Source organism: Rothia sp. HMSC061D12 (assembly GCF_001836735.1).
In the GTDB taxonomy this organism is placed as follows: Bacteria; Actinomycetota; Actinomycetes; order Actinomycetales; family Micrococcaceae; genus Rothia.
In genome coordinates this window covers 598,655-713,997 of sequence record NZ_KV830305.1, presented here as the reverse complement: position 1 = coordinate 713,997, position 115,343 = coordinate 598,655, and the positions used below count along the sequence as shown (strand labels likewise).

Genomic DNA, 115,343 nt, shown 5'->3' with positions numbered 1-115,343 from the left:
GGCACCGGCAGAACCCGGCGCGGGCAGGCGACCCTCATTCTGAGCCAGGCCCAGGGTCACGTCAATAAACGCGGTCGAATCGTGAGTACCCCACTCGTGCACGCCCAACGCCAGGCGCAGGGCGGCAGGGATATTCTCAATGCCGTCATGGTAGACCGCGGTGTTCGTCAGCATCACGCCCGAAAGAATCTCGCGGTGCTCCAGCGCCCAACCGAAGGACACCAACCCACCCCAGTCGTGGGCGAGGGTCACGAGCGGCTTGTCGGTCTCATCTAGGCCGAGCGCCTTCGTGAAGTCGCCCAGGTCAGCGATGCGGTCCTCCAGGCTGCGGCGCTCACCCTCCAAATCCAGGTGGGTGCGCTCCGAATAACCCATATCAATCTGATCAACCGCAACCACACGCCACGGGGCGCGCTCGTTCACGCCCGCATCCAGCACGGTACGCCACAGGTACGACCAGGTCGGGTTACCGTGCACGCACAGGATTGTGCCAATTGGCTCCAAACCCTGCTCGACCAGCACCGGAAGGTTATCCAGGTAGTGCCAGCGGCGCGCGCCAGCCTGCTGCGCCCGCTGCTCAATGGGGGCGGTGGTGGGCACCTCCAGAAGGTGGGAATAGCGCGGGTTCACGCCCGCCCATTCCTCCGGGTTATACGGCGGCTGGGTCTTAGGGAAGTTCAAATGGCGCATGCTGGGGGAATCCTTCCGGATCGAATCGGTGAATGTCTACCGCACAGAGGTTAAGGGCTGCCGGCTAACGGGGGTTAAGGGCTGCCGGCTAACGGGTTACCACTGAATCTCAAGCAGGGCAGTGTTCAGGCCAGAACCCACACCCATGCACAGAATACGGTCGCCCTCCTTGTAGGTCGGGGCGCACTCGGCGAGAGTCATCGGCAGAGCCGCCGCAGCCACATTGCCCCACTTCGGGAAGGTCATGGGGATGCGATTGCGCTCAATACCGACCGCCTCAATAATGGCGTTCGTGTGGGCATTAGAAATCTGGTGGGTCACGTAGGAAGTCATATCGTTCCACTCCCAGCCGTCCTGATGCGCCTGCTCCCACGCCTGCGCCACCAGCTCCAGGCCGTGCTTGAGCAGACCCTCAGCGTCAGTGTTCATACCCTGGTCAGCCTCGCCACCGATGCACAGGTTGCGGTGCTCGGTGCCCGCGCGGGATACCGAACCGACGATGCGGTGGCCCTCCGGGTGGCGGTCAGCGCGACCAATCACAGCCGCTGCCGCACCCGAACCGAGGGTCAGGGTCGCGAACTGAGCCAGCACGTCCTCGCGGGTCGAATCGGGGTTGTTCAGGATGCGCACCGCGGTACGGTGCCACGGGGAGGGATCCTCACCGGCGACGATGAGGGCGTAGCCGATAGCGCCCGCATCAATCATGGTGGAGGCGACGGTCATCGCGTTCACGAAGCCCAGGCAGGCGTTCGTAATATCGAAGTTCAGGGCGTGACGCGGCAGGTCCAGGCGGTCGTGCACACCAACAGACACGGCGGGCTCAAAGTTATCGCGAGTCACCGAAGCGTTAATCAGCAGACCAATCTGGGAGCGGTCAATACCCGCCTGCTCGATAGCCTTCTCAGCTGCGGCAACCACGCCGTCCTCGAAGGTCTGGCCCTCAGCCCAACCGCGGCGAGTGCTAATACCGGCAAGACGCTCCAGCAGGCCCTTCGGCATGCGCAGACGCTTATAGGTTTGGGCCAGCTGCTCATCGAAGTAGTCGCTCGTGACGACCTCCGGAGGCAGCTCATGGGTGATGGACAGCAGAGCTGCATTAGCGTGGCGAATGTCAGAGTTCGTGCCGACCTTATCGGCGGGTGCATTCAACAATGGTGTGGCCCTTGAAAATAGAAGTCAGTGGGATACATAGAAAAACCGCGGGGATGCGAATAGCGGCCCCGCAGAATTCGTGATGCTCATTCCAATCTACCGCACCGGTCGGATGAATCCGTATCTATGAACCCAATCTGGGCGCCCTCGTTCACCCGGCGCGTAAGCTACGCAAATATGTCGCGCGAAGAGGCCGTTATGTGGCCCTTGGAGACTTTACGGTTACTTCACGGTGTGCATCAAAATCATTGGGGTGACTTCACTGCGTGCATAAGATTCCCCGCGCTCGCCCTTTCCATCAACTCTTCCCGCAGCCCGCCCGCCGCACCGCGTACACTAGAGGGATGCCGCCACGCACCACAGAACGTGCCCGGCACACACCAGTTCTTCTGCAGAAAGGCCCCTTGTGCACCTGATGTCGCTGACCCTGCGCGGGTTCAAGTCTTTCGCCTCCGCCACCACTTTCGAGTTCACCCCCGGCATTAACGCGGTGGTCGGACCCAACGGCTCCGGCAAGTCCAATGTGCTGGATGCGCTCGCCTGGGTTATGGGTGAGCAGGGCGCGAAGAGCCTGCGCGGCGGCAGCATGAAGGACGTTATCTTCGCGGGCTCCGGCGAGGCGGGTTTGGGTGACGGCGCCCAGCGTGCGCCCCTGGGCCGAGCCAAAGTCACCCTGACTTTCGATAATTCTGACGGCACCCTCAGCATTCCTGCTGATCGGGTGCAGATTTCGCGCACCATGTTCCGCTCCGGCGGCAGCGAGTACGAGATTAACGGTTCCCCGGCACGCCTCGCGGATATTCAAGACCTGCTCTCGGAGGCGGGCCTGGGTCAGCAGATGCACGTGCTCGTCGGGCAGGGGCAGCTGGATGCGGTCCTGCACGCCACCGCGCAGCAGCGCCGCGACATGATCGAGCAGGCGGCGGGCGTGGTCAAGTACCGCCGCCGCCAGGAGAAGACCAGCCGCAAGCTGGAGTCTGTGGCATCGAACGTTACGCGCCTGAGCGACCTGGTTGCCGAGCTGGATTCGCAGCTGCAGCCGCTGAGCGAGCAGGCGGAATCCGCCGCGACCGCGCGCCAGCTGCAGGCGCGCATCCGCCAGCTGGAGGCGGTACTTTTGGCTCGTCAGCTGGGTGTTCTGCAGGCTGAGCAGGCGCAGGCGCTCGCCTCCGAGGCGGAGGGTACCCGTCGCGCCGAAACCCTGAAAGAACAGCTGGAGGCGGCACGTGCGGCATCCGCGAAGTATCAGCAGGAGCAGAACCGCCTGAACGTCGAGGTCACCGCCTGCCAGAAGGCTGTGTCGACCCTGCGTGAGTCCGCCGCGCGCGTGCGCACCGTGCAGTCCATCGCCGCCGAGCGCGTGCGCACCTACCGCGTGGAACTGACCGAGGCGACCGCCGCCGCCCGCGCCGGATACGAACGCGCCCTGGAACTGCTGGAGGAGCGCCGCGAAGAGGCGGAGCGCGCCGTGGAAAGCTACGCCAGCTTTGAGGAGCGCTACGATGCGGCGCTGAAGAACGTTGAGAAGGCGGCATCCGAGGTGGCGCAGACTGAGCGCGCCTCGGGTGAGGCGGCGCAGTCTCGTGCCCGCGCGCAGACTCAGCTGGATGCCGCCCGCGCCGCTGCGGTGGAGGCGACCCGCGCCTACGCGGCGGCGGCTGAGCGTGCCGCAACCCTGCGTGAGGCGCTGGGTCAGAGCCTGGGTGAGGCGCCCGCCGAGCCCGGCACTGAATCTGCCGAGGCGGTTTTTGACCCCGAGACCGGTGAGCTCATGGAGCCTTCGAGCGAAGCAGAGAGCACGAGCCTGCTGCGCGTGCTGGATGCCGTACAGATTGACCCCGAGTATGCCCGCGCGGCGTCTGCGGCGCTGACCTCGCTGGCGACCGCTGCGTTGAGCGCGCCGATTGAGGGTGCCGAGGTGTCGCAGCTGCGTGGTGAAAGTGACGAATCTGCCGCGGACCTGCCCGAAACCACCCTGCCCGAATCCTTCGCCACCGAACTGCGCGAGCTGGGCATCCGCCCCGCAACCGAAATCATTGAACCGCTCAGCGAGGAAGCCGCGGCGCTCGCCGGTATTGACGAGCACGCCCTGGCGCGCGTCACCGCGGCGCTGGGGGAGCGTCTGGCGGGCGTGCTGTTCGCGCCGGATGCCGCCTCCGCAGAGGCTGCCCTGCGCCTGCTCGCAGAGAATAACATCGCAGGTCAGCGCACTATGTGGCGTATTTTTGACCCCGCAGGCACCGAGCACACCCGCTACAGCCTGCTCTACCCGGCTGAGGGCGCCAGCCCCCTGGAACTTGCCGCCGCATACCGCGCCGCCTCCCAGGTCGTGACCCGCACCCGCGCCGAACTGGACGAAGCCGAGCAGGCCGTTCAGCAGGCTCAGACCGCGGCAGAATCGGCGGTCGAAGCAGAACGCGAGGCAGCGAAGGCGGCGGGCATGGCGAGCGCCGAGCATGCCCGCGCCCGCGCCCAGGCGGAGTCCCTGGAAGCCTCCGCGCAGAACATTCAGAACGAGCGCGCCCGCCTGAACGAGCGCCTCACCGCCGCAGAGGAATCCGTAGCCGAAGCGCGCACCGCCTACGAGTCGGCGCGCACCCGCGAGGATTCCTACCTGGCGGGCACGGGGGAGCAGGCACCGGCGGCGACCATTGAGCGCCGCGCCCAGCGCCTGGGTGAAGTGCTCGCCGAGCAGGTGAGCGAGCGTGAGCAGCAGCTGCACGAGCTGAGCGGCGCCCTGAAGAACGCCCAGGAGGGCCTGACCAGCACAAATGATGAGGTGCAGGATTTGCAGGCGGCGCACGCGGCGGCGCTGACCCTGCTGGCGCGCACCCAAACGGAGGCGGCGCGCGTGCAGGAGCGTGTGCAGGCGCTGGCTGAGCGTGCCCGCCTGGTGACAGGTTTGACCCTGGAGCAGCTGGAGGAGGAGTACTCCGAGCAGCTGCCGGTTGACGTGCCCGCAGATGAGGCTTCCGAAAATGCTGCCTCCGAAAACGACGCTCCCGAAAATGCTGCTGCCGAAACGGCATCAGAGACTACCGAAGCTTCCACCGAGAGCGTGCGCGCTCGCCTCAAGGCAACCCGCGCCGAATTGGAGGCGCTGGGCGCCATTAACCCGCTGGCGCTGGAGGAGTACGAGGCGCTGTCCGAACGCCACGCCTACCTGAACCAGCAGATTGAGGATTTGAAGGCGACCCGCCGCGACTTGAATACGGTCATGGACGAGGTCAGCAGCCACATTGCGGAGGTGTTCACCGCCGCGATGGAGGACATCAACACCCACTACCGCCGCATCTTTGAAACCCTGTTCCCGGGAGGCGAGGGCCACCTGGAGCTGGACGACCCCTCCGATCCGCTGAATTCGGGCGTGGAGATTCACGCACGCCCGGCGGGTAAGAAGGTTAAGCGCCTGTCGCTGCTGTCTGGCGGTGAGCGTTCGCTTGCTTCGCTGGCGCTGTTGATTGCGATTTATATGTCTCGCCCGTCGCCGTTCTACGCCCTCGATGAGGTTGAGGCGGCGCTGGATGACCGCAATCTGTCGCGCCTGCTGCAGGTGATTGGTGAGTTGGGGGAGCGTTCGCAGCTGATTGTGGTGACGCATCAGAAGCGCACGATGCAGATTGCGGAGACCCTGTACGGGGTGTCGATGCGCGGTGGCGTGTCGACGGTTCTTTCGCAACAGATGGAGGAGCTACGCGAGCTGCTGTAGCTCGCCGCACACCCATCCCGGCGAACGTCACATGTCCTAGGAATGGTCATGTGCACCCCGGGGTACAGGTCATCGCCTGCGCCCGGGTACTATAGGGGGATATGTGCGAACACCGCCCACCTATTCGCGGTTGGCGTGGTGTTTCGTTGTGATCAGGCCTGATGCCCCGCCCTACCCGCGGTGCGCATCCGGCGGCAACCATCCAGGGAAGGAATAGTGATGAGCGAGAACCTGGCAGATGCTTTCCTCAACGGCGAGTCGTTGAAGAATGCCCCCGGCCCCTATTTTGGTGAGTACGGCGGGCGGTGGATGCCCGAGTCACTGATTGCCGCCATGGATGAGCTGGAGGCAACCTTTAACGAGGCGAAGAACGACCCCGAGTTCATTGCTGAGTTCCAGCGTCTTTCTGCTGAGTATTCGAACCGTCCGTCGTTGCTGACTGAGGTTCCGAAGTTCTCTGAGCATGCTGGTGCGCGTGTGTTCCTCAAGCGTGAGGACCTGAACCACACGGGTAGCCACAAGATTAATAACGTGATTGGTCAGGCTCTGCTGGCTAAGCGTATGGGTAAGACCCGTCTGATTGCTGAGACCGGTGCGGGTCAGCACGGTGTTGCAACTGCGACCGCGGCTGCGCTCTTCGGCATGGAGTGCGTGGTTTACATGGGTGAGGAAGACACTGAGCGTCAGTCGCTGAACGTGGCTCGTATGCAGCTGCTGGGCGCGAAGGTGATTGCGGTTCAGAACGGTTCCCGCACCCTCAAGGACGCGATTAATGAGGCGCTGCGCGACTGGGTTGCGAACGTTGAGAACACCCACTACCTGCTGGGTACCGCTGCGGGTGCGCACCCGTTCCCGGCGATGGTGCGTTTCTTCCACGACGCTATCGGTGAGGAGGCGCGCGAGCAGATTCTTGCTGAGACCGGCCGCCTGCCCGATGGTATTGCTGCCTGCGTGGGTGGTGGTTCGAACGCGATTGGTCTGTTCCACGCGTTCTTGGACGATTCGTCGGTTGAGATTTACGGTTTTGAGGCTGGCGGCGACGGCGTGGAGACCGGCCGTCACGCGGCGACCATCACCCTGGGCCGCCCGGGCATGCTGCACGGCGCGATGACCTACCTGATGCAGGATGAAGACGGCCAGACCATTGAGTCCCACTCGATTTCTGCTGGTCTGGATTACCCTGGCGTGGGTCCTGAGCACTCCTACCTGTCCGATATTGGTCGCGTGACCTACGAGCCGGTGACTGATACCGAGGCGATGGACGCTCTGCGTCTGCTCTGCCGCACCGAGGGTATTATTCCGGCGATTGAGTCCTCGCACGCTCTGGCGGGCGCGTTGCGCGTGTGCCAGCGTTGGGCTGCTGAGGATCCGGAGGCGGCACGCGAGAAGACCATGATTGTCTGCCTGTCCGGTCGTGGCGATAAGGACATGGAGACCGCGCTGAAGTGGTTCGGTCTGGGTAAGGCGATTCCGTCCTCGACCCTGATGACCGGTAATAAGGAAGCTGCCGCATCCGCTGCACAGAACGCACAGGCTGAAAGTGAGGCTAAGTAATGAGCTACCAGGACGCTATTTCTCAGTCGGCACCTTTTACGGTGCTGGATGGTTCTTTCCCCGCTCCGAATGAGCAGTCGCCTCTGGCGGCTCGTCTGGCTGAGTGTGAGAAGCAGGGCCGTGCGGCGCTGATTGGCTACCTGCCGGTGGGCTTCCCGACCCTGGATGAGTCGATTGACGCGGCGATTGCTCTGGGCAATAACGGCGCGGACATTATTGAGCTGGGTGTGCCTTATTCTGATCCGGTCATGGATGGCCCGGTGATTCAGAAGGCGACCGGCGTGGCGTTGGAGAACGGTTTCAAGCTTCCTCAGCTGTTTGAGGCGGTCCGCCGCATTACCGAGGCGACCGACGCAGTGGTTGTTGTGATGACGTACTGGAACCCGGTTCTGGCGTACGGTGTGAAGAATTTTGCGCGTGATTTGGCGGCTGCCGGTGGCGCGGGCATGATTACCCCGGACCTGGTGCCTGATGAGGCGTCGGCGTGGTTTGAGGCTTCTGACGAGTACGGTCTGGATCGTATTTTCTTGGCTGCTCTGTCTTCTTCGCCGGAGCGTCTGGCGACTATTGCGAAGGCGTCGAGCGGCTTCGTGTACGCCGTGTCGGTGATGGGCGTGACCGGTGCCCGCACCTCCGTGTCGGAGGCGGCACGCACCCTGGTTGCGGACATTAAGGCTGCCGGCGCATCTCGTGCGTGCGTGGGTCTGGGCGTTTCGACTCGTGCTCACGTTGAGGAGATCGGCGAGTACGCGGACGGCGTGATTGTCGGTACCGCGCTGGTGAAGGCTTTGGCTTCTGGCGGTGTTGAGGCGGTGGCTAAGCTGACCCGTGAGCTGGCGGGGCGTGAGGCTTAATGTCCGGTGTTCTGTCGCTGGCGAGCGTGCCGGTAGCTAACGTGCTGGCTTCGATTCCGCTAGCTTCGATTCCCTCTCCGAGCGTTTCGTATCTGCAGCTGGGCCCGTTCCGTGTGCATTTCTATGCCCTGTGTATTTTGGCGGGTATGGCGGTGTGCCTGTGGCTGGGTGCCCGCCGCTGGAAGGCGATGGGCGGCACGGGCGAACGCGTCTTTGACGTGGCGATGTGGGCCATCCCGGCCGGCATTGTGGGGGCCCGCGCCTACCACGTGCTGATTACTGACCCGGGTAGCTATTTCGGTCCGAATGTTGCTGATCCGTGGGCTTTCCTGAAGATTTGGGAGGGCGGCATCGGCATCATGGGTGCTGTGTCGGTCGGCGCGCTGGGAGCCTGGTACGGTTGCCGCCGCTACGGCATGAATTTCGCGGCGTTCGCGGATGCGGTAGCGCCGGGTATTCTGCTGGCGCAGGCGTTTGGCCGCTGGGGTAACTGGTTCAACCAGGAGCTGTTCGGCAAGCCGACGACTCTGCCGTGGGGCCTGGAGATTAGCACTTCGAGTGGTAATTTCCCCTCGCAGTATCCGGCGGGTACGCTGTTCCACCCGACGTTCCTGTACGAGTCACTGTGGAACCTGCTGGGCGTGGCGCTGCTGCTGTGGCTGGGCAAGAAGGGCGTACTGAAGCTGGGTCAGACCCTGTGGCTGTACGTGTTCTACTACGGCGTGGGTCGCCTCTTCATTGAGATGTTCCTGCGCATCGATACCTCAGAGATGCTCTGGGGCGTTCGTATTCACGTGTGGACGGCTCTGCTGCTGGTTCTGCTGGGTGCTGCTGGTTTTGTGGTGGCTGGTCGTCGCGCTGCGGCGAAGGCTGCAGCGGGTATTGAGCCGGCTCCTGCGGAGTTCGCTCCGAAGCCTGCCGCAGATGAGGCTGCAGAGGACGCTGAGGAGAAGGCATCCGAGAAGGCTGAATCTTCTGAAGACTCTGATTCTTCCGAAGCTGAGTCTTCAACTAAGAGCTCCTAGCTCAACCTCAATTTGATAGAAAAATTTCATAGAAAACCGCCGGATGGGGGAGCGCCCCGTCCGGCGGTTTTTATGCCTGCTATTTGTGCCCGCTATTTGTGCCCGCTTTTTGTACTTGCTGTCTGCTTCTTGCCGGTAGATGTTCTTATGCTGGCGTGTGCTGGCGCCCTGTACGGATTTGGGTGCTGAGAAGGCATAATAGAGGTATTGCGTGTGGCGGGAACCCGCGTAAGGGGCATGAGGCTCCGCGTAAGGAGTATGAGGCTCTTTGAGTGCCCGTCGCGTCTGCGTTTAGAAACACCCACTCAACGTACAGGATTTTTATCGTGAGCTCTTCTGCCGGCGATTCTTTGCGCCCCATTTCTCCTTCTTCTCGTCCGGGTCTGACCCGTCGTCGTCTTGTGGCTGGTGCGGCGTGGGCTGCCCCGGTTGTTGTGGCGTCGTCGGTGATTCCGGCGTATGCGGCTTCTGATGAGGAAGGCGAGTGCACCGGCCCTTACGAGGATTCGACGATGGTCACTGCCGGTGACGGCGTGAAGAAGGTTGCCGTGCTGACGGTTCCTGCGGGTGCTAAGCGTATGCGTTTTACCGCTGTGGGCGGTGCTGGCGGCACGAACTACACTGTGGCTGATGCCGGTTCCGGCGCCATGGTGGAGGGGTCTATGGCTGTGCGCGGCGGCCAGACTATTACTCTGACTGCCGGTTCGGGTGGTATCGGTAATGGTGAGCTGAAGCCCGCTGAGGGCGGCGACGGCTACGGCGTGGGCGGCTCCTCGAAGGCTTCTTCGCCGGTTCCCGCGAATGTTGTTTCTGCGATTAATGATTTGACCCGCATTTCTGGCGGTGTGACCGGTCGCGGCGGCATGAGCGCTGTGCTGTATTCGGCATCCGGTGGTGGTTCCTCCGCTATTGAGGTGGACGGCGTGCCGATGATTGTTGCCGGTGGTGGTGGCGGTGCCGGTGTTCTGGCGTCGTATGCGACGGTTCTGCCGAACCCCGCGAATGCGGGTGCTGTGCGCCCGACCGCGCACTATTCGCTGGATAGCTCCGGTGGCGAGCATCAGTTCAGCACCGGTGGTGGCGCTGGTTCGGGTGACGGCGACGGTTCGCCCGGTTTTGTTGGTTTCACTTCGTACGAGGTGCAGTCTGAGCCGATTCTGACGGTGAACCCGGGTTCGGGTGCTGCCGGTGGTGTGGGCGGTGCTGGCGGCGAGAAGCTGGACCCGCCGACCACCGATGGTTCGGTGATTGGTTTTTCGAGCACCTCCACCCAGAAGCTGGTGAGCACTGCGACTGCCGGTGCGGCGGGTGCGAGCGGTTTCCGTGCGAAGGGCGCCGATGGTGTGGCGAGCTATTCGTACCAGTGGGATCAGACTCCGGAGGGTGTCGATAACCGTCCCTCGAACGCTGGCGAGCTGTTTAACGGCTACCAGTCGGTGGTTTCTGGAGGCGGTGGCGCCGGTTATGGCGGCGGCGGTTCCGGTGCTGCGTTGAGCGTTTCGGCTCGTGTGGTGTCGCAGAAGTGGAATAATGATGCGGCTCGTGCCCGCTATGCGGTGGGTTCCGTGCAGTTGGCTGGCGGTGGCGCTGGCGGCGGTACGTTCATGGATACTACGGTGCGTGTGACGGATCTGGGTTGGGCGTTGAACGCTCCGAATGGTCCGGGTGAGCGCGGTGCCGGTTATATTGAGGTTGCTTTCTGCTTCTAAGTAGCCGGTAGAATCCGTGAGGAATCGTATAGGTGCAGATTGAACCCTTTCTTTAGGGTGGTATGCGCCTCAAACTTAATATTTAAATTTTTTCTGAATGCCTCCCAAGCCGCTGGTTTGGGAGGCATTCTCATCTTCTGTGCTGCTTCGTCATAGCGTCATATCAACCTTTGGCGGTTTAGCGCATTGGTCGGAATAGACCTTATCGAAAGCTCATCCTCGTTCGCGTTCCAACCCCTATGTAACCCCTCCGTCATATTTGGGGATAGTCCTTTAGATTGGCGGCTCATCATTTTACGGTGGAAATGTAAAGAATACGCGCGCCCGCCCCGCTAGATTGCAAAACTCAAGATTGCGGTCCGAGCGCGGCAACCAATGACTAAGGAGTTTTAGGTCATGTGCAAGGAAACTATGAAGGCTGTTGTTGTTCCTGAGAAGGTTGACGGTTCGGTTGTTGTCCGTGAGGTTCCCGTTCCGGCTGTCGGTCACGGTCAGGCGCTCGTGAAGATTGAGTACTCGGGTGTGTGCCACACTGACCTGCACGTGGCGTCCGGTGACTTCGGTGAGGTTCCGGGTCGTGTTCTGGGCCACGAGGGTATCGGTCGTGTCGTCAAGGTCGGCGAGGGCGTTGAGTCCCTGAAGGAAGGCGACCGCGTGTCGGTGGCTTGGTTCTTCGAGGGCTGTGGTCACTGTGAGTACTGCACCTCGGGTCGTGAGACGCTGTGCCGTTCGGTGAAGAACGCAGGCTACTCGGTTGACGGTGGCATGAGCGAGTACACCCTGGTGACCGCTGACTACGCGGTGAAGGTGCCCGAGGGACTGGACCCGGCACAGGCTAGCTCCATTACCTGCGCTGGTGTGACCACTTACAAGGCAATCAAGGAGTCGCTGGTTCGCCCGGGTCAGTGGCTGGTTGCTTACGGTGCTGGCGGTCTGGGCAACCTGGCTGTTCAGTACGCTAAGAAGGTTTTCGGCGCCAAGGTTATCGCTGTTGACATCAACGACGACAAGCTGGCTCTGGCTCGTGAGACCGGTGCTGACCATGTCATCAACGGCCGTGAGGTTGAGGATGTTCCGGCTCGTATTCGCGAGTTGACCGGCGGTGGCGCTCACGCTGCTGTGGTGACCGCAGTGTCGAAGGTTGCGTTCAACCAGGCTGTTGAGTCGGTTCGCGCGGGCGGTTCCGTGGTGGCTGTTGGTCTGCCCTCGGAGATGATGGAGCTGTCCATTGTGAAGATTATTCTGGACGGCATCCGCGTGGTGGGCTCCCTGGTGGGTACCCGTCAGGATCTGGCGGAAGCGTTCCAGTTCGGTGCTGACGGCATCGTGGTTCCGGTGGTTCAGCTGCGTGAGGTTGACGAGGCACCGGCTGTCTTCGAGGAAATGGCGGCAGGTAAGATTACCGGCCGTATGGTTCTGGACTTCGCTAGCCTCTAAGCTAGCGGATGGTTCGAGGCGCCCGGCAGGGCTTCAAGGTCTCACTCGGCTGAGGCTCTGCCGGTAGTTTCGATGGTTATAGCGCCTAAGGCGCATCCCGTGTGGCGGGGGAGTAGGGGTACTCTTTCTGCTGTGCATACGACGCGGGGTGCGCCTTAGTGTTTTTAATGCGGTGTTGCAGAGTAGCCGAGTTTTTGAGAGCCGTTATCGTAAGGAACTGAAAACCTCTGTGAGTGCAATGCACCTAAACGTAATATACGCGGGAATTTATTTTGAAATATCCGGTGGATTATCTCAAAAACTACACTAAACTAATTCAATAATGCACTATATTTTACATCTATATATCTCAAAATGCATTTTTTTGACAAAAACATTCAACCACTGATTGAATTGTAATATTTCCGGAAAAGATGAGTTTCGCGGCCTCCTGCACCTACCCTATATGTAACGGGATATGACGCGTGAAGGTTTCGGCCCTCCTAGATATCGATTCCTTCTTACGGAACGCCATACCCGGGTGAATTTCAGCATCTTCGTACCGTGCCGTTATTCACCGTTGAGTCCTTACTTCCGGTCAGGCGCCCCTCTAGACACCTTCGGGGTAAGGTCTCACCAACGATTAGTGTGGGCCCCACGGACATAGTCAATGGGGATTATGTCCGCCACACTGATCCGGAGCTTTTAGGACATTGCATGACTTCGTGGCGACTCTTACCGCCACGGCTAAATTTACCTGCCGGCACGGGTAACATGGCCGGGTTCTCTACTCACTCGGTAACCCACCCGCTGCAGGGCGCATCTTGATTTTTGTGTTGTTCAGAAGATGCGCCCTGTAGCACAAGACGAGGGGCACCTCTGCCAGGTGCCCCTCGTTTTTGTATGCGCGTTTTATGGTTGAGCAGTTGCCGCGCTATGAGTAGATGCCGCGCTCTTTAGTAGATTCCACGCTGTGCGGTCCAGCGGATCGTGCCACGCTCAAAGTCCATGTAGTACACGCCGTTCGCGTAGGACTCGTCGCCGCGTGCCGCACCGTAGCGAGCGGTATTCTTCTCCCAGTGCTTGAAGATTGCGCCGTTACCGTTGGTCTCGTACGCACCGTACGCATCCGACCAGAGCAGCACCTTGCCGGAGGCGAATCGCACCTGAGCACCCGTGGAGGTGGCGGTTTCATCGGTCACCGGTGCACCCCAGGTGCCGCGGTGCTGCAGGAAACGGTGGTAGAACGCGCCGCCGGTGTGCAGGCGGTGGGTGCCGGTCTGTGCGGACCACACGTAGGTGGTGCTACCGGTGAATTCCTGCTTGATGATGCCGTTGCCCAGATTCTGCTCGTCAGTGGTAGGCACGCCCCTCATGCCAGCTGCACGCCAGGTCGCGTAGATGGAGCCGCGCTCATTGATGATGTGGGTGCCGTACGCGTTGGACCAGTAGGCGCCTTCACCGTTAGCGAAGGAGACTGCGATGGTGTCGGAGCGGGTTTCCTCGTCGGTGGTCAGGCCGCGGAATCGTGCCACGTCCGAGCGGAACTTATAATCCAGGCCGCCGTTGGTGACCAGCCAGTGCGAACCGTGAGAGTTCGTCCAGTAGATGGTCTTGCCGTTGGTGAACTTCTGCGCATACACGCCGTGACCCAGAGAGTACTCGGTGCCAATCGGGTTGCCGTAGAAGGAACGATTCTTATTCCAGAAGTTACCGATGCCGGTGCGAATATCAATCGAGCCAGTCGCGGTGGTCACCACGTTAGAATCCTGAGCGGCGCGATCTTCTGCCGCACGGTCTTCCGCTACGCGATCCTGGCCGTTCGACCAGTTGCGGTGCACAGCCTTCGGGTTCTTCGCCAGAACCTTCAGATCGTTCACGGTGCCGGGGAAGAAGTTCGAGTCACCCACGAACGGGCCCGAGTCGGTGAACTGCCAAATGTCGTAGCCGCTCCAACCCGCCGGAATTGCACCCACCACGGTGGAGTAGCTCGCCAGGTGCAGCGGCAGGGTGCCGAACTGCTGGGAACCCACGCAGTGTGACCACCAGGAGGTCGCGGTGTACACCATGGGGTCGCGTCCGGTCAGCGAACGGTAGGTGTCCACGAAGTCGCGGGTCCACGCGGTCAGTTGCGCCGGGGTCATGTTGTAGCAGGTGTTGCCGTAGGCGGGGTAGGGGTTGAACTCGATGTCCAGCAGGCCGGGCAGGGTCTGGCCGTCAGCAGTCCACGCGCCACCATTCTGCACGAAGTAGCGTGCCTGATCGGCACCCGAAGAGGTGCGGGGGTTCGCAAAGTGGTAGGCACCGCGAACCATACCGACCTGCGCCGAACCGTTGTACTGCTGACCGAAGTAGGGGTTGGTGTAGTAGCCGCCCTCGGTTGCCTTCACGTAGGCGAAGCGGGAACCTGCGGCGTAGGCGCTTGCCCAGTCCACGTTCTGCTGGTGTGAGGAGACATCCATGCCGAGGGTGCCGCCGGAGGGGGTCCACGCGGAGCGGCCCTGTGCCAGTGCCTGACCGGATGCCACGCCCTGCGCGGAGCTCTGGTGTGCGGCAATACCGCTCAGGGTTGCGGTAGAAGCGGGGGAGGTTGCGCCGGTGCGTGCGTTCGCGGTGCCCAGGCGCTCGCGCTCGCCCGCACCCATGGCGGGGTTGGAGTGTTCGACGAGGGATGCATCCGGGGCGGGGGCGTAGGTGAGCTCCTCGTAGGATGCGTTGGTGTTGACCTCTGCCGCTGCGCTCGCGCTGGGAGCTGCAAAGGCTGCAGGAACAGAGGTGAGAGAGGCGGCGACCAGGGAGAGTGCACCTGCGGACGCCATGATGGAGCGGGCTGCCGCAGAGCGCGCGGCAGTCTGGAGTTTCTTCATAGTTTTGCCTGTATTTGAGAGGTGGATGTGTCGATGTAGCCTTGTGTGTTCGGGCTTACGAGCGAATATGTGGGTAGTTGACTATTGGGGTATATCAACTGTTGTTGTGTCAACCGGTGGACACAGCTAACAGCCTACGGTATCTGCACTGCTGTGCGCAATGTTTTGGAGGCGCCTTTCTGGTGGCATATTTTTCACGGAGTGCACAGTAAATCGGCGTCTTTGGGGGGACCTATTTGGTTTTGCGGCTTGTCGGTGCATTTATGGACTCAGTTTTTGTGAAAAATTTTAGGTGTGCGACACGCCGGGGCGTTGAGAATTTCACTCTGTGGACTGCTCTGTCGGAGGCTACGCTGCCGGGGCTTTGGCTTTTGGGCATAAGGAAAGGGGTGGGCCGCACACACAAAGACCCACCCCTCATGTTCCGGATACTGTAATTTGGCGCGGCCTCGCACCGGTACCCGGAGTTTCATGGTCGATGCAGGAGAGATGAAGAGTCATCGACCACGTATATGGTGCCTGTCGGCACGTTTTTCTCGACTCTTCCCGCCCGCTCTTTCAGGTTCTAATGTCCGGCTGAAAGAGCGGGTGGGAAGAGGCGAAAGCTTATGTTTCCCGAAGGGCTTAGAGGAACTTGGCGATGTCCTCAATCAGCGGCTTGAGAGTCTCGCGGTCGATGTACTCAGCCTTGCCGGTCTTGTAGCATTCGAGCATCTGCTGAATACCTTCGTTCGGGTGCGGGTTTGCCATGAGCCATGCGCGCACGGGACCCTTCAGGGCGGTCTTGTGAGCCAGCGAAATCTTGTCGAAGTCGATGCCGCCACGCAGGTGGTAGACGGGGCGTCCTTCGGTCAGTTCGGGGGTGTAGCTCTTGGCGACGGCCTTGTCGAGCAGCTTCTTCGAGTATTCACCGGTGAAGGAGACAGTGAAGAACGCGGTGCGGTTCTTCTTGGGGGCAATAATCGGCAGAATCTTCTTGCGAAGTGCCGGTGCACCGTTGAGGAATCCACCGTAGTCGCTGCCGGCAATCACGAAGGCGTCGAATGCCTCTGCCTGCTCGGGGGTGACCTTGGAGGCGGGGACAGTCTCAACTTCGGGAGCCTGCGGGAGTGCACGCAGATCTTCTGCCAGCCAGGTGGCGTACTGTTCGGTGTAGCCGTAGGTGGAGCCGAAGATAATCAGCACGCGAGTAGTCATCTGTGAACCTTCCAGATATATTTCGCATTTCAAATACTAATTATGGGTTCCAATATAGGCTAGGCGCGCGAAAATGTGAAATCGCCTAGCTCTTGGACGCCCTATCTATCTTCTCATAGCCCACTCTGAGTGTCTCTATGTTTTTGAAATACGATCGAAGGTTCTCGAGTGTGACTAAATATTGCGCAGCGCTGGCTATCTATAGGTAAAAAGCACCCTAATTTACTTTCCGGGCGAGGTGGGGGTGATGGGGGTAAAAACCGGCTTTCTGTGGTGTGCTCGATGGGGAGGGGGTGATGTTCAAAATGCGACGTGAAACACAATTTCTTCGGTGGAAAGAGTTGGGAGAAGCATACCCAAGAGGGTGTAAAACCCCTATAATTGAGAAAGAGTCCCACGCATCCGGCATGTGGCTACCTGTTAGAACGCGTGGGAATAATTGGGAATTTGACGTCAGTCTTCCCCTGAAAATCAGTGTGAACCCACAGTGGTCACACAAAACAACACACAAAGGTTAGGTACATGAGGCGCGCAAAAATCGTTGCAACCATCGGTCCGGCAATCGAGTCCCCCGAGAAGATCTCCGAGGCAATCAAGGCTGGCCTGAACGTCGCCCGTCTGAACATGAGCCACGGTGACCACGCCGAGCACCAGGCACGCTACAACACCATCCGTGAAGAGTCTGCAAAGCTCGGTAAGGACGTTGCTATCCTCGCCGACTTGCAGGGCCCCAAGATTCGCCTCGAGCGTTTCGCAAACGGCAAGGAATACCTTGAGCCCGGCGCAGACTTCACCATCACCTCCGAAGACGTTGAAGGTACCGCAGAAATCTGTGGCACTACCTACAAGGGCCTGCCCGGCGACGTGAAGCTCGGCGACAAGCTCCTGCTCGACGATGGCAAGATCCGCCTCGAAGCTATTGAGGTAACTCCCACCCGCGTTCGCACCCGCGTGGTCGTCGGTGGCCCCATCTCCAACAACAAGGGCATCAACCTGCCCGGCGCAGCAGTCTCCCTGCCCGCGCTGACCGAGAAGGACGCGAACGACCTGCGCTTCGCACTGAAGATGGGTGCAGACATCATTGCACTCTCCTTCGTTCGTACCGGCGCAGATGTTGACCCCGTCCACAAGATCATGGAAGAAGAGGGTATCCGCGTACCCGTCATCGCCAAGATCGAGAAGCCCCAGGCAGTCGATAACCTGCAGGACATCATCGACAAGTTCGACGGCATCATGGTCGCTCGTGGTGACCTCGGTGTTGAGCTGCCCTTCTCCGAGGTTCCCCTCGTCCAGAAGAAGGCCATCGACATGGCACGCCGCTGGGCAAAGCCCGTCATCGTGGCAACCCAGGTGCTCGAGTCCATGACCGACAACCCCGTCCCCACCCGTGCAGAGGTTTCTGACTGCGCTAACGCAATCCTCGACGGTGCAGACGCAGTTATGCTCTCCGGTGAGACCTCGGTCGGTAAGTACCCGATTCTGACCCTGCAGGCTATGGCCGCAATCGTTCAGGACACCGAAAAGGGCGGCCTGTACCGCGTGCCCGAGCTGGACCGCAAGCCCCGCACCCGCGGTGGCGCAATCACCCGCGCAGCAGTGAACATTGCCGACCAGCTGGACGCAAAGCTCATCGTAACCTTCACCCAGTCCGGTGACTCCGCACGTCGTCTGGCACGTCTGCGTCCCGAGACCCCGATCGTCGCGTTCACCACCAGCTCGAAGGTTCGCTCCTTCCTGTCCATGCTGTGGGGCGTTGACGCTGAGCAGGTTGAGATGATCACCGACCAGGAAGGTCTGTTCCACTTCGTGGACGAGTACCTGCTGAAGAACGGTCTGGCAGAAGCCGGCGACCTGGTCGTCGTTGCTGCCGGTGCTCCCGCAGGTCGCGCAGGTACCACCAACATGGTTCAGGTACACCGCGTCCACGGTGCTGAGGGCGAGCGCGAGACTCTGCGTCCTTACGAGGAGAACGAGGTCAAGCGCTAGGCCGCTCACCATTCTTTCCGATGCGTAGCTGAGGGTAATCCTCAGCCTGTACGCTCGGTGTATAGAGACCGCCGCCCGGTCGTGAAACTCTCACGGTCGGGCGGCGGTTTTGTGTGTTGGTGTAGTTGCCCCATCTGATGCGCGGATAGGTGTATAAGTGGATACAGAAAAGCGGCGGGAAAGCTTGAAACTTTCCCGCCGCTTTTGCGTTGGTGCCCGAGGTGGGACTCGAACCCACACTCCGAAGAACCTGATTTTGAGTCAGGCGCGTCTGCCAATTCCGCCACTCGGGCGTATCACGCGTTTACGCGTAACACCTTTAGAATTCTAACCCAGGCTGTCTAGAAAATCTAATCTATCTGACGTGTTGGGAGCGTTGTGGCGGGGCGGGGAGCGTGTGCTGAACGCTTCCATCGGGCTCCCGGTGCGCCTCGGCTACAGGTGCCCCTCAGTGTAAATCCTCGGCGTAAATCCTGAGCTGAGGGTGAACCGGCGCGGCTTATCCACAGGTGGAGGCGGGGGAGAAAGCGCGCATCCTGTATCCTTAAAGACTGACTAACCATCCCCGTTCGCCTTCGCGGCTGGGGGCCACCTCAACGTTAAGAAAGTGATCACGGCTCGTGTTCAATTCTCTCTCCGACCGCTTGACGGCAACTTTTAAGAACCTGCGCGGCAAGGGCCGCCTCTCCGAGGCAGACATTGATGCAACCGTCCGCGAAATCCGCCGCGCCCTGCTCGACGCTGACGTCGCCGTCCCCGTAGTCCGCGAATTTACCGCCCACGTGAAGGAACGCGCTCTCGGTGCGGAGGTTTCCGAGGCGCTGAACCCCTCCCAGCAGATCGTGAAGATTGTGAACGAGGAGCTGGTGAGCATCCTCGGTGGTTCGACTCGCCGCATCAACATGGCGAAGAGCGGCCCGACCATCATCATGCTGGCGGGTCTGCAGGGTGCCGGTAAGACCACCCTGGCGGGCAAGCTGGCTCACTGGCTGAAGGGCCAGGGCCACACCCCCATGCTGATTGCATCCGACCTGCAGCGCCCCAATGCGGTGACCCAGCTGAAGGTTGTTGGCGAGCGTGCGGGCGTGCCCGTGTACGCGCCGCACCCCGGTGTGACCAGCGAGTTTGACGTACCCACCGGCGACCCCGTGCAGGTGGCACGTGACGGTGTGGCTGAGGCTCGCGCTAAGCTGCACGATGTGGTGATTGTCGATACCGCGGGTCGTCTGGGTGTTGACGCTGAGCTCATGCAGCAGGCACGTAACATTCGTGACGCGATTGAGCCGCACGAAGTTCTGTTCGTCATCGACGCGATGATCGGTCAGGACGCCGTGAACACCGCTAACGCCTTCAACGAGGGCGTGGACTTCACCGGTGTGGTCCTGTCCAAGCTGGATGGTGACGCCCGCGGTGGTGCGGCTCTGTCGGTGGCTTCGGTGACCGGCAAGCCGATTATGTTCGCATCCACCGGTGAGAACGTCACTGACTTTGAGCAGTTCCACCCGGACCGTATGGCAAGCCGCATCCTGGACATGGGTGACATCCTGACTCTGATTGAGCAGGCTGAAGCTCAGTGGGATAAGGCTGAAGCCGACCGCATGGCGAAGAAGTTCATCGATCAGGAAGACTTCACTTTTGAGGACTTCCTGGCTCAGATGCAGCAGATTCGTAAGCTTGGTTCCATGAAGAAGCTGCTCATGATGATGCCCGGCGCGGCTCAGATGCGCCAGCAGCTTGAGGCTTTTGACGAGCGCGAGATTGACCGCGTGGAGGCGATTGTTCGCTCCATGACCCCGCACGAGCGTGTGGCTCCGCGCATCATTAACGGTTCTCGCCGTGCCCGTATCGCTAAGGGTGCGGGTGTGACCGTGTCTGAGGTGAACCAGCTGATGGAGCGTTTCGCTCAGGCTCAGAAGATGATGAAGAAGCTCGCTTCGGGCAAGATGCCCGGCATGCCCGGCGGTATGCAGATGCCCGGTATGGCGGCTGCGGCGGGTGGCGCTCGTAAGAATGCGAAGAACAACAAGAAGAAGAAGGCTCGCTCCGGTAACCCGCAGAAGCGTGCGGCGCAGGAGGCGGCAGCAGCTAAGGCGCAGCAGGCTCGCGCCGGTGCTGCGTTCGGTCAGCAGGCTCAGAACCAGGAGATGGATCTGTCCAGCATGAACCTGCCGAAGGGCTTCGAGAAGTTCCTGCAGTAAGAGCAAATATGAGCCCCGTGAGGGGTGGTACGGGTGCGCACGTGGTTACGGGGCGCACCCGTACCGGTATGGTGCCCGGTTTGGGTGTGTGAAGGGAAGGTATCAATGGCTCAGAACGAGCAGAATTGGGATCGAGAGAACGCGGATGATCAGCTGAATGAGCAGGTCACGCCGTGGTCTCAGCGTGCCTTCGCTGATGATTCTGTCGAGGAACCTGCTACTGAATCTGCCGCCGAGTCTGTAGAGGAGTCTGCAGGTGAGCCTGTAGCTGAGGAGGGCTCGCTGGGCTTCTCTGATGCTTCCGCAGAGGAGCTTGAAGACGACCTTTCGGGCGACTTCGCAGACGACTTTGTGGGCGACTTCGACGATGAGTCGGGCGCCCTTCCCGGGTACACCCCCGTCTGGGCGCGCATCGCCCTCGAATACGGTGAGCACTCCGCCGAGTTGGCGGGTGACCTCGTCTACTCGAGTGAGAGCGATGACCCCGCCGTTGACGACGTTGCCGCAACTATCCTGAACCTCATTCGTGAAGCCCGCAGCATGCACGATGAGGTGAAGGCGGAAGACCCCGATAAGCAGCGCGCCTGGAACGACCGCACGAAGGTTGACCGCCTCGCCGCCGCCCTGGAGAGCGAAGAATGGACCGTCGATAAGCTCACCGACATGTGGGAGGATGCCCCCGCACCCGCCGGCACCGGTGAGTCGGATAGCCCCGAGTACCTGCGCGCCCAGGATGAGGAGCGCACCGCCGAGAAGCAGCGCAATGAACGCATCGAGCAGACCATGGAGCTGGAAGAGAAGATTCAGCGCCGCCGCATCATGGCTCGTTCCACCACCGATGAGGAGCTGATTGCCGCGCTCATTGAGGCGACCGCCGCCTCCCCGGAGCTGATTGCCTACGAGATGGGCGAGCATCAGGTGCAGCTCTACGTGCTGTGCGCCGTGGACGATGAGGGCTACATGAACGTGCTGGAGGTCGCTGACGGCCACCTGCACGTGGGCACTCCGGTTGAGGATTATGTGGCGCAGCTGGTGGAGCAGCTTCCGGTTACCGGTGCCGCCCTGGAGGGTGAGGCGACCGTGTGGGAAGACCTGCCCGGTGGCCAGGGTGAGCTGGAGTTCCTCGTTGACGGCGACGCCGCCATGCTCGTTGACCTGCCCATCGACATGATTACCGGGCTTCTTTTGGCGTACCTTCCTGCCGGTACCCGGCAGGTTGTTGCCGCGCCGGCGGGGGAGTGGACCCTCATTTCTGCCGACCCGGTGGACCTCATGGCGCTACTGGGCCTGCTGAACTGCAACGCCCTGATTGCTGAGGGCAACGCGAACCAGCAGCACCTGGTGGTCTACGAGGAGCCCGCCCGCGAACCCTACTCGGATGAAGAGTGGTACCTGGAGGCGTTCGGTGAACCCTACGAGAACATCGTGGAGGAGTTTACCTGGCAGCGTGTGCCTAAGCGCCTGAATCGTGCCCTCAGCCGTGAGGAAGTGGCGCGTTTCGGCGGCGTGCTGGAGGATTTGCTCTCGGAGCTTCCCGGTAGCGCCCCGGAGCTTTCGGGCTCAAAGATTTTCGGTTCCGATGAGGACGAAATCGAGCAGGGCATCGCTAATGTCATGGCGATGTTTGGCGTGGAGGCTGATTCCATTACCGGCCGCCGCCTGAACGCGTACCTGCGCGATACGAGCAACACCCTGGCGCTCGAGTCGGTACTGCAGCTGCTGGACGTTCCTACCGAGCTGGCGCTGGTTCCGACCACCGGTTTTGATGTGGCGTCGATTAGCACGGCTCGCGTCTTCGGCAACGAGGACGAGGAGCTCGCGCAGCCTGCCGGTTCTGCTGAATCAGCTGAGGCTGAAGCTACTGATGAGGCGCAGACTTCTGAAGCTCTGGACGTTACCTTCCCGCTGGAAGACTCGGTTGCTGAGGCGCTCGCCCTTGACCATGATGCTGTTGAGCCCGGTGATGCAGAGGCCGATTCCTTCGAGGACGACGAGGAAATCGAGCCCTACCCGGGCGGCTACACTTCGCCCATGGAGCGTAGCTACCGCCTCGTGGCTACCGGTCGCCGCGTGACCCTCGCCGAGTGGATGGACGCGATCAATAACGCGCACATTCCCTACGAGTACACCCACATGGGTTCGCCGGAGGGTTCTGCACCGGATTCCTTCGTGGAGACTGAGGAGGGCTACCTGTCTCTTGACAGTGCCCTGCACGAGGCTGACTCGGCACTGAACGAGGAGCAGGCATCGCACGAAGCAACGGTGAGCCAGCAGGCCCCCGAGGGCTCTGCCGCGCTCGCGCATCAGGACCTCACTCATCAGGACCTTGCGCATCAGAACGATGCCGCGGCGGGCGATGAACCTGCGCCGAACTCATCGCAGGATGCCGAGCCCCAGGCTCCGAAGTCCCAGAGCCCCGCACCGCAGAGTTCATCCGCGCAGAGTTCATCCACTCAGGATCCCGCTCCGCGTTCGCGCCGCAAGCGCCTGACCCCGGAGCAGATTCGTGCGAAGACCCGCCGCGTGGGTCTTGTCCTGGGCGCGGATGTGACGGCTCAGAGCGCTATCGCCCTGACCCTGGCAAATGTGGCGCGCCGCCGCCGCGCGCGGGGTAAGGCGAGCCGCAAGTTCTCGGTGGCCGCCGCGCTCTTTGCGTTGAACGCTACGGTCGAGTCGGCTCTGATTCCGACGGTTCTGCGTTCTTTCGAGCAGACTCAGCTGAAGAAGCATGCCCGCCCGGTGGCGGATGCTGAGCTGGTGCATCCGGGGGATACCACCGGTGAGCAGCCCCCGACCAAGCGCACTCTCATTGATGACCTACGTGAGGGCCACTACCGCACGATGGAGGATACCGCCCCGTCCACGGATCAGGCACCCTCTGGACTGCGTGAGCGTGCCCTGGGTATAGTGCGTAGCATCAGGCAGCGTGCTGCGAAGAAAACCGACCGCTAAAGGAAAGAAGCCATGAAGGATTCCTATCTGAGCGATGAAGAGCTGAAGGCTTTTATCGCGACCCTCCCCACGCGCCGTTTGGCGGCGGGCGCGCTGATTCGTAATGAACGCGGCGAGATGCTGCTGGTGAAGCCGAACTATAAGGACGGCTGGATTCTTCCCGGCGGCACCGTGGAGGCGGGCGAGGCCCCCAAGCCCGGTTGCGAGCGTGAGATTGTGGAGGAGCTGGGCCTGAACCTGAAGCTGGGTCGCGTGCTGCTGATTTTCCACGGCCTGTCGCTGGGCGTGTGGGGCGATTCGACCTACTACATGTATGATGGCGGCGTGATTGCGGCGGATACGAAGATTACCCTGCAGGACGCCGAGCTGGTGACCTACGAGTGGGTGGCTCCGGAGAACCTGGAGGGGTATGTGCGCCCGTCGATGGTGGAGCGTCTGCGCGAGTGCTACCGCGCCCTGGAGACGGGGGAGACTCTGGAGATGAGCAACCTCGACTCCTAATATCCTTGACTAGAGCTCGTTGATGAGGGGTTTGCCGGGGCAGCCATTTGAGCCGAGTAACAGCCGAGTGGCCGGGCATAGCCGGGTACATTACGGGCACAGAACGCTGTTTAAAAGTGATGTTCGGTGCCTGCGGCAATTATTTTTCCGTGTCGCTAGCTTAAAATCTTGGGCTCTGATACCCTAGCTGAGTACCCGGCGACGCGCGACCCCTCTCTTCGCGCGCCGTTGTGTCCATAGAGGCGCCGTGAATGGCCCGCCCCACGGGTGCTGAACCGTGTGCCTCGCACCAAATTATGAAACAGGAGTAACCACTAAAGTGGCTGTTAAGATTCGTCTCAAGCGTATGGGTAAGATCCGCGATCCTCGTTACCGCGTTGTGGTCGCTGATTCGCGCGTCAAGCGCGACGGTAAGACCATCGAAGAGATCGGTATTTACCACCCGACCGAGCACCCCTCGCGTATCGAGATCAACTCTGAGCGTGCTCAGTACTGGCTCTCCGTCGGCGCTCAGCCGACCGAGCAGGTTCTGGCTCTGCTGAAGCTCTCGGGCGACTGGGCTGCATTCAAGGGCGAGAAGGCAGAGTCCAAGGTTCTGCCCGTCGAGGCTAAGGCTGAGTTCGTTGTTCCCGAAAAGGGTTCCGTGATCCTGCCCGAGGCTATCACCCCCAAGGCTGAGAAGGCTGAAGAGGCTGCTGAGGAAGCAGCTCCCGAGGCTGAGGCTGAGGAAGCAGCTGAGTAATCATGTTGGCTGACGCACTCGAACACCTGGTTCGAGGGATTGTCGATCGTCCGGAGGACGTGAAGGTGCGCCTGCGCACTCAGCGTCACCGCGAGACCCTTGAGGTTCGCGTGCATCCGGATGACCTGGGCCGAGTTATCGGCAGGTCCGGTCGTACCGCCAAGAGCATCCGTCTGGTGATGGACGCTATTTCTGATGGCGAGCCGATGCGTATCGACATTATCGACACCGACAAGAAGCGACGCTAGCTCGTAACGTTTGAAGCGCCCCCGTTTCCGGTTTTCCGGAGGCGGGGGCGTTCGCGTACCCGGGGCCTGTGAGCGGGGCTGGCGGCAGAATGCGCCCGTCCGGAGTGCCCGGTAGAATAGTGGGAGCCGTGCACGTGCGCGGCGTAGGTTTTTAGCTTGTATCCAGCGGAGGAAAATTATGCAGGTTGTGGTGGCTCGTATCGGTAAGCCGCACGGTATTCGTGGTGAGGTGACGGTTCAGCTCTTTACTGATGCCCCGCAGGAGCGTTTTGCCCGCGGTGAGGTGCTCGGTATCGAGAATTTTAAGCCCGGCTCTGCCGCTGCTTCGGTGGCGCCTACCGGTGAGCTGACGGTTGCCGGTGCCCGCTGGAACAAGAAGATTCTGGTGGTCCGTTTTGATGAGGTGACCACCCGCAACCAGGCTGAGGAGCTACGCGGTAGCCGCCTGGTCTACGAGGTGCCCGAGGATGAGGGCGACGAAGAGGGCTTCTACGAGCAGGAGCTGGTGAACCTGCCCGTGTACCTGCTCGCTGACGTGCCCGAGGGTGAGAGCCCCGTGGATAACCCGGCTGTGGGTAAGCCGCTGGGTAAGGTGACCGGTCTGCAGACCATGCCGGTTCAGGATTTGCTGCTGATTAAGCTGGCTCGTTCGCCGCGTCTTGCCTCCGGTGCGGGTGAAGAGATCATGATTCCGTTTGTTGAGGAGATTGTGCCCGAGGTGGTTCCCTCGACCGAGGATGAGCCCGGCTTTGTGCTGCTGACCCCTCCGGCGGGTTTGATTGACCTGGTCGAGGACGCTGAGCAGGATTCTGCGCAGGCGACCGAGCAGGCGGGGGAGTAGTCCGTGCGCTACGATGTGGTCACGATTTTCCCCGAGTATCTGGAGCCGCTGAAGCTGTCCCTGCTGGGTAAGGCACGCGAGAAGGGTCTGGTGGATCTGCACCTGCACGATCTGCGTGAGTACACGTTTGACCGTCACCGCACGGTGGATGACACTCCGTACGGCGGTGGCGCGGGCATGGTGATGAAGGCGGAGCCGTGGGGTTTGGCGCTGGATGAGGTGCTTGCCGCCTCCCCGCTAAACGCCGCTACCGAAGATGCGTCTGAGGGTGCCGAGTCTGAGGGCACTGGGCCCGCCGAACCCGCCGCTGATACCCGCCCGCTGCTGATTGTCCCGTCCCCGGCGGGTGCCGTTTTCGATCAGGCGATGGCGTACAAGCTGGCGGAGGAGAAGCATATTGTCTTCGCTCCGGCGCGCTACGAGGGCATTGATGAGCGTGTGCTGGACTGGGCGCAGGAGAGCTTCCGCGTGATGCCCGTATCCCTGGGCGATTACGTGCTCTACGGTGGCGAGGTTGCGGTCATGGCGATGATTGAGGCTATCACCCGCCTGATTCCGGGCGCGATGGGTAACCCCGCCTCCCTGGAGGAGGAGTCGCATACGGGCGGTCTGCTGGAGTATCCGGTGTACACGAAGCCCGCGGTGTGGCGTGAGCGTGAGGTGCCGGAGGTGCTGCTGTCGGGTAATCACGGTGCGATTGCGCGTTGGCGTCGTGACCGTCAGATTGAGCGCACCCTTGAGCGCCGCCCGGACCTGTTGGAGGCGTACCCGGTGGAGCAGTGGGATAAGAAGGACCGCCGTTTCTTGGCTGAGCGCGGGGTGCATTTTGCGAACCCGGCGAAGGCGGCTCAGAAGAAGGCGAAGAAGAACCCCGCAACGCAGGCTGATAGTGCGGCTCAGGCGGCACAGTCTGATACTGCACAGTCTAATACCGTGCAGCCTAATACCGTGCAGACCCAGCCGGATTCCTAAGCTTCGAACGGGTGCTTGTGGGTGCCTCGTGATTCTCTGAATGGGGGTTAGCGTCATATAACTGTTAGTTGGCGCTGACCCCTATTTTTTGTGCCTGCAAACCGTTATTCTGAGGGTAACCTCGCTAAGAACATAGCCTACCTATAGGTGGTGCGAGGTGGTAATACGCTTTCATCGTTGAAAGCACGTACTCAACAGAAGGAGGACACATGTCCGTTGTTAAGGTTCACCGTCTTGCTGTCGTTGGCGACAACCAGGCTGAGCTGGAGAAGCGCTTCGCTGCTGCCCGCCACATTGCTGACTCTTTCCCCGGCTTTGAGGGTTTTGAGCTGTGGCGCCCCCTGGATGAGGGCGGCGACTACTTTGTGGTGACCCGCTGGGTTGATGAGGCAAGCCACGATGCGTACGCGGCGGCTCGTCGTGAGCGTGACCCGAACACTGTTGTCTCTCACGCTGACGGCACCATGAGCTTCGAGAAGGTAGAGTTCGACGACTAACATCTGTGCTTGTCTGCGTCTGACCGGATTTATGGCTGAAGCCCATGTGAGATGAAGAATTTATCTCATATAGTGAGGGGTCGCGCTGACTTTTCTGAATATTGCTTTAAGTGGGTATTAGCCCATGTGGAGGCGGTATAAGGAAGGGTCAGCGTGGCCCCTCCTTGATTTTTCGGGGCTTAAAATCCGCGGGTATTTCGCTGTGATTGGATATGTGGGTTCAGTGTTATAAAACACCTGAATTATGGTCAATAAATGCCCCTGAAATCCTTCAATCCGAAAGTGACACTTTAATGCAAAAAGGTTATTATTGTTCCCGAGAGCACACTTCGTCCGTGCCGGTAGTTCGGGCGAGGACAGCGATCCCCTCTCGGCTACATCGCATGAGACAGCCGAGTCACTCAAGGGAATATTCAGCGCACCCGTGTGAGTACCTCCTCTGCATAGGAAGGTCTGGCAGGGGAGCCGACTCAACTATCACGTATTCACACAAGTGGTGCATGGTACTGGACCCCGCAATATATGGGATGGGAGCTTGGTGGTTCGAGCGTTCATCGTGGTTGATGACCCTCCCAGCCGCGGATAGAAAGTGCTTTGCTTAGCGGGTGAGCGATTCGGTGGTCCGGACCGAAGCTCACCCGCTCCGCTGTTTAAAAGATTCCTTCAGGCCCTAGTGCTTTTCGGGTACCGGGCGCTCGCGGAACTCGATGGGCCGCTTTGCCTTGGGCAGCGAGTACATGACGCGCAGGTATGCATCCTCGACCAGCTCTTCTAGCACCCGCTCGGTCACGCCCTCGCCGGCTCCCACAGAGATCCAGTGCCGCTTATTCATGTGCCATGCCGGAATAATGCTCGGGTAGATGCGCTGTAGCACCTCGGATTCTTCCGGGTCGGTTTTGAGATTCACGATGGGGTAGCCGATGCCTTCCGTGTACATGGCGAAGATCTTGCCGCCTACCCGGTACACCGTGTGCTCGGGCCCGAATGGCTGATCGCGCGTCGCCAGCGGCATGGCGAGCGTGAGGCGGTCAACGGTATGTTCGAGGTCTTCGGGTGCCAGAAGTTTGGGGGAGGGGTTTGTGCTCATAGCTTCGAGTCTAGTACCCGCGTGGTACTTCGCATAGCATGCAACCTAAAACTCTCGTACCCTCAGCCGAATCCACGCTAAAATAGGTAACTATGGCTGAATTTATTTATCAGATGATCAAGGCCCGCAAAACTGTGGGCGACAAGGTCATCCTTAACGACGTGACGATGTCGTTCTTCCCCGGCGCCAAGATCGGTATGGTTGGTCCGAACGGCGCGGGTAAGTCGACCATCCTGAAGATCATGGCTGGCCTCGACCAGCCCTCCAACGGTGAGGCGCGCCTGACCGCAGGCTACAGTGTGGGCATCCTCATGCAGGAGCCGCCGCTGAATGAAGAGAAGACCGTTCTGGGCAACGTTGAAGAAGGCGTGGGCGAAATCAAGTCCAAGCTGGACCGCTTCAACGAAATCTCCGCCCTCATGGCTGAGCCCGACGCTGACTTCGACGCCCTCATGGAAGAAATGGGTCAGCTGCAGGAAGCTATCGACGCCGCTAACGCATGGGACCTCGACTCCCAGCTGGAGCAGGCGATGGAGGCGCTGCGCTGCCCGCCCGCTGACATGCCCGTCACCCACCTCTCCGGTGGTGAGCGCCGCCGCGTGGCACTGTGCAAGCTGCTGCTGCAGAAGCCTGACCTGCTGCTGCTCGACGAGCCCACCAACCACCTGGACGCAGAGTCCGTGCTCTGGCTGGAGCAGCACCTGCAGTCCTACGAGGGTGCCGTCATCGCGATTACCCACGACCGTTACTTCCTCGACCACGTGGCAGAATGGATCGCCGAGGTTGACCGCGGTAACCTGTACCCCTACGAGGGTAACTACTCCACCTACCTGGAGAAGAAGCGCTCCCGCCTCGAAGTTCAGGGCAAGAAGGACGCTAAGCTCGCTAAGCGCCTGAGCGAGGAACTGGACTGGGTCCGCTCCAACGCTAAGGGCCGCCAGGCTAAGTCGAAGGCTCGTCTGGCACGCTACGAGGAGATGGCTGCGGAGGCTGAGAAGACCCGCAAGCTTGACTTCGAAGAGATTCAGATTCCTCCGGGACCCCGCCTGGGTAACGTCGTTATTGAGGCTGAGAACCTGCAGAAGGGCTTCGACGGCCGTTCCCTGATTAACGGCCTGTCCTTCTCCCTGCCCCGTAACGGCATTGTCGGTGTGATTGGTCCTAACGGTGTGGGTAAGTCCACCCTGTTCAAGACCATCGTTGGCCTGGAGCCCCTGGACGGCGGCGAGCTGAAGGTCGGCGAGACCGTGAAGATCTCGTACGTTGACCAGAACCGCGCGAACATCGACCCGGAGAAGAGCCTCTGGGAGGTCGTCTCTGACGGTCTGGACTACATCCAGGTCGGCAACGTTGAAATGCCTTCGCGTGCGTACGTTTCCGCGTTCGGCTTCAAGGGCCCGGACCAGCAGAAGAAGGCGGGTGTGCTCTCCGGTGGTGAGCGTAACCGTCTGAACCTGGCGCTGACCCTCAAGCAGGGCGGTAACCTGCTGCTGCTCGATGAGCCCACTAACGACCTGGACGTTGAGACCCTCGCATCCCTGGAAAATGCGCTGCTGGAATTCCCCGGCTGTGCAGTGGTCGTCTCCCACGACCGTTGGTTCCTGGACCGCGTGGCAACCCACATCCTGGCGTGGGAGGGCACCGATGAGAACCCGGATCAGTGGTACTGGTTCGAGGGTAACTTCGAGTCCTACGAGAAGAACAAGATTGAGCGCCTCGGCCCTGAGGCTGCTAAGCCGCACCGCGTGGTGCACCGCAAGCTGACCCGATAGGGTTTGGTGGTAAGCCCCGCCTCCTGATGCTGTTGAAGCGTGGGGAGGCGGGGCTTCGCTGTGTCTGCTGGGGAAGGGGTATAGTCCTGCTATCTCACGTGTTGTTCCGCTACGTGGTGGGTTATTCGTCGGTAGAAATAGTTCGCTCAGTGGCGACCGATATATCGTGGCGGACTTCATATTTACGGTTTATAATGGGTATGTGCGTAAGTACAACTGACACATGTGATTACGAAGAGAAGAGCATTATGCTTTCAAAATATAACTGGATGTCCTTGGTTACCGGTCTGTTGCTGATTGCAGCGGCAATCTACATGTTCGCCAATCCCGCTATTCCGCTGGTAGTTCTGGGTTATGTGTTCTCCATTTCGGTGTGGCTTGGTGGCGTGTTTGAACTGGTACGTTACTTCGGCACGCCAAAGCAGGCACGTACCGGCTGGGACCTGGTTGACGGCATCTTGACCGTGGTGGCTGGCCTGATTCTGCTGACTGCCTCGGTGGGTGCACAGGCAACCTTCATCCCGACCATTGTGGGTACGTGGATGATTATGTGGGCGCTGATTCGTCTGATGACTGCCCAGGGCGTGAAATACCTGAGCTACGCCGCCGGACGCCACCTGCAGCTCTCTGCTATTGGTACCCTTATTCTGGGCTTGCTCGTGGTGCTGTTCCCGATAATCTACGGCGTGGCGGCAGTATGGATGGCAGCACTGGGTCTTCTGGTGACCGGTCTGGTATTCGTGGGTGACTTCTTTGTTTCCCGCCGCACCAAGAGCACCGTGCACATTTCCCCGGACGGTGTGATTGACGGCGAAGCTAAATAAGAGCTTCTTCGCCCCGTCTAGAACGTACACTAGAACATAAGAAAGACCGTGTGAGACAACCACCTCACACGGTCTTTCTGTATGCTCTGCCAGGTTCGCCTGACGCCTTCCGGTAGTCCTAGCGGTGCTCTGCTTTATCGATATTCCGGCAGGCGGAACATCATTTCCTGCGCCACGGTCGCCACCAGCTCACCGGAACGATTGAAAATCGAACCCTGCGCGAGCATCCTGCCGCCCTGCGCGCTCGGGGAATCCAGCACGTACAGCAGCCACTCGTCGGCACGCGCCGAACGGTGGAACCACATCGCGTGATCCAGCGAGGCGCTCTTGAGGCCCGGTTCCAGCCAGAACTTGCCGTGACGGCGTAGAGCCGGCTCCAGCGGCAGGTAATCCGAAGCATAGGCGATAGCAGCGCGGTGCTCCGCCTCCGATGCCTCAGAACCATCAGCATGCACCAGGCGGTCAAAGGTCTTGAACCATACGCAGGCACGTGGCTCTGTCGAGGAAGAATCCGGCTGAGTGTACAGGGGCGCATCCACGTGGCGCATATCAATCGGGCGCTCCCACGCCACAGCCTGAGCCACCGGATGCGGCAGCTCCCCCAGATAATCGCTGACCTTCGGCAGGGACTCGGGGTCCGGAACCTCCGGCATGGTGACCGCGGTGTGCTCCGGGCCGCGGCTCTCCGCCTGGAAAGACATAATCGCCGAGAACATGGGCGCCTCATCCTGGAACACCTGCACGCGGCGGGTCGAGAAGGAGCGGCTATCGTTCAGACGCTGAGTGGCGAAGAACAGTTCACGCTCAATATTGCCGGGGCGCAGAAAATAGGCGTGAATCGAGTGGATGTCCTTGCCCTCCACCGTGCGGTCGGCGGCAATAATCGACTGGGCAAGAACCTGACCACCGAAAGTACGCGGTTGCTCGCGGGTGAGCGTCACACCGGTAGACACTTCATCGCTACCGAAGGAGGCGGGCGCCGCCTCCACGGGGGAGAGGTCCAGCATCCGCATGAGGTTTTGGGTCACAGTGGGCTTGGTCATGGTTTTATTCTCGCACGTTTTCAATGAACCGGTTTCTGGCGTAGAGTGGGAGAGCATACTCTGAGACAACCACGACAGGTTGATTCGGAACATTGACTAGGAACGATGACCCGGATTGTCGATCCGGAACGTCTGCCTAACACACCATCGCAGATATCACCCACCAACTTGCCACCGAGCAGGCCTACGCCGAAAAGGAGCAGAAATGACTACGCCGTCTGAAACCACCCCTGACAATACCCCCGTGCAGGAGAACGCTCCCGATCAGAACAGCGTACCGAATGCGGCAGCACCCATTGAGCTTAAGTACAACCCCCACGAAGGCGTGGAGGAGCCCTACCTGATCCTGCCCGGCGGCGCGCAGGGTGCCGCAGTGGTCAAGGACCTTGCCACCTACATTTCTCGCGCCCTGGCGGTGAACCCGGACGCCGCTATCCGACTGACCGCGCGCGGCCGCGTGGTGGCGGTATTCGCCTGTTCCCTGGAGCCGGAGGACGCCTCCTCGGACACCCCGGTCATTATGGGTCTGCGTGCCCTGCACCTGCTGGCTGACTCGACCCTGGACATGACCGTACAGGCGCAGGCGCTGCTGGACCGTCTGGCGCGTCTGCAGAAGCAGGCAGAAGAACAGAGCAACGAAGAGAACCCGCAGCTGGTGCTGTTCATGCCGCCGGTGACCGTCAACGCCAGCTGGGCTGGCAAGTCAGCCCCGCTCAGCGGCTGGTACGAGGTTGGTACCGTCCCGGTTGAAGAGTTCCACCGCGCCACCGCAGAAGGCCTGGAGGCGGTAGAACGCGCCCTGCCCGAGAACCCCGGCGCTGCTGTGCTTTCTACGGTGCGCTCGCGTATTTGGTCCTCCGATATGGTGCTGGAGTACCTACCTGAGTTCGATACCGTGCTTGTACCGACCGGCGCGGCATTCGCCCTGCGCGTGTTTGGTTTCATCCCGGAAGGCTTCACGGGCGATCTGCCGCTGTTCGCTGCGCATGTTGGTTCGGAGGAGTGGCTGCGCATTGTGGCGCCCGCCGGTATGGTGCTGGTGCGCCGCGGGTCCGGTTCGCTACTCTAACTTTCCTCGAGACATTTCTAGACTCTTTACGCTGGTGGTGTGGGCTCTTTGCCTGCGCCACCAGCGGTTTTCTATGCTGTATGACATCAATAGGGTAGTTGTAATAATGACATTCGATAGGGCATTACTTTACGAAAATAGGGTATTCTAGAAAGACTACGCCCTTTCACCGGGGCGTCTTTGACACACCGATTACCAGCCACACCGCACGGGAACTCTTCCGCCGCGCCCTCACCAGGCGCATTCTTCCCGTACGGATCGAAAGTGAGACCTATATGGATCTGATTGCAGTCGACATTGACGGTACCCTTGCCAGCAACCGAGATCAGATGGACAAGTACCTGACCGGTTTCTTCGCAAGTAACCGCCGATTCTTCAAGGCCATCCGCAACGCCACGGTCAATGTTGAAATTGCCGACCGTGTTCGCGAAATCGCGGCAGACACCGGCGCAGAGGTCGTAGTAATTACCGGCCGCGATGGCACCTACATGAAGGAATTGAACCAGTTCATCGCCCGCGCAGGTCTGGAACCCAAGCACGTGTTCGCTAAGCCCGGCAACGACGGCTCCAACAGCCCCGCATGGAAGGACTCCGTCATTGAGTCCCTGATTGCTGACGGCAACCGCATTATCCACGCTTTTGAAGACACCGACCACGAGGTGTACCTGCGCCGCGGCATTCCCGTCACCTGGGTCGCCCCGATTCGCGACTACATTGGCGAATGGCACTACGAGTCGATCGACATTGACCCGGTCGCCTGGGCTGCCGAGCAGCGTGAGAAGGAAGCCGCTCGTGAGCGTCAGAAGCGTCGCCTTGCGGAGGGCGTGCTCGCACACCAGAAGGCCGAGGCGAAGGAACGCCAGGCAAACGTCGCGGCATAAAACCCGCACACTAACTTGAGAGCTGCGGTGGGTAACCCACTCAAACGGATGAGGCGCCGGAAGGATTCAATCCTCCCGGCGCCTCATTCTTGATGCTCTATACGTTGATCGAAGCTGATGTACTCGGCTGATTACACAGTTAGTTTACGCGGTGCCGAGCAGTTCACGCAGACGAGTCGCAAAGGGGCCCGCCAGCTTATGGTGCGCCTTCTCCTTCAGATGCACGCCATCAGCCATGTCACCCTCAGCCAGGTAGAGGCTCTGCCAGCCCGAGGTGTCCATGAACAGCACGCCGGTCTCGCGGGCACCCTGCCTTGCCACCTCGTTTGCCACGTGACGCTTATGCGCCACCTGCTTATCCGGTGCAGACGCCTCATCCATAGACACCACACCACCGAACACAATCTTCGACGACGGGTACATACGTCGCAGCTGCTCAATGACCTGAGTCTGGTGAGCGTTCACGTGCTCGCGCGCCTTCGTCTCATCCTCGTGAATATAAATGTCATTGCCGGAGGCGTCCAGGTAAATCACGCCGGGGTTACCGCTCGGCAGAGCCCAACGGCCACCCATCACACCCTGATAGTAGGAGGGGCACACACCCTCGCGGGCAGTCACAAAACCGATGCCGCCGCAACGGAACAGGTACGGGACGAAACCTGCCTGCTTCAGACCCAAACCAACCCAGGAGGTTGCGGTCACCTGCGAGTCACCAATCACCAGGGCATCCTTAGCGCCAAGAACATTGGTGTTACGCGGCAGACCGTTCGCCTTATCCCAGTAGAGTTCAGCCTTCTCAAACTTGGTGTACAGAACGCCCTTCTTGGATCGCCAGCTCACCGGCAGACCCTCCCAACCGGCAAAGTCGCTGTACCCGCGCTGCTTCCACCAGTGCTCGTAGACGCCGGATTCCACCGCAACCGGACCGTACTTGGGGGTGTACATGACCACGCCACCCTTGAACTGCTGAACCAGCATGTCGGCGGCATCAGCGGAGGTGGGGAACGGCGCCTGAATCTCACCGGTTGCCTGCGCGCCCTCCTTGCCGAAGGCGTTCTGCGCGGTGCGTTCCATCTTCTGCGCCGGGGTGGTCGGTTCCGGAGTCGGCTCGGGGGAGGGGGACTCGCTGGGGCTTTCCTGCGCCGACTGGGTAGGCTCGGCGCCCGCAGCAGCGGTAGCGGCGGTGCCACCGGGCGCGATGAAGCCTCCTGCGGAGTACACGCCAAAGGAACCGGCGGCAACCACAGCAAGGATTGTGCCGGTCAGAGAAACTTTCGCGATAGGAGACTTGATAGAAGGCATGCACAACAGTATACGATAGGCGCAACCCCAAGTAGAGAGCTTTTGAGGGATATTCAAATGAAAATAACAAAAAATATGCACCGCAGTGACAAGAATTAGACTCGGTGCGCAAACCGGTGTGCAAACCGGTGCGCAAACCGGTGCGCAACTTGGGGCACAACTCAAAATAGAACCGGCATAAACCCCATATAGAAACGTCCCCTCCCACCCCGAATCGGGGTAGAAGGGGACGAATAAAAACCTATGAGCAAAAACTTATGAGAGCAGGCAATGAACCCGCCTCAGCTCACAAGCATTGTTAGATGTCAGCCGCCTGAACCTTCAGCGCACGAGCCACGCCGTCGCGTGCCTCCGCAATCTGACGGTACAGAGCCGCAGCATCCTCAGGCAGAGAAGCCAGGTACGCCTCGGTACGCTCCAGCAGCTCAGCGGTCGGCTCGCTCGGGTACATGCCACCAATAATCTGCATGGAAATCTCGTGCGAACGCGAACGCCAAATACCCTCAATCTGCTCGAAGTACGGCTCATCGTACTGGGCAATCAGCTCGGGCTTGCCGGACTTGAAACCGGAAATAGCGTAACGCTGAATCATGTTCGACAGCTCGCCGGTCACCATGATCTTGTTCCAGTACTCAGCCTTAGCCTCCGCGGTCGGAATCGACGCGTATGCCTGAGCGGCGTACTGCTGACCGTTTGCGGTGTTGTCGTTCTCCAGCTCCGCAGCAATCTGCTCGGCGGAGAAACGGCCACCGGTAGCCAGGCGGCACACCAGGTTCCAACGCAGGTCAGCGTCAATGTCCAGTCCCTCAAGGGTCAGCTCACCCTCGAAGAGGCGCTGCACGTTGTCGTACTGCTCCTCGGTGCGGGTCTGGTTGATGAACGCCTGCAGCAGCTGCAGCTGAGCATCCGAGTCGGGCTCTGCAACGCATGCCAGCTCCCACAGACGGTCAGCGGCACGGTGGCGGGTCTCCTCGCGAGCTTCAGGAGCTACGAAGGAGTGCAGAGTAGCGGACAGGTTGTTGATCTGGGTGCGCAGAGCGGTGGAGTTGGTCTCCTTACCGATGTTGTTCAGCACCAGGTCAACGTACTTACGTGCCGGCATCTGAGCGTCACGCACGGTATCCCAGAGCGAACCCCAGACCACGCCGCGAGCCACGGACGAATCAATGTCGCCCAGGTGCTTGATAGCGGTCTCGATGGAACGCTCGTCCAGGCGAATCTTGGCGTACGCCAGGTCCTCATCGTTCAGCAGCAGCAGGTCGGGACGCTTCTTGCCGAGAGCCTCCTCAACCACGGTCAGCTCGCCGTCAATGTCCAGCTCGATGCGGTCGGTGCGGGTCAGCTTGCCGTCGACCAGGTTGTAGAAACCAATCACGGCACGGTGCGGGCGCAGGGTCTCGAAGCCCTCAGCGTAGGACTGGCGAATACCCAGCGAAGAAATGTTGCCAGCCTCGTCGTTCTCAACCTCAACGGCGAGGGTGTTCACGCCAGCGGTCTCAAGCCACTTGGCGCTCCACGCACGCACGTCACGGCCGGAGGTGCGCTCCAGCTCAACCAGCAGGTCGTCCAGAACGGTGTTGCCCCAGCTGTGCTTATCGAAGTACACCTTCAGAGCAGCCATGAAGTTCTCCTGGCCAACCCACGCCACCATCTGACGCAGCACCGAAGCGCCCTTCGCGTACGTAATGCCGTCGAAGTTCACCTGAACATCGGCAAGGTCACGGATCTCAGCCACAATCGGGTGAGTCGAAGACAGCTGATCCTGACGGTACGCCCAGGTCTTCTCCGACGCGGCGAAGGTAGCCCACGCCTCCTTGGCGTAGCGGGTGTTCTCCGCAGCAGCCAGGGTCGACATGAACTCAGCGAAAGACTCGTTCAGCCACAGGTCGTTCCACCACTTCATGGTGACCAGGTCGCCGAACCACATGTGAGCCAGCTCGTGCAGAACGGTGATAGCGCGGCGCTCACGCAGAGCCTCCGCAACCTTGGAGCGGAAGACGTAAGTCTCCAGGTAGGTCACGCAGCCAGCGTTCTCCATTGCACCGGCGTTGAACTCGGGCACGAACAGCTGATCGTACTTCTCGAACGGGTACGGGGTCTTGAACTGCTCCTCGTAGAACTCGAAGCCCTGACGGGTCAGCTCAAACATGTCCTCAGCGTCAACGAACGGCATGAGGGACTTACGGGCGTACACACCCAGCGGAATGACGCGACCCTCAGAGTTGGTCAGCTCGCTGGTGACCTTCTCGTAGGGGCCAGCGACAATCGCGGTAATGTACGAAGACATGCGCGGGGTCGGCTTGAAGAACCAAGTCTTCGCACGGCCGCAACCGCACTCCTTCTCCTCAACCTTCACCTCGGGCTGGTTCGACACAACCACCCAGTGCGAGGGAACGCGCACAATAAACTCGAATTCAGCCTTCAGGTCGGGCTGCTCAAAGACGGGGAACACGCGGCGGGAGTCCGGCACCTCAAACTGGGAGTACAGGTACACTTCGCCATCGGCGGGGTCTACGAAACGGTGCAGGCCCTCACCGGTGTTGGTGTAGAACATCTCTGCGTCAATGACCAGGGTATTCTCAGCCGCCAGGTTCGGCAGCTGGATGCGCTCGCCGTCAGCCAGGTCGGTGCTCAGCTCTTCGCCGTTGAGGTTAATGGACTTGACCGAGGAAGTGATGGCGTCAATGAAGGTGGAGGCACCTTCCTGAGCGTCGAAGCGGATTTCAACCTTCGAGGAGAAGACGTCTTTGTCCTTCGGCAGGTCGAGTTCAATACGGTACGAGTGCACGCGCTTAATAATGGATGCGCGTTCGGTTGCCTCATTGCGGGTTAGGTTCAGGCCGGGCATACAGCTCCCTCTCCTTAGATGTGAATAGCGTGCCGTGTTGACACGCCCTGTCATGGTGCGCTGGTTCCCGAGGTGCGCGGCTCCTGCGACGCTGCATACGTAGCGCTGGAGGCGTTCAAGTTTGGGCGCGGCGAATCGGGACACCAAAAAGTGCCATATCCCACAGTCTACCGTATAGGTGGGGGTCTAGAAGGCTCCGCATTACCCGAACCCGCGCGAATTCGATACAGTTAAGATAGAAAAAACCCAAGCGGGGGAGCGTATCCCACCTGATGGATGCGCGGCGCACTCTAGCAACGGCGCTCAGAACTGAGAACCGGCGCCTCCCACGAACGCACAAACGCACGTCACACCAAGACAAAATCACCAGGAGAGTACCTTGCGCGTACACATCGCAACCGACCACGCTGGCCTCGAACTGAGCCACTACCTGATCGAGTCCCTCACCGCTGCGGGCTACGAAATGATTGACCACGGCCCCGCCGACTACGACCCGCTGGACGACTACCCTTCGTTCTGCATTAACGCAGCCCTTGGCGTGAAGCGTGACCGCGAGGCTGGTCTGGACTCCCTGGGTATTGTGCTGGGCGGTAGCGGCAACGGCGAGCAGATGGCTGCGAACAAGGTTGATGGTATCCGTGCGGCTCTGGCATGGAACCACGACACCGCGGCACTGGCTCGTGAGCACAACAACGCACAGGTTGTAGCTGTGGGCGGCCGCCAGCACAGCAAGGAAGAAGCACTGGAAATCATCAAGGTCTTCCTGGCTACCCCCTGGACCAACGAGGAGCGTCACGCACGCCGTATCGGTCAGCTGGCTGAGTACGAGCAGACCGGCGACATTGCCGGCAAGCAGATTGACGCTGCCTAAGCTCTAAAAATATGAGGCGCATAGTGCAGGCTATGCGCCTCAGTCGTCTCTGCACCCCATATAATCCGCACTATATTCTAGCCGACAAGTTTTCGAGGAGAACCCGTGCCCGAAGGCCACTCTATCCACCGTATTGCCCGCCAAATCAGTGACGTCTTCACCGGCGAGTGCGTGCAGGTTTCCTCCCCGCAGGGCCGCTACGCCGAGGGTGCCGCCCTGCTGGACGGGCACACCATCACCGGGGCGTACGCGCACGGTAAGCACCTGTTCGTGACCTTCGAGAACGACCTGACCCTGAACGTGCACCTGGGTATTTACGGTAACTGGAGCTTCGGCGGGGACGAGACGTTCACGGGTGCTTCGAGCATTGGCGCGCCCCGCAAGATCGGCGAAAAAGAATACGCGGCGGGGGAGGGGGAGCCTTACGCCGGTCCTCCCGAACCGAAGAGTACGGTGCGTTGCCGTATTGTTTCGGAGCACGGCTGGGCGGACCTGGTGGGCCCTACTATCTGCCGTACCCTCACCCCGGAGGAGGTGCGCACCGTCCGCTCCAAGCTCGGCCCCGACCCGCTCAACCCGGATGCCGACCCCGAACAGTTCTACCGCGCGGCACGTAAGAGCTCCCGCCCGATTGGTGTGATTCTGATGGACCAGGCGGCAATCTCCGGCGTGGGCAATATCTTCCGCGCCGAGTCGCTGTACCGCCAGGAAATTGACCCGCTACGCCCCGGCAAGAGCCTCAGCGACGAGGAGCTGAAGCGACTCTGGGAAGACAATAAGCACCTGCTGGTCATCGGCGTGCGCGTGGGGCGCATCATCACCACCGAACCCGAAGACCGCCCCGGCGTACCCGAAACCGAAGCGTGGCCCGACCACGCCAACTACGTGTACATGCACCACGGCGAGCCCTGCCGCCGCTGCGGAACCACCATCCGCATGGAAGAAATCGCAGGCCGCAAACTCTACTGGTGCCCCGGCTGCCAGAAGTAGTGGTATCCGGCTCTAACTCACGGCTGTGGATACGAGAAAAGCGAGGAGTCCTCGATAATAAATTGGGGCTCCTCGCTTAGCTCTACTGCTCTGATCTTGTGAGGGCTTATGAAGTGAAGATGAATTTCTCGCCCTTAGAGAGGCGCTGAGCCCACTCCTTCAGCTGTGCATTATCAACATTTCCACCCTGTTGCTTCACAAACTTCTGCAGTTCCGGCAGGATCAACTCCACCGGTTTGCCCTTCATAGTTGAGGCGATGCGGTCAAACTCATGCTGATACTTCTGAGTCGTTGCAGCAATCTGTTGCTGTACGAGCTTTTCCAAAGCTTTTTCATTAATCTTCAAGGTCACTGGATTTTCCTATCTGAAATAGAACACCTTCGAATAAGTGTACCATATTATACGGTATACAATCCGCATTGGTGCAAATATTCGTATTTGTCTCCGATTATTCTACTGGAGTGAAGTTTTTTGGGGTGAGGTAAGTGTGGTGGGGGGCCCTGTATTGTTGGGCATGACGGGGGGGCGTGCGGATTCCGAGTGCGTGAGGAAACAAATCCGCATGTGGAAGCGGTTCCCACGATTCGTTCAGGATAGTTCTCGAGGGGATGACGGGCTGGAGGGCGAAAATCCCGAGCGCGCGAGGGAATACATTTTCGCCCGGAAGCGATTCCCGTCGTCGTTGAAGGAAAGCATGGAGGGGATGACGAGCTGGAGCGTGCGGATTCCGAGCGCGCGAGGAAACAAATCCGCATGCGGAAGGGATTCCCGTCATCCGCTCGAGGGAAAAAGAAAGGGCCTCGACGCGAAAGCGTCGAGACCCTAAATCTCGAGGGGATGACGGGAATCGAACCCGCGTAATCAGTTTGGAAGACTGAGGCTTTACCATTAAGCTACATCCCCGGAATGGAACTTGACCATAGTAACGAGGTTCCGTCTGTGCTGTCAAACTCTTAGGCGTGTTGGCACGGTTTTGTGTGCTGGCTTTGCGGGTTCTTGCGGGTGCTCGTCTCATCTTTTTTGTGCCGGTCTGCGCATCCTTATTAGGGCAGTACGCGCTCAGTGGAAATAAACCGTGCACGAGCCGCTGTGTTGGGCATTTAGCGGGAAAACAGGTAAACTAGGGCACTGACTGTGTTAAAACACGCAAGTGCACAACACGGTCGGTTTCACGGGGCGTGGCGTAGCTTGGCTAACGCGCCTGCTTTGGGAGCAGGAGATCGCAGGTTCGAATCCTGTCGCCCCGACGTGAAACGGTTGCCGCGACGCACGCAGTCGCGGCGCTCTTTCCACTAAGCAACCGCGGCACACACGATTCGTGCCGCACCGAAACTATATGAGGAGATCACGGACGTGAAGACCGCCGTCGAGAAGCTCAACCCGACCCTCGCAAAGATTGAGGTCGAGGTTCCCTTCGCAGAATTCAAGCCCTACCTGGACCGCACCTACAAGAACCTCGCGGGTCAGATCAGCGTTCCCGGCTTCCGCAAGGGTAAGCTGCCCAAGCAGCTCATCGAGCAGCGTGCGGGCTTCGACTACATCGTCGAGGCATCCCTGAACGACGCTCTGAACGACTACTACGCACAGGCACTGGGCGAGAACGAACTCTCCCCCCTGGCACAGCCCGAGCTGGACGTTCAGTCCCAGCCCTCCACCGAGAACCGTGAGGCAGACGTCAAGCTGACCATCACCGTCACCGTTCGCCCCGAAATCGAGCTGCCCAACTACGAGGGCCTCGAGGTTGAGGTTGACGAGGTTGAGGTCACCGCTGAGGACGAGGTTCAGGCACTGGACGCTTTGCGTGAGCGCTTCGGCACCCTGAAGACCGTTGAGCGCCCCGCAGCTGACAAGGACTTCGTGACCATCGACATCGCCGCAGAAATCGACGGCGAGCAGGTAGACGCAGCAAACGACCTGTCCTACCAGATCGGTTCCGGCACCATGCTCGACGGCATCGACGAGGCTCTGACCGGCCTGTCCGCTGGCGAGGACGCAACCTTCGAGACCAAGCTCTCCGGTGGCGAGCACGCAGGCGAGCAGGCAGTCATCAAGGTCAAGCTCTCCGCAGTCAAGGAGCGCGAGTTGCCCGCAGCTGACGACGAGTTCGCACAGCTGGCTTCCGAGTTCGACACCATCGACGAGCTGAAGGAAGACATCAAGAAGCAGGTTGCAGAAGCTAAGGTTGCCGAGCAGGGCACCCAGGCACGCGACAAGGTCCTCGCAAAGCTCGTTGAGCTCGTTGAGGTCCCCGTCCCCGAGAAGGTTATCGAGGACCAGCTCGAGCAGCACTTCAACAACCCCAACGCTGAAGCAGGCCACGACACCGAGGAGCACCGCGCCGAGGTTCGCGAGAACACCGAGACCGCATTCAAGAACGAGATGGTTCTCGACGCTGTTGCGGACAAGGAAGAAGTGACCGTTGACCAGGCTGAGATGATTAACTACATCATCACCATGAGCTCCCAGTACGGCATGGACCCCAACCAGTTCGCACAGATGCTGGACGGCTCCGGCCAGGCTGGCGCACTGGTCGGCGAGGTTCGCCGCTCCAAGGCTCTGGCAGCAGTGCTGAAGACCGCAGTGGTCAAGGACACCAAGGGCAACGTTGTTGACCTGTCCAAGTACCTGGGCGAGGGCGAAGAGGCAGCTGCCTAAATCCCCGCCACGGTCTGCAAGAAGCCACCCCGCTAGAGGGCGTGCGCTGATTGCTTGAAACGTGTAGCCTCAGCGGGCATCCACCGAATTACCGGTTGGGTGCCCGCTGAGGCTCTTTTCACCCCAAACTATTCCGCCCTCAAGTTATTCCGTACCGAGGTTTTCGCCTCTGCTTCACCCCCTGGCGAACGAACAACCCGAAGGGAAGCGGGGGAGAGCAACTATCGGTAAGGTAGTAGCAACGAAACTTTTCGCGTGCGCTCCGGCGCGTAAATCGCGCAAAGATGCAGCGAAGACCCATTAGAGAAGAAGAGGAAGAATGTCCAGCTACATGCCTCTGCCCATCGGCGCCTCCCAGGCAGCCGGCGTGGCGCCCGCGCCGTCTATGGCAACCCCCATCGTTGGTGCCCAGGAAGATTACGTCTACAACAGCCTCCTGAAGGAGCGCATTATCTGGCTCGGCTCCGAGGTGCGCGACTCCAACGCCAACCTCATCTGCTCCCAGATGCTGTTGCTCTCGGCTGAAGACCCCGAGGCAGACATCTACCTGTACATCAACTCTCCCGGCGGCTCCGTCACCGCCGGCATGGCTATCTATGACACCATGCAGCTCATCCCGAACGACGTGGTGACCGTGGTGACCGGTATGGCAGCATCCATGGGTCAGTTCCTGCTCACCGCAGGCACCATCGGCAAGCGCTACGCAACCCCGAACGCCCGCATCCTGATGCACCAGCCCCTCGGCGGTATCGGTGGTACCGCGTCTGACATCCGCACCCAGGCTGAGCTGATTCTGGACATGAAGAAGCGCCTGGCAGAGATTACCGCTGAGCGCACCGGTAAGAGCCTGGAAACCATCCTGAAGGATAACGACCGCGACAACTGGTTCAACGCGGAAGAAGGCCTGGAATACGGCTTCTTCGACCACATTGCGACCACCGCCGGTAAGCTGCCCGAATCGAAGAACGCATAAGGGAGATGCACATGAACTACCTGCCGAACGATATCACCACCTCGGCGCCGGCTATGCCGAGCAACCGCTACGTGCTCCCCAGCTTCGAGGAGCGCACCCCCTACGGTTACAAGCGTCAGGACCCGTACGCAAAGCTGTTCGAGGACCGCATCATCTTCCTGGGCACCCAGGTGGACGACGCATCCGCTGACGACATCATGGCTCAGCTGCTGGTGCTGGAGGCGCAGGACCCCGAGCGTGACATCACCCTGTACATTAACTCGCCCGGCGGCTCCTTTACCGCAATGACCGCCATCTACGACACCATGCAGTTCATCCGCCCCGAGATTCAGACCGTGTGCCTGGGTCAGGCAGCATCCGCTGCGGCGGTTCTGCTGGCTGCCGGTACCCCCGGCAAGCGTCTGGCACTGCCGAACGCTCGCGTGCTGATTCACCAGCCCGCTCTGAGCGGCCAGCAGGGCGGTCAGGCATCTGACATTGAGATTCACGCGAACGAGGTTATGCGTATGCGTGAGTGGACTGCACAGACCCTGGCACTGCACTCGGGCAAGACCTACGAGGAAGTTGACCGCTCCATCGAGCGTGACAACATTCTGACTGCGGCTGCTGCCCTGGAGTACGGCCTGGTCGACAAGGTGCTGGAGTCTCGTAAGCTGCGTAAGCCTGCGACCAACACCGCTATTTCCCACACCTAAACTTTAGTTTTGAGGAATACCCCGAGCATTTTTTCGGGGGAGGGGCGGCATCGCTCCGTGTGCGAGCCTTCGGGCTGGTGCGCGGTGCGGTGCCGCCCTTTTTGTGCCCGCCAGGGGTACGGCAAGGCAGGCTGATATGTGGCGTTGACCTGCGCTTTCTTGCCGGGCTTTAGCGTCGCATGCCTACCGTCATATGCCGGAGTATCAGCCCCGCCGCCGTCATAAAAGACGCGCTTTGTCATATGGAGATAAGTCCGTTCATTTGCGGTGCGTAATTCTTGGTTCCGGGGTGAACTCCGGTAGCCTTAGAGAAGGAGAAAATTCGAGTATTTCATACCGTTTTCTCGCTCAAACCACGGCGCCCACCACCCGCCGGTGCCCCTCCTGAGAAATCACCGCAGACATCAGGTCACTGACCCTTCTGCACCGATTTCACCACGCCGATCGAAAGGGAATCTTCGTGGCCACAGACATCATTGTGCCTCCCGAACAGCCCAACGCCAGCATGCGATGCTCCTTCTGCAAGAAGACTCGCGCGCAGGTCTTTAAGATTGTGCTTGGCCCGAATGTTTCCATCTGCGACGAGTGCGTGGAGCTGTGCGAAGAAATCCTCGCTGAAGAGCGTCTGAAGGTGAAATCCTCCGCGGCGGCGCCTGCATCTCAGCTGGCTACTCCGCGCGAAATTTACAGCTACCTCAACGACTACGTCATCGGTCAGGACGCGGCGAAGCGCACCCTGGCGGTGGCGGTGTACAACCACTACAAGCGCATCCACGATATTGATAACCCGGTGCTGACCTCCCGCATTCTTTCGGCGACCGCGGGGGAGCAGGTGGAGCTGGGCAAATCGAATATTCTGATGCTCGGCCCGACCGGCTGCGGTAAAACCTACCTGGCGGCAACCCTGGCGAAGAAGCTGGATGTGCCCTTCGCCCTGGTCGATGCAACCACCCTCACCGAGGCGGGCTACGTGGGTGACGACGTGGAGAACATTCTGCTGCGCCTCATCAACGCCGCTGACGGTGATATTGCTAAGGCTCAGCGCGGCATCATCTACATTGACGAGATCGACAAGATTGCCCGCAAGGGCGGTGAGAACCTTTCCATCACCCGTGACGTGTCCGGTGAGGGCGTGCAGCAGGCGCTGCTGAAGATTATTGAGGGCACCGTGGCGACCGTACCGCCGGAGGGCGGACGCAAGCACCCGGCACACGCGAATATTGAGATTGATACCTCGAACATTCTCTTCATCGTGGCTGGCGCCTTCGACAATATTGACGACCGCATCGCAGCCCGCGTGGGTGCCGGCGGCATCGGTTTCGGCGCTGAACTGGGTGGCTCCGTAAAGAACCCGCTCGACCAAATTATGCCCGAGGACCTGGCGCACTACGGCATTATCCCCGAGCTGATTGGCCGCCTGCCGGTCATCTCGACCCTGAGTGAGCTCAACGAAGAAGAGCTGGCTCGCGTGCTGACCGAACCGAAGAACGCGCTGCTCAAGCAGTACCGTCACCTCTTCGCCCTGGACGGCGTGGACCTGGTCCTCGACGACGCTGCGATCGCGGCTATTGCCCGCCTCGCCGCCGAACGAGGCACCGGTGCCCGCGGCCTGCGCGCCATGATGGAGCAGATTCTGCAGCCGATTATGTTCGACATCCCGGACCGCACCGACGTGGTGTCTATCGTCATCGGTGAGGACACCGTGCTCAACGGCACGGAGCCCCGCTACGTGCTGCAGGCGCCCGACCCTGAAGCCGAGACCACCCGCACCGCCAAGGGGGAGGCGAAGACCGCCTCCCTGAAGGCCGCGAAAGCTGACCGTCAGGCGGCATAACCGCATACTTCCAGCCGACAGGCTAGGGAATAAAGAAGCCGTCGCCCCGGTTATGCGGGGTGACGGCTCACTAGCAGGTACCGCTTTCGCTGGCATGTCCTGATGAGCGTGTACTGAAGAGCGTGTACCGAAGAATAAGCGCCGGCTCATAGAAGCGGCTGGCGCAACCGTATGAGAGAGGAACACTCATGACTGAGAACGCACCCGCACAGATTGATTTCTGGTTCGACCCGATCTGCCCCTGGTGCTGGATTACCTCCCGCTGGATTGGCGAAGTGCAGAAGGTCCGCAACGTTGAGGTGACCTGGCGTCCCTTCTCCCTGTCCATGCACAACCAGGGCCGCGACCTGCCCGCCGACTACCAGGCAATGATGGACCGGTCCTGGGCGCCGACCCGCCTCATTACCGCTGTGCGTGAGCTGCACGGCAATGAGGTCATCAAGCCCCTCTATGACGCTCTGGGCGAGCAGATTCACCACAACAGCAACAAGGCTGATTCCTACCGTGACGCGATCGTCAAGGCGCTGGAGGAGGTCAATCTGCCCGCAGAGCTGGTGGATGTTGCCTTCACCGACCAGTACGATGAGCAGATGCGCGCCTCCCTGGACCTGGCGCTGGAGACCGTGGGTGGCACCGATGTGGGTGTTCCGCTGATTTCCATTAACGGCACCGCTTTCTTCGGCCCTGTCATCTCCCCGAGCCCCGCCGGTGAAGAGGCTGGTAAGCTCTTCGACGGCGCCCTGGCGCTGGCTTCCTACCCCGGCTTCTTTGAGCTCAAGCGCCCCCGTAACGTGGGCCCGATTTTCCACGGCGAAAAGGGTGAAGCCTAAGAAGCCTGCAATGTGCTGAGATTCCTGCAATGCGCGCAGGCCCGGTAGAGTCTGCGGCTGCAGAGCAAAAAAGTACCGCCCGATCATGTACTGACCGGGCGGTACTTTTCTATTCACTATGTTGCGCTGAAACGTGCAATCTACGCGCGGTGAGCGCCGCTTGCAGAGGTAGCTTTGCGTGCCTTCTGCGCATTGTGCGTCTTCTGCGCTTTCTGGGCTTTCTGAGCCTTGCGCTGAGCCCTGTGCTCCAGAACCTTCGGGTGCGTTGCCCGCTGCACAATCTTCGTATCACGCATATGGAAGGTGCGGGTTGCCGTGTACTGGACCGCCGCGTCCGAGGTGAACGCCAACATCGCAAACACCGCAACGCCCAGCTGGAAGAAAATCGTGGACAGCGGCAGGGACTGATGGCCCCACAGCACACCACCGGTAATCGCCGCGAAGTTCAACGCTGTCAACAGCAGAGCCAGGCGACGAGCCTTCGACGAGCCGCGCAACGTACTCCACAGCAGGAACAGGTGCACCGCCGAATAAATTGCTACAAAACCCACCAGCACGGTGCCGGTAATGGTGAGTAGCACGTTGCTATCCACCTGATCGAAGAGGTCCAGCAGCTCAATGTCGTTGCCGGAACCTTCCTCCAACAGCTTGGCGCGAAGTGCCGGGCGGCTGAGCGCCAAAATGACGCTGTTGACAATATCGGCGAGGGTCACAGCGATGAGCATACCCGAACCAACCAGCAGGCTCAGCGGCATGCGGTACGCCAGGTCGTGCGCGCTGGAGAGGTGAATTTCTTCCTGCTCCTGCGGCTCCAGGCCCTCATTGTTCAGCACGATGACCGGGAGCGCGCCGTCCGTGCGGATCGCGTCACCGCCGCCGTTACGGGCATGGTAGCCGGAGGAAAAATCGTGCAGAATCTCAACGTGAGTTTCCGGGTGGGCGTACTGAATGGACTCCACAATGTAGTCGCGTTCAAAGTCGGTTTCAGCGTCAATGCGGTGCGTGACCTGCAGGGTGAAGAAGCTAAAACCCACACCGGAATCGTACGTGCCCGCCGCCAACCAATCCACCTGGTGACCACCCGGCAACAGCCAGCCGTCCGGAGTCTTCCAGAAGCGTACGTGGTGGCGTTTCTCGGGGTTGCCGTCCACTTCCTTCTGGTAGGCGAAAGCCTGCGTCTTGCCGAAGATTTTCAGCGGGGAGACCGGCGCCTCCGCGTAGGAACGGCGGGTGATGGTCGAGAGAATAATCTTCCAAGAGGAGACGAGGGTGACGTCGTCCGCGCGGGTCCAGCCGGCGTCCTGCATGACCTGGTGAATCTGCTCCTCGGTACCAATCAGGCCGATATTGACCGGGTCGCCGAGCAGACCGTCCGGGGTGCGGGTGCGCCCAATGAAGTAGTCGGGCACGTAGATGCGGGTCATAATGGCGTGAAAACGCGGTAGCGTCAGGTACGCGGTGACCGCCCAGAAAATGAAGGCAATAGGGAAACCCCAGAAAGAATGGCCGACCGTATTCGCCAGAATCATGAAGGTCAGCACGAGGGCGGCAATGCCGGCGAAGATGAAGAAGAGAGTGTCCCAGAAATCGACCCACAAGCTGCGCGGGACGAGGTCCTGCGCCGCACCGCGCGTGTCAATATCACCACGGTAGACCGGTGGCGAGGTGACTGGGGGAGCAACATCGCTACGTATAGGCCGTAGGACGCGTTTTTGGTGGGACATTCCCGCCCTTTCTGCAAACATAGTTAGGCTCTTTGAATATCACATAACTATAGCAAGGGGTGGGTTGCCAGATGCGTCCGTTCCGGGCAGGGCTTAATCGCTTGGCTCGATAGCCCCGCCGCGGAATCACGGGCTGTTTCAACGCGCGGAGCGTGAGCTGAAAATGCGTTGAATAACGGGAGAAATGAACAGCAGAAGAAACAGAGGGAGTGCTAACCCTGTTTGTATCTTCCCAGCGCAGGGAAGGGGAGCACGGGGATGTACTGTGCGGGGATTCCCAGCAGCGGGAATTCCTACTCGGGGAGGGGCTTAGTCTCAACCGCGGCGCGTGCCGCAGCAATAGTGCTTTCGTGATGCAGCATATCGCGGCTTTCACGCATGAGGCGCACCCACTTGCGGGTCAGATCCTCAAGCTGCTGAGCGGTCAACGAGCCGGAGGCGATGCTCGCCTCATCGGTAGCAGCGCTGGTGGAAATATGCTGATGCCAGAGCTCGTACACCTCGTTGGTGTAGCTGGCACTCAGCGCCTGGGCGTGTTCACGTGCCTGGCTGATGTATTCGTTCAGGCTCGTGTGATAGTGCTGAAGCTGGTCGGGGGAAATGTTTGCTTGCGCTCCTGGCGGCGTGCTCGGGGTTGAGCTCTGCCTCGCCTGAGGCTCTTGCGGTAATCCGGAAGATGAAGAACGTGAATTCATAGTAATTATGGGTGCGCCTACTTTGGCGCGGGTCAGAGTCAGGGCGCATCGCTGCGCCTGACGGGTGGTTTCTGTCGTGCGGTTGGTCGGGGTATGTCTTTGGTCGTACCGGTGATTTGTCTGTTGCTGAAGTTGAATAGAGGGTTGCTCCGGGTGGTAAAACCCTCGCATCAACAATCATACATAAAGTGACAGTCAATCTCATAAGGTTGATTATGCTCTTTGCACATTGATGAATATAAAAAGATGTTGGAAATCCCACGATTACCCACAGAGTAGCGGACTAAATCCCACATCGCTGGGGAAGGGAGCTAGGGGAAGCTCTTCGAACTAGACGCAGGTACTTGAAGGTCCCACAGGGATAAAACCCAAAGTCAGCGCCGTATAAATTCACAGCCGGAATCTAACACCCGGCGAGCTACAACGAACAGCAGGCACAGAAAACGGGGCGGTACTGAAAACCAGTACCGCCCCGTTATCAACACCAAAGTGGCGTCATAAAATCAAGCGATAAACGCTAAGAACGCGATTGCTCAGACGCGATTACTCAGCTGCTTCTTCCACAACGAGCACAACGTCGCGAACCTCCAGCTCGCCCTCAGCTGCCACCAGGGACAGCTCACGAGCGTTACCGGCAGCCTTCAGGTCAGCCAAGCCAGCGGCAATGCGATCCAGCTGAGCCTGAGGAGCCGCAATAGTAGCGGACTCAACCTCGGTGCGCTGCTTAACCTTCGCGTCGCTCTTAGCCTTACGCAGGCCGCCCAGAGCCTCAGCAACATCCGGCAGGATCTGCTTCAGCGACTCAATCTGAGCCGGGTCAGCGTCCGCCAGGACCCACTGAGCAGAGATGCCAGCAGTCGGGTTCTGTGCGGAGTACTCAGCCAGCAGGGTACCCTCCAGGATGGGCAGTGCCTGCGGCCACTCGGCGCGGTGTACGCTACCTGCACGCCACCAGGACCAAATCTCTTCGGTCACGAACGGCAGGAAGGGCGCGAACAGACGCAGCAGGGCATCCAGGGTGGTTGCCAGCGCGGCAAGAACGGAAGCCTGCTCCTCCTCACCGCGAGCACCGTACGCACGGTCCTTAATCAGCTCGACGAAGTCGTCGGTGAAGGACCAGAAGAAGCTCTCGCAAATCTGCAGGGCACGAGCGTACTCGTACTTCTCGAACGCAGCGGTTGCCTCTTCAATCAGGTACGCCAGGCGAGCCAGCAGGGAGCGGTCCAGGGCATTGATGAGCACGCGGCCCTGAGCCTGAGAAGTAATCACGGACTTCTCGGTAGCGCCCAGGTTCAGCACGAACTTGGATGCGTTCAGCAGCTTAATCGCAAGGCGGCGGCCAATCTTCATCTGACCCTCGTCGTAGGCGGTGTCAGCACCCAGGCGAGCGGAAGCCGCCCAGTAGCGCACAGCGTCCGAACCGTACTTCTCCAGAACCTCGTTGGGGACCACAACATTGCCCTTGGACTTGGACATCTTCTTGCGGTCCGGGTCCAGAATCCAGCCGGAGAGCGCGGTGTTGTACCACGGCACGGAGGACGCCAGGGTCTCCGCGCGAACAGCGGTGGAGAACAGCCAGGTACGGATAATGTCGTGACCCTGCGGACGCAGATCCATGGGGAAGGTCTTCGCGTGCAGCTCCGGGTCCACGCCCCAACCGGTCGCAATCTGCGGGGTCAGGGAGGAGGTAGCCCAGGTGTCCAGAACGTCCGGGTCGGCGATGAAGCCGCCCGCTACGCCGCGCTGATCCTCGGTGTAACCGGGAGCAGCCTGCGATGCGGGATCAACCGGCAACATGTCCTCAGAAGGCAGAATCGGGTTCTCGTAGTCCGGCTCGCCCTCAGCGTCCAGCGGGTACCAGACGGGGAAGGGAACGCCGAAGAAGCGCTGGCGAGAAATCAGCCAGTCGCCGTTCAGGCCCTCAACCCAGTTCTCGTAGCGGCTACGCATGAAGGAGGGGTACCAGTTGATTTCGCGGCCGCGCTCGATGAGCTTCTCGCGGCGTGCAGCGTCACGGCCACCGTTGCGGATGTACCACTGGCGGGAAGCAACGATTTCGAGGGGCTTGTCACCCTTCTCGTAGAACTTCACGGGGTGGGTAATCGGCTTGGGGTCGCCGTCCATTTCGCCAGCCTCAACCAGCATTTCCACGACGGTCTTCTGTGCGGTGAAGACGGTGGTGCCTGCCATACGCTCGTAGCGCTCGCGGCCCTCGGCGGAGGTAATCCACTCGGGGGTTTCGCGGGAGAAGCGGCCGTCGCGACCGATGAGGGCGCGGGTGTCCAGCTGCAGCTCACGCCACCAGGTGACGTCGGTGGTGTCACCGAAGGTACAGATCATGGCGATACCGGCACCCTTGTCGGGCTGTGCCAGCGGGTGCGCCTTGATTTCGACCTCAACGCCGAACAGCGGGGAGGTGACGGTGGTGCCGAACAGCGGCTTGTAACGCTCGTCGTCGGGGTGCGCCACGAGAGCCACACAGGAGGGAAGCAGCTCGGGGCGGGTGGTCTCAATCCAGACCTTCTCGCCGTTGGGGCGGTGGAAGCTGATGCGGTGGTACGCGCCGGGGCGTTCCTTATCTTCCAGTTCGGCCTGTGCCACTGCGGTGCGGAAGGTGACGTCCCACATGGTCGGTGCTTCTGCCATGTAGGCGTTGCCTGCTTCCAGGTCCTTCAGGAAGGCGAGCTGGGAGACCTTGCGGGAGTGCGCGTCGATGGTGCGGTAGGTGCGCGACCAGTCAACGGACAGACCCAGGGTGGTGAAGAGGTTTTCGAAGACCTTCTCGTCTTCAACCGCGAGCTCTTCACAGAGTTCAATGAAGTTGTTGCGGGAGATGCGCGGCCACTTTGCCTGGCTGCGGTCGGGCTTGGGGGTGCCGTCTGCCTTCCAGGTGATCAGGTCGCGGAAGGAGTCGTTGTCTGCCACGGAGGGGTCGCAGAGAACGCCGTAGTAGTTCTGAACGCGGCGTTCGGTGGGCAGGCCGTTGTCATCCCAGCCGAGGGGGTAGAACACGTTCTTGCCGGTCATGCGCTGGTAGCGTGCAATGACGTCGGTCTGGGTGTAGGAGAACATGTGACCCACGTGCAGGGAGCCGGATGCGGTCGGCGGCGGGGTGTCAATGGAGTAGACCTGTTCGCGAGTGGTGTTCTCGTCGAATGCGTAGGTCTTCTCATCGGCCCAGCGCTGCGAGAGCTTCTCTTCGAGGCCTTCGAGGGCGGGGCGGTCGGGAACGTTAATCTGTACGGGCGAGTCTGAGCCCAAAATGTTTTCAGCCATAACGGCTATTTTCTCATATTCACGGCGTTCTCTCAGCTCCAGGGGAATTCTGTGCTGCGCTTGCCTGTTCGTACTGGTCGATGGCGGCTTCTAGACGTGCCAGGAGGGGCTTGTACCGGCGCACAAATTGTGCCCTGCGTACTGCGGCGCGTACCCCTGTGGCGTGGGCGAGTTCCTGCCAGCTGGCGGGGTCGAGGTAGCTCTGCCCGAGCAGTAGGTGAACTTCGGAACTGTAGGGGGTTCCGGCGGCGGCACGGATGCTGCGCGCACGCTGCTGGAGCGCTCGGCGCTGCTTGTGTAGCGCGGTGATGCGCTGGTGCGGTGTTGCTGTCATGTGGAAGTTCCCTATATGAGGAGTAATCGGCGATTCAGCGGCAAACTCGACGGAAAGGCAATGGAGGGAGCTGACCCCTCATATCCTGCCTCGGTTATCTGCAGTGTAGGCGCGAAAATCTTGCCTATCAACAGCCCGTGAATCCTTCTCAGGGACGCTGGGGCGGCGTAGACTGAAAGTACATGACCTTTGAGGAGCTGCCAATGAGTTCTCTGAGTATTTTTGGTTTGGGTACGCCTGAAACTGTTCTGCTGATACTGCACCTGGTGCTGGTGGCGTTGTGCGTCTGGCATTTGACGGTGCGTAGCGGCTATGGTGAGGCGCGCATGCGTTTCGTGCTGCCGCTGATTGTGTTCATGCCTGGCGCTGCAATCCTTTATCTGCTGTCGGCGCGTGAGGGTACGGTCCCTCCGGACACGATTAAGACCGGCAGTAGCTCGCCCGTGTATTTTGAGCACCGCCTCGGATTCCGTGACGGGGGTAGGAGCCGCTGGGGTTTGCCGCGCCGCCGCAGGTAGTAGCCTGACGGGGTGCCGGGCGGTTGTGGTACCGGCGCCTATCTCACTATCGAAAATTTCAAAATATATGCCCGCGAGTCTGCTCGATCAGAGCACCCGCGGGCATCACTCTACTAGGATTAAAGTATGACTGAGAACACCCACATTCCTGCATCTCCTTTCCTGCCTCATACCGGCGACGGCAAAGTTGCCGTGGTGACCGGCGCATCCAGCGGTATTGGTCGCGCTACTGTTCAGCAGCTGGTGGCGAGCGGCTGGACCGTCTACGCCCTGGCGCGTCGCACCGACCGCCTCTACACCCTCTACGCGGAGACCGGCGCTCACCCGGTGACCTGCGATGTGACCGACGAACACTCCGTGCGCTTCGTTGCCGAGCAGATCCTGGAAGAGCAAGGCACCATTGACGCCCTGGTCAATATTGCCGGCGGCGCTATCGGCGTGGATAAGGTCGCCGACGGTAAGACCGTCGACTACCTGAAGATGTACCAGATGAACGTGCTCGGTATTCTGCACATGGTGCGCGCCTTCGCGGAGGCTCTGCGCCTGAACGGTCACGGCACGATTCTGAACCTGACCTCCACCGCAGCTGAGCACGGTTATGAGGGCGGTGCCGGATACAATGCGGCGAAGTTCGGCGCTCGCGGCCTGACCGAGGCGCTCCGCCTGGAAGAGGCAGAGAATAATATTCGCGTGATTGAGATTTGCCCGGGCATGGTGCACACCGAAGAGTTCTCTCTGAACCGCCTGGGTTCCAAGGAAGCCGCCGAGCGCGTCTACGCAGGCGTTGAGAAGCCGCTGACCGCCGAGGATGTGGCGCAGACCGTGACCTTTGCGTTGAACGTTCCGCACCATGTGAACCTTGATCGTATTACGATTCGCCCGGTGGCACAGCCGAGCCAGTTCAAGGTAATTCGCAAGGAGAGCTAAGCTCACGGCGCGCCGTGCGCTCGGGCCTCAGTGAGATTTTGGTAGCCCCGCCTGCATCCTCGTGTGTTGGATGCGGGCGGGGCTTTTTCTGCGTTCTTAGAACGTATATAGAGGGCATACATGAAGGTGCCCGTGGGGTGTTGAGAGGCGGGGGGAGAGGTATGAAGGGGAACTTGAGGGAACTATAAAGTGGTACGTGAGACTTTAAGGTTCACTAAGATGAAAATGGTGGGTTAAAAATACCCATGGAACACCCTATATTTTCTTCAAATGTAATCAAAAGATAGGGTTATATGTCCTCGTGTGTCAATAGATGGGCGCAAAATCCCCGAATTGGTCTGCATTAAACCTCAACTTAAGGGGTGGTTTTATAACGATTTCATTACAGTTATGCAAAGGTGACGGTAAGCGTGCTAAACATCCAGGGGCAAATGCTAGCCTTTTAGCAGTCACACCCATGTATGGGCCTACTGCACCTTCAAAGACGGGGGCGCACCACGGTAGGTTCAACACCGATAATTCAGAGATCGAGGAAAAATGTCGAAGACTACCCGTCGCGTTTACAAGATCGCAGCAGCGGCAGCCTTTACTGCTGGTTCCGTGGCAGCAATCCCGGCAACTTTCGCGGCAGAAGCACCCGCTGATCAGCAGCAGCAGGTTGTCGACCAGAAGGCAACTGCTCAGAATTCTTCCCTGCCTGGCGGCAACGCAACCGAGACCCCCAAGGCTGAAGCTCCTAAGACCGAGGCTCCCAAGGCAGAGGCTACCGAGGCTCCTAAGGCTGAGGCTACCGAGGCTCCTAAGACTGAGGCACCTAAGGCTGAAGCTCCTAAGGCTGAAGCTCCTAAGGCTGAGGCAACTGAAGCACCTAAGGCTGAAACCCCCAAGGCTGAGGCAACCGAGGCTCCCAAGGCTGAGGCACCTAAGGCAGATGCAACCGAAGCCCCCAAGGCTGAGACTCCTAAGGCTGAGACCCCTGCTCCCGCAACCCCGGAGCCCACCACTCCCTCCACCCCGGCTCCCGAGGTGAAGCAGGCTAACCCCTTCGTCTCCATCGAGAACGCACGCTTCTCCGGTGATGCGCAGTTTAACACCGTGAGCGTTGTTGGTACCGGCTTCTACGGCGAGAAGGTCGGCCCCGGCGTTCAGGTCAGCATCTACGCGCTGGATGAGAACCAGCAGATTACCGGCGACGTCATTACCACCGTGTCCGTGTCTGCGGACCAGATTCAGGATGGCTCCTTCAAGACTTCCTTCACTGTCGAGGCAAGCAAGCTGCCCGCCGGCGCTTCCTACGCTCTGGTTGCTGTAAGCAACCCGCAGGCTGCTCAGGCTGACCAGAAGCTCGTGGCTCTCTCCTCCTTCAAGGTCACCGAGACCACCTCTACTGAGGCTCCGAAGACCGAGGAGACCCCCGCTCCTGAGGCCCCCAAGACCGAGACCCCGGCACCTGTAACCCCGGCACCGGAGACCCCGAAGGCTGACGAGACCCCGGCACCCGAGGCTCCCAAGACTGAGGCGCCCAAGGAAGAAATTCCTGCTCCGGAAGCACCCAAGACTGAGACCCCCAAGGCTGACGAGACCCCCGCTCCGGAGGCTCCCGCAGCACCCGAGAACGCAACCCTCACCACCGAGGATGCTTCCCTGGATCCGAACGACCAGTACAACGTTCTGACCTTCAACGGCTCCGGCTTCACCCACGAGTCTGTTGCTAACGGCGTGCAGATTGCAATCTTCCGCCTGGATGCAAACGGCAACATCACCGGTGACGCTCTGGCAACCCACGATATTCCTGCTTCTGAAATCGTGAACGGCACCTTCCGCGTCAAGGTCAGCGTTCTTGCAGAACTGCTGCAGCCCGGTTACGCCTACGCAATGGTGGCAACCAGCGACCCCAACGGCCTGGTACACCAGGTAGCAGTCACCACCGCTACCGTGAGCGATGCGAACAACCCCGCACCGACCCTGCCGGCAGCTACCGAGGACGATAACACCACCGTTCGTGATAACGGCGACGGCACCACCAGCGTCTTCACCGCTGAGATGCGCGAAGATGGTTCGGTTGTCGTAACCGAGACCCGCATGCCTTCTTCTCAGGCACCCAAGGCTAAGGTTGGTAACGCATCCGCTGCTACCTCCTCCAGCTCCAAGGGCCACACTGTAGGTGTCTCCGGCACCAAGGGTTCGACTTCGACCTCTTCTTCGGCTTCCTCGAAGCCGCAGCTGGCTAACACCGGTGCTGAGGGTGTTGCAGGTATCGCAGGCGTTGGCGCCGCAGCTCTGATTGCTGGTGCCGCACTGATGCTCCTGCGCCGCCGCAGTCTCTAATAGCTCAGGCTCTATAGCCAGGCTCTGAACATCTGATGCTCACTGCACGGTGAGTGTGGCAAGTGCCGTCAATACTCTGAAAAGGGTATTGGCGGCACTTTTGCGTGCTAGCAGTTTTGTGTTGAGCTGTTTTGAAATGGAAGCGGGTGGCAAAGCGTGTGCGGCAAGCTGGGGGAGAGGCGTGGGTGTTCTCTTCCGTGGTGGAGGTGCGGGGCGGTGTAACGGAATGATTTTGCCGGGTTATTTGGCGCGCAATTATTGGTACGCATGCTTGTAATCAATACGCATGTAAAAGCGGTGTGACCTGCGATTTTTTCACTTAAAAGAAATAAATTAAATGCATGAATGTGCAGAATATTTTTATCTCAAATCCATTAAAACTGCATATGCATGCAATAAAACCTTGAGCTTCAAGGGAGAGTTGAAAAATTTTACCTAGTCCATGCAGTTTGAGTGCTCTTGATGCTGTTCTGGAGGGTAAAAAATATGCTGTGTGGGTTATTGCACAGGAAAATAGTTGGGACGTAAAGCGTCTTTACAGCAATAACAAGAAAAGTATTGTTAGTGTGGAATTACCGATAAATAGAGCGATTCCCTTCGTGGTAACTTCCACTAATACATGAACGTTATGACTAGTCCGTACGTTATGGCGTTCATTCCCGAAGAGGCACCCGTCCAGCTTTGATCCGTGGCACCTTCCGGAGGGTATCGTTCGCACTCACAGAAGAAGGTGTGTTCCATGCCCGAACCCGCTCACTCAAAAACCCGAGCAACAGCCGCTATTGCTGCTTCCGTCCTGTCCGTCACTGGTGTTGGTGCTGCGCACGCAGATGTGCAGGTGCAGAATACCGGTGGAATGACTTCACCGACTGCGGTGGAATCCGACAATCCTCCCTCCGTGCCAAACGCAACCCCCATCGAAAACGTTGCTACCCAGAACTCCCCGCAGGTGTACGTAGAGCAGGGTGTTGTCATTAACCCGGCGCGTTCCCAGAGCATCACCGTGACCGGTGAAGGCTTCACCGGCGGCCCTGTCGAACGTTACGGCGTGGCGGTGTACGTGAGCGAATACCGCCAGTACCCCCTCTACGCGCTGGGTCGCGGTTCTGCAGTGACGATGACCCTCGTGCCCGAACTTGATGTGGACGGCGGCCGCTTCAGCACCCAGCTGACCCTGCCCGCAGGCACCCTCGACCCCAACCAGCAGTACGTCGTCGCAACTGCCGTGGTCGACCCCGGTAAGGGCTACGCAACCGAGGACCCCTCCTACAATTCCTCCGCACCCCTGGAAGTGCTGCCCGCAGACACTCAGGATGAGCCGCTCAACGTTCAGATTCTCTCCGGTCAGCTGGAAATCCCGCAGGAGAAGAACCTGGTCGTCTACAAGGTCACCGGTCTGGGTGAGGCGCAGGCTTTCGAGGTCATGACCTACGCCTACGCCCTGGATAGCCAGGGTAACCGCATCCTGCTCGCTGCCTCTCCGGCGCGTGCCGACGTTGTGAACGGCACCCTCCTGGACGGCATTGAGGTGCCCGGATCCAGGTTGGAAGAAGTGCAGGCTGTTCACGAAGACCTGCGCTATGTGCTGAGCGTTGAGGTTGCACCCTCGGCCGCTAATGGTTACACCGCCCAGGAAGTTGAGGTTCCTTTCATGAATGGTTGGAATGTACAGCACGGCTCCGCTCCGGTTGCCACCGCCGAGCGCGCAATGGCGGAGCAGGCGCAGTTTGAGAAGAAGCAGTTCCAAGAGGACGCGCAGCCCGAGCAGGTCGCCCAGGCTACCCCGAGTGCGCAGTCTGAGCAGGCTGCCTCGAATGCTCAGTCCGCTCAGGCAGTTGCCGCGAGCCCCGTCGAGCAGTTCGACCACGTACTGCCCGAGAACGACCCGCGCCGCCACTACAGCCTGCCGCGCAACACCGTCTTTGACCGCGTCCACGACACCACCGAAGAACAGACCAACAACACCGCTAACCCCGTGATGACCGCCCGCCTGCACGTAGAAGAAACCGTAGTTCCCGAAAACGACTCCGAGAAGACTCTGACCGTGCGTGGTGAGGACTTCGCCGGCGTCGGCTCGGTGCACCTGATGGTCAGCGCTGTTGACGAATATGGTGTGGCAACCGGCGGCATGATTGCCTCGGCTGATGTTTCTGAGATTGACGCATCCGGCGCATTTAGTGCTCAGGTGCAGATTCCCGGCTCGGCGCTCAAGCCCGGCACCACCTACCGCGTGAGCGCTGTGGCGGAGGATGAGCAGGGCACCGTGCGCATGGTCAACGGTGGCTTCACTGTTGAGCGCGATAGCGTGGACAATGCGCCCGCAACCCCTGAGCAGGATGCACCTGCGGCGGATGTACCTGCTGTCGAGGCTCCCGTGGCTGATGCTTCGGTGCCCGCTGAGCCCACTGAATCTGCACCTGCTGGATCTGCTCCCGTGGCTGATCAGGCTTCCGCTGCGGAGCAGAAGGCGGGGGAGAGCAACGCTGAGCAGAAGAATGACGCTCCGGTTGCTACCCAGAATGCCTCCCAGAACGCCCCTGTTCAGAACACTTCCGCCCAGAAGAGCGAGGCGCAGAAGGGCGATGCTCAGAAGGTTGAGGCGCAGGCGTCTGGTGGTCAGAAGGTTGCCGCTGCTACCCAACCGAAGCGCGAGCAGCTGGCGGCTACCGGCGCCTCCAATATGCTGGTCATTAGCGCAGCTGGATCGCTGTCGCTGCTTGCTGGTATGCGTTTGAGCCGCCGTCGCCGTAGTGAGATGCGGCTCAGTTCTCGCCGCTAAAACGGGTCAATTATTGCCCCACTAGGCAAAACGTGCACATAGATGTAGGGACGTCCGAAATGCAAGATTCGGGCGTCCCTGCATCTTTAACTTTTTCTAAGGTTATACCTATAATTTAGAGTGCTGTTATAGACGGTACTATCACTCTTTATCACCTCGTTCACCCGGGGTGAGGAGTCGCTGTGAAGCGCCTCCGGTCACCGATATGAGAGAACCGTTATTCTGCGCCTACTTCCGACCTTTGGGCGCAGGAGTCACACGACGATTCATCACACTCACTCACGAAAATAGGTGACCATGTTTTCCACGCAGCGAACTGCTCGCGGCGCGGCGCTAGTAGCGTCTGCCGCCCTCGGTTTGGGCGGCTCCGTCGCGCCTGCAACTCTGGCCCCCGCAACCTTTGCATCTGCCGCTCACGCGCAGACTCAGCAGCCCCCGAAGCCTGAACTTCCCATCGCTGTCGCCACCGACGTAGTCAGCCACGATACCACCCTGGACTTGGTTGCTCAGAGCAAGGACTACACCCTGCTGTCGATGACCGGCGTAACTTCCCTAGAGAATCTGAAGGTTCGCCTGGTCGCTATTTCCGTTGATGACGGTCTCGTGGCGGCTATGACTGTGCCCGCTTCCCAGATGACTGCCTCCCTGAATGATGAGGGTGCCCTGGAAGTCAGTATTCACCAGCGCCTGAATGTTGAGCAGCCGTACATGGTTGAGGTGCTGAACCTGCGCACCAATGACACCGTTTCGGTGGAGTTCATGCCTGAGCACGGTGTGACCGTCGACGAGATTCTGTCGAGCCGCCAGAACATTTTCTTCCCGGACACCCCCGGTGTTCCCCGCGCTAACCGAGCGGAGGCGAACCCCGCCCCCGAGGTATCCCTGAGCCCCACCGCATCCCCGAGCACCGCGAAGGATAGCCCGCACCCGACGGTTGCCCCGGCACCTTCTGTGGCACCGTCCGCATCGCAGAGCGTTTCGGCGCATCCTTCCGCGAGCGCATCCGCTAGTGCGTCGGCGAATGCCTCGGCGAGCGCGTCTGCTGATGATGCGGCGCCTGCTGAGGTGACCGAGGATCGTCTGCTGGTGCACTCCCGCTCCGATCAGGCTCCCGCGGAGACTCGCGAGGCGACCCTGGAAATTTCTACCGCAGAACTGCGCGGCTCGGATGAGCTGCAGCCGATTAGCGTGCGCGCTAGGAACGTGGCGGAGAGCGGCCTGGGGTATGACGTGATGGTCTTTGAAATGCCCGCCGATGGCGGTGCGGTGGGTTCGCCGCTGGCGACCACCCACGTGAGCCCGCAGCAGGTGACTGATGCTTCTTTCTCTGCTGATTTGAAGGTTCCCGGAACCTCCTTGCATGCGGGTAAGCGTTACCGCGTGGTTGTAGTGGGCGGTGACTCCACCGAGGAGCTGAAGCTCATGGCAACCAGTGCTTTTGGTGTGAGCGTGATTCAGCGTGCTGTTCCTGTTGATCCGGCTCCGAAGCCTGCGAATACTATTGTTCGCCCGGTGAGCCCGATTATTTCTGATGTGAATCAGCGTGTGAGCCCTTCGGTTCCTTCGGGTCGTGTGAACGCTGTGGACTCTTCAGATGCCTCGGTGGATGCTCAGGATTTGGTGACTGATTCTGTTGCTAAGATTCCGTCGGTGGATAGCGCTCTGGGGTATATTGTGCAGGCGCAGCAGTCGGCGCGTGCGATTACCGCGCAGGCTCGTAGTTCTGTGGCTGAGACTGCGGTGGTTCCTTCGACGATGGTGATGTCTGGTTATGCAGTGATGCTACCGGGTCGTACCGTGGTGAACCTGCTGGGTTACCAGTCTCTTGAGGGGGAGACGGTAACTGTTGCTTCGCCGCAGGAGAATGCGGGTACTGCCGGTTCGGGTAGTTTCTATACGCGTAGCTCGAAGTCGCGCGGTGATTCTTCCGGTTCGAAGCTGGAGGCGAGCGCTCAGGATAACGGCCCGCTGCCGGAGGGCACCTTGCCGCTGAGTATTGCGCTGCTGGGTTCGGTTGCCTTTGTGGGTACTGCTGTGGCGGTTAACGTGTATCGTCGCCGCCTTGAGGGTGCTGAGGAGCTGGGGGCTGAGTAGTTCGGCTATCTGCTGCTTTGCGCTGTGAAGCGTGGCTCTCTGTAGGGGAGTTGTTGAGTGGGAGGCTCTCTGCCGGGTGCGTGCCGTGTGGGTGCGTGTTTGGCGGGGTGCCTTCTGTATGCCCTCTTCTGTATGCCCGAATGTTTGACCCTAATGCGCGGTGGTTTGTTGCGCCTTGGGGCGGTGTAAAAATTTCTTTTAGTGCACTGCTGGGAATATTTTATGGCATTCGAATTTTGCGTTATTTATATCTCAGTAAAGTATTTAATTCCCTTTTATTTCGGTAATTATTGCGACATAAAGTTTTAGCACATGAATGCAATACAACATTTAGTGCAATATCCGTGTTAGGCTAGGGTGTAACCGACGTACTGGTGCGCAAATACTTGGATAGAAACACCGGGCTTGTGGTGAGCCGTCCCTAGTCCACGCTTTGCGCCTACATCGATTGAAATGGCACACATGACTATCACTCGACTTCCGAAACGCATTCATGCTTTTTCGCTTGTTGCCGCTCTAGGCGCAAGCGCTTTTGTGCTTCCTGGCGCCTCCGCAGTAGAGGCTGAAGCAATTAACGTGAATGATTGCCTGACGGCTCTGGTTAATAGCGAATTTGAATCAAGCTGCCCCTACGAAGACCTCGAACTTGAAATTGACACCATCGAGATTCGCGTGCAGTCCATCAAGGACGGTCAGGCAACCATTAAGCTCGCGCCCCTCTATGAGGGCGGCTACGTGGGCGACGCCTCCAAGGTGTACCTGGTAGTGCAGTACTACGGCACCACCGGCACGGTGCTCGGATCTGACACCTACGAGCCGTCCGCCATGCAGGTTGAGCGCGCTGACGATGGCTCCATGCTGGTCACCTTTGAGATGCCACAGATGCCCCAGGAAGGCTACTACTCCATGAGTGCTATGGACCTGGTGACCTCCGATGCGGGCTACGGCGAATTCATGATCTCTGAGGGCTCCCTCGTGCCGCACACTATCCCGGTAGAGGACGACTCTGACGAGGTAATGGTGGACAAGAAAGAAAACGCCCACCAGGTGCCCACCGTTGACGAACTGAAGACGCTGGATAAGCTCCGCGAAGAGGAGCAGAAGAACCAGCAGTCTGCAGACCAGAAGGGCAGCAAGGACAAGGTTAAGACCGAGGTTCCCTCTGAGTCCACTGAAAACCCGAACCTCGACATCCACACCCAGAAGCTGGAGCAGGTCCCTGGCGGCTCCACCTCTTCTCGCGACACCCAGACCCTGAGTGCTGCGGAACTGAAGGTTGCGTATGCTGAGGTCCGATCCGATAAGGAAACCAAACCGGTGACTATCAGCGCTGCGCGCGTGCCCGCGAACGCGGCTGGCTACGACCTGATTGTGGTCGAAACCGATATGAGCGGCAACCACAAGGGTGATGCGCTGTCCATTACTCGCATCAGCTCTGACCGTATCGTGAATGGTTCCTTCAAGGAAGAGATCGGCATGCCCGGCTCTCTGCTGAAGACCGGCTCGGTGTACACCGCCTACCTGGTGCGTGCCGACGATACTGAGTACGCAGAAGAAGTCGTTTCGGTGCGTTTCAAGGTGAGCGGCGCGGCGACCGGCAACGCAACCTCCTCGACGAAGGATGAGCTACCCCGCCAGGATGCAAGCGCATCGCACACGCCCAGCACCAATGCAGCCGAGGCAACCGGCGGCACTCAGGGTAGCCCCTCCGCTGCTACTAGCGTCGTCTCCAATAACGCCGTCTCGACTCGTTCTGACGCAACCCAGTCGGGCTCGGGCCAATCTGCCGCGAGCGCGCCCCGCTCCACCCTGGATGCGGTGAGCGCCATGTCCAAGGCTAAGGAAGCGAAGGCTGAGCGTCAGCGTCAGGCTCTGCAGACTTTGGCTCAGGCACGCACGATGAGCCCGCGTTCGGCTTTTGAACCGACCCGCACTAACCAGATTTCGGCGTACAGCTCGGGTTCTGACCCGGCGTCTATTGCTGTTGCGGCGAACCTGGATGCTCTGACCGATGAGGAAAAGGCGGCTTCGACGAAATCCGGTAATGGTAATAAGGGTTTTACTCCCGTCATTCACTCGGAGCCTAACACTCGTTCCGCTGCGGTGCACTCGAACACCACCCAGGTGTACTCGAACGCTGACCGTCAGGACGGCGTGAAGGCTGCGGTTTCCACCGCGGCTCCTGCCAGTGAAGAGGTTGCTCAGCACGGTGTTGCTTTCTGGGCTCTTGGCGGCGTTGGTTTGGCGCTCGTGGTTGGTGCCGCCTGGATGGCGCACCGCCGCGGTTTCTTGGGTGGCTAATGCGCTAGTCAGGCGTTTTCTGCCGGCCGTGTGCAGTATGTTTTTCGTTTCATGAGGAATGCTCGCCCCCGCTATCTGTAGGTGCAGATAGCGGGGGCGAGTCGCGTGTTCAGGGTGTTCAAAAAAACTCTACCCTCGCGTGAATAAACCTTAAGGTTCGTGATAGGGTTGAAATAACCGATAAATAGATGCGAGCTATTGTCAGGTCTTCACCACCTGAAATACGAAGCGGAGCATGGTACGACGAATCCGGGTGCATGACGCGCCCGAAGGGCTCCGCGCGGCACGTGAAGAACGAGCAATAGTGCGCACATTTCCACCACGAAAAGACGCATTGCATGAGTATTTATTCAGCGAAGCACCGTATTGTCACCGCAACCATTTTGGTTGCGGGGCTTCAGTGCGGGCTTGTTGTACCCTCCGTCGCGGCGGAGGCACCCGTCACGACACACTCTGCTGTGCAAAAAACCGCCACCCTGAATGCGACCCCGAACCAGGCTGAAGACAACCAGCAGGTGCAGGGTGCAGCCTCCACAATCACCATGAAGGCGCAGCTCAAGGACGGCGGCTACCTCCTGCGCTGGACGGGCTTCCCTGAGGGGCTGGAGGCTTCCAGCGTTCTGGTTGACGTGAACTTCTACACCCCTTCCGGTGAGTACGGTGGCTCCGTCCTGGAGAGCCCGACCCTGTCCGAAGGTGTCAAGGAGGGGGAGTTCCGCCTCCTGATGAGCCCGGCGACGGACTCGAACGTCGTGTACGTGATCGTTCTGGAGGACACCGCGCACGGTGTCTCCTACGAATTCTTTGTGACCGAGCAGGGCAACCGCCTGGTCCAGACCGCTGATCCGCGCAACGGCAAGGCAAAGCCCACCGAACCGCCGGTCGATATTGAGCGTGAAGAAGCAGAAACCGGCGAGGCGACCACTCAGCCGACCCCCGAAGCGGTGAACCTGCCGTCGCCCACCGCTACGTCATTCACCGATACGAGTGATGGCACGGTTCGCCGTACCGTGGACAACCCGCAGAACCATGATTCTGGGCAGTACGTTATCTCCGAAGACAACAGCGTGTACGATCCGATGAACCAGAGGGATGGCAAAGCACACCTGTCCATTCAGGACTCGCAGGGCGACTCTCAGGATGACACGAAGCCCGTCACGGTCCGTGCCACGAACTTCCCCGGGAATGACAAGGGCTACGACCTGATCGTCATGGAAATCGACTCAAATGGCAACACTGTTGGTGATGCGCTCGCCATTGTGCATGTTGGCCCGGAATCCATTTCTGCGGGCGCTTTCGAGGCTGTGATTGGCGTGCCCGGTGCGTCCCTGCAGATCGGTAGGACCTACTTGGTGGCGGCTTTTGACGCTTCCGGTGACGGTAACCTTCAGCTCAATACGGTGCGTTTTACGGTGACCCAGGCGTCTGCTGAGAATGGTGGCTCAGCGTCCGGCTCGTCGGCTTCGAATGGGGAGAAGCCGGTTGCGGCGCCTTCCGCGTCTTCTTCGGCTCCCGCTGATACTGCGGGCGCATCCGGTACGAAGGCACCCGCCGCGGGTTCCACGTCTAAGACCCGCGGAATTCAGGCCGACAGTGCTATGGCTCCGGGCACGAACGACGCCACGATTTCTGTTCCTCGCGCTGGCGGCTCTGACACTGCGTCTTCTTCGGCGTTGGGGTACCGCACTGAGGAGGCGCAGCCTGTTGAAATGGTGACTCCCGAGTCTAATCTGCCTTCCGGCACCGATTCGGCGGCTCAGTCTCGCCGTGCCGCGATTCTGAACGGTTCCTCCTCGCAGGTGCGTACCGATCCCGGATCGCCGAATGGTGTGAAGGCGTCGGAGGCGCAGATTACCCGTAACATGGATAAGAGCTCGCCCCTTCTGCCGATTTTGGTGACCCTGGGTTGCGGTCTGATTCTTGGTGCCCTGGGCATGTCGCGTATGCACACCTCGAAGAAGGATTAGCGGCGGTAGGGCCGGGGGAGTAGCGGCCCTTCTTGCCTGTCAATGTGCTGTGGGGTGGTTTGTCATAAAACGGTTCACTTGGTGTGTATCTTGAGAAATACTCACTCTATCGATATAGTAAGCCTGTCCTAACAATGTCGATAGTATGGATGCACACCAATGAAGATTTTCACATCTGGCACTCGCCTCTCCAAGGGAGCCTGCGCCCTCGCCGTTGCTGGCGCTGTTGCCCTGCCCCTGGCACCCGTTCTCGCCGAGAACATTAATATCGCTGCCCAGAACGTTGCCGCACAGAATGTCGCTGCAGGCGACCAGGCAACTGCAGGCGCGTCCTTCGGTTGGGGCGTGCGCGCCTCCTTCCTGTCCTACAACGGTATGCCCCGCGAAATGACCGACGGCGCAGCCTGGGACGCAACCGCAAAGCAGTTCACCTTCACCCCGACCTCCACCACGGTCTCTGAAGATGGCAAGCAGGTCACCCTGCAGGCTGCCGGCCGCCTCTGGTTCACCGGCCACTGCGCCGAAGGTCAGGACCCCGAAACCGGTTGCGCCCTGAACCTCACCTTCTCCAACCCCCGCGTGGAACTGAACCTCGCTGACGGCACCGGCTCCCTCTACATGACCGTGCGCACCAAGAACTACGCCTCCGGCAAGTTCGAGGGCCCCATGGAAGTCAAGATGGCGACCCTGAGCACCGGCACCGCTAAGCAGAGCGAGAAGGACGGCGTGGTCAGCATCAGCGGCATCTCCGCGAACCTGACCGCCGACGGTAACCACGCCTTCTCTGACTTCTACAACGAAGGCGCCAGCCTCGACCCGCTGAGCATCTCCTACAACGGTAGCGCAGCTAACACCCCCAAGAGCGCCTACAGCGTCGCCGAGTCTTACAACACCGGCGCGGGCGTGAACCAGCCCCAGAACACCGCACGTCTGGGTCAGAACCACATCGTGCACGTGGCACCCCCGAGCTTCGGCGGCAACACCACCTACACCGTGCTGACCAGCTCCAACCTGAAGATGACCGACACCGGCGTTCTGAAGGCAATCAAGGGCGTTTTCGCGGTGGATGCTGACGGCAACCGCATGCTCGTCATCGGCAGCGAGACCAACAAGCCCGAGCTGTACACCGTGACCGCTGAGGGTAAGCTCGTCTCCTCCGGTACCTACTCCGACGCAGAGCTCGGCGCCAACACCGTCAAGGCAATCGGCTACAACCCCGCCAACAACACCTGGGGCATCGTCAGCATTGACGGCCAGGGCGGCGGTAAGCTGACCATCATTGACGCATCCGGCAAGGCAACCTCGCAGGCTCTGCCGAAGCCCGACTCTATCGACCCGCAGGTTGTGAACGCCTACTCGCTCGACGAGTACTACGGTGACTCGTTCTCCAACAACACCGTGACCCTCGCACCGCTACCCGACGGCAGCTTCGTGTACGCGCCGTCGACTTCCATCTACGATGCGGCCGGCGAAAAGGTGGTTCAGAAGGGTCACCTGCTGCACATGAGCAGCAACGGCGTGTCCCTGGTGCCGAACTCTTCACCCGCAGGCTATGACACCGCCCTGCCCTCGACCCTGGTCAGCCCCAAGGGCTACATTTACCGTTGGAACAACTGGTACGGCGGTAAGGTGCAGATCCTCAAGTACGAGAACGGCACTTTCAGCGTGGTCCGCGAGTCCGCAACTCTTGAGGGCTTCGAGAAGACCGAGGTTGCCACCATGTTCCTGACCCGCGCGGGTAACGTGGTTGTGGTGGACGCATCCGGTTCCCGCCTGGTGTTCATGGATGAGACCCTGAACAAGGTGAACGAGGTGGTTCTCTCCTCGATGCGCAAGACCGACAAGAGCGGCGGCTACAACGCTCTCGAACTGCCCAACGGCGATATTATCTACCCGACCAGCTTCGAGAACCCGAACACCTACGAGGATCAGCTGTGGCTGAACCGCCTGGCAGCAAACTCGGCACCGGCTCCGGAACAGACCCCGGCACCTGAGCCGACCAAGTCTGCAGAGCCGACTGTTGCACCCACTGTGGCGCCCTCTGCTGAGCCGACTAAGGCACCCGAGCCGACCGTTGCTCCGACCGAGGCTCCTTCGGCAACTGCAGAACCGACTGTTGCTCCCACCGTGGCACCGACTGCGGAGCCCACCAAGACTGCAGAACCGACCGTTGCTCCGACCGAGGTTCCCTCTGCAACTGCAGAGCCGACCGTCGCGCCTTCTGTGACTGCCGAACCGACCGCAGAGCCTACGGCAACCGCAGAGCCCAGCGTGACCGCAGAACCTTCTGCAGAGCCGACTATGGAGCCCTCCGCAACCGCTGAGCCCACCAAGACTGCAGAACCCACCGCAGCACCTTCGGAGGAGCCCACCTCGCCGTCTCTGCCGACCGCGTCCGTGGTTCCTTCTGTAGCTCCTTCTGCAACCCCGAGCGCTTCTATGTCCCCGAGCGCATCGGTGAGCGCGTCCCCGACCGCGGTTCCGAGCGTTCCCGCCGTGACCCCCTCGGCGAGCGAGTCCGCATCCGCTAGTGCATCTGCTTCTGCGAGCGCATCGAGCTCCGCAAGCAGCTCCAGCAGTGCATCGGTGACTGCATCCGCGAGCGAATCGGCTTCTTCGAGCGCTTCCGCTAGCGAGTCTGCATCCGCAAGTGCATCCGCATCTGAGACCGCCACCGCCGACCAGAACGCAGCCGGCCACAAGAGCGGCTCTAACGGTGGTTCTGACGCAGGTTCCGGCACCTCCGACAACTTGGGTGTGAGCGGCTCCAATGGCGGTTCCTCTAACGGTGGTTCCTCCGTCGGTGGCGGTTCTTCCGCAGGTAGCTCCTCGACCTCCGGTAGCTCCTCCTCGAAGCTGGCGCAGACCGGCGCATCCGGCGCAATGTTCGCCGCAGCAGCCGGTGCTATCACCCTGGCGGCAGGTACCGCACTGGTCGTGGCACGCCGCCGTAAGAGCTAAGATTTAGCCTTCGCGCAACACCCCGCTTCGCCACTCGTGTTCATGAGTGGGGAAGCGGGGTGTTCCTTTCATACAATGGAAATATGACTATTCTGAATGTAATCGCAACCTCGCACGGCACCGACTCGGTCGCCGGCCGCGAGGCTATCACGCTGATTCGTGAGCAGATTAAGTTCTTGCTCGCCCAGCGTAACGACGGCGTGGAGTACCGTGTCCACGCCGCATATGTGGATGTGGAATCTCCCAGCGTTGATGATGCCGCAGCCTCCCTGCCCAATGATGAGCCCTGCGTGATCGTGCCGATTCTGCTGTCGACCGGTTTCCACACTCAGGTGGATTTGCGTCGTGCCGCACGCAATAGCGGTATTGAGCGTATTAGCATTGGTGAGTCGCTGGGACCGGATGCGCGCCTTGCTGCTCTGACTCGCGCTCGCCTGGAGGAAATTGGCTGGACTCCCGGCGATGGCCCTGTCGTTCAGGGTGCTGCGGGTTCTTCTCGTGCTGATGGTCGCGCGGATATGAGCCGTGCGGCTGAGATGCTGGCTGAGGAGCTGCACGTTCCGGTGCATCACGGTTTCGTTGCCGCGATTGATCCGAAGTTCCACGAGGTGGTTGCCGAGCATCAGCCTAAGTTTGCTGCGACCTACCTGCTGGCGGAGGGTTTCTTCTCCGGTAAGATGCGCCGTGACGCTGAGTCGACCGGTGTGCCGGTGAAGGTTGCCGCACCGCTGGTGAACGCGCAGGGCGGCGCTTCTGCTGCCGTGGTGGCGGAGTGCTTTATTGACCGCATGGATGCGGCTATTGCGCAGCTGGATGCCGCCTAGCGAATCAGGTTTGCGGTGCGTGTAGAGGCGCTCGCAAGGCTGAAAATGTTTATACAAAAAACCTCGGGACTGTTACGTCCCGAGGTTTTTGTGTTGCTGTCTTTGAGAGAGAAGTGTTGAGCGTTTAGGCGGTCTTGAGGTAGACGTCGCCGTCGCGGACCTCTACGGGGTAGACCTTGATGGAGTAGGAGGGGTCAGAGACGCACTCGCCGGTGGTCAGGTCGTAGACCTCCTTATAGAGGGGGGAGGTGATGGTGGGGTTGCCGTTCTTCTCGCCGACGATGCCGCGTGCGAGGACCAGTGCCTGGCTGTGCGGGTCGAGGTGGTCGCTGGCGAAGATGCCGTGCTTGGTCTTGTAGATCGCGTACTGGTAGCCGTCGACCAGGGCGACTTCACCCCAGTTTTCTTCGAGGTCAGATTCGGCGCAGATGCGTACCCAGTTCTCAGCCATGGGGGTTTCCTTTCGAAGCGGTGGTCTGCGCCGCGCGGGTGCAGGACACAATAACGGTTCGTGTGTTCTTTGTTTGGAGTTTACCTTATGAAACCCACATTTGGAAATGGGGCACGCGGAGGGTGCTAAAGGTTATTTTTACCCTAAAAAGACAATCTCAAATTTCATAGATTAGCCTTACCTAAATTAAGTTTAGGTAAGGTAAGAATACCCTATTTCAGCCCGGTATTCCGCGGATTTTTTGGAAAATTTTCCCAAAAAATACGAATTTTCGATACTTCGACCCCGCGCTAGAGTGTACGATAAAAGTCGTAGTTTAAAACGCCTTTTGACTGCCTGAAGAAAACAACATAATCCCACACAAAAATGTTTCGTAATTTTCAGATGCATTCTAAAGAAGCGGGCGCTCCAACTACTCGGTACGCATCAGGTACGAGCCCAACGGTACGGAAACTAGGAGTTCCAACGCCAGGCACGCCACAGCCGCGTACTGAGAGTAGACAAGTGCCATGAACTACCTGCATTACAACTAGGAAGGAAAATCCATGTCGCACACCCCCCGCAACATTCTCGTTGTCGGCGCAGGCCCCGCTGCGTGGCGTTTTGTACGCGCGTACCACGAAGGCGCTGAAGCTGCCGGTCGCGCAGCGGACACCATCACCGTCCTCAACGATGAGCCCTACATCCCCTACGACCGCGTTGCTATCGAGAAGATTTTCAAGGACACCGAGAAGGACCTGACCCTCGGTGACCCCGAACTGTGGAATGCAGAGAACATCAACCTGGTCAACAACTGCCACGCAGAGAAGCTTGACCGCACCCGCCGCGTCGTCACCGACACCGAGGGCAACGAGTACCCCTACGACGTGCTGGTCTTCGCAACCGGTTCCCGCGCGGTTCGTATCCCCATTCTTAACTCGGACGCCGCACACGTCTTCCGCACCATTGACGACGTGAAGAACATGGTCTCCGAGGTCAATCGCCTGCAGGACACCCTCGGCCGCGCACCCCGCGGTATTGTCGTCGGTGGCGGTCTGCTCGGCCTCGAAGCAGCTGAGGGTCTGAAGGACCTGGGCGCAGAGCCCACCATTCTGGATGTGGCTCCCTGGCTGCTTTCCGTTGAGGTTGACCAGGGTGGCGGTTACGCCGTGAACGCCCAGATTAAGGCAACTGGCATTGAGATTGAGACCGGCGTGTACATCTCCGGCATCAACAAGGATGCTGACGGCAACGTCGTCTCCGTCTCCATCGCAGATTCTCCCTCCGAGGATGCAGAAATCCGCACCCTGCCCGCCGACATGGTGGTCTTCGGTGCCGGTATTCGCCCCAACGACGAGCTGGCACGCGACGCCGACCTGGCACTGGGCGAGCGCGGCGGTATTCTCGTCAACGACGCATGCCACTCCTCCGACGAGCACATTTGGGCTATCGGTGAGGTCGCCTGCGTACTGGGCCGCACCTGGGGTCTGGTCGCACCGGCTAACGCTATGGCTGACGCTGTGGCAGCTAACCTGCTCAACGACAACGAAGAAGCTCAGGTTGAAGAGTTCGACATCGCAACCAAGCTGAAGTTCTCCGGCGTTCAGGTTGCCGGCTTCGGTGATCGCCGAGGTACCACCGAGGGTTGCCTCGAGGTTCTGTTCGCAGACCCCGCACGCGGCATGTACCAGAAGATCGTGACCAGCGGCGACGCAAAGACCCTGCTCGGTGGCGTGTTCGTCGGTGACACCGCTCCCTTCGACTCCCTGAAGCCCCTGCTCGGTCGCGAACTGCCCGCTGAGCCGAACGTCTACCTGACCGCAGCTGGCGGCGGCGACGGCATCCCCGACACCGAACTGCCCGACGACGCAATCCTGTGTTCCTGCAACAACATCAGCTTCGGCGCTGTCCGCGAGGCTATCGTTGACGGCAACCACGATGTTGCATCGCTGAAGTCCTGCACCACCGCGGGTACCCAGTGTGGTTCCTGTGTCCCGATGCTGCAGAAGACTTTGGAACAGCAGATGAAGAAGATGGGTCTGACCGTCTCCAAGGCACTGTGTGAGCACTTCGACTTCTCCCGTGCTGAGCTGGCTGAGGCTGTGCGCCTGACCAGCCTGGATGACTTCGACTCCGTGCTGGCACGCTTCGGCCGCGGTGGCGACGGCTGTGCTATCTGTAAGCCGACCGTTGCATCGATTCTCTCCTCCTTCCGCAACTCCTACGTCCTGGACGCAGGCCGCGGTGGTATTCAGGAGACCAACGACCGCGCACTGGCGAACATGCAGAAGAACGGTACCTACTCCGTCGTTCCGCGTATTCCTGCAGGTGAGATTCCCGCTAAGAAGCTGGGTGTTATTGCAGAGGTCGCTGACGAGTTCGGCCTGTACGTGAAGATCACCGGTGCACAGCGTATCGGTATGTTCGGTGCTCGCCTGGAGCAGCTGCCCTACATTTGGGAGCGCCTGGTGGATGCCGGCTTCGAGTCCGGTCAGGCATACGGTAAGTCCCTGCGTAACGTGAAGTCCTGCATGGGTTCGACCTGGTGCCGCTTCGGTGTTCAGGACTCTACCGGCATGGCAGTCCAGCTCGAGAACCGTTACCGCGGCCTGCGTTCCCCGCACAAGTTCAAGTTCGGTGTTTCCGGCTGTAACCGTGAATGTGCTGAGGCACAGGGCAAGGACGTTGGTCTGATTGCAACCACCAACGGCTGGAACCTGTACCTGGGCGGTAACGGTGGTGCAAACCCCGCTCACGGTCGCCTCTTCGTCAAGGACGCTTCCAGCGAGGACATCATCCGCTACATCGACCGTTACCTGATGTACTACATCCGTACCGCAGACAAGCTGCAGCGTACCGCTCGCTGGCTTGAGGACCTGGATGAGGAGCACGGCGACGGTCTGGCACACCTGCAGTCCGTCCTCATTGAGGACTCCCTGGGCGTGTGCGAGGACCTGGAGCGCGACATGCAGCGTCACGTCGACTCCTACGAGGACGAGTGGGCAGCAACCCTGCGCGACGAGCGTCGCCTGCGCCGCTTCCGCGCCTTCATCAACGAGCCCAACGGCAGCGACGAAGGTTCGCACCTGTACGTGCTGGAGCGCGAGCAGATTCGCCCCGCAACCCCCGAGGAGATTGCGGCGGCAGAAGCTGGCGAGTCCGACACCGTCCTGCTGACCGGTGCCAAGATTCCCGTGGGTAAGCCCAGTGACCTCAACCCGGTCCCGGCAGCGTAGTATGTGCCCGAAGATTCCTCCGTTCCCGCCCCGCGAGTTCGCCACTATTGACGAGGTGCTCGCGGGCGGGGCGCCCGGGCGCAGCCTGGACGATAGCGTGACGGAACGCGGCATTCTTCTGCCCGGCGAGCCTGCTGAGAACCCCGGCAAGGTCTACATTGTGGGTGGCGGCCCCGGTGCCGCTGACCTGCTGACCCTGCGTGCGGCGCGTGCCCTGAGCGAGGCGGACGTGGTCCTTCTGGATCACCTCGCCCCGCAGGAGTACGGCGAGTACGCGCCGAACGCCCTCATCGTTGATGTGGGCAAGGTTCCCGGTAAGCACGCTGTTCCGCAGTCCCGCATTCAGCAGCTCATGATTGATTACGCGCTCTCGGGTAAGACCGTGGTGCGTTTGAAGGGCGGCGACCCGTACGTGTACGGTCGCGGCGCTGAAGAGCTGGATGCGTGCATCGCCGCTGGCCTGGAGGCCGAGGTTATCCCCGGCATTACCAGCGCTATTGCGGTTCCTGCGCGTGCGGCGATTCCGGTGACCCTGCGTAAGGTGTCCTCGATTTTCACCGTCATTTCTGGTCACTCCGGCCTGTCGGAGACCGAAGTTTCGGCGGTTGAGGCGACCCTGCGTGCACAGGGCACTGTGGTGCTGCTGATGGGCGTTCGCACTCTGCCCGATACGGTGGCGTCTCTGCTCTCTCGTGGGATTGAGGCTGACACGCCGCTGGCAACCATCGAGAACGGTTTCTCGGAGAAGGAGCGTGTGACTGTCACGACCCTTGAGAACGCTCAGGTGGATTGCGCATCGGTTAAGGCACCGGCTATTACCGTCATCGGTGAGGTCGTGCATTATGCTCGCGATAATCAGAACCGCTTTGTGAGCGAGGTTCACGAGCGTCTGCGTGAGCGTTCCACCTCCTAGAAGGCGGCGCGCCAGGTAGCTATGCGCTAGATAGTCCAGCTACGCGCCAGATAGTATTGCACAGCCCCGCATCCTTGGTTTTCCTAGTTGCCAAGGAGCGGGGCTGTTGCTGTGCCTGCTGGTATTGCTGTGCTGTAGTTGCCACCTGCCGGGCGCTGAGGCGCTCGCTGGCGCAGTAGCGGGGGAGCGCTGCGGTACAGAAGCACAGGAACATACGAAAGCGGGGCGGGTATCAGTTGATACCCGCCCCGCTTTCATCAGGGGCGCTGCGCTCAAATCCTAATCTTGGAGCTTAGAATCTCAGAGCCTAGACCTTGAAATCGCTGCTGCTACCGGAGCTAGAGCCACCGGAGCTACCGGAGCCGCCACTGCTGGACTTGCTTGCCGAAGCCGATGAGGAGGGACCCTCAAAGACCTGGCGGAATCGGTCGCTGTACTCCGACACGAAGTACTCGCGGCTAGTCACGCGCCACTTGCCCTCGGCGTACACCACGTAAATCACGACATCCAGGGTGCTTGCCTTCTGAACCTCACCGGTACCCTTCTGGTAGATGGTGTATTCCTTGACAACATCCCGGCAGGGGAACGCCACAACAGCCAAATCGGAAGAGGCAAGAGCCTTCGCATCCTTGTCGTCACGGATGCTCAGCTTGCTCTCGTAGTCCTTAGTCCAACCGCCCGCAGCGTAGAGCTTGGCAATAGCCTTCAGGTTGTTGACCAGACCGCTGTCAGCGCCGTGGACCAGACCCTTGAGGTACTGCAAATCGCCGCTGTACATCGCGGCAATGTACGCGCTCTGGTAAGCAGCCAGGGTCTTGTAGGCGCCCTCGAGGCTGACGGTACGCTGAGCCACCGTATCAATGACCGGAATCGGGACGTTCTTCGCGGGGGAGGTGTCGGTCGGCTCAACATAGTGTGCAATGGCGGGCTTGTACTCGTACTTGACGTCGCCAATGTACTTCTTATAGTCCTTCAAGAACTCGTCGGACGGAATAATCTTCGAGCTGTTACGGCTTGACGAGGACGAAGACGAAGCAGAAGCGGAAGCCGAGGCAGACTCAGAAGGCGAAGCGGACGCAGACGCCGAGGGGGAGGCGGAGGCGCTCGGGGAACCGGAGAAAGTATCACCGGTACCGGTGGGGCGAATATCCTTGTTGAAAGCGCATCCTGCTAGAGCCAAAGCACCGGCGGTCAGGCCGCCCAAGAGCGCGGCGCGGCGGGTCAACATGTTTCGGTCGTTAGCAGAGGGGCTGGTGTGTGCACTCGGCCGGAAGGACATGGTATCTCCTGAAAGTGGTTGATCGAGGTAACTCGCGACGCTGCGATGCGTACGAGAGACTCTTCCTCATCGTTTTGTATGGTGCGCGGTACAGGGGGGTACCGGGATACGAGTGTGCCGAAGCGTGAACTGCGGCGGTATGAAGTATCCGCTTTTAACTATAGAAGACTGGTTTTAAAACTTCGTCAAAAAACCCTGGACATTGTCTTTAAAACACAATAACCCAAAGTCGGTGAGGTGCTGAGGGGGCGCCTTCACGACTTTGGGCTAGTGCGTATGAAATTAATGAAACGGGGCTAGTTTAGACTGTGCCGGAATTATGCCCCTGCGGATTTAGACCTTAGTGGAATCGCGGCCCGAAGAACCACTAGAACCAGCGGAACTGGAACCTCCGGAACTAGAAGAATCGGAAGAGCCCTTGCCGCCGTTCAGACGCTCGTTCAGATAGTCGTTGCCGATTCGCCACCACTTACCCTCGGTGTAGAGCATCACGTGCGGAATGGCTACCTGAGTAATCGCCGGTATCTTGCGTTCGGAGCCGTCCGGCTGATGGATGGCGGTGGCAGAATACTTGGCGTCTATCATGATTTCTACGTAGCCGTCACCGTTCTTCAGGGCGGTTCGAGGCTCCGTATTCCGCATGGAAATGCTGCACGTGAAGTCCATGTACCAGCCGTTCTGCTCATACAGTTCCTTGACCGCCTTGACCTCGTCGATGGCGCTCTTGTCTGCCGGGTAGGTCAGCTCAATCGCCTGATCTGCATAGCGGCCATCCTTGAGTGCGGTGATCTGGGCGCTGTAGTAGGCACGCAAAGTCTCGTAGGCGCCCTGGAAGGTCGGTTCCTCACGGTGCGGAACGGTTTTGAGGGGCTTGGGTACGTTCTTCGCCGGGGAAGAATCCGTTGCGGGCTGGTACTCACCCATGTATTCGCCGGTCAGCTTCAGGGGGCCGGGGTACTTTTCCCAACCCTCGACGAGCGCGTCCTTAGATACGGGTACGCGTGCCGCGCTGGATGGGCTGCTCTTAGCGCTTGCCGAAGCGGTCGCCGAAGCAGACGGTGAAGCAGATGCCGAACCAGACGCAGAAGACGAAGCGGTCGCGCTCGCAGAAGGGGAGGGTGAGCCGATTTTAGCCTTCGCCTCTTCGCTGAGCGGGCGAATATCGGAGGCGCAACCAGCCATGAGGGTTGCCACACCACCGAGCAGTAGGGCGCGGCGGCTGACAAGGCGGGAAGCGGCAGAATGGGTGCTCGAAGAGCGGGTAGGCGAGAGCATCGGTGAACTCCTTGAATTATGCCGAGGCGGGCTCGGGGCGCCCGGCGGCGGGCGCGTGGTTGTATGGCGTGTTGGGCGAGGTCGTGAAAGGGGGTGAAACTTCGGGCAAATGCCGCGGTTTCAGTCCACATCCGGAAGTGACCTCGGGTGCGTACATGCTGCTGGTAGAGCGAACGGATACGCGGTGAACTCATCGTTGAGACTGCTATGTTCACACCCCGGTGAGAGGGCAGATGCTATCGAATCGTCATTGATGTGTTGCACGATTCATTTTAGACTATTTTGAACTCAAAATGCATGAAAATACACCTTAGTAATCTCTGTGAGTCTATGGATCACTCAAGATATCAATCACTGTAAAGTATTGCGGCTACACCCTGTTAGTGAGGAGCTGTTTGATGGAGGCAACTGTTCCGTGAGAGGGTTGCGTGCATGTTGAGCTAAGTGATTTCAATCATATTTATGACTTGGAAAATGAAAGAGCTGCGCCTCAGTGTTTCCAAGGGTGGGGGAGAGGAGGGTGGTTGGCTCAACCTTCTGGTCGTAAGAAAGTCTTCAAAAGCCCAGAAGAAATACCCGATTCAACAAGGGGAAACCCGCTCAACAATTCCCAAATATGCACTCTATTCACCCGCTATGCATTGCTGAATCATTCAGAAAAACCGGTTCCCACACGGGGTGTTGAAGGGATGAAAACGTGCAGGGGTGAATATCTAGTGGAATTACATCGGTGTTCACCCTATATCTTGTGGTTGCACTGACTGCAATCCCATGGGCTCCCACGAAAAAATCGAAACCCACTTAAAGCAACACCGGGGGAATGTAAAAACATACATCCTTAAACACGCCCGAGCGTGGGGTGAGGCAAGACCCCTTAAGCCCCCTACTTGCTCTAAATATCGCCGAACGAAGAACCATTCTGTTTTGTGTCCCCGGCATCGGCGCATCTGAATAGTACTGTTCAAACCCACACCCCGCGGGGTTGCATACAGGCACAAAAGCCACATAAACTATTAGTGTTTGCAACGACCCGGCCATCACCGGCGAGCAATTCGGAAGAACGGACCGCACCTGCGGGCACCCGCCAATCGCTGCGGCGAGGGTGTCTTAGCGGAAGAGATGTAGTCCCAGTAGAACCGGACGGTTAAGCCCGATATAGCTGTAATAAGCGACTGATACCCGCCCAACGCGCCGCTCTTCCGGTGGCTAGGTATCGCGGACACGCGACGCCACGTAGCCCCGGGAGGGTTCGGTGCGTTGAGCTGTTAAATCAGTAAGCAAGGTGGTACCGCGCCGCATCCCGACCCCCGGCACAACCCGGCAAGTCAGCGATGCCCAGGCGTCCTTGCACCCGTCATGTCAATCCTCACCCGCTGAAACGGTGCGGACGACGAGTGCTACGTACCCTGTCGCCCCAACCTCTCAGCGTTGAGAACAACAGATAAGGGCGCACAAACACATGTCCCATGTTTACCCCAAGGCGAGCGCCTTCGAAGCCGCAGGAAGCGGCGTCACCGCATCGCCCAAGTTCCCCGCACTCGAAGAGGCAGTCCTCGACTACTGGAAGAAGGACAACACCTTCTCCGCATCCGTTGAGAACCGCCCCGCAGGCGAAAACGGTGAGAACGAGTTCGTCTTCTACGACGGCCCTCCCTTCGCCAACGGCCTGCCCCACTACGGCCACCTGCTCACCGGCTACGCCAAGGACCTCGTCGCCCGCTACCAGACCCAGCGCGGCCACAAGGTCGAGCGTCGCTTCGGTTGGGACACCCACGGCCTGCCCGCAGAACTCGAGGCAATGAAGCAGCTCGGCATGACCGACAAGCGCGAAATCCTCGAAATGGGCATCGACAACTTCAACGACGCTGCCCGCGCATCCGTGCTTAAGTACACCAACGAGTGGGAAAAGTACGTCACCCGCCAGGCGCGCTGGGTCGACTTCGAAAACGACTACAAGACCCTGAACGTCGAGTACATGGAGTCCGTCATCTGGGCATTCAAGCGCCTCTACGACAAGGGCCTGACCTACCAGGGCTTCCGCGTGCTGCCCTACTGCTGGAAGGACGAGACCCCCCTCTCCAACCACGAGCTGCGCATGGACGACGACGTGTACAAGGACCGCCAGGACCAGACCGTCACCGTCGCATTCCGCCTCACCGCAGACACCGCCCTCGGTGCTGACGAGAAGGTCGCCGCAGAACTCGACGGCGTCGAAGCACTCGCATGGACCACCACCCCCTGGACCCTGCCCACCAACCAGGCGCTCGCAGTCGGACCCGAGATTGAATACTCCGTCGTACCCGGCGCAGGCAAGTTCGAGGGCCGCTCCTTCCTGATCGCCTCCGACCTGCTCGGCTCCTACGCTAAGGACCTCGGCTACGAAGGCGACCAGCCCGAAAAGGACGCAGACGCAGCCGTCACCGCACGCTACACCGGCTCCCAGCTCGAGCACGTGCGCTACACCCCGCTGTGGGACTACTTCGCAGACGCCGAAAAGTGGGGCACCGAAACCTCCTGGCAGATCCTCGTCGCCGACTACGTCACCACCGGTGACGGTACCGGTATCGTCCACCAGGCACCCGCCTACGGTGAAGACGACCAGAAGGTCTGTGAAGGCTACGGCATCCCCGTGATCCTCTCCCTCGACGAAGGCGCAAAGTTCCTGAACCTTTTCGCCGAGCCCACCGCCTCCGGCTCTACCGCTCTGGCTGAGATTGCAGGCGTGCAGGCATTCGATGCGAACCGCACCATCATCAACGCCCTCAAGGCAGACGATGTGCTGATCCGCGAGAAGTCCTACGTGCACTCCTACCCGCACTGCTGGCGCTGCCGCACCCCGCTCATCTACCGTGCAATCACCTCCTGGTACGTGAAGGTCACCGACTTCAAGGACCGCATGTACGAGCTGAACAAGCAGATCAACTGGATCCCGGAAAACGTGAAGTACGGCCAGTTCGGCAAGTGGGTTGAGAACGCACGCGACTGGTCCATCTCCCGTAACCGCTTCTGGGGCTCCCCGATCCCCGTGTGGGTTTCGGACGACCCGAACTACCCGCGCATGGACGTGTACGGCTCCCTCGAAGAGCTCAAGGCAGACTTCGGCCGCCTGCCCCTGAACAAGGACGGCGAACCCGACCTGCACCGCCCGTACATTGACGAGCTGACCCGCCCGAACCCGGACGACCCGACCGGCAAGTCCACCATGCGCCGCGTGGAAGACGTGCTCGACGTCTGGTTCGACTCCGGCTCCATGCCCTACGCACAGGTGCACTACCCCTTCGAGAACCAGGAATGGTTCGAGAACCACTACCCGGCAGACTTCATCGTCGAGTACATCGGTCAGACCCGCGGCTGGTTCTACGTGCTGCACGTACTGGCGACCGCGCTCTTCGACCGCCCCGCGTTCAAGAACGTCATCAGCCACGGTATTGTGCTCGGCTCGGACGGTCAGAAGATGTCCAAGTCCCTGCGTAACTACCCGGACGTCTCCGAGGTTCTCGACCGCGACGGCTCCGACGCGATGCGTTGGTTCCTGATGTCGTCCCCGATTCTGCGCGGCGGCAACCTGATCGTGACCGAGCAGGGCATCCGTGAGGGTGTTCGCCAGGTCATGCTGCCGCTGTGGAACGTCTACCACTTCTTCGCCCTGTACGCTAACGCCGCTAACAACGGCGAAGGCTACAGCGCAAAGCTCAAGTACGACTCGCAGCACGTGATGGACCGCTTCATCCTCGGCAAGACCCGCGAACTCATCGAGCAGGTCACCGTAGCGATGGACTCCTACGACATCTGGAACGCTTGCGAATCCCTGCGCCAGTACGCCGACGCACTGACCAACTGGTACGTGCGCCGCTCCCGCGAGCGCTTCTTCAACGAAGACACCGACGCATTCGACACCCTCTACACCGCACTGGTGACCGTGTCGAAGGTCGCCGCGTCCCTGCTGCCGCTCAGCAGCGAGGAAATCTACCGCGGCCTCACCGGTGAACGCTCCGTGCACCTGGCTGACTGGCCCGAGGCATCCGCTTTCGCTGACGAGTCCGACCTGCTGGCTCTCATGCAGACCGTGCGTGAGGTCTGCTCCGCCGGTTCGGCACTGCGCAAGGAAAAGAAGATCCGCGTGCGCCAGCCGCTGCAGAAGATGACCGTGGCGATCGCACCCGAGCAGTTCGCAGCCCTGGGTACCGCTTTCGGTGAGAAGGGCGCGGAGTACTTCGCGAACATCGTCGAGGACGAGCTGAACCTGCGCCAGGTGGAGCTGGTCAGCGCCGATACCGTCGACCCCGCTGACTACGGCATCTCCCAGCAGCTGAAGGTCAACGCACGTGCGGCAGGTCCGCGCCTGGGCAAGCAGGTGCAGGTTGCCATTAAGGCATCCAAGTCCGGTGACTGGACCGTGACCGAGGACGGTACCGTCCTGGTCGGCGTGGCAGCTCTGGACGGCGGCCTGGCTCTGGAAGAAGGCGAATACGAGCTGGCAACCGTGGTTGCCGCTGACGCTGAGGGTGCTGAGCACACTGCGGCTGCGGTTCTGCCCGGCGGCTTCCTGGTCCTCAACATTGAGCTGACCGACGAGCTGGTTGCCGAGGGTATCGCCCGCGACACCATCCGCGCTATTCAGCAGGCACGTAAGGACGCCGACCTGAACGTTGCGGACCGCATCAACCTGAGCATCGCGGCACCGGAGGAAACTCTGGCAGCTCTGCGCACCAACGAAGCACTGGTGACCGGCGAAACCCTCGCCGTGTCCCTGCAGCTGAGCGAAGCAGCCGAGCTGAGCATTAGCGTAGCCAAGGCATAAAACGCCTGAACCGTACGGCCGTCCCGCCCCCTTGATTGGGCGGGGCGGCCCGTCGTCTATCCCGCCGCACGGTTATTCCGCCGCACGGTGGGCCCCTGCCGGCACCGGCCGGCTATCCCAGTGAGGAGAACAATGAGCGAGAAGAATTACCCCGCAATTCCCGACCCCGAGGGCGTGGAGCGGGTCTACGGTGAACTGCTGGCGCGAGCACCCGAAAACAAGATGGCGCCGCGCCTGGACGCCGTGGCGCGCGCCGTCGAAATCCTCGGCGACGTGCACCGTGCCGCGCCGGTCATCCACATCACCGGCACGAACGGCAAGACCAGCACCGCCCGTATGATTGAGGCGCTGCTGCTCGGCCACGACCTGCGCGTGGGCCGCTTTACCAGCCCGCACCTCGAAAGCGTCACAGAGCGTATCTGCATTAACGGCGCACCCGTACCGGACGCCACCTTCGTGCGTATTTGGGACGAAATCGCCCCCTACCTGCAGATTGTGGACGCGGAGATGACCTCCCGCGGCGAGCCCGCCCTGACCTTCTTCGAGTCCGTTACCGTACTCGCCTTCGCGATTTTCGCGGATGAGCCGGTGGATGTGGTGGTGCTCGAGGTTGGCATCGGCGGCACTTGGGACTCCACGAACGTTGCCGACGGCGTGGTTTCCGTGGTCACCCCGATTGGTCTGGACCACACCGACATGCTCGGCGAAACCCTCGCCGAAATTGCAACCGAAAAGTCCGGCATTATCAAGCCCGGCGGCTTCCTGGTTTCTGCGGCGCAGGATCCCGAAGCGGCGGATGTACTGCTCGCCTCCGCCCGCGAGAAGGACGCATCCTTCGCCTTTGAGGGCGTGGAGTTCGGCGTGGTCTCCCGTGAGCTTGCGGTCGGCGGTCAGCTGCTGACCCTGCGCGGCCTGGCGGGGGAGTACCCGGACGTGCCGCTGTCCCTGCACGGTGCGCATCAGGCGCAGAACGCCGTGGTGGCTCTTGCCGCCGTGGAGGCGTTCTTCGGCGGTCACCGTCAGCTGCCCGAGGACGTCGTGCGTGCCGCGTTTGAGACGGTGCGCTCGCCGGGTCGCCTGGAGGTTGTGCGTACCGAGCCGCTGACCATCCTGGACGCGGGCCACAACCCGCACGGTGTGCGTGCTTCCGCGACCGCGCTGACCGAGGCGTTCAAGCTGTCGCACCTGCACGCGGTGGTCGGCATCCTGGGCGAGAAGGATGCCCTGGGCATGTTCGAGACCATGCGCGAAGAGTATGTTGACGCTTCCGACGGCACCTTCCGCCTGTACCTTGCGGCGTCGGATTCGCCGCGTGCGATTGCCCCGGAGCGCCTGCACGAGCTCGCCCTGGATGCTGGCATTGATGAAGACTCAATCGAGGTGTTCGAGCACCTGGATGAGGCGATTGCCACCGCCATGGAGAACGCTCTCTTCGAGCAGGAGTCGGCGGGCGTGCTGATTACCGGTTCGATTACGGTCATCGGTGAGGCGCGTACCCTGCTCGCTGCGCATGAGCAGGCGAAGACCCCCGGCGCTGAGGCTGAGGAGCTGCCGGATGAGCTGCCCGCCGAGGCTGGCCTGTACGCCGGTTCTGCGGGCGCGGCGTCGGCTTCGACTCTGGCTGCCGCGGCCGCTGAGGCTGCTGCCGCCGAGCCGGATGAGCTGCTGAACGACATCATGGCCGAGTTGGGTGGCGAGTCTGCGCCGGGTTCTTCGCTGGAGGACTCGCTGGGCCTGCCGCTGGGTGATTCGTACACCGATGATTTCTTCGGTGACGATGACTCCGAAGACGAATAAAGCCCACTGAGGTTATTGATGAGAAAGCGGGGCGCCGCTCTCCGGTTGGTTTTACTGGGCTAGTATTACCGGCTGGGGGAGCGGTGCCCCGCTTTTTCGCACCCAGCCTTTTTGTGCCTCCGCCTTTCTGTCTTTTGCCTCTGCCCTCGCGCTCCCACTCGAACCCCACTTGAACCCACGTTCCCTCACGCGTTCCCAGGGGCTCTCACGCAACCCCAATCGCCCGATTTTTTTCGGCATACCCCACCCCCACCCACCCAAAAATCGAAAATAACGAAAATTTTTGGGCACCGAGCACACAAAACCGGGCGCGCCTCCACGACACGGTGCTATATTCACTGAGGCGCCGGCCCCAACGTTCGAGGCCGCACCAACACACCCGCACACATACGCATACCAGCGACGGTATGCCACATAGCGAAAGGCACCCATCATGCCCGCACCCTTCACCGATTTGATTGGCACCGATTCATTCACCGAGTCCCTGCGCCAGGAGAACATTGCCACCTGGCTGTCCGCCACGAATCACCGCTTTGTTGCTGAGCTTTTTGACGGCTCGATTGCCCCGCAGGTCATGGCGGGCTACCTGGTGCAGGACTACCGCTTCCTGGACACGTTCCTCGCCCTGATTGGTGGCGCTATCGCCAACGCTGACACTCTTGCGGGCCGCCTGCGCCTGGCACAGTTCGCGGGCGAAATTGCCGGTGACGAGAACACCTACTTCCTGCGCTGCTTTGAGACTCTGGGCGTGACCGAGCATCAGCGTGAATCCATGCCCGACACGGAGGCGACCACCGGCTTCAAGCGCCTCTTCCTGGATGCGGCGGCAAGCGGCAGCTACGCGGCGATCCTGTCGGTGCTGGTGGTTTGCGAGGGCCTGTACCTGGATTGGGCGTCGAAGGCTCCCGCCAAGCGCCCCGATTCTTTTGTGCACCACGAGTGGATTAGCCTGCACGACTACCCGGAGTTCCGTGAACTGGTTGATTTCCTGCGCCGCGAACTGGACCGTGTGGGCCCGTCGGATGCGCAGCGTGCCCGCGAGTTCTTTAGCCGCGCGGTGGAGCTGGAGCAGCTGTTCTTTGACGAGTCGTACACCCACCCGCTGCCCTAAGTAATACCCTTGATGAAACCCCCGGAAGGTTCCGCCCGCCGCTGAGTTGCGGGCGCCTCCCGGGGGTTTTGCGTGCTGAAGAGGCCCTGAAGGCGACCCGATAGCTCCCCGAAGGCGCCCCGAAAACGCCCTGAAAACGCGCCCATCTGCGTAAAATAGCACGTCATAAAACGGAACATTTAGGCTGATGGCGTGCCATTTGGTGGTGTGAGAAGCTAGGATAAATGAGGTACTGCTTCCGGGGTGCTGGCTATGCCGCGCCGGTAAGTACCACCGTAAAACACTATCTAAAGGAGTCGTATGAGTACCGCCGCATCGAGTACTACCGAGCCCAACCACGCTGAAAAAGAAGCGCAGCACGGGCACGCGGGAACCCGGGGCCGCTACTCAGACCGACAGCTCGGATTCTGGCTGGTTGGCGCCGGCCTGATTGCACTCATTTCTTCAGCGATTCTGGTGTATGAGCGCCTGCAGATTTACATTGATGCCGGCCACTCCACGGTCTGCGATATCAACGCTCTGCTCAGCTGTGGTACGGTGATGCGCACCCCGCAGGCGGAAGCTTTCGGCTTCCCGAACCCGTTCATCGGCCTGGTGGGCTTCTCGATTGTGGTAACTATCGGCGCCGCGATGATGGCGGGTGCACAGTTCAAGAAGTGGTTCTGGGTGTGCATGAACATTGGTTTGGCTGCGGCGACCGCGTTCATCATGTGGCTGTGGTATCAGACGACGTTCCAGATCAACGCCCTGTGCCTGTTCTGCATGATCGTGTGGGTTATGACCATCACGCTTTTTGTGAAGACCACGGTCCGCAATATTTCGGCGGGTGTTATCCCGGCGTCGCAGTCGATGCGTGAGAGTGCTCGCGGTTGGTCCTGGTTTGCGATTAGCCTGTGGTTGATCCTGATTTTCGGCATTATTGTGATCCGCTTCTTCGAGGTCATTGTGAATATGATGCGCTAAGCGTTCATCTCTGAGCTTGGTTTGAGGGTTGATACCCCGAACACGCAACGCCCCGGTACCTGTTGGTGCCGGGGCGTTGCTGTGTCTGCGGGCGGGTGAGGTTGCGCTGGGCTGGGGTGCCGGGCTGGCTGCGTGGGCTTAGTTGTGCTGGCCTAGCCGTTCTGGGGTACCGGGTAGTGGGGGAGGCGCCGGTGACTTTGCCGGTGGCAGTCAGCGGGGAGGCGGCGCGGGTGCGTATAATGGTCAGGTATATTCTTGAGCGGCATCAGTCGGAGCCGTCCGCGGGGTTCACCTGCGGCGTTGACTGCCTGCCGTTCTGCTGGACACTAGATTCTTGATACCCCTTCGAGGAGAACCGTGAAGACTGCCGGAATTGCCGCAATGGGCGTTGCTGCTGTTATTTTTCTGACTGCCCTGCTGTTGCTGACCGCCGGTCACTTCTCGCTGCTGTGGGTGATTCTGCTGGTGGTTTCTCCGTTCGTTTTCATTCTGGGCGTTCCGTTCGCGACCGGTTCCGGTCCGGAGTACCTGCCGACCGACCCGAAGCTTGCTCAGCAGGCTCGTGAGGCGCGCGATGCGGAGCTGGGCCTGGACTAGCCCCTCCTCTGAAAGTTTTTTGAAGCCGGGTGGTGCGTAGTGGCACGCCCGGCTTTGCTGTACCCGCCATGCGCCCGCCGTAGTGTACCTGCCGCAATGTGCCCGCACAATAACACCTGCTGTAATGTGCCCCGCGCATCATGCCGGGAAATGGAGCCCGGATAGGATGGGCGGGGTGGCTTAGAGGTACCCTCTACCGGGTATAATGGAACACGGTGTCTTGTGCGCCCCGCACGCGCATGAAGATTCCCACCAACGCATCGAGGGAGAGTACCCGATGAGCGCCGGCTATAAGCCGCGGAGCATAACTGTCGCACCGCGCGGGCCGCCCGCCTCGGCGAAGAAACCCGAAGACCGGCAGGGCACCCAGGAAGGGTGTGAGCGTGCCGTGCTCGAGAGCGAGGTGGCTGTGACCGTCGCGGCGCGCTCTGCGTTCCGCCCGCTCGCCCCCTACGGCTGAGGCACTGAATGAGATAGTGCTCGACTGAAGCGCCGATGAACGCGCACCGTAGGGTGAGGCTTGAGCCGCGGTGGCAGCAACTAGGCTTTGCGCTGTATGCGCGCTGTTAAAATCCTTGCGGTGCGGAGCAGGGTGTAACGAAAGAAGATTAATGTCTGACGAGAAGAACGTCGAACTTGGGGTTTTTGAGGCGCTGAACGCCCTCGCGGAGGAGAAGAACGCCTCTGCAGAGACCCGTGAAACTCTGCGTAAGAATGTTCGTGAGAGCTCTGACGCCCAGCAGGGTACTGAGCGCCGCCGTCCGGGTCGCCCGAAGAAGGAGAAGGCTCCTGAGGTTCCCCTGGATGAGGCGATTGCTGCTGGCCTGACCAACCTGCGTAACGCGAAGGCTAAGCATGCACCGGCACCGAAGGTTGCCGCTCCTGTTGCGTCTGAGACCGAGGTTGCTTCTACTCTGGATAGCCTGTTTGAGGCTGCTGAGAAGAAGGCGGCTGAGCCTGCTGTTGAGGAGAAGACCGCTAAGGTCGAGACCGTCGAGAAGACCGCGAAGGTGGAGGAAGTTGTTGCCCCCGCCGCTGAGTCTGCTGAGCCCGCTGCTGCTGAGCCCGCTGCCGAGCCTGCCGTTGAGGTGAAGGAAGAGACCGCCAAGGTTGAGGTCGTAACCCCCGCAAAGGCTGAGAAGGCTGAGACTGAGAAGGCTGAAGCTCCCGCTGAAGAGCCTGCCGCTGAGCAGCCCGCCGAGGCTGCTGCAGCTGCTGAGGAGCCCGCCGCAGAAGAGTCTGCAGAGGAGCCCGCAGCTGAGGAGCCCGAAGTAGCTCCCGAACCCGTCAAGACCATTAGCGACCTGCAGCGCGAGAAGCTGCAGGAGCTGCGCTCGCGTACCCCCATGGGTGCGATGCCGCTGTTCATGGCACCCGAGCCGGAGGAGCTGAGCGAGCTCGCTGTTGCCGCCAAGCTGGAGCGTGAAGCACGCCGCGCCGCTGCCGAGGAGCAGAAGCGTAAGGAGCGCATGGAGCGCCGCCGTGAGGAGGCTGCCGCTGAGGCTGAGGTGACGAGCCACCGTCGCCGTCGCCGTCGCCGCGGTACCGAAGATATTGAGATTGAGGGCGGCGTTGATGACGACGTTGAGACCGTCACCAAGGTGCGTGCGCCGCGCCTGGCTGACTCTCACGCGTCCAACACTGTGACCGGTGTGCGCGGTTCTACCCGCCTGGAGGCGAAGCGTGTGCGCCGCCGCGAGTCCCGTTCCCTGGGTCGCCGCCGCCATATCGTGACCGAGGCTGAGTTCCTGGCTCGCCGCGAGTCCGTGGACCGTCAGATGCTGGTTCGTCAGAAGGACGGCCGCATCCAGATTGGTGTGCTTGAGGACGGCGTGCTGGCTGAGCACTTCGTGTCTAAGACCCAGCAGGATTCCCTGATTGGCAACGTGTACCTGGGTAAGGTTCAGAACGTTCTGCCGTCTATGGAAGCCGCGTTCGTTGACATTGGCCGCGGCCGCAACGCTGTGCTGTACGCGGGCGAGGTCAACTGGGATGTTACCGGTCTGGACGGTGCGCCCCGCAAGATTGAGAACGCCCTGAAGCCCGGCGATTCGGTGCTGGTGCAGGTCACCAAGGACCCGATTGGTCACAAGGGTGCCCGCCTGACCAGCCAGGTTTCCCTGCCCGGTCGCTTCCTGGTGTACGTGCCGGGTGGTTCGATGACCGGTATTTCCCGCAAACTGCCCGACACCGAGCGTGCTCGCTTGAAGAAGATTCTGAAGGACAAGCTGCCCGAGGGCGCTGGCGTGATTGTTCGTACCGCGGCGGAGGGTGCTTCTGAGGAGGAGCTGACCCACGACATTAACCGTCTGCGTGCGCAGTGGGAAGAGATTCAGGAGAAGGCTAACTCCCGCAAGGTGCTGGCTCCGGAGATGCTCTACCAGGAGCCCGACCTGATGATTAAGACCGTGCGTGACGTCTTCAACGAGGACTTCACCGCGATGATCGTTCAGGGCGAGAACGCGTGGGATTCCATCGAGGCATACGTGACGTACGTGGCGCCGGACCTGGTTTCCCGTCTGCAGCAGTGGGATTCCGCGGATGACCTCTTCGACCACTACCGCATTAACGAGCAGCTGGCGAAGGCACTGGACCGTAAGGTGTACCTGCCTTCGGGTGGTTCGCTGGTGATTGACCGCACCGAAGCCATGACCGTGGTGGACGTGAACACCGGCAAGTTCACTGGTAGCGGCGGCAACCTGGAGGAGACCGTCACCAAGAACAACCTGGAAGCTGCTGAGGAGATTGTCCGTCAGCTGCGTCTGCGCGACATCGGCGGCATTATCGTCATTGACTTCATTGACATGGTGCTTGAGTCGAACCGCGACCTGGTTCTGCGTCGCCTGATTGAGTGCCTGGGCCGTGACCGCACCAAGCACCAGGTGGCTGAGGTGACCTCGCTGGGTCTGGTTCAGATGACCCGTAAGCGTCTGGGTACCGGTCTGCTTGAGGTCTTCTCGGAGCCCTGTGAGCAGTGCGCTGGCCGCGGCCTGATTGTGCACGATCAGCCGCTGAGCGGTCGTAGCGGTGGCGCGTCGGATTACATCCACCGTCACGAGCGTAATGACCGTAAGCGTGCCCGTGCGGCTGCCCGCGAGGATTCTCGTGACCAGCAGAAGCAGGACGCCCTGGAGTCGAAGAAGGCTGAGCGCCGTAACGCTATGGCTGCGGTGGCTGCCGCATCCGCTCAGGCTGATGAGGCTTCGGAGGAGACCACTTCGACCCGTAAGAAGCGTAAGCGTCGCAAGCGTTCGCGCCGCGCGGAGACCGCTGAGCTGTCTCTGGAGCAGGAGATTCAGGGTATTGCCGAGGCTGCCAGCGAGCAGGCTCACGCGGAGGTTGCTCAGCGTGAGGACAAGGTCGCTGAGGTGACCGGCGGTAACTGGATTGGCGAGCAGGGCGGTTTCTCCCTGGAGCAGCTGGCGAGCGCGTTTGACCGCGTGGAGGAGTCCGCTGAGGATTCCTCGAATGGTTCTGACCAGGAGCGTTCGGAGGACCGTTCGGAGGAGCGTCGTTCGTCCAAGCGTGGCGAGAAGAAGTCTACTCGTAACCGCCAGCGCCGCGAGCTGACCAATGCGGATATTGCCGCTGTGGAGGATTCCGGTGCGGGTGCGCTGGAGGACGAGCACCACGTTGACCCGGAGCTCGACCCGCGCTTTAGCCGCTCTTCGGATCGTTTCGAGGCGATTCGCGCTGGCGAGGCGAAGGCTCGTGCTTCTCAGAAGGCTGGCCGTCTTGCCCGCACCGAGGGTGAGTCGTTCCGTTCGGGCCGTGAGGATCGTGCGGCGAAGCGTCAGAACCGCGAGCAGCAGAACGCTGAGGCAACCTCCGAGAAGGCTCAGGAGTCCAAGCGTGTTGAGCGTGAGGACCTGCGCATTGAGGATGTCCGCGAGACTCCGCGTGCGTCCCGCCGCCGTGCTCGTCGTGCCGCTGATGAGAAGCGTGCCGAGAAGGCTGCTGAGCAGAGCGTGGCAACTGAGCAGAATGTGGCATCTGAGCAGGCACCCGCAAAGGGTGATAAAGTTGAGAAGTCTGCGAAGGCTGAGTCTCGCCCGGTCGTGACCGGCGTGATTGGTGCTCCGGCTGTGACCGGTGTGATCGGTTCGGCTCCTGCCGCAGTTGAGGCTGAGGCTCCGGTTGAGGAGGCTCAGAAGCCTGCGGCTCAGAAGCCTGCGGCTCAGGTGCCGGGTTCAACCCCGCGTAAGCGTCGCACTCGCCGTGCGGCGTCGAGCGCTGGTGCTGGTGCTAAGGTAGTAACTGTTGACGCTTCCGAGCGTGCTGAGGGTTCCGTGGTTGCTTCCGCTTCTGTTGCGGATGTGGCTCCGGTGGCTGATGACGCTTCGGCTCCTGTCTTGTTCGGCATTGGCGTTGCCGCTGCCGATATTAAGCGTGAAGGTAAGGACGATTAGTCTTTAGCTTCCGATCATCGGAATTCCGATGGTGTGTATGTTGCGCCCCGGCGGGGTGGAGTAATCCACCTCGCCGGGGTTTTTATGCCCGGTCTACCTGCGGTGTATCTGCCGGGGTTGAGTAGTATCACGTGCCGACTTCGTGCGTTCCGAAAATTTATCTATTGCGCGGCGCGTAGATCATGCCGTATCCTTAAGGACTGGTGTTTATCTCAGTGAAGCCCTATCGACGCAGGGCCAGCGGGAGACACCGCTCCCACCCGCATCGTCTTCGGCGCGGTCGAGTATTCGGCTGAGGTTGGAACGTGCGGGAGAGAGACACCACCGGTGAGCCTCGCGTGTTGGCTTCGGCGGGCAATCCCGTCGGAACGCACGGGCCGTTCCTCCTTGTTCGCGGTCATTTGATTGGCGGGGGAGGGCGCACAGCAATGAAAGCGCAGGCTGCTCATTCGTGTGAGATTCAAGAAGCAAGTTGTCGAGAAAAGTGAGTCCCATAGTGGCATACGCGATTGTACGCGCTGGCGGCCGCCAGGAGAAGGTTTCCGTAGGCGACCTCGTTACCCTTGACCGTGTTGCAGGCGAGCCCGGCAGCACCATCGAGCTGCCCGTGCTGCTGCTCGTCGACGGTGACAAGGTCACCGCTGACGCAAAGTCCCTGGCTTCCGCCAAGGTTGTTGCTGAGAAGGTTGAGGACCTGCGCGGTCCGAAGATCGTTATTCAGAAGTACAAGAACAAGACCGGTTACAAGAAGCGTCAGGGCTTCCGCGCCGAGCTGACCACCGTCAAGATTACCGCTATCAACGCGTAATTAAGACGACCGGAATTCAACCCTAAGGTAGGAATACAGAATGGCACACAAGAAGGGCGCAAGCTCCACCCGTAACGGCCGTGACTCGAACCCCCAGTACCTCGGTGTTAAGCGCTACGGCGGCCAGTCCGTCAACGCAGGCGAGATTCTCGTTCGCCAGCGCGGCACCCACTTCCACCCCGGCCTGAACGTTGGCCGCGGTGGCGACGACACCCTGTTCGCTCTGGCAGCAGGCACCGTCGAATTCGGTACCCGCAAGGGCCGCAAGGTCGTTAACATCCTGGCAGCAGCTGAGTAATACTCACCGCTAGGGCAGAGGGGGTAGGCGTTAGTCTACCCCCTCTCGCTATGACCTCGAATGCCGTGGATGCCCGTGCTGGGTTCCACGATGAGGCGCACCCCAACCCGGTCGCGCCTGCCGCCGCATCCGCAGCATGATTGGTGTGTGCCGTGCGGTGGCGAAGTGAAGATGTTCAAGATAAGGAGAACCCGTGGCAGAGTTCGTGGACCGCGTGGTCTTGCATGTATCTGGCGGTCGCGGAGGTAACGGCTGCGTCTCCGTGCGACGTGAAAAGTTTAAGCCCCTGGGCGGCCCTAACGGCGGTAATGGTGGTAATGGTGGCGCGGTGATTCTGCGCGTGGATAACCAGACCACGACCCTGTTGGAGTACCACCACAGCCCGCATCAGCACGCCCCGAATGGCGATATTGGTCGTGGCGATATGCACCACGGCTTCAACGGTGAGGATCTGATCCTGACCGTGCCGCAGGGTACTGTGGTGAAGGACCGCGAGGGTAATGTTTTGGCTGACCTGCTGCGTGTGGGTGACGAGTATGTTGCTGCGCGTGGTGGTATGGGCGGTCTGGGTAATGCTGCGTTGGCTTCGGCTAAGCGTAAGGCTCCCGGTTTTGCTCTGTTGGGCACCCCCGGTGAAGAGGCTGATATTGTTCTGGAGCTCAAGTCCATTGCGGATGTGGCTCTGGTGGGTTACCCGTCGGCGGGTAAGTCTTCGTTGATTGCTGCGATTTCTGCGGCGCGTCCGAAGATTGCTGACTACCCGTTCACCACTCTGATCCCGAACCTGGGTGTGGTGCAGGCGGGCGATGTTCGCTACACCGTCGCGGATGTCCCGGGTCTGATTGAGGGCGCTTCGGAGGGCCGCGGTCTGGGTCACCGCTTCCTGCGCCATGTGGAGCGTTCTTCGGCTCTGGTGCACGTGATTGACTGTGCTACTTTGGAGCCGGGCCGTGACCCGATTAGCGACTTTGAGGTAATCCGCGGCGAGCTGCAGAACTACGAGGTTGACCCGACTGCGGGTGTGACCGTGCCGTTGCATGAGCGTCCGCAGATTGTGGTGCTCAATAAGATTGACGTTCCTGAGGCTCGTGAGCTGGCGGAGTTTGTTCGCCCCGAGTTTGAGGAGATGGGCTTTAAGGTCTTCGAGATTTCGACGGCATCCCATGAGGGTCTGAAGTCCCTGATCTTTGCGATGGCAAAGCTCGTGGAGGAGGACCGCGTGGCTCGTGCCGCTGCCGAGAAGGAAGCGGAGCGCGTCGTGGTTGAGGCTCCTGTGGTTCGCCCGAAGGGCTTCCGCGGTAAGAAGAAACAGGAGTTCATTATTCGCCGCGAGGAGCGTAACCTTGAGCCGCTGTTCCGCGTGATTGGTGAGAAGCCTGAGCGTTGGATTCAGCAGACTGACTTCAATAATGATGAGGCTGTCGGTTACCTGGCGGACCGCCTGGCGCGTCTGGGTGTTGAGGATGAGCTGTTCAAGGCTGGTGCTCGTGCCGGTGACGCTGTGGTGATTGGTGAGAACGACAACTCGGTGATCTTCGATTGGGAGCCGACCATGGTCGGTGGCGCCGAGCTGCTGTCCTCCCCGCGTGGTACGGATGCTCGTCTGGAAGAGATTATTCGCCCGACTCGTGCGCAGAAGCGTGTGGAGTACAAGGAGCGTATGGACGCGAAGGCGGAGGCTCGTGCCGAGCTGGAGTCCGAGCGTGTTGCAGGCGTGTGGACCGAGTCGGTCGAGTACCGCAAGAAGCTGAAGGAAGGCAAGGTCGACGAGAATATCGACATGCCGAACGTTGACGACTAATAGTTCAGCGTTAGCTGTTGCCTGGCTGAGGCTTGGTCGTTAGGTATTGGCGCCGCGTGCCGGGGTTCGCTCCGGTGCGCGGCGCTTTCTTTTGTGCACTGTGACTGCCTCTTGCGCTGGTTTTGCGCGCCGGAACATGCGGGTGAGTCTGTTGCAGGATGTGATGGCTGAGCGTGCTGGCTGGGTATTCCACTGGCGGCTTAGCTCACCCCCGTCATTTCGGTGTTTTTGACCGTAAGAAGGTAGCATAGAGGGGAATGTACGCGGGCACCGTTTTCGGTGTTGCGTACCTTCTGTGTACCTGCCCGCATCCGCGCCTGTGGCGGCTCCCAAGTTGCCGTGGTGCGGTCTCTGTCCCCAGCAAGGACGGCATTTGTGACTGACCAGCCTGTTCACCTTGATTTTGGTGCTCCGAGCACCGAGTCGATTCCCCCGCGCACTCCCGGTCGGGTGCGTCTGGGCGTGATGGGTGGAACCTTCGACCCGATTCACCACGGACACCTGGTGGCAGCTAGTGAGGTTGCCGCCGTGTTCGACCTGGATGAGGTCGTGTTTGTTCCGACCGGTCAGCCCTGGCAGAAGGTGGGGGAGCGGCACGTGAGTGACGCTGAGCATCGTTACCTGATGACGGTGATTGCGACTGCGTCGAACCCGCGTTTTACGGTGAGCCGTATTGATATTGACCGTGGCGGCGCCACGTACACCTTTGATACGCTTAACGAGCTGAGCGCCCTGCGCCCGGATGCTGACCTGTTCTTCATTACCGGCGCGGACGCGATTAGCCAGATTATGACCTGGCGCAATGCCCATAAGCTGTGGGATTTGGCGACTTTTGTGGGCGTGACCCGCCCCGATCATGAGCTGGATCCGCCGCTGGCTGAGGGTCGTCATATTACGACTCTGAAGATTCCTGCGATGGCGATTTCTTCGACCGATATTCGTCGCCGCGCAGCTGAAGATGCCCCCATCTGGTACCTGGTGCCGGATGGTGTGGTGCAGTACATTGCTAAGTACGGCCTGTACAAGAGGGACGCTTTGACGGCGTACCGTGACGGCTTGCCCCGCGTGAAGGATGAGTCTGGGCAGGCACCCCAATCGACGAATAATGAGGGAACACATGAGTGAAGCTACGGGTTCGAAGCCCTATAGCGAGGACGAAGCGTACCTCTACGAGACGTACGTGACCGAGGACGGCATTGAGGTGCCGCCGCCTACTAAGGTGATGGGTCCGCGTCGTCTTGCCCGCTACCGTGAGGAAGTTGCCGAGTACCTGCGTGCAGCCCGCCGTGGTGAGCCCGCGAAGCCTGTTGCGAACATGGGCTCCGTGATTCATGCGGGTGCTATTGACCCGCAGGTTCTGGCTGTTCAGCGTCGTTTTGCGGCGCTGGCGGCTCAGGGCAAGATTGAGACTGAGGCGAACGATGAGGAGAAGCTGCACGAGCCTGCTCCTCTGACCAGTAGCCTGCGTGTTCTGCGCCCTGAGGAGATTGCGCAGAACCGTGTGGATGCGACCAGCCCCTCCGCGGTGGATAACCCGATGACTTCTTCGATCCCGGTCATTGCCGTGGTCAAGGAGGAGAAGCCGGAGCCCGAGCTGCACCAGTACCTGGTGCGCGATGAGCCGAAGGTTGAGGAGCTGGACAGCTCCGTCGCTGAGGTTGAGGAGACCGAGGTTGCTTCCGTTGAGGAAGAGACCGTTGAGGCTGTCGAGGTTGAAGAGTCTGCGGACGAGCTGCCCACCCGTGTGAGCGCGGTGAACGCGCAGGGTCTTGACCTGAGCGTGCTGGATAGCGCCTCCGCTGGTGACACCGTGGATTCGGTGGACGGCGACCCGACTGTTGCTCTGAGCCCGGATGAGGTTGAGGAGCTGCTGCAGCGCATGGTGGATCGCCAGGATCCCGAAGAGTCTGCCGCTCTGGTTGAAGAGGTTACCGAGGAAGCCGAAGAGTCTGAGGAAGCCGCGAAGGATGCAGAGTCCAAGGTTGCTGATTCTAAGGTTGCTAAGTCCAAGTCTGCTCCGGTACCTTCCGCTGAGGCTTCGAAGGAAGCTGATGAGTCTGCTTCTGAGAGCGCTGTTGAGAAGGCTGAAGAGGTTCTGCAGCCTGCGCAGAAGGCCTCCCTGGCGTGGCTGTGGATTGTGCTGCTGCTCGCCCTGGTCGTTGTTGGTCTGATTATGATTTTTGGCCCTAAGTAGGCCGTGAACAATGCACCCCTGTTGCGGGTGCTGCCGGCGGGTGTTCTGTCGGCAAGGAAGGAAAATATGACTGCTGCACAGTCCTCGGTTGAGGCTCTGCGCATTGCCGCCCGCGCTGCGGAGGAGAAGCAGGGAACGAACCTGTTCGCTGTGGATGCATCCGACGCGATGGGTCTGATTGATGGCTTCCTGGTGGTTTCTGCCCACAATGAGCGCCTCGTGAACGCTGTTGCGGATGAGGTTGAGGACGCTCTGCGTGAGCAGGCTGACCTGAAGCCGGTCCGCCGTGAGGGTCGTTCCTCGGGCCGTTGGATTCTGCTGGACTTCGGCGATATTGTCGTGCACGTTCAGCACGAGGAGGACCGCGAGTTCTACGCTCTGGATCGTCTGTGGGCTGAGGCTCCGCGTATTGAGCTGGGCGTTGAGAACGAGGCTCCCTTCGACATTGAGGGTGAGACTGAGGAAGATGCTGCACGCATCATTCCCGCTCAGGACGAGGCGTAAGCTTCTGCTTGATTTTTAGCTGATGAGGGGTGGGCTCTGCTGGCGCTGTATGGTGCCGCGGGGTCCGCCCTTCTTGCTTAGCCGCCGGGAACTTTTTGGATTTTTGGGTGCGCTGGTTTGCATCGCTGTCCGTGGTGTGTGTAATATATTCATGTTGCCTCGTTGAGGTCACTAACTGAATATGGGGATATGGCGCAGCTGGTAGCGCACCTGCATGGCATGCAGGGGGTCAGGGGTTCGAGTCCCCTTATCTCCACGTTTTCCTCGGTTGAGGAGCTTGTCGCCCGGTTCTTGTGAATCGGGCGATTTTGCTATCTGCCGATAACTCTCGATAGTCAACAACACAGTTCATAGTTGAGGAGTCACTCATGGGAGCGCACGCACATCACGGCCACGGCGGGCATCACGGGCATCACCACGACCATTCGCATGCCCCGAGCCCGGAGGACGCCGCCTCGATGCGTCCGCGCCTGCTGATTGCGTTCAGTCTGGCGGTCGTTATTGTGTTGGCGCAGGCGATTGGTTCGTTGGTCACCGGAAGTCTTGCGTTGCTGACTGATACGGCGCACGCTGTTACGGATGCCTCGGGCCTGCTGGTGGCGCTTACGGCGGCTTCGCTCATGACGCGCCCGGCAACGTCCCGCCGCACGTGGGGTTTCCGCCGTATTGAGGTGCTTGCCGCCCTCGGGCAGTCGGTGCTGCTGCTGGCGGTGGGTATCTACACGGCGGTGGAGGGCGTGCATCGCCTGTTCGCCCCGCCGGAGGTGCCCGGCACCGAGCTGCTGATCTTTGGTGTGGTCGGCCTGGTGGCGAACGCTATTGGTATTGCGGTGCTGGCTACGGCGAGGAACGCGAACTTCAATATGCGTGCCGCGTTCCTGGAGGTGCTCAATGACGCCCTGGGTTCGCTGGGCGTGATTGTGGCGGCTATCGTGATTTGGCTGACCGGCTTCTACCAGGCGGACGCCCTTGCCGGTCTGTTCATTGCGGCGCTGATTGTGCCGCGTGCAGTACGTTTGATGAAGCAGACCACGGCGGTGCTCATGGAGTTTACCCCGGACGGCCTGGACCTGGACGCGATGCGTGAGCACATGCTGCGCGTTGACGGCGTTGTGGAGGTGCACGATGTGCACGCCTCGATGGTGGCGACCGGTCTGCCGGTGGTGACCGCGCACGTGGTGGTTGCCGATTCGTGCTTCCATGACGGCTCTGCGGTGGCGATTCTGGACCGTATCCGTTCGTGCGTGGCGAGCCATTTTGAGGTGTCGGTGGAGCACTCGACCTTCCAGCTGGAGACCGCCGAGCTGGGTGGTCGTGAGCCGGATTCGATTCGCCACCCCTAGGCTGTGCCCGTAGGTTTTGCCGGGACTTCGCTGGAGGTTCTGCCCGCCGCGGTAAATTACGGCAGAAAACGGCAAACCAGAACAGGTACCAGAGCCTGAAATAGCGGGGGAGTAGTGACCTTTATATTTGGTGGCTTCAACACGCAAAAGATACACTCTTTAGGGAGCAAAAGGTGCTCCTCACCCACACACTTTGACAGGTCCGCTGGCTGGCTCTTTAGTTTGGCAGCCGCGGTAGCCTGCAATGATGAGCGCCTCAGCCCAGCTGAAACGGAATAGCTGAAACGGAATAGCTGGCGGGCGCATCCTGGAATTTTTGACGAGAACAACCACGATTAGCAGCAGATACGGAACACTATGCATTCACCTATTGCCACTTACCTGACCGAGACCCTCGAGTCGGTCGCTTCTGATACCTCCGGTGAGTTGGCAAACTACATTCCGGAACTTGCCGCCGTGGACCCGGACAAGCTCGCCGCGTCTATCGCCATGGTTGATGGTGAGCAGTACGCCGCCGGTGACTCCGATGTGGAGTTCACTATTCAGTCGATTTCTAAGCCGTTCGTGTACGCCCTGGCGCTCGCGGACCGCGGCTATGATGACGTGCTTGCGAAGGTGGGCGTGGAGCCTTCCGGTGAGCCGTTCAACGAGCTGTCCCTGGAGGACGGCTCCGGTAAGCCGCTGAACCCGATGATTAACGCGGGCGCGATTACCACCCATTCGCTGGTGGGCCCTCCCGGTGCGACTCAGGGTGAGCGCATGGAGCGCGTCATTTCTGGTCTGTCTGCATTTGCGGGCCGTCGCCTGTCGGTGAATGAGCGCGTGTACGAGTCTGAGCTGGAGCACGCGCACCGCAACTACGCGATTGCGCACATGCTGCGCGGCCACGGCATCCTGACCGGTGACCCGACTGTGGCGGTGCAGGGTTATACCCGCCAGTGCTCGCTGATGGTGACGGTTAAGGATTTGGCGCTGATGGCGGCGACTTTGGCGAACTATGGTGTGCATCCGGTGACGGGTGAGCAGGTGGTTCCTAAGACTGTGGTGCGTCAGGTGCTGAGCGTCATGTTCACGTGCGGCATGTATAACTCTGCGGGTGACTGGGCGACCCAGGTGGGTGTTCCGGCGAAGAGCGGCGTGGGCGGCGGCATTATTGGTGCTGTGCCCGGTCAGCTGGGTGTGGCGACGTTCTCGCCGCGTCTGGACGGTCACGGTAACAGTGTGCGCGGCGTGGAGCTGTTCGAGCAGTTCTCTGATGACATGGGAATGCACGTGATGAACGTGCCGACGGTGGCTCGTTCGGCGTTGCGCGCGAACTACCAGATCGGTTCGGGGGACGAATCTATGCGCCTGATTCAGTTGCAGGGCCGTATCCGTTTTGCGGGTGTGGAGCGCGTAATCCGTGAGATTGTGGAATCCCCGATGGAGGGTTCCAAGGTTGCCCTGGACGTGACGCGCGTGTACGCGGTGGATGAGGTCGCTCAGAGCATGCTCCTGGAGCTGATGCGTCGTCTGCGGAATGACGGGTACAAGGTGTACCTGATTGATAATGACGAGACGATCACGAACACGGAAGCGCTACGCAGCATGGGTGTGAAGGTTCTGACGAACCCTGCGGCGGTAACTTCTGCAGAGTCGGATGCTGAGCGCGTGGCTGAGGCTGACGCTGAAGAGGCTGCGGAGGCGGCGGAGGCGCTGGAGGCGGGCGCATTGGAGGCGTTGGAGGCGCAGGCGTTGGAGTCTGCTGAGCTGCCTGCGGCTCCTGAGGCTGAGTAGGTTTCTTGCCGCGGCATCGGCTGCACAATATATGTTTGAGTGCCCCTTTCCCGGGTGCGTGGTGAACGCGTTCTGGGGGAGGGGCCTTGCTGTGCTGTGGCTAGGGTTCCTACCGTGCGGCGCGGGTGCCTGTAGGGCAGTGCTGGTTCCTAGTGCGTGGCGTGGGTGTCTATAGTGCGGTGCTGTTTTCTGTCGCGCGGCGCAGGGTAGCGTAGGGCGCTGAGCGCGGTCTTCGGTGAGTGAACGGGCTGAAAGAGCGTAGAGGTTCTTTAATAGCGCCGTTGTTAATCATTAAGTAATATTTTGAATTTTTCGATATCTAACGGCGGTCTCATCATACACTCATAATATGAACACTGTTCCACACTCAGAAACACCTATCACTCCTCGTCAATCCGCTATCGCTGACCCCGCCGCTGACCGAGCGGCAGCGGGTACTTCTGCCCGCGCCTCCATGGGTCGCCGCGAACTACTTCACCACGTTGGTACCTTTGGTTTGGGCGCGGTGGGCTTCGGCGTGCTGGGTCTTGGCTTGACCGGTTGCACCCCCTCCGCGGCGGAAGGCACCCACGGGGCGGCTAGCGGGTCAGCATCGGGCGGCACCCCGTCCGGTAGTGCGTCGGGTAGTGCCTCGGCGACTTCTTCGGCAAGCTCCTCGGCTACCCCCTCCCCATCTGCAACTAGCTCCACATCGGGGACCGCATCCCCGACCGCCGCGGCATCTCAGACGGCTTCTGCATCCGCAACCTCCTCGAACCCGGTCCCTGCGGCTCGTGCCTGGGACGGCCCGCAGACCGGCCTGCCCGGTGAGGGCAAGTATATTGCGTGGACGGTCGATGACGGCGCCGACCCGGAGGTGGTACGCGCCTACGCGGAGTTTTCTCGCCGTACCGGCACACGCCTCACCTTCTTTATCAACGGTCAGTACCCGGCGTTTAAGCAGCATCGTGACCTGTTGTTGCCGCTGGTGAAGAGCGGCCAGCTGCAGATTGCGAACCATACGTATAGTCATGCGGCGTTGACGAGCCTGACGGATGAGCAGATTGTTCAGGAGCTGACCCGTAATGATGAGGAGATTAGGCGGCTGTTTGGGGTGTCGTCGAAGCCGTATTTCCGCCCGCCGTACGGGTATTATGATGCGCGCGTGTTGGCGGCTGCGGCGTCGTGTGGTTTTACGCGCCCGGTTCTGTGGTACGGGTCGTTGGCGGATTCGTCTAATATTTCTTCGGCTGAGGTGTATGCCTATGCGGAGAAGTATGCGTTGGCTCAGCATATTGTGATTGGGCATTTGAATTATCGGGGTGTGGTGTCTGAGCTGGACCGTATTCGGGCGTTGTTGGATCGGCGCGGGTTGACGACGGTGACGATTCGCGACTATTACGGGTAGTGCGGGGGAGACCCGGCGAGGGGTTCCGGTGGGTATACTGGGAGGCATGATGAAGCTTCCTCAGAACCCTCTCCTTCGGCAGGTGCACCGCTTCCGTGAGTCGCTGCTGCTTCTGCTGTATTACTCGCTGTCTTTTCTGGGTGTGCGGTGGATGCGCACGGGGCATCCGCGTGTGGCGGCGGTGTGGTCTGTGGGTTTGTGGCTGAATTTGGTGCTGCGTGGCATGGGCCAGGTGGTGCGTATGCTGGTGCCGGTCCTGCAGGATGCGGAGGCGCGCCGTGCTCGTGCTGAGCGTGCCCGCGCCTACCAGCCGCGCTAACCTCACCGGCTGAGCTGACAGAACGAGGCTGATATGACGAAGCCCCCTCGTACTAGAAATAGTACGAGGGGGTTTCGCTATATCTGGGGCTGCATTAGCCGGGGGTGCTAGTCGTCCTCGTGGGAAAACTCGTTGACAATCTCCGGGGTCTGCATTGCAAACTCATCAGGTTCTGCAGTCTCGGGCGAGAAATCCAGATAGTAGTTGCCCTCGGAGGTGCGGGTGATGGTGACGTAGGTTCGACCGTAATCGAGCAGTTCGCGAATGCCGACCTTGGTGCCTTCGTCGAGGCCCATGCGCTTACGAATATAAGAGCCAAGCTCGGAGTTCGGGATGGTCGACATATCCTTACCGCAGCGGTCGGAACCGCTGGCAACACGCATAATGAGGTCTTCACCGTCATCGCAGTGCACCACAATGGGAGTGTTCTTCACAGGGAAGAAGTTGGACCGCCCAATGTTCGCGGGAACCGCAAAGTAGGCTTCATCCTTATTGGCTCGGATATCTCGCAGACCCCAGTTAATGCCGGAACCGCAGTTGTACGAAGAGCCCTTACTCGCGTGGCTGTACAGGTACAGCTTGATGGAGGAGAAGTCCTTCAACCTTTCCTCGCGTTCCGTCTCAGGCTCGGGGAGCGGAGGAACCGGAGGTAGAGACTTATTCGCCAGGACGTCCGCGGGCGCTTCTGGGAAGGTGAAGAGAGAATCAACCACAGGGTCGGTGCAGCTCAGCGAAGCGCCGAAAAGCGTATCGGTATAGTTCTCCGCATACTCCACCGACACCGGCACAAGAATGTTCTCCTGCTGACATTCCGAAGCGTCACGACCGATATTGAGACCGTCCGTCGACAGGTTAGCCGAGCCAGCGTAGGCAATATCGAAGGAGCCGTTCTGCGCCCAAGCGTAGAGCTTGGTATGCACCAGGGGAGAGACGCGAGGATCCGGGTAACGAATATCCAGGTACCCGCGACTAGCCTTGACCCACCCCTTGAGGATTTCATGGGTCGTAATGCTCACCGCACCGTCTCGTGCCATACCAATCAGAAGATGAATCTTCGGCGTGGTAGAGGTCGGGGTAAACTTGCTCATCTCACCCCAATGACCACCCTCCTTAGAGCGTCGTCCGGGGGTAAAATCAGCCTGATACAGCGCACTGAGAATGGTAGTTCGCGAGATATATCCGGTAACCGCCCACAGTTCGTGTCCGGCGCAATCATCCTTAGGATACGGCGATTGGAGAACAAGCTCAGCGAGGTTGTCGCCCATGAGTGACGAGTAAAATTCCATGGGAATACGTTCTCTTTTACTTAGAAAAGAGTGCCTTCTTTCTTCTCAAGTTCACGAATGCGCTCATCTACATCAATATTCGGTTCAATACCGTCGTAGTCATTCTCCATAAGCGTATTGAATAGAGCTTCGAATATGACCTGCGCACCGTCCGGGGGAACCGCCATGCCAATCTGGCGGCGTACATTCTCCTTGTTGCCGATGAACTTGTACCAGTCAGGGAACGTCTGCAGGCGTGCGCGCTCGCGGTTGGTGAGGGCGCGGGGCTCTTCCCAATGGTAGATGTGCGTGCCGCCGCCGCCGGATCCGGTGACAGTGTATGCGGGCTTATTGGGGTCCAGCCGCTTATAAATCTGGCTGAGCTTAGCGCCACGCACATTGAGGCGCAGTTCCTCAGGCATATCGGTAGCGTTGAAAGCGTTCTCGCCGGGTTTGATGTAAGCGAGGCGCTGCTTCACCACCTCAGACTGGCGAGTGAGCTCATTGTTGGTTGCCCACTCGGGGATGGGAGGCTCGGTAAGCGCCTGCTTAGCGGTGCGCATCATCGAAGGTTCGGGAGTGGTGGGTTTCGGAACCTTGAATTCTTTGCCGCTGGCAATAAGGTCATTATGTAGGCCTACGATAATGATTCGGTGTCGAGCCTGGGGGAGGCCGTACTCCTCAAAGCGGTATTTATGAGCGACAACGGTGTACCCCGCACGCTGCATTTCTCGTAGGATGTAGGGAAATGCGGTACCTGCATTAGCGCCAGAAAGACCACCCACGTTTTCCGCCACAAACCATTCAGGTTTATGGCTCTTGAGCACGTGGATTCCATAGGTATAGAGAGGACCGTATTTACCCTCTAGGCCTTTCTGCTTTCCTACGAGGCTGAAGTCATTGCAGGGAAAACCGAACGCAAAGCCATCAATCGGAGGCAGGGTGTCGGTATCAAGCTCGCGGACATCACCGACGTACACGGTCTCTTCAGACGCACCGGGGGTGTTTTCGCGGTAGGTATCTGCAGTCGTGGGGTCGTAGTCATTAGCCCAGGCGTGCTCAATTTCGATGCCCGGAACCTTATCTGCGGCGTTGTGTGCGCCCAAGGCAATGCCGCCGGGACCGCAGAAGAGCTCTCCCATTTTGTAGGTTTTGGGTGAGGATGATGTGTGCTTCTCAGCCATAAGGTTCTCCGAGTGTAGAAAGTATCAAGTACCTATGCGTGCTCGCAGGGTGTTGAGGTGTACCTGAAAATTTTAAATAAAAATACTAATTTTAGCAGCTTAGCCCGTATTCTGGATTCAGCAACGGAATGTGGTAGATAGGGTGCTAAGTGTGATGTATGGCCTACTAATCGCGTTTAAAAAATAATGCTAGGAATGACGAAAAACTGTGCTGACGTGTGAGAACGAGTGCTAAACTCACAGAGGAAGCCAATCAACGGCTTCTGTAGTCACTCACATTTCTATTTTTCAATGAGGAGAAAAATGGCTGAGGAAATTTCCAAGCCGGAGCAGCGGATTTATGACATTGCTGCCCGGGAACACATTTCGTATGAAGAAGCATGTCGCCTAGCAATTGACGGACTGCTTGACTCAGGCGTTGTTACGGAGGAGATGGTCGTTCCCAGCTACGAGGAAGCACTTCGTAGCATCCAGAAGCGTCAAGCAACAGAAGCTAAGGGAATGAAGGAGTCTTGGTACGATACCACCAAGCCTGACACCCCTATTTGGTCTATCCTCCATGAGGAACTCAAGGCTAAGATTGGCAAGGAAGGTGCTTCGACTATCCACCGGGAATCCAATAAGGTTGTTGGATTTTTGGCAGATCCCAATGCAAAAGATCTGAAGCGTAAGGGACTCGTCGTTGGCTACGTTCAGTCTGGTAAAACTGCGAACTTCTCGGCGGTTATCGCCAAGGCAGTTGATGAGGGTTACCGTTTCGTCATTGTTTTGGCGGGCATGTATAACAACCTTCGTCGCCAGACTCAGGAACGTTTGGATAATGATGTATTGTCTGCATGTGATGAGTACAAGGGTGTCCGGCCTCTGACTGACGTCACCGGCGATATTTCTTGGAAACCTATTCAGTGGGGATTCAAAGGTAAGGATATTGTTTTCTTTGCTGTTGTGAAGAAGAACTCTCGTCGCTTGGAGAACCTTCTGCATAAATTGGAGGTAGCAAACAAAGAAGGTCTTCTTGATAATGTGCCTGTGCTTATCATTGATGATGAGTCAGACCAGGCAACCCCCAACACTGCGAAGGAAGATGAAGAATACTCGAGTATTAATCGTCTTCTCCGTCAGATTTGGGACCAGGTCTCTACGGGATCGTACGTGGCTTATACCGCAACTCCGTTTGCAAATGTGCTGATGAATCCTGATGATGAGGAGCGCTATACCGAGCATGTGAAGTCTAGTAATTCCGATAACCCTGAAGGTGAGGATATTGAGCGTTACCCCGGACTGTACCCTTCTGACTTTATTTATGCTCTAGAGCAGCCAAAGGGATACGTCGGTGCATCGCGTATTTTCGGCACCCCATTCTGGGCTAGTGAAAATGCAGACGGTACACTTGACGACGGTCTGGATATCGACGCGGTGCGCCCTATTTCTGAGGATGATGCAAAGGTTCTACGTCCGCCGACCGCTAAGGAAGCAAAGGAAGGTGCAGTGTATGCACCTAAGATGGTATCTAGCCTGGAAGATGCAGTGCTGTGGTTTATGATTGCCACGGCTCTTCGCCGTCGTCGTGCTCAGAAGAAGCAGCACAGCTCGATGCTGATTCACTTCTCCCAGAGGGTAGAGGCACATTTTGAGGCATATGAGATTATCAAGAACTACATCTCTGAGCTTCAGGAAAACTACGGTAAGCCTGATATTGACGATGCCATGCAGAGCCTGTACGAGCGCGAAGTTGTTCGCATGCAGGCCGTCCGCCCCGAAGCGATTTACCCTGAATGGGATGAGCTGAAGCCTGCTGTATACGAGACTATCTGTGAGACTAAGTGCATTGTGGAGAACGGGTCTTCGGAAGAACGCTTGGAGTACATTGCAGATTCACCAGCCACCTATGTTGTTGTCGGCGGTAATACTCTCGCCCGTGGTTTGACTCTTGAAGGACTCATTAGCTCCTACTACATCAGGACGAGCAAGACCTACGATACTCTTCTCCAGATGGGCCGTTGGTTTGGTTTCCGTCCCATGTATGAAGATCTCATTCGTTTGTGGACTACCGGTGGTATCCAGTCATACTACCGCCACCTTGCCGGTGTGGAAGAAGAGATTCGTGAAGAGATTCGCAGAAAGGGTAATTCTCCTAAGACCGTTGGAGTGAAGATTCGTACCCACCCTGGCGTTTTGCAGGTGACTGCTCCGAACAAAATGCGCCACGCAAAGGTTCTCAATGTTGATTTCACTGGTAAGTTGCATCAGCTGACTCGTTTTGACGAGAAGAATGCCGAAGTCCTGAACCGCAATATTCAGGTATTCGAGTCGCTTGTTAACACTATTTCTGGTAGTCAGGAGGCTCTGCGAGGTAAGAATAACGGAAGCTACCTCTTTACGGAGGTCCCTGTAGAAATCGTTCTTACCTACCTTAAAGATTTTGAGATTCATCCTTCGCATAACAAGACTGTTATGGGCAAAATGGTTGAATGGATTGGCAAGTATGTTGATCAGGACTGGAATGTTATTATCTATTCCGGTACCAGGAAGAATATGATTCAGCGTAATTTTGCGGGTCTTGATATTCGTATGGCAAACCGTAGCGCAGAGATTAACTCTGAGCCGGGGGTTACGGATTTGGGTGCTCTTACTGTAGCTGGTTCAGAGGTTGTGGACCTCAAGATTCTTGCAGATGCAGGAATCTTGAAAGACCCGGATAAATTTAAGAATGTAAAGGAAAAGGAGTGGCCCGCTCTTCGTTATCTGAATGGAAATACTCCGCTTCTGGTTATCTATGTAGTGAACCCTCAATCTCCTTCTGAGGGTAAGGCTGCCCGTCGAGATTTGGACGCTACCGCTCCTGTCGTGTTGCACGCTGTTCTACTGCCGCAGGTAGCTGGTTCTGGAGATGGTCACTTCGTCGCAGTCGAGACTAACAATCCTGAACCTGATGAGGAAGAGCAGGAAGAAGATAACTCTTTCCTTGATTTGGATGATGATAATGAAGGTGACTACGACGGCTGATTCCAAGTAAATTTTATAACCTATAACTGAGGTAAATATGCTCTGGGGTGGCGATTTGATGCCACCCCAGAGTTCTTAACACTATGTACTAGTGCTCTAAAGAGTCGTAGCATATCGCAGACTAGGAGTTAACACCATGACCCTTAACTGGTTCCCCCTTCCTAAAAACACTGGTTCAATATCTGCTCGAGGTGCCTCGCGTACCCTGGGTCGACCCAATCTGAGTCCGCTTGCTCTGGTGACCCGAGAGATGGCTCAGAACTCGTGGGATGCACGCCTCGAAGGACACATGCCAGAGTTCGGTTGCTTGGTTCGGCGTGCTGACTCAGGTGTGCTGAATACCTTACGGAACGAGGTATTTGCAGCTGGTTTTGAGATTCACAGCAAGTACACGGGTCTAGACCAGACTTTTAACCGTAGCGACGTCTACTTCTTGGAGTTCTGGGACCGTGGCACCGTCGGTCTTGATGGTCCGGACCGTCCCGACGAAGCTGTTGAGGAAGGGGAGAGCCAGAACTTCGTTAACCTCACGATGAATCTTGGCAGCGATAACAAGGGTCAAGGTAACGGCGGCTCATACGGCTTCGGCAAAACGGCTGCTTTCAATATGAGCGAGTCTCAGTCCGTTATTTACTGGTCTGCCTTTAAGACCAAAACTGGCGAGATTGATTACCGACTTATTGCTGTTGCCCTAGGCAAAGAATATACGTATGACGGCCGAAACTACACCGGTCGCCATTGGTGGGGATATGAGGGGCCAACAGTTAAGGGAACGGGTAACATTCTCCCGTTGACGGGAGAACGTGCTCGTCTGCTGGGTAAAGAAATTTTCTCTCGTCACTTTAATGACGGAGAAACTGGCACTTCAATTCTTATCGTTGATGCAAAGCCTGCGGAGCTTATGGAAGTATCAGATGATGAAGGTAAGATTCCGGATGAGCCGGATCAAATTATTGACCGTTCCCACGAAAAGATTCAAAATATCGTGATGTACCATCTTTGGCCCAAATTGGATGTTGAAGATGGAAATAGGTCTATGGATATCAGGATTAACAATAATCCTGTCTTGATTCAGAACCTTAAGAATAAGCCTGAATATAAGGGAATTGAGCAGCTGTGCTCGGCTCTTAATGATGTCCGAAAAATGTCAGAGCATAAAAATATTGACTTTGAATCGTTTGATGGAGTTTTCCGGTATAAGGGCTACATTTTTAAACGCACAAGGGACTCCTATAACATTGGGTACCTTAAAATTGTGCTAGGTGCATACGATAGTACTGCTGAAAGGTCCATCTATCCGCAAAACACTGTGTGTTTGATGCGTAATGAGGCTGAATTGGTTGTCCAGTACCGAAAGGTAAATGACTTGGATGACTCGAAGGCCACCTGGTACGGCGTTTTCAAACCCGACCTTGAAACGGATGTTGCCTTCCGAGAGGCTGAACCTCCAGCCCATGACGAATGGAACCCGAGCTCTCTCGAAAACGCTAAGCACAAAAACATTGTTGTTTATGCTGCTTCAAATATCACTAAGAGTTTGAAGAGCCTGTTTGAGTCGAAGGACACTAAGCGCGATAGCGGGTCGCTGGGCTCCTTGTCGAAGATTTCTCAGAAGCTTGCTCGATTCAATCCGATTATGTCCACCGGAGGCGGTGTCAATACTGAGTTGATAGACGAGGACGAAGGTAAGAACAAAAAGCGCCCTGGTGGCGTTGTTCGTCGTGCCTCGGTATCGATTGAGTCTGCAGCAATGACTGGTGTTCACCCGCAGAACCCTGATTACGTTCAGTATTTCATTAGCTTCTCCTGCAGTAGTGCTTGGAAGGCTGGTCAGCGTATCGGTATCAAGGCCTCTATCGCAACCGGTGATGAGAGGACTCTGGAGTACACGGACTCTCACGATCTTGAGCCTTCTTGGAGCGAAGGCTGGGGCCCTGATGCTAACGACACCCAAAGGGCGGGCCATGTTTATGTGCAGTGGGACGGCCCTGATGATTCCGAGGAGAACCAGGGGTCTGTGGTCATCACGTTGCGTAAGGGTAAGACCTATATTTTTGAGGTGGAGGGCTAATAGCTATGGTAGGTAAGCGCGTAAAGGCATATCCTCATCTCACCCTTTTCCCGCATGAAGTGGAATGGGGTGAATGGGATATTCGTACTCAGAACGGCGAAATTGTTGACCCGGATAAGTTGCCCTCCAACTGGGATTACGATACTGATCTGGAGCTCTCCATCTCTGTCAAAGTACGTCTTGAAGGAATCCGTCGAGTACTGGGCAATGAGGAGTCTCTGCCTCGACTGATTTGTGAGGTTCAGTGTCGACCGACCCACTGGAGCGTCATTGAAGAGAGCCGAGATATTCAGCTTGATTCGGAATCATTTGTCGCGGTTGTTAGCGCCAAGGTTCCTGGACGTAAGGTTGCGGGAGAACTGAAACTCCGGGCAGCTCTGTTGGCGGGTGCCCTAAATATCGATGGATATAACACCGATGAAACCGCCTATATCGCTGTGCAAGAGGACAGCCTGTCTTTGAGCGCTAAGGGCGCTGGTATGCCATTCTCGCAGCTTGATTTTTCTCGAGTGCGAGAGTGGGATAAAAACGCGCCATGGGTTGTAAGATGCGACGCTAGCGACCCGGAAGCACTGTATTCACGATGCGTGCGAGTATTTGTGAATACAAAACACCCGGTTTGTAAGGCTTTGGTGCGAGGGGATGAAAAGGACTATGAAATCCTAGAACCCGCTATTTCTCGAGATTTCCTGGCAACTCTTGTTCGAGAGATCTATATTTCTCATCTGAAAGAGGCTTCTTTGTATACGTCACAGAAAGAAGTCACTGAAGGAAATTGCGAAGATTTCCAAATCGTCACCCAGAGGATTATTAAAGAAAATTTCTCAATGACGATTCCGGAACTTATTGATGCACTGAAAAGGGATTGGAATTCTGTGCAGAGCAAAATCGATGGTATTACCGGGTACATGCAGAAGGGATGGAAGTAGGTATGGTTCAACAGAACGTGGAGCCTGCCCAGCAGGACACTAGCCCTGAGAATACTCAGGCACCTGCAGAGCAGGAAGAACAGTATCTTTACTACCGCCTGGAAGATTTTCTAGCGGGTATAGAGTTGCAGGAATGGAAAAACTCTGGAGTTCCGCTACACAATGTAGATTGTGGAGCAATCGACACGAATCTAGAGATTCTCAATATCGGCGGAAACGAAATTCCAATGCCGACTCTGGATAAACTCCGCAGAATCATCGATAAGGAACTCGATAGTCTAGAGGCTTTTTCTGATGATCGGGATAAGTGGAAGTACGAGTACTCTCACCGTATCGGTAAATCTCTGCACAAGAATCTGCATATGATTCGTGGTGAAGCTGAATCTATTGAGGTATGGCAGTTTATCGGTTTGCGGGTTCTTCCAGCAGCTGCTTTTGCGCGTTTTGCCCCGTCAAATAAGGACCGACATATCGGCAACCTGCGCCGCCACGTCCTACGTCGCACCTGGCTGACTTATGATCTCCTGGGTGAGGTTATGGATGAGGGAGGCTACCTCACGGAAGATGACCTCAACCAGATTCTGGACCGAACCTCTATCTCGACGAACCGTAATTTGGCGTTGGCTCTCGCTCGAACCCTAAACTCTGTGGGTGCCCCCAGCGATTATGGTTTGGAGAGGGGAGTATCTGCTCGTAGGCTCAAACGTAAAATCGCGGAAGAACTCACGGTGCGTATGGGCGTTGAGATGGTGCAGCACAAATCGTACGAGGATATGTGCGCACTCCTTGAGGTCATCAAGAATGAGGTTATCGAGGCCTTCAAGCTGCAGGAGGGTATTACCGAAGAACAGGATGAAGGTACCTGGGATACGGAATCCGAAGCTTTAGAAGACTACGAAGCCGAAGACGTAGAAATCGAAGAGTCGGAAGACGTAGAGGTTGAAGAGCTGGAAGACTCAGAAGACTTGGATATCGAGGCTGACGAGTACGACGAAAGCTACTACGAGGATTTCTCGGACGAGGAGTCTGAAGAGGAGGAAGAGTCTGCAGATTCCGAGGTTGCTGAGGCTATCGAACCTGAGGAACCTGATGCTCAGGAACCAGCGGAATCTCAGCCCTTCTTCGTGCCGGTTAGCGAATTCCGTGAATCAAACCCCTTCAGCTCAATGCAGTACGGGTACTACGTTGACGAGGAACCCGAGGAACGTCCGTTACGTCTTCGAACTCCGCAGAGCAAGCTCAAGGCCAAGCTGGAACAGGCAAGCCCTGAAGTAACCGCGGACGAAGAAGCTAATGAGCAGGATTCTGAAGCTAAGACTCACAGGAGCAAGCTCACTCCTCCCAAATCTAAGATGGGACAGTTCTGGGGCAACATGCCCTGGAAGCGCTAAAAACTAAGAAGCCCCCTTGCCCCGGTTCAACTAAGAACCGGCACAAGGGGGCTTCGTCATATCTGGGGGTAGAAGCTTAGTGCTTCTTCTTCGGCTCGCACGCCACGCCGTCACCGTCTTTATCTAGACCCGGGCGGTAACCCGGCTCGCCACGATGCAGGGGCGCCGCACCAGCCGCACGAGCATCAGCGCATGTTTCGTAGTAAACACTCGACCGCGCAGGAGCCTGCTGAACCGGCTGCGCGGGAGCTTGCTGAGCGGGAGCCTCAGCCGCCGGAGCCTGCGCGGGTGCCTGCTGGACAGGCGCCTCCGTAGCTACCGGCGCCTGCTGAACAGGCTCAGCCTGTTGCGCGGGAGCCTCGGAAACCGGAGCCGCCGGCGCCTCCGCGGAAGGTGCCTCAGTAGCCGGTGCCTGCACGGGAGCCTCAGTAGTCGGAACCGGAGACGGGGTTACCGTCGGGGTAGCAGACTCCGAAGGAGACGCAGACGCACTCGGCGTCGAAGAAGCGGTAGGGGAAGCCGAAACAGAGGGGCTAGCCGAAGCAGAAGCCGACGATGACGCAGACGGCGTAGACTTCGGAGCACGAACAGACGAAGAACAACCGGTCAGAAGCAGAGCACCCGCAAGAACACCAGCGGTCGCGGCGTGAATTTTCAACACAATATTCCTTTAGAAGTGAGTGGACAAGCGTGTTCACCGTAGAACACACACTCCAGTGTAAAGGAAAACAACCCCACCCGCAGACAATATCGAGCCGCCCACAAAGAGTCCAACAAGGAAAGATACAATGTGCGGGCACGGCGAAGCCCCCTTGCGCCGGTTCGCACAGAACCGGCACAAGGGGGCTTCTCTCTATCTACGGCTGTATGAGCCGGGGAGAGCTAGGGGAGTAGCACCCCCGCCGCGCCTCCCTCAGCAGATACTAGGAGCAGTTGCCGTTCACATCGCAGGACGGACCCGCCTCCGCGGCATTGGCACCCGCGGCGTTAGCGCCACCAGCCGCGCCCGCCAGCGGGTTCAGGAACTCAACGCGGTGAGTCTCCTCCCACACCTGACGCAGCGCCTGCACCAGCATCTTCGCAGGCTGCGCACCACTGACCGCCCACTTCGACTCAATCAAAAAGAACGGCACACCATTAATACCCAGCTGACGCGCCAACTGCTCATCGGCACGCACATCCGCCGCGTAGCGGTCGCTCTTCAGCACTGCCTCAACCTCGGCAGTATCCAGGCCAATCTCAGAGGCGATATTCAGGATCGACTCGTGATCCTGCACCGAACGGCCTTCCGTAAAGTACGCCAGCTTAAACGCCTCCTGCGCCGCCGACGCCAAACCCTGCTCCGCCGCATAATGAATCACACGGTGCGCATCAAACGTATTACCGTACCGCGCCTGCCGCCAATTGAAATCCAAACCCACCTCGCGGGCACGTTCCGCCAACGACTCCTGGCTCGCAATCGCCTGCTCCAGCGGCATCTGATACTTACCAGCAATCAGCTCAGGTAGCGAACCGGCAGGATGCTCCGTAGCCGACGGGTCCAGCTCAAAACTATGCCACACCACCTCAACCTCGTCACGGTGCTCAAACTCGGCGAGCGCCAGCTCCAGATTACGCTTGCCCACGTAGCAGAAGGGGCACACAATATCGGACCAAATATCAATACGCATTGTCGTCTATTCCTCTCACACTCGGATGCGGCACACTGCCGCCACTATACGCTCACTCAACGCCCGGGGTGCCGTGCTTATTCCCGCCGGGTTTATCCCCGGTACGTATTCCCGCCGGGCACGGCAAAGCCCCCTCGCCCCGGTCCGTACAGAATCTCAATACAGGAATGTCCGTACGGGAACCGGGTCAAGGGGGCTTCACCAGGGAAGGTCTACACCAACCTATCGGCGGGCGGGCGCCGGTGCGGTAGTGGCAGTAGCCGCGGGAGCAGTCGTAGCCGCAGGTGCGGTCGTCGCCTGCTGGCTAGCCGCAACCTCATCCTCATAGCGGGTGGTCGGTGCCTGAGTCGGAGCCTCAGTGGTCGGCTCCGGGGTAGGGGCTGCCTCCGTGGTCGCCTCGGGGGAGGGGGTGTGCTCCTCCGGGGTGGGGGTCGGCGAAGGTGCCGCCGCCTTAATCTCTTCCTCGGATGCGTCACCGTAGTAGTCACGAACCGTCACCGCAGTCAGGCCGCGGTCATCAATCAGACCCTTCACCTTATCCAGGATCGGGATGATCGTCTCGTAGTTCAGGTGGCCCAGCACAATCTGCTGCGGCAGCATGTATCGGATGCAGCGCATGTAAATCACGCGGGAGCTGGTCTTCGCCTCGTCACCGGTGGTGCCGTTCCACATGACCGGGCGGGTAAAACCAATCTCGCCAGCAGCCTTCAGCACCGCATCGTTGTAGCGGCCGTACGGCGGGCGGAAGTACGGCTTCGACGAGACACCGAACATGCTCATAATCTCGTCTTCGTTACGCTGCAACTCTTCCTTCACGCCCTCAGCGTCCAGGGTGGTCAGGTCGGCGTGGCTGTAGGTGTGGTTCGCAATCTGAATCTGGCCGCTCTGAGCCAGCGGACGCAACAGCGACACGTGCTCCTTGAAACCGGTGTACGACGCGTTAATGAAGAACGTCAGGCGAGTATTCGTACGCTTCGAGAACTCAGCGTAGCCGCGAATCGCCTCCGGGCTCGCGCCGTCATCAACAGTCCACGCAACATACTTGCCGTCACCAACGAGGGAGTTGCCGATGCCGGGCCATTCGCGCGGCTTATCAACCGGGTTGCCAGCAGCGGCAACCGTCGGCGAATTCGTTGCGGCGGGGCGAGTAGCGGCAGCAGAGGTCTCGCCGCCAGCCTGATACGGAGTGAAATTACCGCTGGTGCCGTCGTAGTCATTCGACTTCTTCGAGCAGGCAGCAATCAGCGGAAGCATAGCAGTGCCGAGCACAAAAAGTCGGCGATTAGGCTGTGAGTGGGTCATACCTTCCAGGATAACGCCCCCACCTGCAAGGAACGAATCTGAACAGCACATACACCCCTAAATAATGCGCACATCACACCGCGAGCTCAGCACCACAGTATTAATAGGTATAAGAACTAGGCGTAAGAACACAGAACCAAGAAGCCGCAAGCCGGTAACGCTCCGCTACACTAGTGGGATGGAGAATTTGGGCACTCACGAACTGCGCAACCTTGTGAACGATGCTGCCGACGAGGCTGTCAACATCGGCTACCGTGTTGCAGACCGGCTGCACAGGTGGCGCGAAAAGCGTGCCATCGCCGCCGGTCGCGAGCCTATCCTGGTGCCCACCGAAGGCTACGGACGCGCCGCCTCCGAAGGAAACCCCGGCTGGGTCCGCGTCATCGCCCGCGCACTCTACAAGACGGTCAACCTCGAACGCCTGCTACAGGTCGTAGAAGGCACCCAAGACACCGCCAACCCCATGCGCGGCTGGCGCTCCTTCACCGCCACCGCAATGTCCGACGCGCCCGTCACCATCGTCATCGACGGCACCAAGTACGAGGCGTACACCGACCGCGGTGGCGTACTCGACGTCAAACTCAGCATCGACCTGGAACCCGGCATGCACGAAGTCATCATGTACGTGCCCGGCTCTCGCGCCGTAGCAACCAGCGTCTACATCGTTCCCGAAAGCCAGAAGCTCGGCGTCATCATGGACGTCGACGACACCGTCATGGTCACCATGCTGCCGCGCCCCCTCGTCGCCGCCTGGAACTCCTTCATCCTCGACGAGCATGCACGCATCCCCACCCCCGGCATGGCGGTCATGACCGACCGTATCCGCCGCAGCCACCCGGATGCGCCGTTCATGTACCTGTCTACCGGCGCCTGGAACATCACCCCGACCCTGCGCCGCTTCCTCAGCCGCAACGGCTACCCGCGCGGCACGTTCCTGCTCACCGACTGGGGCCCCACCCCCGACCGCTGGTTCCGCTCCGGAACCAACCACAAGGTCGAGTCCCTGCGCCGCCTCGCCGAGGAATTCCCGCAGATGAAGTGGATCCTCGTCGGCGACGACGGGCAGCGCGACCCGTACATCTACAACGGCTTCGCGGTACGCTACCCGGACAACGTGGCGGCAATCGTCATCCGCAACCTGACCGTGGGGGAGACCATGCTCGCCTCCGGCCGCGTGTGGAGCGACTACCGCGCCGAACAGATGATGCGCTCGCCGCTGTGGATTGAAGCCACCGATGGCGTAACGCTCAGCAAGAAGCTGCGCGAGCTGGGCCTGATCGATTTCTAGCCGGTTACTGCTCACCGGTTGCTAAAACCAGCATGGATACCCAGTAAACCCACCGCAAATACCGCGAAATGCCGGTATATGCGGTGGGTTTTGGTGTTTCAGCGGAATTAACCAACTTAAACCCACGACACACCGGCTGCTGAAAAAGAGTTAAAAATCTTTTCTACAGCCTTAATCACATAGCTTAAACCCGCTCGAAGGGGGTTAACCCCCGCCTTTAAGAAAGTCCGTTCTGCTTTAAAACCGCGCCGTTCCGCGCAAGAACGGGTGAGAGCGGAAATCTCTTTAAAATCAAGCCCGAATCTGCCGGGTTTTATGCCCCCAAACGCATACATGAGGTTAACTGAACCTCAACTCAGCGGGCGAATGAACCCTTAAAAATCCTGACCAACTTAAACCCCACCTGTGGATAACCCGGCACACCCCGCGAAAATACGGCGAACTAGCCCCGCGGCAGGGTGTGGATAAGCTGTAGACACCCCC

The 115,343-nt window shown here is 59.4% G+C and carries 79 protein-coding genes and 4 tRNA genes (1 of these 83 cut by a window edge); 60 read left to right on the top strand and 23 right to left on the bottom strand.

From position 1 onward, the window contains the following. Window positions 1-690 carry the start of an alpha/beta fold hydrolase gene (locus HMPREF2682_RS02715; protein WP_070831184.1) on the bottom strand. 2,325 nt of this gene lie to the left of the window's left edge, so the window shows 690 of its 3,015 coding nt (coding positions 1-690); the start codon lies at window positions 688-690; its stop codon lies off the left edge, out of view. A 96-nt stretch (window positions 691-786) separates the two neighbouring features. Continuing rightward, entirely contained in the window at window positions 787-1,842 is a 1,056-nt protein-coding gene (locus tag HMPREF2682_RS02710; RefSeq protein WP_070831181.1) for a 3-oxoacyl-ACP synthase III, read from the bottom strand. 415 nt (window positions 1,843-2,257) lie between these two features. Here HMPREF2682_RS02710 and HMPREF2682_RS02705 point away from each other — a divergent pair, with 415 nt between their 5' ends. The 6 genes from HMPREF2682_RS02705 (at window position 2,258) to adhP (ending at window position 12,130) form a co-directional block, all read left to right on the top strand. Further along, complete coding sequence (locus HMPREF2682_RS02705) at window positions 2,258-5,551, top strand: chromosome segregation SMC family protein (protein WP_246827272.1); 3,294 nt, start codon at window positions 2,258-2,260, stop codon at window positions 5,549-5,551. 219 nt (window positions 5,552-5,770) lie between these two features. Continuing rightward, a complete protein-coding gene (gene trpB, locus HMPREF2682_RS02700) occupies window positions 5,771-7,105 on the top strand; it encodes a tryptophan synthase subunit beta (protein ID WP_049345652.1) in 1,335 nt (444 codons plus the stop codon). Beyond that, a complete protein-coding gene (trpA, locus tag HMPREF2682_RS02695) occupies window positions 7,105-7,959 on the top strand; it encodes a tryptophan synthase subunit alpha (RefSeq protein ID WP_070831174.1) in 855 nt (284 codons plus the stop codon). Before trpB ends, trpA begins: the two co-directional genes overlap by 1 nt. After that, window positions 7,959-8,984, top strand: coding sequence for a prolipoprotein diacylglyceryl transferase (lgt, locus tag HMPREF2682_RS02690; RefSeq protein WP_070831171.1), 1,026 nt, complete (start codon window positions 7,959-7,961; stop codon window positions 8,982-8,984). Before trpA ends, lgt begins: the two co-directional genes overlap by 1 nt. Before the next feature lie 326 nt (window positions 8,985-9,310). Continuing rightward, complete coding sequence (locus HMPREF2682_RS02685) at window positions 9,311-10,693, top strand: phosphoenolpyruvate synthase (protein ID WP_070831169.1); 1,383 nt, start codon at window positions 9,311-9,313, stop codon at window positions 10,691-10,693. Window positions 10,694-11,089: 396 nt separating this feature from the next. After that, window positions 11,090-12,130: an alcohol dehydrogenase AdhP gene (gene adhP, locus HMPREF2682_RS02680; RefSeq protein ID WP_083321750.1), complete on the top strand. Its 1,041-nt coding sequence runs from the start codon at window positions 11,090-11,092 to the stop codon at window positions 12,128-12,130. A 935-nt stretch (window positions 12,131-13,065) separates the two neighbouring features. On the opposite strand, the gene HMPREF2682_RS02675 is transcribed toward adhP, so the two are convergent. Continuing rightward, complete coding sequence (locus HMPREF2682_RS02675) at window positions 13,066-14,976, bottom strand: GH25 family lysozyme (RefSeq protein WP_070831166.1); 1,911 nt, start codon at window positions 14,974-14,976, stop codon at window positions 13,066-13,068. Between the two features lie 624 nt (window positions 14,977-15,600). Further along, entirely contained in the window at window positions 15,601-16,173 is a 573-nt protein-coding gene (locus HMPREF2682_RS02670) for a flavodoxin domain-containing protein (protein WP_049354549.1), read from the bottom strand. 522 nt (window positions 16,174-16,695) lie between these two features. Here HMPREF2682_RS02670 and pyk point away from each other — a divergent pair. Beyond that, on the top strand, window positions 16,696-18,159 hold the full coding sequence (gene pyk, locus HMPREF2682_RS02665; RefSeq protein ID WP_070831163.1) for a pyruvate kinase: 1,464 nt from the start codon (window positions 16,696-16,698) through the stop codon (window positions 18,157-18,159). A gap of 210 nt (window positions 18,160-18,369) precedes the next feature. Here pyk and HMPREF2682_RS02660 read toward each other — a convergent pair. Continuing rightward, window positions 18,370-18,452, bottom strand: a tRNA-Leu gene (locus tag HMPREF2682_RS02660). 327 nt (window positions 18,453-18,779) lie between these two features. On the opposite strand from HMPREF2682_RS02660, the gene ffh reads away from it, so the two are divergent. The 8 genes from ffh (at window position 18,780) to HMPREF2682_RS02620 (ending at window position 27,110) form a co-directional block, all read left to right on the top strand. Beyond that, complete coding sequence (gene ffh / locus HMPREF2682_RS02655) at window positions 18,780-20,357, top strand: signal recognition particle protein (protein WP_005505683.1); 1,578 nt, start codon at window positions 18,780-18,782, stop codon at window positions 20,355-20,357. A gap of 105 nt (window positions 20,358-20,462) precedes the next feature. Beyond that, window positions 20,463-23,309 carry a hypothetical protein gene (locus tag HMPREF2682_RS02650; protein ID WP_070831160.1) on the top strand — a complete coding sequence of 949 codons (2,847 nt, stop codon included), beginning with the start codon at window positions 20,463-20,465 and terminating at the stop codon, window positions 23,307-23,309. Window positions 23,310-23,321: 12 nt separating this feature from the next. Then, entirely contained in the window at window positions 23,322-23,810 is a 489-nt protein-coding gene (locus HMPREF2682_RS02645) for an NUDIX domain-containing protein (RefSeq protein ID WP_070831157.1), read from the top strand. A gap of 319 nt (window positions 23,811-24,129) precedes the next feature. Continuing rightward, the gene (rpsP, locus tag HMPREF2682_RS02640; RefSeq protein WP_049358453.1) at window positions 24,130-24,552 is read left to right on the top strand and encodes a 30S ribosomal protein S16; all 423 of its coding nucleotides are present in this window, start codon (window positions 24,130-24,132) and stop codon (window positions 24,550-24,552) included. A gap of 2 nt (window positions 24,553-24,554) precedes the next feature. Next, entirely contained in the window at window positions 24,555-24,800 is a 246-nt protein-coding gene (locus HMPREF2682_RS02635; RefSeq protein WP_005505691.1) for an RNA-binding protein, read from the top strand. A 178-nt stretch (window positions 24,801-24,978) separates the two neighbouring features. Then, entirely contained in the window at window positions 24,979-25,641 is a 663-nt protein-coding gene (gene rimM / locus HMPREF2682_RS02630) for a ribosome maturation factor RimM (protein ID WP_005505693.1), read from the top strand. A gap of 3 nt (window positions 25,642-25,644) precedes the next feature. Beyond that, complete coding sequence (gene trmD, locus HMPREF2682_RS02625) at window positions 25,645-26,613, top strand: tRNA (guanosine(37)-N1)-methyltransferase TrmD (protein ID WP_005505694.1); 969 nt, start codon at window positions 25,645-25,647, stop codon at window positions 26,611-26,613. A 209-nt stretch (window positions 26,614-26,822) separates the two neighbouring features. After that, complete coding sequence (locus HMPREF2682_RS02620; protein WP_012903365.1) at window positions 26,823-27,110, top strand: antibiotic biosynthesis monooxygenase family protein; 288 nt, start codon at window positions 26,823-26,825, stop codon at window positions 27,108-27,110. A gap of 670 nt (window positions 27,111-27,780) precedes the next feature. Here the strand turns inward: HMPREF2682_RS02620 and HMPREF2682_RS02615 are convergent. Beyond that, window positions 27,781-28,197, bottom strand: a complete 417-nt coding sequence (locus tag HMPREF2682_RS02615; RefSeq protein ID WP_070831154.1) for an MmcQ/YjbR family DNA-binding protein — start codon at window positions 28,195-28,197, stop codon at window positions 27,781-27,783. 92 nt (window positions 28,198-28,289) lie between these two features. On the opposite strand from HMPREF2682_RS02615, the gene ettA reads away from it, so the two are divergent. Together ettA and HMPREF2682_RS02605 are read left to right on the top strand one after the other, a co-directional pair. Continuing rightward, on the top strand, window positions 28,290-29,969 hold the full coding sequence (gene ettA / locus HMPREF2682_RS02610) for an energy-dependent translational throttle protein EttA (protein WP_070831151.1): 1,680 nt from the start codon (window positions 28,290-28,292) through the stop codon (window positions 29,967-29,969). A gap of 248 nt (window positions 29,970-30,217) precedes the next feature. Then, window positions 30,218-30,793: an HdeD family acid-resistance protein gene (locus HMPREF2682_RS02605; RefSeq protein WP_135007788.1), complete on the top strand. Its 576-nt coding sequence runs from the start codon at window positions 30,218-30,220 to the stop codon at window positions 30,791-30,793. Between the two features lie 134 nt (window positions 30,794-30,927). Here the strand turns inward: HMPREF2682_RS02605 and HMPREF2682_RS02600 are convergent, their stop codons facing one another. Further along, window positions 30,928-31,836 carry an acyl-CoA thioesterase gene (locus HMPREF2682_RS02600; RefSeq protein ID WP_070831145.1) on the bottom strand — a complete coding sequence of 303 codons (909 nt, stop codon included), beginning with the start codon at window positions 31,834-31,836 and terminating at the stop codon, window positions 30,928-30,930. A 205-nt stretch (window positions 31,837-32,041) separates the two neighbouring features. Here HMPREF2682_RS02600 and HMPREF2682_RS02595 point away from each other — a divergent pair, with 205 nt between their 5' ends. Continuing rightward, the gene (locus HMPREF2682_RS02595; protein ID WP_070831142.1) at window positions 32,042-32,905 is read left to right on the top strand and encodes a DUF8185 domain-containing protein; all 864 of its coding nucleotides are present in this window, start codon (window positions 32,042-32,044) and stop codon (window positions 32,903-32,905) included. Between the two features lie 275 nt (window positions 32,906-33,180). After that, complete coding sequence (locus tag HMPREF2682_RS02590; RefSeq protein ID WP_005508133.1) at window positions 33,181-33,786, top strand: phosphatase domain-containing protein; 606 nt, start codon at window positions 33,181-33,183, stop codon at window positions 33,784-33,786. A gap of 144 nt (window positions 33,787-33,930) precedes the next feature. Here HMPREF2682_RS02590 and HMPREF2682_RS02585 read toward each other — a convergent pair whose 3' ends face one another. Further along, on the bottom strand, window positions 33,931-35,088 hold the full coding sequence (locus tag HMPREF2682_RS02585) for an SGNH/GDSL hydrolase family protein (protein WP_005508134.1): 1,158 nt from the start codon (window positions 35,086-35,088) through the stop codon (window positions 33,931-33,933). Between the two features lie 298 nt (window positions 35,089-35,386). After that, window positions 35,387-37,936: an aminopeptidase N gene (gene pepN, locus HMPREF2682_RS02580; protein WP_070831137.1), complete on the bottom strand. Its 2,550-nt coding sequence runs from the start codon at window positions 37,934-37,936 to the stop codon at window positions 35,387-35,389. 379 nt (window positions 37,937-38,315) lie between these two features. Between pepN and HMPREF2682_RS02575 the strand changes: the two genes are divergently transcribed. Together HMPREF2682_RS02575 and HMPREF2682_RS02570 are read left to right on the top strand one after the other, a co-directional pair. Further along, on the top strand, window positions 38,316-38,807 hold the full coding sequence (locus HMPREF2682_RS02575) for a ribose-5-phosphate isomerase (RefSeq protein ID WP_005505713.1): 492 nt from the start codon (window positions 38,316-38,318) through the stop codon (window positions 38,805-38,807). Window positions 38,808-38,912: 105 nt separating this feature from the next. Further along, complete coding sequence (locus tag HMPREF2682_RS02570; protein ID WP_070831134.1) at window positions 38,913-39,797, top strand: Fpg/Nei family DNA glycosylase; 885 nt, start codon at window positions 38,913-38,915, stop codon at window positions 39,795-39,797. A 106-nt stretch (window positions 39,798-39,903) separates the two neighbouring features. Here the strand turns inward: HMPREF2682_RS02570 and HMPREF2682_RS02565 are convergent, their stop codons facing one another. Both HMPREF2682_RS02565 and HMPREF2682_RS02555 read right to left on the bottom strand, forming a co-directional pair. Further along, complete coding sequence (locus HMPREF2682_RS02565; RefSeq protein WP_049327799.1) at window positions 39,904-40,149, bottom strand: hypothetical protein; 246 nt, start codon at window positions 40,147-40,149, stop codon at window positions 39,904-39,906. Window positions 40,150-40,630: 481 nt separating this feature from the next. Next, window positions 40,631-40,701: transfer RNA gene (locus tag HMPREF2682_RS02555), tRNA-Gly, on the bottom strand. A gap of 269 nt (window positions 40,702-40,970) precedes the next feature. Between HMPREF2682_RS02555 and HMPREF2682_RS02550 the strand changes: the two genes are divergently transcribed. The 6 genes from HMPREF2682_RS02550 (at window position 40,971) to HMPREF2682_RS02520 (ending at window position 46,785) form a co-directional block, all read left to right on the top strand. After that, window positions 40,971-41,045, top strand: a tRNA-Pro gene (locus HMPREF2682_RS02550). A 106-nt stretch (window positions 41,046-41,151) separates the two neighbouring features. Next, on the top strand, window positions 41,152-42,453 hold the full coding sequence (tig, locus tag HMPREF2682_RS02545; protein ID WP_070831128.1) for a trigger factor: 1,302 nt from the start codon (window positions 41,152-41,154) through the stop codon (window positions 42,451-42,453). 319 nt (window positions 42,454-42,772) lie between these two features. Then, window positions 42,773-43,426 carry an ATP-dependent Clp protease proteolytic subunit gene (locus HMPREF2682_RS02540; protein ID WP_005505718.1) on the top strand — a complete coding sequence of 218 codons (654 nt, stop codon included), beginning with the start codon at window positions 42,773-42,775 and terminating at the stop codon, window positions 43,424-43,426. 5 nt (window positions 43,427-43,431) lie between these two features. Further along, a complete protein-coding gene (locus HMPREF2682_RS02535; RefSeq protein ID WP_012903382.1) occupies window positions 43,432-44,121 on the top strand; it encodes an ATP-dependent Clp protease proteolytic subunit in 690 nt (229 codons plus the stop codon). Window positions 44,122-44,581: 460 nt separating this feature from the next. Beyond that, a complete protein-coding gene (gene clpX, locus HMPREF2682_RS02525; protein WP_070831122.1) occupies window positions 44,582-45,955 on the top strand; it encodes an ATP-dependent Clp protease ATP-binding subunit ClpX in 1,374 nt (457 codons plus the stop codon). 188 nt (window positions 45,956-46,143) lie between these two features. After that, on the top strand, window positions 46,144-46,785 hold the full coding sequence (locus HMPREF2682_RS02520) for a DsbA family oxidoreductase (protein WP_070831119.1): 642 nt from the start codon (window positions 46,144-46,146) through the stop codon (window positions 46,783-46,785). A 140-nt stretch (window positions 46,786-46,925) separates the two neighbouring features. Here HMPREF2682_RS02520 and HMPREF2682_RS02515 read toward each other — a convergent pair whose 3' ends face one another. From HMPREF2682_RS02515 to HMPREF2682_RS02500, 4 genes are all read right to left on the bottom strand, one after another. Beyond that, window positions 46,926-48,509 carry an LssY C-terminal domain-containing protein gene (locus tag HMPREF2682_RS02515; protein WP_070831117.1) on the bottom strand — a complete coding sequence of 528 codons (1,584 nt, stop codon included), beginning with the start codon at window positions 48,507-48,509 and terminating at the stop codon, window positions 46,926-46,928. 293 nt (window positions 48,510-48,802) lie between these two features. Beyond that, window positions 48,803-49,204, bottom strand: a complete 402-nt coding sequence (locus tag HMPREF2682_RS09360) for a hypothetical protein (protein ID WP_141762610.1) — start codon at window positions 49,202-49,204, stop codon at window positions 48,803-48,805. A gap of 543 nt (window positions 49,205-49,747) precedes the next feature. Next, window positions 49,748-52,480: a valine--tRNA ligase gene (valS, locus tag HMPREF2682_RS02505; RefSeq protein WP_070831113.1), complete on the bottom strand. Its 2,733-nt coding sequence runs from the start codon at window positions 52,478-52,480 to the stop codon at window positions 49,748-49,750. Between the two features lie 19 nt (window positions 52,481-52,499). Further along, on the bottom strand, window positions 52,500-52,814 hold the full coding sequence (locus HMPREF2682_RS02500) for a hypothetical protein (RefSeq protein WP_070831109.1): 315 nt from the start codon (window positions 52,812-52,814) through the stop codon (window positions 52,500-52,502). Between the two features lie 203 nt (window positions 52,815-53,017). Here HMPREF2682_RS02500 and HMPREF2682_RS02495 point away from each other — a divergent pair, with 203 nt between their 5' ends. The 9 genes from HMPREF2682_RS02495 to HMPREF2682_RS02455 all read left to right on the top strand — a co-directional run bounded on the left by HMPREF2682_RS02495 (window position 53,018) and on the right by HMPREF2682_RS02455 (window position 69,513). Next, a complete protein-coding gene (locus HMPREF2682_RS02495) occupies window positions 53,018-53,332 on the top strand; it encodes a penicillin-binding protein (RefSeq protein WP_070831106.1) in 315 nt (104 codons plus the stop codon). A gap of 126 nt (window positions 53,333-53,458) precedes the next feature. Next, a complete protein-coding gene (locus HMPREF2682_RS02490) occupies window positions 53,459-54,259 on the top strand; it encodes an SDR family oxidoreductase (RefSeq protein WP_070831097.1) in 801 nt (266 codons plus the stop codon). Window positions 54,260-54,796: 537 nt separating this feature from the next. Further along, window positions 54,797-56,587 carry an LPXTG cell wall anchor domain-containing protein gene (locus tag HMPREF2682_RS02485; protein WP_070831094.1) on the top strand — a complete coding sequence of 597 codons (1,791 nt, stop codon included), beginning with the start codon at window positions 54,797-54,799 and terminating at the stop codon, window positions 56,585-56,587. A gap of 739 nt (window positions 56,588-57,326) precedes the next feature. Then, a complete protein-coding gene (locus HMPREF2682_RS02480) occupies window positions 57,327-59,366 on the top strand; it encodes an adhesin (RefSeq protein ID WP_070831090.1) in 2,040 nt (679 codons plus the stop codon). Between the two features lie 297 nt (window positions 59,367-59,663). Next, window positions 59,664-61,460, top strand: coding sequence for a propanediol dehydratase (locus HMPREF2682_RS02475; RefSeq protein WP_070831087.1), 1,797 nt, complete (start codon window positions 59,664-59,666; stop codon window positions 61,458-61,460). 462 nt (window positions 61,461-61,922) lie between these two features. Beyond that, window positions 61,923-63,761, top strand: a complete 1,839-nt coding sequence (locus HMPREF2682_RS02470) for a hypothetical protein (RefSeq protein ID WP_246827240.1) — start codon at window positions 61,923-61,925, stop codon at window positions 63,759-63,761. A 338-nt stretch (window positions 63,762-64,099) separates the two neighbouring features. Beyond that, window positions 64,100-65,728, top strand: a complete 1,629-nt coding sequence (locus tag HMPREF2682_RS02465) for an enoyl-CoA hydratase (RefSeq protein WP_070831080.1) — start codon at window positions 64,100-64,102, stop codon at window positions 65,726-65,728. Between the two features lie 159 nt (window positions 65,729-65,887). Then, entirely contained in the window at window positions 65,888-68,689 is a 2,802-nt protein-coding gene (locus tag HMPREF2682_RS02460) for an HtaA domain-containing protein (RefSeq protein WP_070831077.1), read from the top strand. An 83-nt stretch (window positions 68,690-68,772) separates the two neighbouring features. Beyond that, window positions 68,773-69,513 carry a sirohydrochlorin chelatase gene (locus HMPREF2682_RS02455; protein WP_239663415.1) on the top strand — a complete coding sequence of 247 codons (741 nt, stop codon included), beginning with the start codon at window positions 68,773-68,775 and terminating at the stop codon, window positions 69,511-69,513. 124 nt (window positions 69,514-69,637) lie between these two features. Here HMPREF2682_RS02455 and nirD read toward each other — a convergent pair whose 3' ends face one another. Continuing rightward, entirely contained in the window at window positions 69,638-69,964 is a 327-nt protein-coding gene (gene nirD, locus HMPREF2682_RS02450) for a nitrite reductase small subunit NirD (RefSeq protein ID WP_049350096.1), read from the bottom strand. Between the two features lie 545 nt (window positions 69,965-70,509). Between nirD and nirB the strand changes: the two genes are divergently transcribed. Further along, complete coding sequence (gene nirB, locus HMPREF2682_RS02445; RefSeq protein WP_070831074.1) at window positions 70,510-73,179, top strand: nitrite reductase large subunit NirB; 2,670 nt, start codon at window positions 70,510-70,512, stop codon at window positions 73,177-73,179. Window position 73,180: 1 nt separating this feature from the next. After that, window positions 73,181-74,092: a uroporphyrinogen-III C-methyltransferase gene (gene cobA / locus HMPREF2682_RS02440; RefSeq protein WP_070690667.1), complete on the top strand. Its 912-nt coding sequence runs from the start codon at window positions 73,181-73,183 to the stop codon at window positions 74,090-74,092. Between the two features lie 307 nt (window positions 74,093-74,399). Here the strand turns inward: cobA and HMPREF2682_RS02435 are convergent, their stop codons facing one another. Then, a complete protein-coding gene (locus HMPREF2682_RS02435) occupies window positions 74,400-75,371 on the bottom strand; it encodes a DUF6318 family protein (protein ID WP_070831071.1) in 972 nt (323 codons plus the stop codon). A gap of 333 nt (window positions 75,372-75,704) precedes the next feature. Continuing rightward, the gene (locus tag HMPREF2682_RS02430) at window positions 75,705-76,646 is read right to left on the bottom strand and encodes a DUF6318 family protein (protein ID WP_070831067.1); all 942 of its coding nucleotides are present in this window, start codon (window positions 76,644-76,646) and stop codon (window positions 75,705-75,707) included. Window positions 76,647-78,105: 1,459 nt separating this feature from the next. Here HMPREF2682_RS02430 and ileS point away from each other — a divergent pair. The 17 genes from ileS to HMPREF2682_RS02340 all read left to right on the top strand — a co-directional run bounded on the left by ileS (window position 78,106) and on the right by HMPREF2682_RS02340 (window position 100,754). Beyond that, window positions 78,106-81,447 (top strand): isoleucine--tRNA ligase, encoded by a 3,342-nt coding sequence (gene ileS / locus HMPREF2682_RS02425; protein WP_070831064.1) that lies wholly within the window; start codon window positions 78,106-78,108, stop codon window positions 81,445-81,447. 132 nt (window positions 81,448-81,579) lie between these two features. After that, on the top strand, window positions 81,580-83,244 hold the full coding sequence (locus HMPREF2682_RS02420) for a bifunctional folylpolyglutamate synthase/dihydrofolate synthase (protein ID WP_070831061.1): 1,665 nt from the start codon (window positions 81,580-81,582) through the stop codon (window positions 83,242-83,244). Between the two features lie 433 nt (window positions 83,245-83,677). After that, the gene (locus tag HMPREF2682_RS02415) at window positions 83,678-84,355 is read left to right on the top strand and encodes a TenA family protein (RefSeq protein ID WP_070831058.1); all 678 of its coding nucleotides are present in this window, start codon (window positions 83,678-83,680) and stop codon (window positions 84,353-84,355) included. A gap of 300 nt (window positions 84,356-84,655) precedes the next feature. Further along, a complete protein-coding gene (locus tag HMPREF2682_RS02410) occupies window positions 84,656-85,318 on the top strand; it encodes a vitamin K epoxide reductase family protein (protein ID WP_070831055.1) in 663 nt (220 codons plus the stop codon). A 357-nt stretch (window positions 85,319-85,675) separates the two neighbouring features. Then, window positions 85,676-85,915: a nucleoside-diphosphate sugar epimerase gene (locus tag HMPREF2682_RS02405; protein ID WP_070635093.1), complete on the top strand. Its 240-nt coding sequence runs from the start codon at window positions 85,676-85,678 to the stop codon at window positions 85,913-85,915. A gap of 611 nt (window positions 85,916-86,526) precedes the next feature. Further along, the gene (locus tag HMPREF2682_RS02395) at window positions 86,527-90,324 is read left to right on the top strand and encodes an Rne/Rng family ribonuclease (RefSeq protein WP_070831049.1); all 3,798 of its coding nucleotides are present in this window, start codon (window positions 86,527-86,529) and stop codon (window positions 90,322-90,324) included. A gap of 496 nt (window positions 90,325-90,820) precedes the next feature. Then, window positions 90,821-91,132, top strand: a complete 312-nt coding sequence (gene rplU / locus HMPREF2682_RS02390) for a 50S ribosomal protein L21 (RefSeq protein ID WP_005505764.1) — start codon at window positions 90,821-90,823, stop codon at window positions 91,130-91,132. Window positions 91,133-91,172: 40 nt separating this feature from the next. Beyond that, window positions 91,173-91,430 carry a 50S ribosomal protein L27 gene (gene rpmA / locus HMPREF2682_RS02385; protein ID WP_005505766.1) on the top strand — a complete coding sequence of 86 codons (258 nt, stop codon included), beginning with the start codon at window positions 91,173-91,175 and terminating at the stop codon, window positions 91,428-91,430. Window positions 91,431-91,623: 193 nt separating this feature from the next. Then, window positions 91,624-93,231 carry a GTPase ObgE gene (gene obgE, locus HMPREF2682_RS02380; protein ID WP_070831046.1) on the top strand — a complete coding sequence of 536 codons (1,608 nt, stop codon included), beginning with the start codon at window positions 91,624-91,626 and terminating at the stop codon, window positions 93,229-93,231. 375 nt (window positions 93,232-93,606) lie between these two features. Continuing rightward, a complete protein-coding gene (nadD, locus tag HMPREF2682_RS02375; RefSeq protein WP_070831043.1) occupies window positions 93,607-94,356 on the top strand; it encodes a nicotinate-nucleotide adenylyltransferase in 750 nt (249 codons plus the stop codon). Continuing rightward, window positions 94,349-95,425 (top strand): sulfite reductase subunit alpha, encoded by a 1,077-nt coding sequence (locus HMPREF2682_RS02370; protein WP_070831040.1) that lies wholly within the window; start codon window positions 94,349-94,351, stop codon window positions 95,423-95,425. Before nadD ends, HMPREF2682_RS02370 begins: the two co-directional genes overlap by 8 nt. A gap of 66 nt (window positions 95,426-95,491) precedes the next feature. Next, a complete protein-coding gene (gene rsfS, locus HMPREF2682_RS02365; protein WP_044142238.1) occupies window positions 95,492-95,929 on the top strand; it encodes a ribosome silencing factor in 438 nt (145 codons plus the stop codon). Between the two features lie 183 nt (window positions 95,930-96,112). Next, window positions 96,113-96,185, top strand: a tRNA-Ala gene (locus HMPREF2682_RS02360). Between the two features lie 112 nt (window positions 96,186-96,297). Continuing rightward, window positions 96,298-97,272, top strand: a complete 975-nt coding sequence (locus HMPREF2682_RS02355; RefSeq protein ID WP_070831037.1) for a cation diffusion facilitator family transporter — start codon at window positions 96,298-96,300, stop codon at window positions 97,270-97,272. Between the two features lie 357 nt (window positions 97,273-97,629). Further along, window positions 97,630-99,048, top strand: coding sequence for a glutaminase (locus HMPREF2682_RS02350; protein ID WP_070831034.1), 1,419 nt, complete (start codon window positions 97,630-97,632; stop codon window positions 99,046-99,048). 349 nt (window positions 99,049-99,397) lie between these two features. After that, window positions 99,398-100,435 carry a polysaccharide deacetylase family protein gene (locus tag HMPREF2682_RS02345; protein ID WP_070831031.1) on the top strand — a complete coding sequence of 346 codons (1,038 nt, stop codon included), beginning with the start codon at window positions 99,398-99,400 and terminating at the stop codon, window positions 100,433-100,435. 46 nt (window positions 100,436-100,481) lie between these two features. Then, complete coding sequence (locus HMPREF2682_RS02340; RefSeq protein WP_239661600.1) at window positions 100,482-100,754, top strand: hypothetical protein; 273 nt, start codon at window positions 100,482-100,484, stop codon at window positions 100,752-100,754. Between the two features lie 107 nt (window positions 100,755-100,861). On the opposite strand, the gene HMPREF2682_RS02335 is transcribed toward HMPREF2682_RS02340, so the two are convergent. Further along, window positions 100,862-101,842, bottom strand: coding sequence for a restriction endonuclease PLD domain-containing protein (locus tag HMPREF2682_RS02335; protein WP_070831028.1), 981 nt, complete (start codon window positions 101,840-101,842; stop codon window positions 100,862-100,864). A 218-nt stretch (window positions 101,843-102,060) separates the two neighbouring features. Continuing rightward, on the bottom strand, window positions 102,061-103,161 hold the full coding sequence (locus HMPREF2682_RS02330) for a DNA cytosine methyltransferase (RefSeq protein WP_246827239.1): 1,101 nt from the start codon (window positions 103,159-103,161) through the stop codon (window positions 102,061-102,063). 345 nt (window positions 103,162-103,506) lie between these two features. On the opposite strand from HMPREF2682_RS02330, the gene HMPREF2682_RS02325 reads away from it, so the two are divergent. From HMPREF2682_RS02325 to HMPREF2682_RS09430, 4 genes are all read left to right on the top strand, one after another. Beyond that, window positions 103,507-106,209, top strand: a complete 2,703-nt coding sequence (locus HMPREF2682_RS02325) for a Z1 domain-containing protein (protein WP_070831022.1) — start codon at window positions 103,507-103,509, stop codon at window positions 106,207-106,209. Between the two features lie 250 nt (window positions 106,210-106,459). Continuing rightward, window positions 106,460-108,280 (top strand): hypothetical protein, encoded by a 1,821-nt coding sequence (locus HMPREF2682_RS02320; RefSeq protein WP_141762608.1) that lies wholly within the window; start codon window positions 106,460-106,462, stop codon window positions 108,278-108,280. Window positions 108,281-108,285: 5 nt separating this feature from the next. Further along, complete coding sequence (locus tag HMPREF2682_RS02315; RefSeq protein WP_070831017.1) at window positions 108,286-109,209, top strand: hypothetical protein; 924 nt, start codon at window positions 108,286-108,288, stop codon at window positions 109,207-109,209. Window positions 109,210-109,436: 227 nt separating this feature from the next. After that, window positions 109,437-110,600: a DUF6339 family protein gene (locus tag HMPREF2682_RS09430; RefSeq protein ID WP_168167717.1), complete on the top strand. Its 1,164-nt coding sequence runs from the start codon at window positions 109,437-109,439 to the stop codon at window positions 110,598-110,600. A gap of 76 nt (window positions 110,601-110,676) precedes the next feature. Here the strand turns inward: HMPREF2682_RS09430 and HMPREF2682_RS02305 are convergent, their stop codons facing one another. The 3 genes from HMPREF2682_RS02305 to HMPREF2682_RS02295 all read right to left on the bottom strand — a co-directional run bounded on the left by HMPREF2682_RS02305 (window position 110,677) and on the right by HMPREF2682_RS02295 (window position 113,572). Next, the gene (locus tag HMPREF2682_RS02305; protein WP_083321747.1) at window positions 110,677-111,261 is read right to left on the bottom strand and encodes an excalibur calcium-binding domain-containing protein; all 585 of its coding nucleotides are present in this window, start codon (window positions 111,259-111,261) and stop codon (window positions 110,677-110,679) included. A gap of 262 nt (window positions 111,262-111,523) precedes the next feature. Beyond that, entirely contained in the window at window positions 111,524-112,270 is a 747-nt protein-coding gene (locus HMPREF2682_RS02300) for a DsbA family oxidoreductase (protein WP_070831011.1), read from the bottom strand. A gap of 222 nt (window positions 112,271-112,492) precedes the next feature. Next, window positions 112,493-113,572, bottom strand: coding sequence for a polysaccharide deacetylase family protein (locus HMPREF2682_RS02295; RefSeq protein ID WP_070831008.1), 1,080 nt, complete (start codon window positions 113,570-113,572; stop codon window positions 112,493-112,495). Between the two features lie 178 nt (window positions 113,573-113,750). Here HMPREF2682_RS02295 and HMPREF2682_RS02290 point away from each other — a divergent pair, with 178 nt between their 5' ends. Next, on the top strand, window positions 113,751-114,860 hold the full coding sequence (locus HMPREF2682_RS02290; RefSeq protein ID WP_070678221.1) for an App1 family protein: 1,110 nt from the start codon (window positions 113,751-113,753) through the stop codon (window positions 114,858-114,860). The last annotated feature ends 483 nt before the right edge of the window (window positions 114,861-115,343 follow it).

Excerpts from the sequence above, each read along its gene's own strand:
- HMPREF2682_RS02330 (WP_246827239.1), bottom strand. The coding sequence starts at position 103,161 with ATGGGAGAGCTCTTCTGCGGTCCCGGCGGCATTGCCTTGGGCGCACAC.
- HMPREF2682_RS02465 (WP_070831080.1), top strand. The coding sequence starts at position 64,100 with ATGAGTATTTATTCAGCGAAGCACCGTATTGTCACCGCAACCATTTTG.
- HMPREF2682_RS02620 (WP_012903365.1), top strand. The coding sequence starts at position 26,823 with ATGTCCGTTGTTAAGGTTCACCGTCTTGCTGTCGTTGGCGACAACCAG.
- HMPREF2682_RS02430 (WP_070831067.1), bottom strand. The coding sequence starts at position 76,646 with ATGCTCTCGCCTACCCGCTCTTCGAGCACCCATTCTGCCGCTTCCCGC.
- HMPREF2682_RS02475 (WP_070831087.1), top strand. The coding sequence starts at position 59,664 with ATGTTTTCCACGCAGCGAACTGCTCGCGGCGCGGCGCTAGTAGCGTCT.
- HMPREF2682_RS02600 (WP_070831145.1), bottom strand. The coding sequence starts at position 31,836 with ATGACCAAGCCCACTGTGACCCAAAACCTCATGCGGATGCTGGACCTC.
- HMPREF2682_RS09430 (WP_168167717.1), top strand. The coding sequence starts at position 109,437 with ATGCCGACTCTGGATAAACTCCGCAGAATCATCGATAAGGAACTCGAT.
- HMPREF2682_RS02290 (WP_070678221.1), top strand. The coding sequence starts at position 113,751 with ATGGAGAATTTGGGCACTCACGAACTGCGCAACCTTGTGAACGATGCT.
- rpmA (WP_005505766.1), top strand. The coding sequence starts at position 91,173 with ATGGCACACAAGAAGGGCGCAAGCTCCACCCGTAACGGCCGTGACTCG.
- HMPREF2682_RS02670 (WP_049354549.1), bottom strand. The coding sequence starts at position 16,173 with ATGACTACTCGCGTGCTGATTATCTTCGGCTCCACCTACGGCTACACC.
- HMPREF2682_RS02410 (WP_070831055.1), top strand. The coding sequence starts at position 84,656 with ATGAGTACCGCCGCATCGAGTACTACCGAGCCCAACCACGCTGAAAAA.
- trpA (WP_070831174.1), top strand. The coding sequence starts at position 7,105 with ATGAGCTACCAGGACGCTATTTCTCAGTCGGCACCTTTTACGGTGCTG.
- HMPREF2682_RS02350 (WP_070831034.1), top strand. The coding sequence starts at position 97,630 with ATGCATTCACCTATTGCCACTTACCTGACCGAGACCCTCGAGTCGGTC.
- HMPREF2682_RS02460 (WP_070831077.1), top strand. The coding sequence starts at position 65,888 with ATGAAGATTTTCACATCTGGCACTCGCCTCTCCAAGGGAGCCTGCGCC.
- HMPREF2682_RS02675 (WP_070831166.1), bottom strand. The coding sequence starts at position 14,976 with ATGAAGAAACTCCAGACTGCCGCGCGCTCTGCGGCAGCCCGCTCCATC.
- HMPREF2682_RS02325 (WP_070831022.1), top strand. The coding sequence starts at position 103,507 with ATGGCTGAGGAAATTTCCAAGCCGGAGCAGCGGATTTATGACATTGCT.
- HMPREF2682_RS02605 (WP_135007788.1), top strand. The coding sequence starts at position 30,218 with ATGCTTTCAAAATATAACTGGATGTCCTTGGTTACCGGTCTGTTGCTG.
- HMPREF2682_RS02370 (WP_070831040.1), top strand. The coding sequence starts at position 94,349 with ATGAGTGAAGCTACGGGTTCGAAGCCCTATAGCGAGGACGAAGCGTAC.
- HMPREF2682_RS02300 (WP_070831011.1), bottom strand. The coding sequence starts at position 112,270 with ATGCGTATTGATATTTGGTCCGATATTGTGTGCCCCTTCTGCTACGTG.
- HMPREF2682_RS02650 (WP_070831160.1), top strand. The coding sequence starts at position 20,463 with ATGGCTCAGAACGAGCAGAATTGGGATCGAGAGAACGCGGATGATCAG.
- ileS (WP_070831064.1), top strand. The coding sequence starts at position 78,106 with ATGTCCCATGTTTACCCCAAGGCGAGCGCCTTCGAAGCCGCAGGAAGC.
- HMPREF2682_RS02340 (WP_239661600.1), top strand. The coding sequence starts at position 100,482 with ATGATGAAGCTTCCTCAGAACCCTCTCCTTCGGCAGGTGCACCGCTTC.
- pyk (WP_070831163.1), top strand. The coding sequence starts at position 16,696 with ATGAGGCGCGCAAAAATCGTTGCAACCATCGGTCCGGCAATCGAGTCC.
- HMPREF2682_RS02295 (WP_070831008.1), bottom strand. The coding sequence starts at position 113,572 with ATGACCCACTCACAGCCTAATCGCCGACTTTTTGTGCTCGGCACTGCT.
- HMPREF2682_RS02635 (WP_005505691.1), top strand. The coding sequence starts at position 24,555 with ATGTTGGCTGACGCACTCGAACACCTGGTTCGAGGGATTGTCGATCGT.
- HMPREF2682_RS02355 (WP_070831037.1), top strand. The coding sequence starts at position 96,298 with ATGGGAGCGCACGCACATCACGGCCACGGCGGGCATCACGGGCATCAC.
- HMPREF2682_RS02470 (WP_246827240.1), top strand. The coding sequence starts at position 61,923 with ATGACTATCACTCGACTTCCGAAACGCATTCATGCTTTTTCGCTTGTT.
- rsfS (WP_044142238.1), top strand. The coding sequence starts at position 95,492 with ATGACTGCTGCACAGTCCTCGGTTGAGGCTCTGCGCATTGCCGCCCGC.
- ettA (WP_070831151.1), top strand. The coding sequence starts at position 28,290 with ATGGCTGAATTTATTTATCAGATGATCAAGGCCCGCAAAACTGTGGGC.
- nirD (WP_049350096.1), bottom strand. The coding sequence starts at position 69,964 with ATGGCTGAGAACTGGGTACGCATCTGCGCCGAATCTGACCTCGAAGAA.
- HMPREF2682_RS02615 (WP_070831154.1), bottom strand. The coding sequence starts at position 28,197 with ATGAGCACAAACCCCTCCCCCAAACTTCTGGCACCCGAAGACCTCGAA.
- lgt (WP_070831171.1), top strand. The coding sequence starts at position 7,959 with ATGTCCGGTGTTCTGTCGCTGGCGAGCGTGCCGGTAGCTAACGTGCTG.
- HMPREF2682_RS02485 (WP_070831094.1), top strand. The coding sequence starts at position 54,797 with ATGTCGAAGACTACCCGTCGCGTTTACAAGATCGCAGCAGCGGCAGCC.
- HMPREF2682_RS02315 (WP_070831017.1), top strand. The coding sequence starts at position 108,286 with ATGGTAGGTAAGCGCGTAAAGGCATATCCTCATCTCACCCTTTTCCCG.
- HMPREF2682_RS02455 (WP_239663415.1), top strand. The coding sequence starts at position 68,773 with ATGACTATTCTGAATGTAATCGCAACCTCGCACGGCACCGACTCGGTC.
- HMPREF2682_RS02335 (WP_070831028.1), bottom strand. The coding sequence starts at position 101,842 with ATGAGCAAGTTTACCCCGACCTCTACCACGCCGAAGATTCATCTTCTG.
- nirB (WP_070831074.1), top strand. The coding sequence starts at position 70,510 with ATGTCGCACACCCCCCGCAACATTCTCGTTGTCGGCGCAGGCCCCGCT.
- HMPREF2682_RS02415 (WP_070831058.1), top strand. The coding sequence starts at position 83,678 with ATGCCCGCACCCTTCACCGATTTGATTGGCACCGATTCATTCACCGAG.
- HMPREF2682_RS02490 (WP_070831097.1), top strand. The coding sequence starts at position 53,459 with ATGACTGAGAACACCCACATTCCTGCATCTCCTTTCCTGCCTCATACC.
- HMPREF2682_RS02320 (WP_141762608.1), top strand. The coding sequence starts at position 106,460 with ATGGCTCAGAACTCGTGGGATGCACGCCTCGAAGGACACATGCCAGAG.
- HMPREF2682_RS02705 (WP_246827272.1), top strand. The coding sequence starts at position 2,258 with ATGTCGCTGACCCTGCGCGGGTTCAAGTCTTTCGCCTCCGCCACCACT.
- HMPREF2682_RS02645 (WP_070831157.1), top strand. The coding sequence starts at position 23,322 with ATGAAGGATTCCTATCTGAGCGATGAAGAGCTGAAGGCTTTTATCGCG.
- HMPREF2682_RS02395 (WP_070831049.1), top strand. The coding sequence starts at position 86,527 with ATGTCTGACGAGAAGAACGTCGAACTTGGGGTTTTTGAGGCGCTGAAC.
- trpB (WP_049345652.1), top strand. The coding sequence starts at position 5,771 with ATGAGCGAGAACCTGGCAGATGCTTTCCTCAACGGCGAGTCGTTGAAG.
- HMPREF2682_RS02540 (WP_005505718.1), top strand. The coding sequence starts at position 42,773 with ATGTCCAGCTACATGCCTCTGCCCATCGGCGCCTCCCAGGCAGCCGGC.
- HMPREF2682_RS02515 (WP_070831117.1), bottom strand. The coding sequence starts at position 48,509 with ATGTCCCACCAAAAACGCGTCCTACGGCCTATACGTAGCGATGTTGCT.
- HMPREF2682_RS02495 (WP_070831106.1), top strand. The coding sequence starts at position 53,018 with ATGAGTTCTCTGAGTATTTTTGGTTTGGGTACGCCTGAAACTGTTCTG.
- HMPREF2682_RS09360 (WP_141762610.1), bottom strand. The coding sequence starts at position 49,204 with ATGAATTCACGTTCTTCATCTTCCGGATTACCGCAAGAGCCTCAGGCG.
- HMPREF2682_RS02520 (WP_070831119.1), top strand. The coding sequence starts at position 46,144 with ATGACTGAGAACGCACCCGCACAGATTGATTTCTGGTTCGACCCGATC.
- pepN (WP_070831137.1), bottom strand. The coding sequence starts at position 37,936 with ATGCCCGGCCTGAACCTAACCCGCAATGAGGCAACCGAACGCGCATCC.
- HMPREF2682_RS02590 (WP_005508133.1), top strand. The coding sequence starts at position 33,181 with ATGGATCTGATTGCAGTCGACATTGACGGTACCCTTGCCAGCAACCGA.
- HMPREF2682_RS02500 (WP_070831109.1), bottom strand. The coding sequence starts at position 52,814 with ATGACAGCAACACCGCACCAGCGCATCACCGCGCTACACAAGCAGCGC.
- HMPREF2682_RS02585 (WP_005508134.1), bottom strand. The coding sequence starts at position 35,088 with ATGCCTTCTATCAAGTCTCCTATCGCGAAAGTTTCTCTGACCGGCACA.
- HMPREF2682_RS02480 (WP_070831090.1), top strand. The coding sequence starts at position 57,327 with ATGCCCGAACCCGCTCACTCAAAAACCCGAGCAACAGCCGCTATTGCT.
- HMPREF2682_RS02420 (WP_070831061.1), top strand. The coding sequence starts at position 81,580 with ATGAGCGAGAAGAATTACCCCGCAATTCCCGACCCCGAGGGCGTGGAG.
- HMPREF2682_RS02595 (WP_070831142.1), top strand. The coding sequence starts at position 32,042 with ATGACTACGCCGTCTGAAACCACCCCTGACAATACCCCCGTGCAGGAG.
- valS (WP_070831113.1), bottom strand. The coding sequence starts at position 52,480 with ATGGCTGAAAACATTTTGGGCTCAGACTCGCCCGTACAGATTAACGTT.
- rimM (WP_005505693.1), top strand. The coding sequence starts at position 24,979 with ATGCAGGTTGTGGTGGCTCGTATCGGTAAGCCGCACGGTATTCGTGGT.
- cobA (WP_070690667.1), top strand. The coding sequence starts at position 73,181 with ATGTGCCCGAAGATTCCTCCGTTCCCGCCCCGCGAGTTCGCCACTATT.
- HMPREF2682_RS02345 (WP_070831031.1), top strand. The coding sequence starts at position 99,398 with ATGAACACTGTTCCACACTCAGAAACACCTATCACTCCTCGTCAATCC.
- HMPREF2682_RS02535 (WP_012903382.1), top strand. The coding sequence starts at position 43,432 with ATGCACATGAACTACCTGCCGAACGATATCACCACCTCGGCGCCGGCT.
- HMPREF2682_RS02435 (WP_070831071.1), bottom strand. The coding sequence starts at position 75,371 with ATGTCCTTCCGGCCGAGTGCACACACCAGCCCCTCTGCTAACGACCGA.
- adhP (WP_083321750.1), top strand. The coding sequence starts at position 11,090 with ATGTGCAAGGAAACTATGAAGGCTGTTGTTGTTCCTGAGAAGGTTGAC.